This is a genomic window from Chengkuizengella axinellae (genome assembly GCF_030730905.1).
GTDB classification, from domain to species: domain Bacteria; phylum Bacillota; class Bacilli; order Paenibacillales; family KCTC-33759; genus Chengkuizengella; species Chengkuizengella axinellae.
The window spans coordinates 920,823-1,036,165 of the sequence record NZ_JAVAMP010000001.1; the positions used below are offsets into that span (position 1 = coordinate 920,823).

General features: G+C 34.7%; 120 protein-coding genes (1 of these 120 only partly in view). 110 read left to right on the forward strand and 10 right to left on the reverse strand.

Annotated elements, in window-relative coordinates; genetic code table 11:
• Positions 1-123: 123 nt before the first annotated feature.
• A complete protein-coding gene (spoVM, locus tag Q5Y73_RS04595; RefSeq protein ID WP_305990868.1) occupies positions 124-204 on the forward strand; it encodes a stage V sporulation protein SpoVM in 81 nt (26 codons plus the stop codon).
• 105 nt (positions 205-309) lie between these two features.
• Here the strand turns inward: spoVM and rpmB are convergent, their stop codons facing one another.
• Positions 310-498 carry a 50S ribosomal protein L28 gene (rpmB, locus tag Q5Y73_RS04600; protein WP_305990650.1) on the reverse strand — a complete coding sequence of 63 codons (189 nt, stop codon included), beginning with the start codon at positions 496-498 and terminating at the stop codon, positions 310-312.
• A 333-nt stretch (positions 499-831) separates the two neighbouring features.
• Here rpmB and Q5Y73_RS04605 point away from each other — a divergent pair, with 333 nt between their 5' ends.
• Genes Q5Y73_RS04605 through recG form a run of 4 tightly spaced genes read left to right on the forward strand, consistent with a single transcriptional unit; the run spans position 832 to position 5,871 of the window.
• A complete protein-coding gene (locus Q5Y73_RS04605) occupies positions 832-1,212 on the forward strand; it encodes an Asp23/Gls24 family envelope stress response protein (RefSeq protein WP_305990651.1) in 381 nt (126 codons plus the stop codon).
• 15 nt (positions 1,213-1,227) lie between these two features.
• Positions 1,228-2,940, forward strand: coding sequence for a DAK2 domain-containing protein (locus Q5Y73_RS04610; RefSeq protein WP_305990652.1), 1,713 nt, complete (start codon positions 1,228-1,230; stop codon positions 2,938-2,940).
• A 23-nt stretch (positions 2,941-2,963) separates the two neighbouring features.
• The gene (locus Q5Y73_RS04615; protein ID WP_305990653.1) at positions 2,964-3,818 is read left to right on the forward strand and encodes a DegV family protein; all 855 of its coding nucleotides are present in this window, start codon (positions 2,964-2,966) and stop codon (positions 3,816-3,818) included.
• Between the two features lies 1 nt (position 3,819).
• Complete coding sequence (gene recG, locus Q5Y73_RS04620; RefSeq protein WP_305990654.1) at positions 3,820-5,871, forward strand: ATP-dependent DNA helicase RecG; 2,052 nt, start codon at positions 3,820-3,822, stop codon at positions 5,869-5,871.
• A gap of 295 nt (positions 5,872-6,166) precedes the next feature.
• Here the strand turns inward: recG and egtD are convergent, their stop codons facing one another.
• The 3 genes from egtD to Q5Y73_RS04635 all read right to left on the reverse strand — a co-directional run bounded on the left by egtD (position 6,167) and on the right by Q5Y73_RS04635 (position 9,137).
• A complete protein-coding gene (egtD, locus tag Q5Y73_RS04625) occupies positions 6,167-7,135 on the reverse strand; it encodes an L-histidine N(alpha)-methyltransferase (RefSeq protein WP_305990655.1) in 969 nt (322 codons plus the stop codon).
• A gap of 1 nt (position 7,136) precedes the next feature.
• A complete protein-coding gene (gene egtB / locus Q5Y73_RS04630) occupies positions 7,137-8,363 on the reverse strand; it encodes an ergothioneine biosynthesis protein EgtB (RefSeq protein WP_371320141.1) in 1,227 nt (408 codons plus the stop codon).
• Positions 8,364-8,492: 129 nt separating this feature from the next.
• On the reverse strand, positions 8,493-9,137 hold the full coding sequence (locus tag Q5Y73_RS04635; RefSeq protein WP_305990656.1) for a LysE family transporter: 645 nt from the start codon (positions 9,135-9,137) through the stop codon (positions 8,493-8,495).
• A gap of 209 nt (positions 9,138-9,346) precedes the next feature.
• On the opposite strand from Q5Y73_RS04635, the gene Q5Y73_RS04640 reads away from it, so the two are divergent.
• The 4 genes from Q5Y73_RS04640 to Q5Y73_RS04655 all read left to right on the forward strand — a co-directional run bounded on the left by Q5Y73_RS04640 (position 9,347) and on the right by Q5Y73_RS04655 (position 11,912).
• Positions 9,347-9,634 (forward strand): stage VI sporulation protein F, encoded by a 288-nt coding sequence (locus Q5Y73_RS04640; protein WP_305990657.1) that lies wholly within the window; start codon positions 9,347-9,349, stop codon positions 9,632-9,634.
• Positions 9,635-9,862: 228 nt separating this feature from the next.
• Positions 9,863-10,981: a DUF2087 domain-containing protein gene (locus Q5Y73_RS04645; RefSeq protein WP_305990658.1), complete on the forward strand. Its 1,119-nt coding sequence runs from the start codon at positions 9,863-9,865 to the stop codon at positions 10,979-10,981.
• 94 nt (positions 10,982-11,075) lie between these two features.
• On the forward strand, positions 11,076-11,495 hold the full coding sequence (locus Q5Y73_RS04650) for an MATE family efflux transporter (protein WP_305990870.1): 420 nt from the start codon (positions 11,076-11,078) through the stop codon (positions 11,493-11,495).
• Positions 11,496-11,501: 6 nt separating this feature from the next.
• A complete protein-coding gene (locus Q5Y73_RS04655; protein ID WP_305990871.1) occupies positions 11,502-11,912 on the forward strand; it encodes an MATE family efflux transporter in 411 nt (136 codons plus the stop codon).
• 98 nt (positions 11,913-12,010) lie between these two features.
• On the opposite strand, the gene Q5Y73_RS04660 is transcribed toward Q5Y73_RS04655, so the two are convergent.
• Together Q5Y73_RS04660 and Q5Y73_RS04665 are read right to left on the reverse strand one after the other, a co-directional pair.
• Positions 12,011-13,186 (reverse strand): acetoin utilization protein AcuC, encoded by a 1,176-nt coding sequence (locus Q5Y73_RS04660; protein WP_305990659.1) that lies wholly within the window; start codon positions 13,184-13,186, stop codon positions 12,011-12,013.
• Positions 13,187-13,306: 120 nt separating this feature from the next.
• The gene (locus Q5Y73_RS04665) at positions 13,307-13,939 is read right to left on the reverse strand and encodes a GNAT family N-acetyltransferase (RefSeq protein WP_305990660.1); all 633 of its coding nucleotides are present in this window, start codon (positions 13,937-13,939) and stop codon (positions 13,307-13,309) included.
• A 152-nt stretch (positions 13,940-14,091) separates the two neighbouring features.
• On the opposite strand from Q5Y73_RS04665, the gene Q5Y73_RS04670 reads away from it, so the two are divergent.
• Genes Q5Y73_RS04670 through Q5Y73_RS24775 form a run of 3 tightly spaced genes read left to right on the forward strand, consistent with a single transcriptional unit; the run spans position 14,092 to position 16,396 of the window.
• Positions 14,092-15,033, forward strand: a complete 942-nt coding sequence (locus Q5Y73_RS04670) for a permease (protein WP_305990661.1) — start codon at positions 14,092-14,094, stop codon at positions 15,031-15,033.
• An 11-nt stretch (positions 15,034-15,044) separates the two neighbouring features.
• Complete coding sequence (locus tag Q5Y73_RS04675) at positions 15,045-16,055, forward strand: TIGR03943 family putative permease subunit (protein ID WP_305990662.1); 1,011 nt, start codon at positions 15,045-15,047, stop codon at positions 16,053-16,055.
• A 44-nt stretch (positions 16,056-16,099) separates the two neighbouring features.
• On the forward strand, positions 16,100-16,396 hold the full coding sequence (locus tag Q5Y73_RS24775; protein WP_371320142.1) for a DnaJ family domain-containing protein: 297 nt from the start codon (positions 16,100-16,102) through the stop codon (positions 16,394-16,396).
• 15 nt (positions 16,397-16,411) lie between these two features.
• Here Q5Y73_RS24775 and Q5Y73_RS04685 read toward each other — a convergent pair whose 3' ends face one another.
• On the reverse strand, positions 16,412-16,555 hold the full coding sequence (locus Q5Y73_RS04685; protein WP_305990663.1) for a hypothetical protein: 144 nt from the start codon (positions 16,553-16,555) through the stop codon (positions 16,412-16,414).
• 181 nt (positions 16,556-16,736) lie between these two features.
• On the opposite strand from Q5Y73_RS04685, the gene Q5Y73_RS04690 reads away from it, so the two are divergent.
• The 6 genes from Q5Y73_RS04690 to coaD all read left to right on the forward strand — a co-directional run bounded on the left by Q5Y73_RS04690 (position 16,737) and on the right by coaD (position 21,740).
• Positions 16,737-17,975: a DNA polymerase IV gene (locus tag Q5Y73_RS04690; protein ID WP_305990664.1), complete on the forward strand. Its 1,239-nt coding sequence runs from the start codon at positions 16,737-16,739 to the stop codon at positions 17,973-17,975.
• 96 nt (positions 17,976-18,071) lie between these two features.
• Positions 18,072-18,398, forward strand: a complete 327-nt coding sequence (locus Q5Y73_RS04695) for a four-helix bundle copper-binding protein (RefSeq protein WP_305990665.1) — start codon at positions 18,072-18,074, stop codon at positions 18,396-18,398.
• Positions 18,399-18,448: 50 nt separating this feature from the next.
• The gene (locus tag Q5Y73_RS04700) at positions 18,449-18,784 is read left to right on the forward strand and encodes a YolD-like family protein (RefSeq protein WP_305990666.1); all 336 of its coding nucleotides are present in this window, start codon (positions 18,449-18,451) and stop codon (positions 18,782-18,784) included.
• 252 nt (positions 18,785-19,036) lie between these two features.
• A complete protein-coding gene (locus Q5Y73_RS04705) occupies positions 19,037-20,077 on the forward strand; it encodes a LacI family DNA-binding transcriptional regulator (protein WP_305990667.1) in 1,041 nt (346 codons plus the stop codon).
• Between the two features lie 564 nt (positions 20,078-20,641).
• The gene (gene rsmD, locus Q5Y73_RS04710; RefSeq protein ID WP_371320143.1) at positions 20,642-21,226 is read left to right on the forward strand and encodes a 16S rRNA (guanine(966)-N(2))-methyltransferase RsmD; all 585 of its coding nucleotides are present in this window, start codon (positions 20,642-20,644) and stop codon (positions 21,224-21,226) included.
• A gap of 19 nt (positions 21,227-21,245) precedes the next feature.
• Complete coding sequence (coaD, locus tag Q5Y73_RS04715) at positions 21,246-21,740, forward strand: pantetheine-phosphate adenylyltransferase (protein WP_305990668.1); 495 nt, start codon at positions 21,246-21,248, stop codon at positions 21,738-21,740.
• 6 nt (positions 21,741-21,746) lie between these two features.
• Here the strand turns inward: coaD and Q5Y73_RS04720 are convergent, their stop codons facing one another.
• A complete protein-coding gene (locus Q5Y73_RS04720; RefSeq protein WP_305990669.1) occupies positions 21,747-22,991 on the reverse strand; it encodes a nucleoside recognition domain-containing protein in 1,245 nt (414 codons plus the stop codon).
• Between the two features lie 82 nt (positions 22,992-23,073).
• On the opposite strand from Q5Y73_RS04720, the gene Q5Y73_RS04725 reads away from it, so the two are divergent.
• Positions 23,074-24,114 (forward strand): YlbL family protein, encoded by a 1,041-nt coding sequence (locus Q5Y73_RS04725; protein ID WP_305990670.1) that lies wholly within the window; start codon positions 23,074-23,076, stop codon positions 24,112-24,114.
• A 95-nt stretch (positions 24,115-24,209) separates the two neighbouring features.
• On the opposite strand, the gene Q5Y73_RS04730 is transcribed toward Q5Y73_RS04725, so the two are convergent.
• Positions 24,210-25,439, reverse strand: a complete 1,230-nt coding sequence (locus Q5Y73_RS04730; RefSeq protein ID WP_305990671.1) for a nucleotidyltransferase — start codon at positions 25,437-25,439, stop codon at positions 24,210-24,212.
• A gap of 355 nt (positions 25,440-25,794) precedes the next feature.
• Between Q5Y73_RS04730 and Q5Y73_RS04735 the strand changes: the two genes are divergently transcribed.
• The 25 genes from Q5Y73_RS04735 to Q5Y73_RS04855 all read left to right on the forward strand — a co-directional run bounded on the left by Q5Y73_RS04735 (position 25,795) and on the right by Q5Y73_RS04855 (position 48,023).
• On the forward strand, positions 25,795-26,307 hold the full coding sequence (locus tag Q5Y73_RS04735; RefSeq protein WP_305990672.1) for a YceD family protein: 513 nt from the start codon (positions 25,795-25,797) through the stop codon (positions 26,305-26,307).
• Positions 26,308-26,341: 34 nt separating this feature from the next.
• A complete protein-coding gene (gene rpmF / locus Q5Y73_RS04740; protein ID WP_305990673.1) occupies positions 26,342-26,515 on the forward strand; it encodes a 50S ribosomal protein L32 in 174 nt (57 codons plus the stop codon).
• Positions 26,516-26,625: 110 nt separating this feature from the next.
• Positions 26,626-27,201, forward strand: a complete 576-nt coding sequence (gene fapR / locus Q5Y73_RS04745; protein ID WP_305990873.1) for a transcription factor FapR — start codon at positions 26,626-26,628, stop codon at positions 27,199-27,201.
• A gap of 18 nt (positions 27,202-27,219) precedes the next feature.
• Entirely contained in the window at positions 27,220-28,206 is a 987-nt protein-coding gene (plsX, locus tag Q5Y73_RS04750) for a phosphate acyltransferase PlsX (protein ID WP_305990674.1), read from the forward strand.
• Positions 28,207-28,218: 12 nt separating this feature from the next.
• Positions 28,219-29,154: a beta-ketoacyl-ACP synthase III gene (locus Q5Y73_RS04755; RefSeq protein ID WP_305990675.1), complete on the forward strand. Its 936-nt coding sequence runs from the start codon at positions 28,219-28,221 to the stop codon at positions 29,152-29,154.
• Between the two features lie 109 nt (positions 29,155-29,263).
• Positions 29,264-30,205: an ACP S-malonyltransferase gene (gene fabD / locus Q5Y73_RS04760; protein ID WP_305990676.1), complete on the forward strand. Its 942-nt coding sequence runs from the start codon at positions 29,264-29,266 to the stop codon at positions 30,203-30,205.
• Positions 30,198-30,938 (forward strand): 3-oxoacyl-[acyl-carrier-protein] reductase, encoded by a 741-nt coding sequence (fabG, locus tag Q5Y73_RS04765; protein ID WP_305990677.1) that lies wholly within the window; start codon positions 30,198-30,200, stop codon positions 30,936-30,938. Before fabD ends, fabG begins: the two co-directional genes overlap by 8 nt.
• Positions 30,939-31,008: 70 nt before the next feature.
• Entirely contained in the window at positions 31,009-31,242 is a 234-nt protein-coding gene (locus Q5Y73_RS04770) for an acyl carrier protein (RefSeq protein WP_305990678.1), read from the forward strand.
• Positions 31,243-31,654: 412 nt separating this feature from the next.
• Positions 31,655-32,887 carry a beta-ketoacyl-ACP synthase II gene (fabF, locus tag Q5Y73_RS04775; RefSeq protein WP_305990679.1) on the forward strand — a complete coding sequence of 411 codons (1,233 nt, stop codon included), beginning with the start codon at positions 31,655-31,657 and terminating at the stop codon, positions 32,885-32,887.
• A gap of 64 nt (positions 32,888-32,951) precedes the next feature.
• Positions 32,952-33,644 carry a ribonuclease III gene (gene rnc / locus Q5Y73_RS04780; protein WP_305990680.1) on the forward strand — a complete coding sequence of 231 codons (693 nt, stop codon included), beginning with the start codon at positions 32,952-32,954 and terminating at the stop codon, positions 33,642-33,644.
• A 312-nt stretch (positions 33,645-33,956) separates the two neighbouring features.
• Positions 33,957-37,541 (forward strand): chromosome segregation protein SMC, encoded by a 3,585-nt coding sequence (gene smc / locus Q5Y73_RS04785; protein WP_305990681.1) that lies wholly within the window; start codon positions 33,957-33,959, stop codon positions 37,539-37,541.
• 43 nt (positions 37,542-37,584) lie between these two features.
• A complete protein-coding gene (gene ftsY, locus Q5Y73_RS04790; protein WP_305990682.1) occupies positions 37,585-38,598 on the forward strand; it encodes a signal recognition particle-docking protein FtsY in 1,014 nt (337 codons plus the stop codon).
• 239 nt (positions 38,599-38,837) lie between these two features.
• On the forward strand, positions 38,838-39,188 hold the full coding sequence (locus Q5Y73_RS04795; RefSeq protein WP_305990683.1) for a putative DNA-binding protein: 351 nt from the start codon (positions 38,838-38,840) through the stop codon (positions 39,186-39,188).
• 27 nt (positions 39,189-39,215) lie between these two features.
• Positions 39,216-40,583: a signal recognition particle protein gene (gene ffh / locus Q5Y73_RS04800; RefSeq protein WP_305990684.1), complete on the forward strand. Its 1,368-nt coding sequence runs from the start codon at positions 39,216-39,218 to the stop codon at positions 40,581-40,583.
• A 42-nt stretch (positions 40,584-40,625) separates the two neighbouring features.
• Positions 40,626-40,898 carry a 30S ribosomal protein S16 gene (gene rpsP, locus Q5Y73_RS04805; RefSeq protein ID WP_305990685.1) on the forward strand — a complete coding sequence of 91 codons (273 nt, stop codon included), beginning with the start codon at positions 40,626-40,628 and terminating at the stop codon, positions 40,896-40,898.
• Positions 40,899-40,922: 24 nt separating this feature from the next.
• Positions 40,923-41,153: a KH domain-containing protein gene (locus tag Q5Y73_RS04810; protein ID WP_305990686.1), complete on the forward strand. Its 231-nt coding sequence runs from the start codon at positions 40,923-40,925 to the stop codon at positions 41,151-41,153.
• Between the two features lie 128 nt (positions 41,154-41,281).
• Positions 41,282-41,806: a ribosome maturation factor RimM gene (gene rimM, locus Q5Y73_RS04815; protein WP_305990687.1), complete on the forward strand. Its 525-nt coding sequence runs from the start codon at positions 41,282-41,284 to the stop codon at positions 41,804-41,806.
• Positions 41,807-41,808: 2 nt separating this feature from the next.
• Positions 41,809-42,552, forward strand: a complete 744-nt coding sequence (gene trmD, locus Q5Y73_RS04820) for a tRNA (guanosine(37)-N1)-methyltransferase TrmD (RefSeq protein WP_305990688.1) — start codon at positions 41,809-41,811, stop codon at positions 42,550-42,552.
• 157 nt (positions 42,553-42,709) lie between these two features.
• On the forward strand, positions 42,710-43,054 hold the full coding sequence (gene rplS / locus Q5Y73_RS04825; protein WP_305990689.1) for a 50S ribosomal protein L19: 345 nt from the start codon (positions 42,710-42,712) through the stop codon (positions 43,052-43,054).
• Between the two features lie 137 nt (positions 43,055-43,191).
• Complete coding sequence (gene lepB, locus Q5Y73_RS04830) at positions 43,192-43,806, forward strand: signal peptidase I (protein WP_371320144.1); 615 nt, start codon at positions 43,192-43,194, stop codon at positions 43,804-43,806.
• On the forward strand, positions 43,803-44,675 hold the full coding sequence (ylqF, locus tag Q5Y73_RS04835) for a ribosome biogenesis GTPase YlqF (RefSeq protein WP_305990690.1): 873 nt from the start codon (positions 43,803-43,805) through the stop codon (positions 44,673-44,675). The genes lepB and ylqF overlap by 4 nt, the downstream gene beginning before the upstream one ends.
• A complete protein-coding gene (rnhB, locus tag Q5Y73_RS04840) occupies positions 44,642-45,280 on the forward strand; it encodes a ribonuclease HII (RefSeq protein ID WP_305990875.1) in 639 nt (212 codons plus the stop codon). The genes ylqF and rnhB overlap by 34 nt, the downstream gene beginning before the upstream one ends.
• Positions 45,281-45,646: 366 nt before the next feature.
• A complete protein-coding gene (locus Q5Y73_RS04845) occupies positions 45,647-47,353 on the forward strand; it encodes a TP0910 N-terminal domain-containing protein (RefSeq protein ID WP_305990691.1) in 1,707 nt (568 codons plus the stop codon).
• Positions 47,350-47,643, forward strand: a complete 294-nt coding sequence (locus Q5Y73_RS04850; protein ID WP_305990692.1) for an EscU/YscU/HrcU family type III secretion system export apparatus switch protein — start codon at positions 47,350-47,352, stop codon at positions 47,641-47,643. The genes Q5Y73_RS04845 and Q5Y73_RS04850 overlap by 4 nt, the downstream gene beginning before the upstream one ends.
• Positions 47,643-48,023, forward strand: a complete 381-nt coding sequence (locus Q5Y73_RS04855; protein WP_305990693.1) for a YraN family protein — start codon at positions 47,643-47,645, stop codon at positions 48,021-48,023. Before Q5Y73_RS04850 ends, Q5Y73_RS04855 begins: the two co-directional genes overlap by 1 nt.
• Positions 48,024-48,189: 166 nt before the next feature.
• On the opposite strand, the gene Q5Y73_RS04860 is transcribed toward Q5Y73_RS04855, so the two are convergent.
• Positions 48,190-49,719 carry a YifB family Mg chelatase-like AAA ATPase gene (locus Q5Y73_RS04860; RefSeq protein WP_305990694.1) on the reverse strand — a complete coding sequence of 510 codons (1,530 nt, stop codon included), beginning with the start codon at positions 49,717-49,719 and terminating at the stop codon, positions 48,190-48,192.
• 177 nt (positions 49,720-49,896) lie between these two features.
• On the opposite strand from Q5Y73_RS04860, the gene Q5Y73_RS04865 reads away from it, so the two are divergent.
• The 66 genes from Q5Y73_RS04865 to Q5Y73_RS05190 form a co-directional block, all read left to right on the forward strand.
• The gene (locus Q5Y73_RS04865) at positions 49,897-50,154 is read left to right on the forward strand and encodes a hypothetical protein (protein WP_305990695.1); all 258 of its coding nucleotides are present in this window, start codon (positions 49,897-49,899) and stop codon (positions 50,152-50,154) included.
• A 310-nt stretch (positions 50,155-50,464) separates the two neighbouring features.
• Positions 50,465-51,625 (forward strand): ADP-forming succinate--CoA ligase subunit beta, encoded by a 1,161-nt coding sequence (gene sucC / locus Q5Y73_RS04870; protein WP_305990696.1) that lies wholly within the window; start codon positions 50,465-50,467, stop codon positions 51,623-51,625.
• Between the two features lie 40 nt (positions 51,626-51,665).
• The gene (gene sucD, locus Q5Y73_RS04875; protein WP_305990697.1) at positions 51,666-52,598 is read left to right on the forward strand and encodes a succinate--CoA ligase subunit alpha; all 933 of its coding nucleotides are present in this window, start codon (positions 51,666-51,668) and stop codon (positions 52,596-52,598) included.
• A 300-nt stretch (positions 52,599-52,898) separates the two neighbouring features.
• On the forward strand, positions 52,899-54,017 hold the full coding sequence (gene dprA / locus Q5Y73_RS04880) for a DNA-processing protein DprA (RefSeq protein WP_305990698.1): 1,119 nt from the start codon (positions 52,899-52,901) through the stop codon (positions 54,015-54,017).
• 127 nt (positions 54,018-54,144) lie between these two features.
• Positions 54,145-56,217 (forward strand): type I DNA topoisomerase, encoded by a 2,073-nt coding sequence (gene topA, locus Q5Y73_RS04885; RefSeq protein ID WP_305990699.1) that lies wholly within the window; start codon positions 54,145-54,147, stop codon positions 56,215-56,217.
• A 146-nt stretch (positions 56,218-56,363) separates the two neighbouring features.
• On the forward strand, positions 56,364-57,686 hold the full coding sequence (gene trmFO, locus Q5Y73_RS04890) for an FADH(2)-oxidizing methylenetetrahydrofolate--tRNA-(uracil(54)-C(5))-methyltransferase TrmFO (protein WP_305990700.1): 1,323 nt from the start codon (positions 56,364-56,366) through the stop codon (positions 57,684-57,686).
• A gap of 465 nt (positions 57,687-58,151) precedes the next feature.
• The gene (gene hslV, locus Q5Y73_RS04895; RefSeq protein WP_305990701.1) at positions 58,152-58,697 is read left to right on the forward strand and encodes an ATP-dependent protease subunit HslV; all 546 of its coding nucleotides are present in this window, start codon (positions 58,152-58,154) and stop codon (positions 58,695-58,697) included.
• A gap of 66 nt (positions 58,698-58,763) precedes the next feature.
• Complete coding sequence (gene hslU, locus Q5Y73_RS04900; protein ID WP_305990702.1) at positions 58,764-60,161, forward strand: ATP-dependent protease ATPase subunit HslU; 1,398 nt, start codon at positions 58,764-58,766, stop codon at positions 60,159-60,161.
• A 28-nt stretch (positions 60,162-60,189) separates the two neighbouring features.
• Positions 60,190-60,966 carry a GTP-sensing pleiotropic transcriptional regulator CodY gene (gene codY, locus Q5Y73_RS04905; protein WP_305990703.1) on the forward strand — a complete coding sequence of 259 codons (777 nt, stop codon included), beginning with the start codon at positions 60,190-60,192 and terminating at the stop codon, positions 60,964-60,966.
• Between the two features lie 261 nt (positions 60,967-61,227).
• Positions 61,228-61,635: a flagellar basal body rod protein FlgB gene (gene flgB / locus Q5Y73_RS04910; RefSeq protein ID WP_305990704.1), complete on the forward strand. Its 408-nt coding sequence runs from the start codon at positions 61,228-61,230 to the stop codon at positions 61,633-61,635.
• Complete coding sequence (flgC, locus tag Q5Y73_RS04915; protein WP_305990705.1) at positions 61,635-62,087, forward strand: flagellar basal body rod protein FlgC; 453 nt, start codon at positions 61,635-61,637, stop codon at positions 62,085-62,087. The genes flgB and flgC overlap by 1 nt, the downstream gene beginning before the upstream one ends.
• A 50-nt stretch (positions 62,088-62,137) precedes the next feature.
• The gene (gene fliE / locus Q5Y73_RS04920; protein WP_305990706.1) at positions 62,138-62,443 is read left to right on the forward strand and encodes a flagellar hook-basal body complex protein FliE; all 306 of its coding nucleotides are present in this window, start codon (positions 62,138-62,140) and stop codon (positions 62,441-62,443) included.
• Positions 62,444-62,484: 41 nt separating this feature from the next.
• Positions 62,485-64,110, forward strand: coding sequence for a flagellar basal-body MS-ring/collar protein FliF (fliF, locus tag Q5Y73_RS04925; protein WP_305990707.1), 1,626 nt, complete (start codon positions 62,485-62,487; stop codon positions 64,108-64,110).
• 13 nt (positions 64,111-64,123) lie between these two features.
• Positions 64,124-65,131 carry a flagellar motor switch protein FliG gene (fliG, locus tag Q5Y73_RS04930; protein ID WP_305990708.1) on the forward strand — a complete coding sequence of 336 codons (1,008 nt, stop codon included), beginning with the start codon at positions 64,124-64,126 and terminating at the stop codon, positions 65,129-65,131.
• The gene (locus Q5Y73_RS04935; protein WP_305990709.1) at positions 65,124-65,948 is read left to right on the forward strand and encodes a FliH/SctL family protein; all 825 of its coding nucleotides are present in this window, start codon (positions 65,124-65,126) and stop codon (positions 65,946-65,948) included. The genes fliG and Q5Y73_RS04935 overlap by 8 nt, the downstream gene beginning before the upstream one ends.
• Positions 65,941-67,266, forward strand: coding sequence for a flagellar protein export ATPase FliI (gene fliI / locus Q5Y73_RS04940; RefSeq protein ID WP_305990876.1), 1,326 nt, complete (start codon positions 65,941-65,943; stop codon positions 67,264-67,266). The genes Q5Y73_RS04935 and fliI overlap by 8 nt, the downstream gene beginning before the upstream one ends.
• Before the next feature lie 5 nt (positions 67,267-67,271).
• Positions 67,272-67,703 (forward strand): flagellar export protein FliJ, encoded by a 432-nt coding sequence (locus Q5Y73_RS04945; RefSeq protein ID WP_305990710.1) that lies wholly within the window; start codon positions 67,272-67,274, stop codon positions 67,701-67,703.
• 45 nt (positions 67,704-67,748) lie between these two features.
• Positions 67,749-68,648 (forward strand): MotE family protein, encoded by a 900-nt coding sequence (locus Q5Y73_RS04950; RefSeq protein WP_305990711.1) that lies wholly within the window; start codon positions 67,749-67,751, stop codon positions 68,646-68,648.
• Between the two features lie 30 nt (positions 68,649-68,678).
• Positions 68,679-70,079, forward strand: coding sequence for a flagellar hook-length control protein FliK (locus Q5Y73_RS04955; protein WP_305990712.1), 1,401 nt, complete (start codon positions 68,679-68,681; stop codon positions 70,077-70,079).
• Positions 70,080-70,103: 24 nt separating this feature from the next.
• Positions 70,104-70,673 carry a flagellar hook capping FlgD N-terminal domain-containing protein gene (locus Q5Y73_RS04960; protein ID WP_305990713.1) on the forward strand — a complete coding sequence of 190 codons (570 nt, stop codon included), beginning with the start codon at positions 70,104-70,106 and terminating at the stop codon, positions 70,671-70,673.
• On the forward strand, positions 70,673-71,050 hold the full coding sequence (locus Q5Y73_RS04965; RefSeq protein WP_305990714.1) for a TIGR02530 family flagellar biosynthesis protein: 378 nt from the start codon (positions 70,673-70,675) through the stop codon (positions 71,048-71,050). Before Q5Y73_RS04960 ends, Q5Y73_RS04965 begins: the two co-directional genes overlap by 1 nt.
• Positions 71,051-71,136: 86 nt before the next feature.
• A complete protein-coding gene (gene flgG / locus Q5Y73_RS04970) occupies positions 71,137-71,967 on the forward strand; it encodes a flagellar basal body rod protein FlgG (RefSeq protein ID WP_305990715.1) in 831 nt (276 codons plus the stop codon).
• Between the two features lie 247 nt (positions 71,968-72,214).
• A complete protein-coding gene (locus Q5Y73_RS04975; RefSeq protein WP_305990716.1) occupies positions 72,215-72,436 on the forward strand; it encodes a flagellar FlbD family protein in 222 nt (73 codons plus the stop codon).
• Positions 72,436-72,873 carry a flagellar basal body-associated FliL family protein gene (locus Q5Y73_RS04980; protein ID WP_305990717.1) on the forward strand — a complete coding sequence of 146 codons (438 nt, stop codon included), beginning with the start codon at positions 72,436-72,438 and terminating at the stop codon, positions 72,871-72,873. Before Q5Y73_RS04975 ends, Q5Y73_RS04980 begins: the two co-directional genes overlap by 1 nt.
• Positions 72,874-72,903: 30 nt before the next feature.
• A complete protein-coding gene (gene fliM, locus Q5Y73_RS04985) occupies positions 72,904-73,902 on the forward strand; it encodes a flagellar motor switch protein FliM (RefSeq protein ID WP_305990718.1) in 999 nt (332 codons plus the stop codon).
• On the forward strand, positions 73,895-75,064 hold the full coding sequence (fliY, locus tag Q5Y73_RS04990) for a flagellar motor switch phosphatase FliY (protein WP_305990719.1): 1,170 nt from the start codon (positions 73,895-73,897) through the stop codon (positions 75,062-75,064). Before fliM ends, fliY begins: the two co-directional genes overlap by 8 nt.
• A 16-nt stretch (positions 75,065-75,080) precedes the next feature.
• A complete protein-coding gene (locus Q5Y73_RS04995; protein ID WP_305990720.1) occupies positions 75,081-75,443 on the forward strand; it encodes a response regulator in 363 nt (120 codons plus the stop codon).
• 40 nt (positions 75,444-75,483) lie between these two features.
• Positions 75,484-76,056, forward strand: a complete 573-nt coding sequence (locus Q5Y73_RS05000) for a flagellar biosynthetic protein FliO (protein ID WP_305990721.1) — start codon at positions 75,484-75,486, stop codon at positions 76,054-76,056.
• On the forward strand, positions 76,049-76,726 hold the full coding sequence (gene fliP, locus Q5Y73_RS05005) for a flagellar type III secretion system pore protein FliP (RefSeq protein ID WP_305990722.1): 678 nt from the start codon (positions 76,049-76,051) through the stop codon (positions 76,724-76,726). Before Q5Y73_RS05000 ends, fliP begins: the two co-directional genes overlap by 8 nt.
• Before the next feature lie 18 nt (positions 76,727-76,744).
• A complete protein-coding gene (fliQ, locus tag Q5Y73_RS05010) occupies positions 76,745-77,014 on the forward strand; it encodes a flagellar biosynthesis protein FliQ (protein WP_305990723.1) in 270 nt (89 codons plus the stop codon).
• Positions 77,015-77,023: 9 nt separating this feature from the next.
• Positions 77,024-77,806, forward strand: coding sequence for a flagellar biosynthetic protein FliR (gene fliR / locus Q5Y73_RS05015; protein ID WP_371320145.1), 783 nt, complete (start codon positions 77,024-77,026; stop codon positions 77,804-77,806).
• A 39-nt stretch (positions 77,807-77,845) separates the two neighbouring features.
• Entirely contained in the window at positions 77,846-78,934 is a 1,089-nt protein-coding gene (gene flhB / locus Q5Y73_RS05020; RefSeq protein ID WP_305990878.1) for a flagellar biosynthesis protein FlhB, read from the forward strand.
• Positions 78,935-78,966: 32 nt separating this feature from the next.
• Positions 78,967-81,000, forward strand: coding sequence for a flagellar biosynthesis protein FlhA (gene flhA / locus Q5Y73_RS05025; protein WP_305990879.1), 2,034 nt, complete (start codon positions 78,967-78,969; stop codon positions 80,998-81,000).
• Positions 80,997-82,151, forward strand: coding sequence for a flagellar biosynthesis GTPase FlhF (flhF, locus tag Q5Y73_RS05030; protein ID WP_305990724.1), 1,155 nt, complete (start codon positions 80,997-80,999; stop codon positions 82,149-82,151). The genes flhA and flhF overlap by 4 nt, the downstream gene beginning before the upstream one ends.
• Positions 82,144-83,013: a MinD/ParA family protein gene (locus Q5Y73_RS05035; RefSeq protein ID WP_305990725.1), complete on the forward strand. Its 870-nt coding sequence runs from the start codon at positions 82,144-82,146 to the stop codon at positions 83,011-83,013. Before flhF ends, Q5Y73_RS05035 begins: the two co-directional genes overlap by 8 nt.
• A gap of 27 nt (positions 83,014-83,040) precedes the next feature.
• Positions 83,041-84,096: a protein-glutamate methylesterase/protein-glutamine glutaminase gene (locus Q5Y73_RS05040; RefSeq protein WP_305990726.1), complete on the forward strand. Its 1,056-nt coding sequence runs from the start codon at positions 83,041-83,043 to the stop codon at positions 84,094-84,096.
• Between the two features lie 25 nt (positions 84,097-84,121).
• A complete protein-coding gene (locus Q5Y73_RS05045) occupies positions 84,122-86,290 on the forward strand; it encodes a chemotaxis protein CheA (RefSeq protein WP_305990727.1) in 2,169 nt (722 codons plus the stop codon).
• Positions 86,291-86,359: 69 nt separating this feature from the next.
• The gene (locus Q5Y73_RS05050) at positions 86,360-86,821 is read left to right on the forward strand and encodes a chemotaxis protein CheW (protein ID WP_305990728.1); all 462 of its coding nucleotides are present in this window, start codon (positions 86,360-86,362) and stop codon (positions 86,819-86,821) included.
• Positions 86,822-86,825: 4 nt separating this feature from the next.
• Positions 86,826-87,449 carry a chemotaxis protein CheC gene (locus Q5Y73_RS05055; protein ID WP_305990729.1) on the forward strand — a complete coding sequence of 208 codons (624 nt, stop codon included), beginning with the start codon at positions 86,826-86,828 and terminating at the stop codon, positions 87,447-87,449.
• Complete coding sequence (locus tag Q5Y73_RS05060) at positions 87,442-87,930, forward strand: chemotaxis protein CheD (protein WP_305990730.1); 489 nt, start codon at positions 87,442-87,444, stop codon at positions 87,928-87,930. Before Q5Y73_RS05055 ends, Q5Y73_RS05060 begins: the two co-directional genes overlap by 8 nt.
• Before the next feature lie 122 nt (positions 87,931-88,052).
• On the forward strand, positions 88,053-88,343 hold the full coding sequence (locus Q5Y73_RS05065; protein WP_305990731.1) for a hypothetical protein: 291 nt from the start codon (positions 88,053-88,055) through the stop codon (positions 88,341-88,343).
• Positions 88,344-88,357: 14 nt separating this feature from the next.
• Positions 88,358-89,107: a FliA/WhiG family RNA polymerase sigma factor gene (locus Q5Y73_RS05070; RefSeq protein WP_305990732.1), complete on the forward strand. Its 750-nt coding sequence runs from the start codon at positions 88,358-88,360 to the stop codon at positions 89,105-89,107.
• On the forward strand, positions 89,104-89,592 hold the full coding sequence (locus Q5Y73_RS05075; RefSeq protein ID WP_305990733.1) for a DUF6115 domain-containing protein: 489 nt from the start codon (positions 89,104-89,106) through the stop codon (positions 89,590-89,592). Before Q5Y73_RS05070 ends, Q5Y73_RS05075 begins: the two co-directional genes overlap by 4 nt.
• The gene (locus tag Q5Y73_RS05080; RefSeq protein WP_305990734.1) at positions 89,579-90,040 is read left to right on the forward strand and encodes a hypothetical protein; all 462 of its coding nucleotides are present in this window, start codon (positions 89,579-89,581) and stop codon (positions 90,038-90,040) included. Before Q5Y73_RS05075 ends, Q5Y73_RS05080 begins: the two co-directional genes overlap by 14 nt.
• Before the next feature lie 257 nt (positions 90,041-90,297).
• Entirely contained in the window at positions 90,298-91,002 is a 705-nt protein-coding gene (gene rpsB / locus Q5Y73_RS05085) for a 30S ribosomal protein S2 (RefSeq protein ID WP_160643281.1), read from the forward strand.
• 118 nt (positions 91,003-91,120) lie between these two features.
• Positions 91,121-91,771, forward strand: a complete 651-nt coding sequence (tsf, locus tag Q5Y73_RS05090; RefSeq protein WP_305990735.1) for a translation elongation factor Ts — start codon at positions 91,121-91,123, stop codon at positions 91,769-91,771.
• Between the two features lie 193 nt (positions 91,772-91,964).
• Positions 91,965-92,699: a UMP kinase gene (gene pyrH / locus Q5Y73_RS05095; protein ID WP_305990736.1), complete on the forward strand. Its 735-nt coding sequence runs from the start codon at positions 91,965-91,967 to the stop codon at positions 92,697-92,699.
• Positions 92,699-93,253: a ribosome recycling factor gene (frr, locus tag Q5Y73_RS05100; RefSeq protein ID WP_305990737.1), complete on the forward strand. Its 555-nt coding sequence runs from the start codon at positions 92,699-92,701 to the stop codon at positions 93,251-93,253. Before pyrH ends, frr begins: the two co-directional genes overlap by 1 nt.
• Positions 93,254-93,339: 86 nt before the next feature.
• Positions 93,340-94,113: an undecaprenyl pyrophosphate synthase gene (uppS, locus tag Q5Y73_RS05105; RefSeq protein ID WP_305990738.1), complete on the forward strand. Its 774-nt coding sequence runs from the start codon at positions 93,340-93,342 to the stop codon at positions 94,111-94,113.
• Between the two features lie 22 nt (positions 94,114-94,135).
• Positions 94,136-94,930 (forward strand): phosphatidate cytidylyltransferase, encoded by a 795-nt coding sequence (locus tag Q5Y73_RS05110; RefSeq protein WP_305990739.1) that lies wholly within the window; start codon positions 94,136-94,138, stop codon positions 94,928-94,930.
• Positions 94,931-94,959: 29 nt separating this feature from the next.
• A complete protein-coding gene (locus tag Q5Y73_RS05115) occupies positions 94,960-96,117 on the forward strand; it encodes a 1-deoxy-D-xylulose-5-phosphate reductoisomerase (protein WP_305990740.1) in 1,158 nt (385 codons plus the stop codon).
• 149 nt (positions 96,118-96,266) lie between these two features.
• Complete coding sequence (gene rseP / locus Q5Y73_RS05120; RefSeq protein WP_305990741.1) at positions 96,267-97,538, forward strand: RIP metalloprotease RseP; 1,272 nt, start codon at positions 96,267-96,269, stop codon at positions 97,536-97,538.
• A gap of 171 nt (positions 97,539-97,709) precedes the next feature.
• Positions 97,710-99,155: a proline--tRNA ligase gene (gene proS, locus Q5Y73_RS05125; RefSeq protein WP_305990742.1), complete on the forward strand. Its 1,446-nt coding sequence runs from the start codon at positions 97,710-97,712 to the stop codon at positions 99,153-99,155.
• A gap of 42 nt (positions 99,156-99,197) precedes the next feature.
• Positions 99,198-103,556 carry a PolC-type DNA polymerase III gene (locus Q5Y73_RS05130; protein ID WP_305990743.1) on the forward strand — a complete coding sequence of 1,453 codons (4,359 nt, stop codon included), beginning with the start codon at positions 99,198-99,200 and terminating at the stop codon, positions 103,554-103,556.
• Between the two features lie 142 nt (positions 103,557-103,698).
• Positions 103,699-104,154 carry a ribosome maturation factor RimP gene (gene rimP / locus Q5Y73_RS05135; RefSeq protein WP_305990744.1) on the forward strand — a complete coding sequence of 152 codons (456 nt, stop codon included), beginning with the start codon at positions 103,699-103,701 and terminating at the stop codon, positions 104,152-104,154.
• Between the two features lie 118 nt (positions 104,155-104,272).
• A complete protein-coding gene (gene nusA, locus Q5Y73_RS05140; protein ID WP_305990745.1) occupies positions 104,273-105,379 on the forward strand; it encodes a transcription termination factor NusA in 1,107 nt (368 codons plus the stop codon).
• A gap of 24 nt (positions 105,380-105,403) precedes the next feature.
• Positions 105,404-105,688 (forward strand): RNase P modulator RnpM, encoded by a 285-nt coding sequence (gene rnpM / locus Q5Y73_RS05145; RefSeq protein WP_305990746.1) that lies wholly within the window; start codon positions 105,404-105,406, stop codon positions 105,686-105,688.
• A complete protein-coding gene (locus Q5Y73_RS05150; protein ID WP_305990747.1) occupies positions 105,678-105,989 on the forward strand; it encodes a L7Ae/L30e/S12e/Gadd45 family ribosomal protein in 312 nt (103 codons plus the stop codon). The genes rnpM and Q5Y73_RS05150 overlap by 11 nt, the downstream gene beginning before the upstream one ends.
• A 56-nt stretch (positions 105,990-106,045) precedes the next feature.
• A complete protein-coding gene (infB, locus tag Q5Y73_RS05155; protein ID WP_371320162.1) occupies positions 106,046-108,274 on the forward strand; it encodes a translation initiation factor IF-2 in 2,229 nt (742 codons plus the stop codon).
• A gap of 4 nt (positions 108,275-108,278) precedes the next feature.
• Positions 108,279-108,632, forward strand: a complete 354-nt coding sequence (rbfA, locus tag Q5Y73_RS05160; protein WP_305990749.1) for a 30S ribosome-binding factor RbfA — start codon at positions 108,279-108,281, stop codon at positions 108,630-108,632.
• A complete protein-coding gene (locus Q5Y73_RS05165) occupies positions 108,632-109,621 on the forward strand; it encodes a DHH family phosphoesterase (RefSeq protein WP_305990750.1) in 990 nt (329 codons plus the stop codon). Before rbfA ends, Q5Y73_RS05165 begins: the two co-directional genes overlap by 1 nt.
• A complete protein-coding gene (gene truB / locus Q5Y73_RS05170) occupies positions 109,618-110,535 on the forward strand; it encodes a tRNA pseudouridine(55) synthase TruB (protein WP_305990751.1) in 918 nt (305 codons plus the stop codon). The genes Q5Y73_RS05165 and truB overlap by 4 nt, the downstream gene beginning before the upstream one ends.
• A 36-nt stretch (positions 110,536-110,571) precedes the next feature.
• Positions 110,572-111,528, forward strand: coding sequence for a bifunctional riboflavin kinase/FAD synthetase (locus Q5Y73_RS05175; RefSeq protein ID WP_305990752.1), 957 nt, complete (start codon positions 110,572-110,574; stop codon positions 111,526-111,528).
• Between the two features lie 256 nt (positions 111,529-111,784).
• The gene (rpsO, locus tag Q5Y73_RS05180; RefSeq protein WP_305990753.1) at positions 111,785-112,054 is read left to right on the forward strand and encodes a 30S ribosomal protein S15; all 270 of its coding nucleotides are present in this window, start codon (positions 111,785-111,787) and stop codon (positions 112,052-112,054) included.
• Positions 112,055-112,269: 215 nt separating this feature from the next.
• Entirely contained in the window at positions 112,270-114,366 is a 2,097-nt protein-coding gene (gene pnp / locus Q5Y73_RS05185; RefSeq protein ID WP_305990754.1) for a polyribonucleotide nucleotidyltransferase, read from the forward strand.
• A gap of 116 nt (positions 114,367-114,482) precedes the next feature.
• Positions 114,483-115,343, forward strand: partial view of a polysaccharide deacetylase family protein gene (locus Q5Y73_RS05190; protein WP_305990755.1) — the 5' portion only. 135 nt of this gene lie beyond the right edge of the window; 861 of the gene's 996 nt are visible here — the first part of the coding sequence; it begins with the start codon at positions 114,483-114,485; the stop codon falls past the right edge of the window.

Consider the following 115,343-nt stretch of genomic DNA (forward strand, 5'->3'; position numbering starts at 1 on the left):
GTATTTGGATTTGTTTTAGGTTTTTTTGGAACCATAGGCAATTTTCCTTGTGTTCATGAATATACTATATTTAAAGTCCACATACTTATGGTCAGTTCACTATGTATCCTGGGAGGGGTAGGGATGAGATTTTATACCTTTAAACTACCAAAATTTTTAGGCGGGTTTGTGAGGGTTATATTGAATACGTTTAATAAAAAATGATGAATTTTGACATTGAGGAAAAATCACTTTTTAAAAGAGTGGTTTTTCTGAGATATCAAACATGAAAAAAAGCACCTACAGAGGGTGCTTTTTGTCCTTCATTTCTTACGCACGTTCAACTAATCCAGATTTTAATGCTCTAGTACTAACGTAAACGCGTTTTGGTTTACCATCTACTAGGATGCGTACCTTTTGAACATTAACTCCCCAAGAACGTTTTGTTTTATTGTTAGCGTGAGATCTGTTGTTTCCCACACCTCTCTTTTTTCCAGTAACGTAACATTTGCGTGACATTCTTACACCCCCTTTAAAAAATACCTACAAAAGTAAAAACAACATCTAAGTCAAAACATAACATATCCTTTTGCAGGGTCTTAAACAATTATAACGATGGAAAGTTACAATTTTCCGAATCGTTAATCATAAATCATGAAAGCATATACGTATACGTATTCATAAACACTTTTACTATGATATCACAATAAAAAAGGGATAGTCAATGAGCTTTATGGAAAAATGGATTCGACTACATCTTCGAAAAAGTCAGCGATAGGGGATTTTCTTATATTGATGAATATAGTACAATGATAAAGTCCATATTTCTGTGAAAAAAAGGAGTGGATTGATGTGACAATTCAACTTGTAAATGAGTATGGAAAGGTTATGATGAATAGTGAGGTCATATCAACGTTAGCTGGTGCAGCTGCGTTGGATTGTTATGGGCTCGTAGGAATGGCTTCCCGCAGTCAACTAAAAGATGGAATAACAGAGCTCTTAGGCAGAGACAATCTATCTAAAGGTGTAGAGATTAGGCAAGAGGATAGTCAAGAAAATGGTCAAGAAAATGAAGTACATATCGATTTATATATCATTGTAAGTTACGGTACAAAAATTTCTGAAGTAGCACATAACATACAAAATAAAGTGAAATATGTCTTAAATGATCTAATTGGATTAGAAGTACATACTGTAAATATATATGTGCAAGGGGTTCGAGTATCCCAATAGAAAGGGAGAGAAACATTGAGTAAACTTTTCATTAATGGTGCAGATTTTATGAATATGGTTTTGTCTGGGGCAAGTATTTTGAAAGCAAATGTGGAACAGATCAACAGCTTGAACGTATTTCCAGTCCCAGACGGAGATACAGGTACGAACATGAATATGACTTTAACATCAGGTATTGAGTATATTCAATCTAAATCTTCGGACCACATTGGGGAGATGTCAGCGGCTTTTTCTAAAGGTTTATTAATGGGAGCTCGAGGCAATTCTGGCGTTATCCTGTCACAACTGTTTCGAGGATTCACTAAAGCAGTACATGACTTGGAAAAAATCGATACAGTTCAGTTTGCAAAAGCGCTTCAACAAGGTGTGGATACGGCTTATCAAGCAGTTGTAAAACCGATCGAAGGAACAATTCTTACCGTCGCTAAAGAATCAGCTAAACATGCTATATATATTTCTCATCAAACTGATCATATCATTCCATTACTTGAGGAACTGATTGGAGAAGCTAAAAACTCTTTGGCTAGGACACCAGATTTGCTTCCTGTACTAAAACAAGCTGGGGTTGTGGATTCCGGCGGGCAGGGCTTAGTTTATGTCTATGAAGGTTTTCTTGCGACTTTGAAAGGTGAATTTGATCATAACTCAGAAATGATTTCATCTTCAAGCAGCAAGGTCGTCATTAGCAAACCAAAACCAGCTCAATCCAGTATAGAAACTGAAGATATAACTCATTTTTATGATATGGAATTTTTTATTCATTTATCCAAGGAGATTCAATTTGATGAGTCTCTAGTTAGAGAAGAGTTAGCTAAAATCGGTGATTCCATCGTTTTAATTCCTGATGATGAATTTGTAAAAGTTCATGTGCATTCTAATTCGCCGGGGGATGTTTTAAATTTAACGATTCGATATGGTGAGTTAACTCGTCTCCACATTCAAAATATGCGTGATCAACATCGCGAAATAGTGGAAGAGGAGCCAGGAAAAATTCAAATTCCTGCACATGATGAAACAACATCAATAATCAATGAGGATGAAACTCTATTTACAAAAAATACTGAAGCTAAAGCTTTTGGCATGGTTACTGTGTCTTCAGGTGGTGGGATTTCGGACGTTTTTGCAAGTATAGGTGTTGATCATGTTCTATATGGTGGACAAACGATGAATCCCAGCACAGAAGATTTAATTAATGCTGTCCGTAGTATTCATGCTGAACATGTATTTATATTACCTAATAATTCAAATATTATTTTAGCTGCTCAGCAGGCGAAGGAATTAATTGAAGATAAAGAGGTTATCGTTATTCCTTCAAAAACAATTCCTCAAGGAATGGTGGCAGCATTAGCTTTACAAAGTACAAATAGCTCGGATGAGAATGAAAAGTTAATGAATCAAGCGATAAAAGAGGTTCAATCTGGTTCCATAACTATCGCTGTACGAGATTCACAAATGAATCAGCTATCCATTAAAGAAGGCGAATACTTGGGTATACATGAGAATCAGATCGTTACTGCTTCTAGAGATATTGTAGACACTGCAAAGCATCTGCTGCAAGAGATGATCGACTCTGACAGTGAAATGCTAACGATTTTTTCTGGAGAAAGTGCAAATACAAGTCAAACGAATTCATTTATTCAATATATAGAAGAAGAATACCCTGATGTTGAAATCGAAGTCATTGATGGTGGTCAACCCATTTATGATTATATTTTTTCAGTAGAATAATTATTTTATAATGAGGTGATTGTATGTCTAATATCCGGTTTGTTACAGACAGTACTTCGGATATTCCATTAGAGATTAGGGAAAAGTACAACATTGAGATGGTTCCGTTAAAAGTCCATTTTGGTGAAGAAGTTTTTTTGGACGCGATTACAATTCAGTCTAAAGAGTTTTATGAGAAATTAGCTGTTAGTGATGTACTGCCAACAACGTCTCAGCCGTCACCTGTAGATTTTTTAAATGTATATAAAAAAATTTATAAAGAAGATCCAGATTGTACAATTATATCTATACACTTGTCCTCTGCTATGAGTGGTACTTATCAATCAGCAGTTTTAGCTAAATCATTGCTTGATGAGGAAGCTGATCTTCATATTATCGATTCAAAATCAGCTTCTTTTGGAAACGGAATCCTAATGGTTGAAGCCATAAAAGCATATGAGAATGGAAAAAATGTAGAGGAAATCTTAGAAGTTGTTGCTAAATTGAGACAGGATATGAGGGTTTATTTTTTAGTGGATACTTTAGAGTATTTACAAAAAGGTGGGCGAATTGGCAAAGCAGCTTCACTAATAGGCTCATTGTTAAACATAAAACCTATACTTTCGATTGATGATGAAGGAGAAATTACTTCGGTTGATAAGGTAAGAGGGAAGAAGAAAGCCATCCACCGGATTGTCGATTTGCTTAAGGAAGATTTTGAGAAAAGAGATGTGGATATCGTAGTTGTCCATTCTAATGATTTATCTAGTGCAGAGAGCTTTGCTGATTTTTTGAAAGAACAGTTTCAAGTACATAACGTAAAATTCACTTCACTAAGTCCAGTAGTAGGTACCCACGTTGGTCCTGGGACACTTGCTGTTATAATGCGACCTATATAAAATGAATAAATTAAATCAAACCCCTCTCCAAGAAGTTCATGGTTTGGGTGCTGCAAGAAGCAAGGATTTAAATGCACTAGGTATTCATTCTGTTTCAGATTTAATTGAATATTTTCCTTTTCGATATGAAGATTATCGATTGCGTGATCTTTCTTTAGTAGAGGATGGGGAAAAGATTACGGTCCAAGCAAAGGTGTATAGCTTGCCACAAGTTCAGCGATATGGGCGAAATAAGTCACGAATGACATGTAAAATGCTTGTGGACGAGCAGCATATGATTACAACAGTATGGTTTAACAGGCATTTTCTTAAAGACCGCCTTATTGCTGGGAAAGAAATAATATTGTCAGGGAAATGGGATCGAAAAAGACAAACACTTACGGTTTCAGAATCAGAATTTCCTGGTTCTAATGCACCACAAACAGGTGCTTTGCAACCTGTATACTCAGTTGGAGGATCCATTACTCAAAGATGGATTCGAAAGATAATTCAACAGGCATTGCAGCAGTATAGTGAACTGATTACGGATCCAATCCCTGCGACTTATTCTCAAAAACATAATTTGATTCCTCGCAAACAAGCCATTCTTTTTATTCACCGTCCCCAAGATGCATCAGATGGTACAGAAGCAAGACGGCGATTAGTTTATGAGGAACTTTTTTTATTTCAACTTAAGCTGATGATTTTCCGTTCTATGTCAAGGACAAAAGCAGATGGTATTCAACATGAATTTGAATCTGAAGATGTTCGCAAGTTTGTGCGAGCACTTCCATTTCAACTCACAGACTCTCAAAAAAAAGTCACTGCAGAACTTCTATCCGATTTACGCAAGTCATATAGCATGAACCGTTTACTGCAGGGAGACGTGGGTTCTGGGAAAACAGTTGTCGCTGCTACAGCCCTTTATGCAAATTTTAAATCAGGGTATCAGGGGGCAATGATGGTGCCGACCGAAATACTGGCAGAGCAGCACTACCAATCGCTTCAAGAGCTTTTTGAACCTTATGGTTTAGAAATCGGATTGTTAGTAGGTAGTTTAACAAATAAACAGCGGAGAGATGTGCTTGCATCCTTGCAATCAGGTCTAATCGATATTGTAATAGGAACTCATGCATTGATTCAGGAAAAAGTACATTTTAGAAACTTGGGTTTGGTAGTCACAGATGAGCAGCATCGTTTCGGTGTAAATCAACGAAGTATATTCAGACATAAAGGGTTTAATCCCGATGTACTTACGATGACAGCAACTCCGATTCCAAGAACCCTTGCTATTACAGCCTTTGGAGATATGGATGTATCTACATTAAAGGAGCTGCCAAAAGGCAGGAAGGAAATAAAAACGTACTGGGTGAAACATAATTTGATGGAAAGAGTGTTAGGTTTTATTCAAAAGGAATTGCAGGCACATCGTCAGGCTTATGTTATATGCCCTTTAATTGAAGAATCAGATAAGATAGATGTTCAAAATGCGATCGATTTACATGCCCAAATACAAGAGGTTTTAAGTGGTTATAAGGTTGGTCTGCTGCATGGTAGACAACCCGCAGATGAAAAAGAAGAAGTGATGTCTCAGTTTAGTGAAAATGAGGTGCACGTTTTAGTTTCTACGACTGTAGTTGAGGTCGGAGTAAACGTACCCAATGCGACGATAATGGTGATTTATGATGCCGATCGTTTTGGATTGTCACAGCTTCATCAATTACGTGGTAGAGTTGGTAGAGGGCAGGATCAGTCATATTGTATTCTTATTGCTGATCCTAAGTCAGAGATCGGTAAAGAAAGAATGCGCTCCATGACAATAACAAATGATGGATTTGAAATCGCACGAATGGATCTGGAATTAAGAGGTCCTGGAGATTTTTTTGGAACAAAACAAAGCGGTATGCCAGAATTTCGTCTTGCAGATTTGGCTCATGATTTTGAGATGTTGGAAATGGCTAGAGAAGATGCAGCTGAATTAGTACGTTCAGATGAATTCTGGACTGCTGCAAAGTATTTGCCTCTACGTGAACTTTTGGACAAGGCTCAGCTGATGGAGAAAGAATTGGATTAAACATACAACTGAACAGTAGGTTGAAATACCTTTAAAACGACGCATGATTCCTTAGCAAAAATCAAGCAATAACGTGGTGGGTAGCAATTTTGTAACATTTAAGGAATTCACTGAGAGGTTCCATCGAATAGAAGAAATTGAGGGACTTATCCTCTAAAATTTTGTTGAAATAGGGGAATTTATTTCCCTTATTTTTTTCTTCCAAAGGTCAAAAGAAGGACTCAATGACATCTTCGAGAGACTATGTTAAGATTGTTTGTTCCAATGTTAATGGGTACAACTGAAGTCGCTTTCGTCATTTTGAGATGGGTTCTATATACGTTACAGCAAAATAATTTTGTTTATCGGTCCAGAATTTGCGCAAGCAAAGCCCTGATTTGAGCAGCGATTGTTCAAATTGTTTGAGGTCAAATTTATAAGAATTCTCGGTGTGAATCGTTTCTTCAGGAAGAAAAGAAAAAGTTTCATCTCCAATGGATACTGCTTGCTTCACCTTGCTAATTAGGTGCATTTCAATCCTATTATGAACCTTGTTGAAATAAGCATGATGTTCAAAATGATTAACTTGAAAATTGGAGCTAAGTTCTTTGTTTATTCGGTGCAATAGGTTTTTATTGAATGCAGCAGTAATGCCTTTTGAATCGTTATAAGCGGCTTCTAATAAAGCAGTTGATTTATTTAAATCAATACCTATTATCAAACCATCCTGCTGGTTTAAATTTATAGCGATTTCACATAAAAAGTTCTCCCTCTCTTTTTCATTTAAGTTTCCAATTGTTGATCCAAGGAATAAAATGATTTTTTGTTCTTTATCATTCTGACGTAGAAATGACAAGGCTTGTGTATAGTCGGCACGAATGGCTTTCACATCCAATAGAGGAAAGGAAAGAAGTAATTTTTCAACGGTGTTGTTTAGAGCTTTCCCAGAAATATCGATGGGTATATATCGATTTCCCCTCTTTAATGAGTTTAATATGAGTTGAATTTTTTCTTCACTGCCGCACCCTAATTCAAATAATGGAGCATTATGACCAATCAAATCACAAATATCTGAGTGAAAGGTTGTCAATATTTCTTTTTCAGCACGAGTTAAGTAATATTCTGGTAACATGGTGATCTGATTAAAGAGTTTGGTGCCTTTTTCATCGTAAAACCATTTTGGGTGCAGTTGTTTTTGGTTTAGTTTTAATCCTTTTAAGACTTCTTCTTTTAAAGAGGAGACAGGAGGGTTCAAATCAAGGATCATATGGTTTGATTGCATCATTTTATCGCTCCTCCTTTGCTAAACGAAGACCGCTGAACTGCCATCTTTTATCAGGCTGGAAGAAATTGCGGTAGGTTGCTCGAATATGATTGCGGGGAGTAGCACTAGATCCACCACGTAAAACCATCTGATTACTCATGAATTTCGCATTGTATTCTCCTAATGCACCTTCTGATCGTGCACTTTGCGGATAACGTGTATAAGGACTGGACGTCCACTCCCACACTGTACCAAAAGTGGTTTTGTCTGATTCATATTTTTCATTAAAAAGAAGATTTTCTAATAATTTTCCTTCAACGGGTATGTCTTGAAAAGCATGTTCCCATTCTTGTTCGGTTGGCAGGCGATAACCCGACCATCTTGCGAAAGCATCAGCTTCATAAAAGCTGATATGTGAAACAGGTTGGTTTTTTTCTAAAGGTTTTAGTCCAGAAAGTGTAAATTCATACCAAATTCCATCTATGTTTTCCCAATAAAGGGGTGTGCTCCATTTTTCCCTTAAGACAGTTTCCCATCCATCAGAAAGCCAATTAACGGCGTTGGTATAACCATTGTCTTCGATAAATTCAAGATATTCGCCATTTGTTGCGGGTCTGTTTGCAATGGCAAAAGGGTATAAAAAATGTTTGTGAGCGGGCTGTTCATTATCGAATGAAAAATCTTGATTATTTGTTCCGATCGAGGTAATTCCTCCATTGAAATGGTCCCACTTTAACGTTGATACAGTTGAATTGCGTGATGCATCGTGAAGACTCTCTTTGTATGAAGGTCTTAGGGGGTTTATTGAGAAATTATATTTAATATCAGTCATTAACAGCTCCTGATGTTGTTGTTCATGGTGAATTCCTAATAAAATCAAAGAATAGAGTTTTTCGTCTAGCTCATCGCCTTTATTAAACAACCCAATGATTTCTTCATCAACTGCACTTCTGTAATCTAGTACTTCTCTTACTGTTGGGCGAGAAATTAAACCTCTTTTTGATCTTGGGAACGGTTTATTCAATGTTTCATAGTAAGAATTAAACAACTTCCTTGCCCCTTCTAAGTTATAGCTGTACCCAGGTTTATGATCCATTAAAACAAATTCTTCAAAAAACCAGGTTGTATGGGCTAAGTGCCATTTTGGAGGACTAACATCTACCATCGTCTGTATACCAAAATCCTCAATTTCCAAGGGTTCAACGATTTGTAGTGTTAGGTTTCTCGTATACTGGTACTTTTCTATCAATAGATCATTTTTATTTGTTTGATTATGAATAACGATAACGATCCCTCCTTGTTGTGAATTGAAATCTAAACAAATAATAACTAAAAGAATATATGATTTCTGTTCATATTTTATGATGGATTATGTAAGTTACATCATATCAAGTATTCTCACCATACCTTGATAACTTAAATGAAGACCAAATCCTAATATAATCAGACTTGCAACAGTTGAGATTCGTTTAAGTGTACTTGGATTAAGCGATTTTCTTCCAAAGTGAACGATGAGAGCTAAGTTTAAGTTCCATAATCCGATTCCTATAAAAACAGCGCTGCTGATAATAAATGCTTTAATTTTGTTGTCTTCATTAAAAGTGTCACTTAATACTGATCCATAGATACCTAACCAGAAAAGAACGTTAAGGGGGTTAAAAGCAGCAATAAAGGCTCCTGTTAAAAATGAATTCATCAAGCTCCTATTATTAGAGTGGACTGATTCATTTACCACTAACGATTGTTTATGTTTTAATAAACTTTGTAAACCTGTATGTATTAACACCACCGCTCCAAAAATAATCAATGTAAGTTGAACTCCCTGGATGGTTAACAGTCTAGCAAATCCCTGGTACATGAGGAACATTAATATACAATCTGCAGTCATTCCACCTGCCCCTACAAATAGAGACGACCAGAATCCTTGAGATAAACCTCTCCTAAGAATTTCAATGTTAATTGGTCCAATGGGTGCTGCGATGGATAACCCTAAAATAATATGTTTAAATAAAAGTAAAGACATCTCTTTAACGCTCCTTTATAGCCTGTCTATATAGCTAGGTATATTAACAGTTTTTAATTTTATGTCATGAACAATCATGATTCCAAATAGCATCATTTTTCATTACTCATATTTTAAATATGGAAAATGAGTTTTTTGTTTCTTTTCAAATTTTTGAGGTACATATTCAGCCTCTTCATCATAAACATTGCAGTATGGAGGTGTGATTTATGGGCTATCAAGATTATGGAATTCCTGAATCGCTTGTGGAGCGTGTGAAGAAAAAATTACAAAACGATGTTTACTCAGAAAGGGTATCAAAAGTCTTGGAGGGTGTTACAAAAAAAGATTTGCAAAGTCGCTCAAAGGTAAAGGCTCTTTTACAAAAAGTATCTAAAGTTTTAGGAATTAAAATCGATACTAAAATGAGCAATAATATTGTTAAATTTGTAATTGATCAAAAAATTGATCCCAAAAATACATTTCATTTAATAAAGTTGTGGGGAATGTTTAGGTAAATTGAAATCAAATATAGCATAATTGAAATTGTATCCAGCTTGTCTTCAATGATAAGTTGGTTTTTTTCGTTACATCCAATTGGGATGTAACGTTTTTTTAAAAATAGACAAAAACTAAATCTGTTTGACATTATGTAGACAAAGAAATATAATGTTTATTATAAAATAAACAAACAAAATCAAATAATATCTATGGATATATAGGTAAAAGGAAAGAGTGTTTATGGAATGAAAAATTTAGATTTGTTTTGGAATGCGTCTTTAGAAGAAATGAAATGCGGATACATGGAAGAAGAAGAGGTTTATACTTGTTTACTCTGTGGGGAAAAAATAGAAAAAGGAATCATTTACCCTGATGATGGTATTTTGTACGAAGCGAGTAAGTATATACGAGTTCATATTGAGAAGACTCATCAATCTGTTTTTGATTATTTAATCCGTTTGAATAAAAAAGTGACAGGTCTTACAGATCATCAAAACACACTGCTCCGACTTTTTTTTGAGGGGAAAAATGATAAAGAAATCCAAAAAGAAACTGGAATTGGAAGTGCTTCTACGATTCGAAATCATCGTTTTGCACTAAAAGAGAAGGAACGTCAATCCAAAAGCTTTTTAGTATTAATGGAGTTATTAAAAGAAAAGGACAAAAAAACATCTTCGATTGTTATTCCTCATAAAACAGCAACAATGGTAGACGATCGTTATGTTGTCACTGAAAAAGAAAGTATAGAAATTTTAGCAAAGTATTTTCCCGAAGGTACAGATGGTCCTTTAACAACATTTTCGATGAAAGAAAAACATAAGCTGATCGTTCTTAGAGAAATTGTAAAGAAATTAGAAGGTAGACGAATTTATACTGAAAAGGAACTCAATCAAATTTTAAAAACTGTGTATGATGACTATGTGATTTTAAGAAGATATTTGATTGAATATGGCTTTTTAGATAGAAAAGGGGATGGAAGTGCCTATTGGCTGAAGGAAGGAGAAGAGATGTTGAATAATCGAAAAGAAGCAGTGCAAACTTATTTGGATATGAAAAAGGAAGCGGGTGTATATCAGATCAAAAACAAGATGAATCAAATGATTTTTATCGGCAGCAGTATGAATTTAAAATCTTTAAACGGAAGACAGTTTGAATTGGATATGGGAAGTCATCCAATCAAAAAGCTACAAAATGATTACAACAAGTATGGAAAAGATGCGTTTACTTTTGAAGTGTTACAGCTTTTAGATGATAAAGAAGATGAAAATATAGATAAATGGGAGGCCTTGAAAAAACTAGAGGAGAAATGGATGAATGAGTTACAGCCATACGGAGAAAAAGGGTATAACACAAAAAAAGCTTGAAAATAACACAATTAAATAAGAAGTATGGGCAAAATGCGATGAAAGGAGGTGAAATAATGAATACTGAGCAAGAATTAATGATCACATTGTTCAAATTTTTGCAGGAACAAAATTAAGTGAAGGAGCATTGAATTATGGACTTACCTACTTATATTTTTTGTTGCCTGGTTTAGGATTTGTAATTGTAACACAAGTATTATCAGGTATTTTACAGGGAGAAGGGTTAGCTAAATATGTAGCATTCTCTATGCTTATTTCAACGTTATTGAATATCATTTTAGACCCAATTTTTATTTTTGCATTTGATATGGGTCTTGCAGGAGCTTCACTATCTACGTCATTATCAATCATGGTTAGCTGTTTGTATGTTGTTTTTGTATTTAAAAGAAAGTCAAACATAAAATTGAAATGGAGGATACTACATGTTGACAGAAAAGTTATGGGTGAGATCCTTAAGATTGCGGTACCAGTTTTATTAGTAACTTTAACTTCGGGTGTTGGGTTAGTTTTTTAAAATTATATTGTAAGTTCTGTTAGTGAGAGTGCCATGAACTCTTGGTCATTAGTAGGAAGGACTGATGAAATTTTTAGAATGGCTGGCTTTGCTTTTGCTACCTCTACGATTATATTAGCTGGACAAAACTTCGGTAGAAACCAATTGGAACGTGTTAAACAGATTTATAAAACGAATGTGGTATTAGGGCTGATTTGTTGCTTGTTACTAGCACTGATATATAATTTAATAGCTCATCCTTTATTTTCTCTGTTTTCATCTGTTTCATTAGCTTTTATATTAGTTTATTGGTTTGGTTTAGGACTACATGGTGTGTTTATAGCGATTGCCATCGTCAACAGTTTATTTTTATTTGTTTCATATTTCTTAACACAACTTTATTTAAAAAAAATGAAGTTTAAAAATATAACGAGTTGAAAGTAGTAACACAGTAAAATCCCGTTTATCTTTATTTGGATGCAACGGGATTTTATATCATTTTTAATCTGCTAGTTTACTTTATCTATGCTCTGTTTTCAACAATATGTCAACGCCATTTCCTTTGTTTTTTCATTTTGTTTCGTAATTTGCTCACGTCTAGGCATAGGTTTCCATTTGTCTTTATCATCTAACCAAGTGTTTGGAAGCAATTTCGAACTTTCATTTTGCCACCTATGTATCCATTCTTCAGGTAGAGCGAAGTTTGGTTTTTCTATAATTGAACGGATCAATGGATGATCTGTCATGACCAGCCAAAGCAAGCTCCAAGCTCTTGGTACTACCCGATAAATATCATATCCACCCCCACCGAGAGCGATCCACTTGCCGTTGCAGTGTTCATGAGCAAGTTTATGGATGAGCTGCGGCATTTTAAGATAAATTTCCATGCTGCAATGAATGTGTGAAAGAGGGTCATATACGTGGGCATCCACTCCGTGTACGCTGACAATAACATCTGGTTTGAAGCTTTTTATGATTCTTTCTAGTGTTTCACTGAAGCAGCTCATCCAAGACTCATCCTCTGTATACGGTTCCATAGGAAGGTTTAAATTGTAACCGAAACCACTGTCTTCCCCTCGTTCATTCACATAACCCGTACCAGGAAACAAATATTTTCCTGTTTCATGGATGGAGAAAGTGAAAACTTCTGGATCCGCATAAAAAGACCATTGCACTCCATCCCCATGATGAACGTCTGTATCTATAAAAAGTACTTTCGAATCATAATGTTTCCGGATGTATTGGATAGCAATAGCGGCATCATTGTATACGCAAAAACCTGCAGATCGATCAGGCATAGCGTGATGCAACCCTCCTCCTAAATGGAGAGCGTGTTCATACTGCCCTGACATGACTTGCTTACCAGCTTCAATAGACCCACCTGCAACGATGGATGTTACTTCATGCATGTTTGGAAAATATGGTGTGTCATCTTTATCAAGTCCAAATTTTTCAGCTTGATGCAGGGCTTTTTTAGATGGGGAAGGAGAGCTTAAGTTCTTCACAGCCTCAATAAATTCAGTTTGATGTACATCATGAATGGATTCCTCTGAAGCCAGATTCGGAGTGATCATATTTTTTTCATTTAATGCATTAGCTTTTTTTAATAGATCCATTGTTAATGTTAAACGTTTTTGATTAAAAGGATGATGTTCATTAAATTTATAATTTAAGGTTTGAGGATGATAAATAAATGCTGAATTTATACTCACTTTTCTCGCTCCTTTGGCTTCATTTGTGTATCCCAGCTCAATGATGAGCTGGTGCTGATGTTGTCACTTGGATGTTGCTGCATTTAGTCGGCTTTCATTGTTTCACTTTTTGGGGTGTTTTTAGTACATGAATCTGCGTTGGAATCGGACTCTATCGAATTTTTCTTCAGAACTTATTGGCACATTTCTCCCAATACGCACCATTAAACAATTAGCAGGATGTGAGCAAATTTCAGGATCGTCTGTTGCATACCAAGTCATGCCGGCAGATTCCATTAATTTTTCCATCATTTTTCGGTAATCCCAAATGCTTAAACCACTGCCTTTTAAGTCCCAATGCCAATAATATTCCGTCGTAAATACAATGTAATTTTCCATTTGATGTTCAAAAAAAGCGTGTTGAATCATCTTTTTTCCTAGACCGTAAGACCGATAGGGGGAAGCGACTTCTATAGCTCCAAGCTCTATAAGATCGTCCATATTTCCTTTAGACCATCTTTCTAATTCATCTGCATAATGAAAGGTGACATAACCTACAACGGTATTTCCATCCCGAGCAATGATGATTCTGCCTTCTGGAAGGGAAGCGATTTCAACGAGAGCTTCCTGTTGTTCTTCAGGTTCGCGAAAGGCAACTAATCCTTCATGCATAGACAGCTCTTTCAATCCATTTGAAGAAACCGGACCTTCTATGTAAATTGTTTTATCTTCATACTTTATTTCTTGTTGATGAGGGATTTTGATATGTTCCATAACGATTCCCCTTTCTCTTTCTCCTTACTATCATTTTACAGCTAATTCATATAAATAGAAACATATTTAACATTAAATGTAGACAATCATATTGACCAATTAACTATCATAAACTAAAATAGTGGTAATCGTAATAATAACGATTTAGAGGGGTGGAACTTTTGAGGTTTGAGTGGGGAGCAGAAAATATAACGACATTTCAAAATTTCAAAACTATTTTTTTGAGTATTTTATTAGAGGCGTTTCCTTTTATACTTTTAGGTGTTGTAGTTTCTTCATTATTAAGTGTATTTGTCTCTGAAAAAATGATTGCAAGATTGATTCCTAAAAATCCTGTATTAGGTGTTATTGTTGGTTGTTTTCTTGGTTTGATTTTTCCTCTTTGTGAATGTGGAATGATTCCTATTGTTAGAAGATTGATGTTAAAAGGTATGCCGCTGTACATTGGTATAGTATACATATTGTCAGGTCCTATTATTAATCCTATCGTTTTTGCTTCTACATATATGGCGTTTCGAAATCAACCAGAAATTGCTTATTCTCGAATGGTACTAGCATTTACAACCGCTTTTATCATTGGTTTGATTATATATAAATTTATAAAAAGCAATCCTTTGAAAGCCGCACAGTCTTCAAATGTCCATGAACATTTTCACGGACATCAGCATCATCAACAAAATTTCGCGAGTAAATTCGTTTCGGTTCTAGCACATGCATCTGAAGAATTTTTTGAAATGGGTAAATATTTAATATTTGGTGCTTTTATTACTGCTGTCATTCAGGTTACTGTAAGTCGAGCTGAGCTTGTAGAAATTGGAGAAGGTGAGTGGAGCTCCTATTTATTTATGATGGGATTAGGGTACATCTTGTCATTGTGTTCTACTTCAGATGCGTTTATTGCTTCTTCTTTTGCAACGACTTTTTCTGCTGGTTCTTTATTATCGTTTTTAGTATTTGGTCCAATGTTAGACTTGAAAAATACTTTAATGATGTTATCTATATTTAAAACTAGATTTATCATTGTGTTATCCTTGCTTATTTTTATTATCGTTCTCTTTAGTTCTATATTGATTCAAAACTTATACTTTGCTTAGGAGGGGTTATAATGAGTCGCTTTCATCATATTGTAAAGGCGTTTATATTTTTTGGATTTTTTGCCTATATTCTTGTACTTGATAAAAAGGGTGATCTTCAGCTATATATTGCTCCCCGTATGGAGTTGTATGTAAAGTTAGCTGCTCTAGGACTATTTATTGTTGCTCTTTATCATTGTTATCACTTTCTTATAAGAAAACAAGCTGAGGTTCACTGTGACTGTGGCCACAATCATGCATCGCCGTCTTCTTTTAAAAGCCTGATTATATATGCTATTTTCTTTATGCCTATCCTTTTAGGTTTTTTAACCCCTGATACGATTTTAGGGAGTCAAATGGCAGAGCAAAAAGGGGTTAATTTTAGTTCAGCGAGTTCTTTGAAAACGGTCGAACCTTCTAGTGAATCACAAATTGTAGAACCGGAGGATGTTTTAAGTGAGGTAGAACGAACGGAGGATATGTTAAATGGAGTAGAAATTATAATTGATACGTCAAATTCAAATAGTGAAACTGAAGCGCAAGAGTTATCTGAAAATCAGTCATCAGAAATTGTTACAGAACTGCCAGAAGAAGATTTGGACACTTTATTTGCTTCTGAAACCTTTACAGAAATCTATGCGAATTATGGTAAGGAAATTTATACACATGATATTATTCGAGTGCAAGAAGATATATATCTTGAAACGTTAACGACGCTGGATTTATTTTTGGATGCATTTATAGGGAAACAGATCGAGATCAGTGGATTTATATTTCGAGCCGACGGTATGAAAGAGAATGAATTTGCTGTAGGACGATTTGCTGTGCAATGCTGTTCAGCCGATGCCTCACCTTACGGTGTATTTTTAGAATATGAAGATGCGAAAAGCTGGGTGGATGATGAGTGGGTTACTATCATGGGGACGATTGATAGAACCACATTCAATGATTTTGATATCATAAAAGTAAACATAAAGGAAATTAAAAGGATAGAAGCTCCTGCAGAGCCATATGTATACACCAATTACGATTTTGGTTTATAGTATATACAATAACAGTTGAGGTTTAGTGTAGTTTTTCGTAGTGTTTGAAGCATACTTTCAGTAAAGAAGGGAACGGCTGTAATGAACATTATTTCAATTCTCGCGGAAAAAAAATTAGGGAGGCAAAAGCAAAAGGGGAGTTTGACAACCTCCCGGGTAAAGGGAAAAAGCTTGAACTTGAGGATTTATCACATATTCCTAATGAGCTTCGGATGAGTTATAAAATATTGAAAAATGCAGGTATTGTACCAGTAGAGATGCAGCTAAAAAAAGAAATTGTTTCTTTGCAGGATTTGATCGATCTAAGATCAGTTTTAAAAGAAGTTATATCGTTTTATTGATTTTCTAGTATCTGTTTAAGGTTCGTCAATCCTTTTTTTGGGTTTGATTTCAATAACCTCTGGAAACCATTGTTCGAAATTCTCCATGTTTGTTGCAAATGAATAGACATCCTCCACTTTTCTGCTTATTTTCGATGAAGTTTCTGTAAGTATATGCACGTCAACCCTCCTAAGTAGGAAAATTTTAAGGAATTCTTCTTTATTATTATTTATGAAAAACCTTTTCCGCAATACGAATGTATCCCTCCTGTAAAAAATAACCGCTTGAATTAGGAATATATGTTCGGTATGATGAATATAATTAAACAAGAACATATATTCTGTTTTAGGGTGATAGAAGATGAATAAAAAAGATCGTGTGATTATGCTGGTGGATTGTCAATCGTTTTACGCTTCGGTTGAAAAGGCGGCGCATCCACAATTTAAAAACAAACCTGTTGTTGTAGCAGGAGATCCTGCACGCAGATCAGGGATCGTATTGGCTGCTTGTCCGTTGGCCAAAAAATACGGGGTGACTACAGCTGAACGATTAGGGGAGGCGATGGGAAAATGCCCCGATTTAATTGTGTTGAAACCACGAATGAAATTGTATATTGACGTCTCTTTTCAAATCACGCAGCTTCTAGAGACTTTTACGGATTTAGTTGAACCTTATTCCATTGATGAACAGTTTTTAGATCTTACAAATACACAGCATTTATTTGGTACACCAGAGCAGATCGCTGAACAAATTCAAGAGAAAATTGTGGATGCTACAAGTGTACACACGAGAATAGGAATTAGTTATTGCAAGGTGGTTGCAAAAATGGCCTGTGATCATTTTGCTAAGAAAAATGAGAAGGGAATTTTTCAGCTTCCCAAACAAGATCTGCAATCTGTACTTTGGCCGTTACCTATCCACAAGCTTTTCTTAGTGGGATCTCGTATGAACACACATTTGTTGAGACTTGGCATTCATACGATAGGGGATTTGGCAGACACACCACTTTCCAAATTGCGGGAAAAGTGGGGAGTGAATGGTGAGTTGCTTTGGAAAATTGCTAAGGGTATGGATGCTTCCCCAGTAACCCCTCAAACCCATGAAAAACAAAAAGGGATTGGACATCAAATGACACTGCCGAGAGATTATTGGAGCAAAACAGAGCTGGAGGTTATTTTGTTGGAATTAACGGAACTAGTTTGCCGCAGATGCCGTACGAAAGGGTATATGGGTTCCGTTGTTTCTGTTGGATGTAGAGGAGCGGATTTTGATCGCAAGACTGGATTTCATCGACAGAAAAAAATAGCTGTACCAACAAATGTAACGAATGAAGTATACGAAACAGTTCGACAGTTGTTTTATGCCCATTGGGACGGTTCGCCTGTACGAAGTCTTGGAGTTTCTTTAACTCAGTTGGTAAGTGATCAGGAATACCAATTGAGCATGTTTGATCCATTTGAAAAAGATCGGTCTTTGGAAAAAGCGACAGATGGGCTTAAGGATAAGTATGGGGATGCAATTATTATGCGTGCAGCTTCTGTGGCAGAAGCGGGTCAAGCTAAAGATCGAGCGGTTAAGATTGGGGGACACTATAAATGAGTAAAAAAACGAGAAATGGCTTGAAGGAATGAATAATCAACAAGAAGTGAGGAAAAATGAACGATGAAACTTTGAATGATAAAGGAGACTTAGTCAATGAATGCACAATATAAAAGTTGCATTGAAGCAGTATATCGATGTATTGAAGCTTGTAATGTGTGCTATCATGCATGTTTGAAGGAAGAGCATATGTCCAATATGTCAAAATGTATTGAATTGGATCGGGAATGTGCTGAAATATGTACGTTAGCACTTCATTCAATGCAAAGAAGCAGCACTTTTGCCATACAGATCCTTTCGTTATGTGCGGAGATCTGTGACGCTTGTGGGACAGAGTGCAAATCCCATAACCATCAACATTGTCAAGATTGTGCACAAGCATGTTTTAGATGCGCAGAGGAATGCCGCAAACTCATTTCATAATTTGTGAGGTAAACTATAATATCAATTCACACAAGAATGGGGGCATATAAATGAGCAAAAAATTAGAGGGAAATGGCTTGTGGGAATCCAGCCGGATGATGCTTCCAGAGCACAAAGAACGAATTAATTTGTATCATGAACAGCGAAAAAAGAAGAGTAAACCACAGCTAATAGAAGAAGAAATTTGGATTATATCACAGCGCCTGTCGGATTCAATGCTGGATGTGGAAGAGGTTACGATTGAATTGTTTAATGAAAATGGTCACAATCATTTTGTAACTGGAATCGTAAACAAGATGGATACAACATCAAGGCAAATTAAATTACAATTGCATGATAATCATAACGAATGGATTCAATTTGATGATATCATTGATGCAAAATAACCAAGGAGTTAACTGTTTACCCTTGGTTATAACATAAGAATTAATAAGCTTACAAATGAGTATTAATAAATGTTAGATGATGAACTCTTCAATTTTCGAAAGAAAAAGCTTCTTCATAAATGAAGAAGCTTTTTCATGGAGATGATCTGTGACTGTGTATTTTCATTATATGAAATAAGTTAGAGTATTGACATAGACGTTCGCGGATTTTAATATAACATTATTACTTTATAATAGATTGGATGATTGTACATGAATAGCTTTGAAATTGCACGATTAGCAGGTGTTTCACGCAGTACAGTGACAAGAGTGATCAATAATTACGGAAATGTCCATCCAAAAACCAAATCAAAAGTATTAAAAGTGATGGAAGAATACAATTATCGTCCAAATGCTACAGCCAAAAAGCTCTCAAGTAAAAAATCAAATGTAGTAGGATTGCTGGTAATCAAAGATATTGATCAAAGTTCTCCATCTTTTTTAGCTGATGCTTTTTTTGGACCGATGATCGATACAATCATACATTCTGCTTCAAAACGTGGATATCGAATCATGTTAGATATTAAAGAGGAAAATGATAAAAATATATTGAATCTATTTCATGACAAGAGTATTGATGCAGGCATATTTTTAAGCTGGAGTAATTTACAGCCAACATTACATGAGGCTGCAGATTTGGGCTACCATTGTGGGGTCATAGATTTTGATTTTGCTATAGAGCGTGATGATTCTATCGTTGTAATGGATGTTAGCGATAAACAGAGTGCTTACAAAGCAACAAAATATTTAATTGATCTCGGTCATCAACATATCGGATTTATTACCGGCATAAAATCAAAAAGGTGTTCAATTGAACGTTTAGAAGGATATAAAAGTGCTCATTTAGAATCTGGACTTGAAGTAAATGAATGCGATATTTATGAGGGCTTCTTTAATGAGGTAGATGGTAATGCAGCAGTGGAAAAATGGATGGAAACTGGTAAACTGCCAACTGCAATTTTTGCTGCGAATGATAAAATGGCTATAGGTGCATTAAATGCATTGCATAAAAAAGGTATAAGGGTACCTGAAGATGTGTCGGTTATCGGATATGATGACGTCATTTTATCACAATATACATCACCAAAACTATCAACTATGAAAGTACCTGTATCAGAAATGGCACATAATTTAATTCATACCTTGATAGACAAGTTAGAAGGGAAAGAAGGCGTTCAAAAAAGGAGAACTTTTATAGCGGAGTTAGTGGAGAGGGAATCTACAGCAAAGTTAAGAAAAATGAAGAAAAAATAGTGGTAATACAACAGTAATTCTGTTATTCTAATATTAAGTGATTCACGTGAGTCAAAACTTGGAAGTTTTGACTCACGTACGGAGATGTTTCTCTATGACTTACGCAAATCAATTTTCGACAAAAATGAATCACGTGAGTCAACTGAATCAAACGGTTTTTTATTTTTTCCCCATTTAGCTGCCAATTCATGTTGGCAGCTCTCTTTTTTTACATAACAGTCCGAGTAGTTGGTCAATCTGTTACATTCAAAGTTTGAAAAATAAAATTTTATTATTATTACCAAAACAGAAAAAACGCAGGTATTACCCTGCGTTTTTTTCTTTTGGTACCTGCTCGCACAGGTACCTCATGGGAGAGGAGAAACCGGATGAAGAGCTTATGGGGAAACGTAAGTCTTCTCCGCGGTTATCTACGACATTTTTGATGCCGTTAACTTTAATTTTTGCCCTTTTTTGAGAAATTATACATGCAAATGGATAACAATTTGCTGATGTATTTTAAAGACATGCAGAATATGATACGATATTTAAAGTACAAGTTCAAAAAGTGGCTGGTTTTTAAATATGAAACAATATAAGCAGGTGAATGCATTGAGAGTGATATCGGGAGTCTCTAGAGGCAGAAAACTAAAGGCGGTTCCAGGCAGTCATACGAGACCGACTACCGATAAGGTAAAAGAAGCTATATTTAGTAGGATTGGTCCTTATTTTTCGGGTGGCATTGTGTTGGATTTATTTGCTGGTACAGGCGCTTTAGGTATTGAAGCAATCAGTAGAGGGATGGATCGAGGTGTTTTTATTGACATCAACCCTAAAAGTATTGAAGTAATAAAGGAAAATATTAATGCAGTAAGTCAGACAAATCAAGCAGAAATATACCGTAATGATGCTAAGAGAGCTTTAAAGGTTTGTGCAAAACGTGAACTGAAGTTTGATTTAGTTTTTTTAGATCCCCCTTATAAATTAGAAGTGACTGAGGAAATTTTACAACATATGGACTCCCTTTCCCTTTTTGAAAAGGAAGCCATTGTTGTTGTAGAACATGATGCGGTACATACATATAACGAAAACATTGGTAAATTGCAGAGCGCACGACGTGTGGTTTACGGTGATACTGCGGTTACATTTTATGATTATGTTAGTGAATGAATAAGCGAGGTGTTGTGAAATGCAAAAGAAACAAAGCATAGCAGTATACCCCGGAAGTTTTGATCCTGTAACTTACGGACATCTTGATATCATCCATCGGGCTGCTAAACAGTTTGATACTTTGGTTGTATCGGTATTGAACAATGCAAAAAAAAATCCACTCTTTACTGTAGAGGAGAGAAAGGTTTTGCTCCATAAAGCTACACAAGATTTGCCTAATGTTGAAATTGACAGTTTTCACGATCTACTTACTAACTACATGAAGTCTAAAAACGCACAAATTATCGTTAGAGGATTAAGGGCAGTTTCTGATTTTGAATTTGAACTGCAGATGGCTTCTACGAACCGAAAGCTGAATGAAGATGTTGAGACTTTTTTTATGATGACTAATCCACAATATTCTTATTTGAGTTCAAGTATTGTTAAAGAGGTGGCTAGATATGATGGAGCAGTTACTGATCTCGTTCCCATAGAAGTGGAAAAAGCATTGAAAGAGAAATTTAAAAACCTTTAAAAAAACCTATACAAATTTATGATATATAGTTTTAAACATAGCAATGAATGCAGAGAAAATGAACATTGTACCTAATAACAAGAACATAAACTCAAATGTGTTTTCCCAAATATTCCATACAGTAAAAGGGGTTTCAGTTGCACTCAGAGTTAAGTTGTTTAGGAAACTTGGTTCAGTTTTTGAAAATAAAATCTGATAGGGCTTCCAAAGTAAAAAAGATAAACTAAAAGAGAAGACTGTTTGTACGATTCTTGATCCCAAAAATATGCGATAGCGCAGATCCGTATTTTGAATTAACCCCCTTACTTGTAAATGTGCGGAAAAACCGCTCCATGATAAGATGCTACAAAGCAAGGAAATTTGCCAAATAAATGGAGCGGATTGCTGAGTGCTGATTAGATATGCACCTAGGTGAACTTCAAACCAGCCTGTGAAGACAGGTTCGATCATGGAATCAAAGAACATGGATATGCTAAAAAGCTCTGAAAATATTTTATTGATTATGGTCATCATATTGGTTAATGTGAACATTTTAATCATTACCGCAAATAACATCATTGTGCCGCCAATCATCATCAAGTTTTGTATAGAGGTAGTGACAGCATCCCCCAGCAGTTTTCCGAATGTTCTTCCATCTTGTTTATGCGCCTTTGACATTACTTTCAAACTCCTTGCAACTAAATTTTTGTAAGGAGTTTCTTTTGGATTAGAAGTAGTTTTACCATAGTATAAATTCAGTGCAAGTCCAAGCAAAAGTAATGAAATCATTTGGATGAATACAATAAAAAATCCAAGCTGCACATGATGAAAGAAACCAACAGCAACAACATTAATTATAAATATAGGACTGCTAGCGTGTGAGACAGCCAGTATTTTTTCACCTTCGTTTCTTGTGATTAGCTCTTGTTGTCTTAAATTTGCTGTGATCCGTGCGCTGGATGGATATCCAACAGTCCAGCCCATTGCTAATGCCCATCCTCCTACCCCCGGTACTTTAAATAAAAGTTTCATTAATGGTTCTAACCACACTCCCAACATGCGTATAAAACCATAAGCAATTAAAACCTCTGATAAAATGAAAAAAGGAAGAAGGGAAGGGAATACAATTTTCCACCAAATATTTAATCCTTGCAAAGAGGATTGAAAAGCTTCTTCCGGAAATACAATGATGTATATAACAAGAAAAGCTGCGGACATGGAAAGTAATAATGTAAAAAAGCGATGATGCATGGTAAAATTCAATCTTGACATGCTTTTTCACCTCATTTGCTGTACAATGGTACATGTTTACGCAAATGTCTGTCCAAATAGACCAGTAGGAGGAAATTTGAATATGGAGTATCAGAGGAATCAAAAAAAGTGGTATCGTAAAATCCCTAGCAATGTGAAGTTTTTTCTTATTCTTTTCGCGATTCTATATATAGTTTTTCTTATGCCTACACCTTATGTGGTTTATGAGCCAGGTTCTGCGGAAGTTTTAGAGCCGATGGTAAATATTGAAAATGGATATGAGGCTGAAGGAGCTTTTATGTTAACCACTGTACGAATGAATTATAGTAATATATTTTACTATATGTATTCATTTTTCAATCCATATGCTGTCGTAGTAAAAAAAGAAGATATTTATGTAGATGAAACGGAAGAGGAATACTTGGAGCGTCAGTACTACAACATGGTTAATTCACAAAATAATGCGATTAGAGTGGCATACAACGAGGCTGATATCCCGTATGAATCCATTATTGATGGTGTTGTTGTTTTAAACACAGTAGAAGGTTTTCCGGCGGATGGTACTTTACAGCCTGGAGACAAAATTAAATATATAAATGAAGATGTTATTCGTACAACTGAGGATGTATTCGCTAGTGTAGGGAACAACCAGGTTGGTGACATAATTTCTTTTACATATGAAAGAGAAGAACGAGAATATACTACGCAATTTGCATTGGCAGATATACGAGGTGAAGTTGAGAAAGCTGAGGGGGTTGAAGCAAGACCTGGAATTGGCATTTATTTGTCAGATATTCAGCATATCATTGATGCTGGGGCAATAAGAGGTCCATCTGCAGGATTAATGTTCTCACTTGAAATTTATAATCAGCTTGTTCCTGAAGACATTACACAAGGTCATCTTATTGCCGGTACTGGTGAGATTTATTCCAATGGTCAGGTAGGTCCTATTGGGGGAATTGAACGTAAGATAGTAGCTGCAGACAAAGAAGGGGCAGAGGTGTTTTTTGCACCTGTAGATAATTATGAGCTTGCTGCAGAAACAGCAATGGACATTAACACAGATATGAAAGTTGTATCTGTTTCGACTATGGAAGAGGCTTTAGATTATTTAGACCAACTAAATATTATCTTACAAAAATGAAGGGAATTGTCATAGTCTATCTAAAACATGTGCAATATGATGCAAGTAAGCCCACAGATGTAGGGCTTACTGTTTTCCTTAGAAATAAATATGCTTTATTTCATAATTGGTGGTTGGTAATAGTCTTGGAACATATCTTGAGAGGAAGTGCTGTTATAAGAAAGTGAATAAATGGATGCGGCTCGTATATCCATATCCAGTAATGTTGTTTCACTTTTGCTTACTTTTGTTATAATTGGCACCTTTGCTGTTTTTTTCATTTGTTTTAACAACTGCTGTCCTTTTTTTGAAAACCCAAGCACTCTTAAATAAGGGGTGCCTTTTTTTAATCTGTTTAATGTGATATCTGTTTTATGATGATTTAATAAAATTCGGAGTAAGGTTCGCTGCAATTTTGTTTTTGTATATCTCTTGGTTTTTAATAAATGTAATAAGTTTGCAACGGATAATGTAGATTGAAGTTCAGGTAGAGTTTGTTTTAACCTGTTTTCTAATCCTTCCGAGACTTCGTAAAATGCTGCACATTGTGAAGGTGTAAGACTTAGTAGCTTATATAGCAACTGGTCTTGAAAGTCTTCCCAACCAATAGGTCCACGCCCGAATTGAAATTCACGTCTCAACACATCATATGTATAGGCAGGTACATATTGTGAAATTTGGGATAAGGCATGTTCCTCAAAAATAAGCTTGCGAATGGCTGTAGCGCTGGCAATAAGTTGATCGGTTACTTCTTGTTGATGAAATCCTGCTTTGTGACGAGTGATGGTAAGTGGTTTGATAGAACTGTTCAAACGTTCAAGTGCAATTAAGTAATGTAACCCTAAGGTATTATTAGGTTGGGATAAATCCATATGATCTGGCATTTCAATGTGTAAAACTTTTTGAATGGCAGAGGTGTATGCAGTTGGATAATTCATTCCTTTTTTTAATTGTTGTTTTACTTCTGTTTGAAAGTGATCCGGTTCTTTTTTTAATTTTTTAGCTAAGGTTTTTAACGTGTTCAATTCACCACTTTCACTGCCAAAGCATAAGCTATCAACTACTCCTGCAGCATCTAATGCTGAAACTGCACCATATGCAAACCATTCAGCCGGCTGTGAAGAGAAAAGGACGGGGAGTTCGATGATCAAATCAGCTCCCATATGCAAGGCCATTTCAGCTCTTGACCATTTATTTACTAATGCAGGTTCACCTCTCTGTAAGAAATCCCCACTCATTATAGCAACAACAGCATCTGCATTAGCTGCTTTTTTGGACTGTTCAAAATGATATACATGTCCATTATGTAACGGATTATATTCAACAATAATTCCAACGGTTTTCATATGTTACCACCTTATTTACAATTTAAGTGTGACGTAGTATGTAAAAAAATTAGATTTCGGTTTTTCACTAATTTAGGTGTGTTTCCTGGGCCCCGCAAAAGTATTCGGTCGGTCATAACCTGCCACCTCCATGTGGCAATTCCGACACCAGTTCATCCATGAACTGGGTACAAGATGATGTTTTACTTTTGTGGAAAATTTCTGTTTTCTGGGGCCCCCGAAAAGTAATCGGAATTCCCATCGTAGATATTTCTTCACTTTTTGGGGTAACTTTACTATAACATGGAGGAAATATTGTTGACAAAACACAAATTAAATCGCTATAATAAACTTTGTCTGTTTGAGGTGGTTCTTTATGACAATAATGATTAAATTACGTGAATTAGTTACTAAGAAAGATCCGGTTGTCATTAGACAAACTTTATCTGTTTCGGATCTAATATCTAATCGCAAGGAAATTATGAATATTACACCTTTAGAGGTGGATTTACAAGTGAAGATGGATTTTGAAGTGGCTCGTGTATGGGGAACTTGTAATGGGGAAATTCATTATGTTTGTTCCAGATGTTTAAAGGAATTTAATAAAACACTTCAAATTAACATACAAGAAGCTTTTACACAAAATTCAGAAATTGCAAAATCTGATCCTGAGGAAAGTATTCAGTTAGTTACATCTGATGAGGTAGATATCGAACCTTACATTAGAGAATCATTTTTATTAGATTTACCTTATGCTCCAATTTGTAAGGAATCGTGTAAGGGTTTATGCCCAACTTGCGGGATTAATAAAAATGAGGCATCTTGTACTTGTAAACAGGATCAAATTGATCCTCGTTTAGCTAAATTAAAAGATTTTTATGTTGAGTAATTGAGTGGACATCGAATTAAGGAGGTGGAGAATTATGGCAGTACCTCAAAGGAGAACATCTAAAACTCGTCGCGACAAGCGCCGTACTCATTTCAAATTAGAAGTTCCAGGTATGGTAAAGTGTGATCAGTGTGAAGAATTAAAACTTTCTCATCATGTCTGCAAAAACTGTGGAACATATAAAGGAAGAGAAATCGCAGCAAAATAATAATTTTTACAAAAAATAGTACTTCATTACGATGAAGTACTATTTTTTTCTTCACTTTTGTGATAAATTTATATATACTACTTTTAGTATCAGGTAATAATTTGGTGGTGATGAGAATCGGAAGGCTTCCAAAACAGAAGCGGTTATTGGAATTAGCGAATGAAATCGAACAAAATCCTTTTATAACCGATGAACAACTTACAAAGAAATTTAATGTCAGCATTCAAACGATCCGATTGGATCGAATGGAGCTTGGTATTCCTGAGCTTCGTGAAAGAATAAAATTAATGGCGGAAAAATCGTATGATCAGGTGCGTTCTCTTCAAATTGATGAAGTTATTGGAGAAGTCGTTGATTTGCAATTAGATAAAAGCGGGATTTCTATATTTGAAATGAATGAAGAACATGTATTTTCAAAAACAAAAATAGCGAGAGGTCATCATATATTCTCTCAAGCAAATTCATTGGCTATTGCAGTGATTGATGATGAAGTGGCATTAACAGCTTCGGCGGATATTCGTTTTATACGATCCGTTAAATTAGGAGAAAAATGTATAGCTAAAGCCTATGTTCGCAAAGATTCATTGAATCATGAAAAGGCAAATGTTGATGTATTCACTTACGTAGGTAACGAACTTGTATTTGAGGGGAACTTTGTCATTTTTCGTTCAGAACTTAAAATTTAACATAAGGGAGTGACTTCCATGAGAATCGCAATGGATGCGATGGGTGGGGATCATGCACCTGAAGTAAACGTAAAGGGCGCTATGTTAGCCGCTAAAGATTGGACAGATATTGAAATCATATTAGTTGGTGATGAAAAACAAATTAAGCCGTTATTAGACGAGTCCATATCTAATATAAAAATTCATCATACAGATGAAATGATTTTAGCTGATGAAGAACCTGTAAAAGCTGTGCGACGGAAAAAAAACTCCTCCATGGTATTAGCTGGGAAAATGGTTAAAGACAAAAGTGCTGATGCTATGATTTCTGCTGGAAATACAGGTGCTTTAATGACTACAGGTTTATTAGTTATTGGTCGCATTCCAGGTGTAGAAAGACCTGCATTAGCACCCACAATGCCTACGATGGACAATGCCGGAATTCTTGCTTTAGATTTAGGAGCTAATATGGATGCTTCTGAGGAGCATTTGGTACAATATGCTGTTATGGGCAGTATTTATCGGTCCAAAATTCATGGAATGGAATCACCAAGGGTTGGATTGTTAAATGTAGGAACAGAGGCTGGAAAAGGCAGCGAGATCACAAAAGCGGTTTACCCAATGTTAGAGCAACTACCTATCAATTTTATAGGAAATGTAGAAGCAAGAGATGTATTGAATCGAAATTGTGACGTACTTGTGTGTGATGGATTTGTAGGAAATATTTTATTAAAAGCCATGGAAGGAACAGCAAATAATATTTTTTCTGTATTAAAAGTGGAATTAACGAAAAATTTCTTGAGGAAAGCAGCAGCAGCAATTTTAAAACCTAGCTTGAGTGCTTTTAAAAAGAAGATGGATTATACAACATATGGCGGTGCTCCTTTATTAGGAGTAAATGGCGTGTGTATTAAAAGTCATGGCTCCTCTGATGCAAATGCAGTAAAAAATGCAGTTGGTCAAGCAAGAAATGCAATTCAAAAAGAATTGGTGACCTCCATTGCTTCAGAGTTCAATAAGAAATGAGGTTAACAGATCATGAATAATATTTCAGTTGGAATCATTGGGACTGGAAAATATGTCCCTGAAAAAATATTAACAAACAAAGAACTAGAAAAAATGGTTGATACAAATGATGAGTGGATAAAAACCCGTACTGGGATAGAAGAAAGAAGAATACTTAGTGAAGGACAATCTACATCAGACCTTGCTTTAAAAGCATCAGAAGAAGCTTTGAAAAATGCGGGAATAACGGCTGAAGACCTTGATCTTATTGTTGTTGCAACAGTAACACCTGATATGTCTTTTCCTTCAACAGCATGTATTTTACAGGATAAATTAGGTGCGAAAAAAGCAGCAGCTTACGATTTGTCTGCAGCTTGTTCAGGATTCATTTACAGCTTGGCTAATGCCTCAAATTTTATAGCAAATGGTACATATAAGCATGTTCTAGTTATAGGTGCTGAAAGTTTGTCCACAATTACAGATTATACAGATCGTAACACATGTATTTTATTTGGTGATGGAGCAGGAGCAGTTGTGCTTGGACCTGTTGATGAAGGCAGAGGATTCCGTTCGTTTGAACTGGGTTCAGATGGTTCTGGAGGAGATTTGCTGAAAAAGACAGATTATATAGAGATGGAAGGCAGAGAAGTATTTAAGTTTGCCGTGCGCATTATGGGATCTGCTGCTGAAGAAGCTTTGACAAAAGCAAATATGAATAAGGCCGATATTGATTTATTAGTTCCTCATCAAGCCAATATCCGGATCATACAATCCGCATTAGAACGTTTAGAATTATCAGAGGATAAATGTGTGATTAATTTACAGAATTATGGAAATGCATCCGCGGCATCTATACCAATTGCTCTAGCTGAAGCCAATGAACAGGGAAGAATAAATGAAGGTGATTGTATTGTGTTGGTAGGCTTCGGTGGTGGATTAACATGGGGAGCTTCTGTACTTATTTGGTAACAGTTGAAACAAGTTTTTCCATGAACACGATCTAGATCTAGTAATTGACTGCGGTGATTTGTTTCACTTTTACGGGTTGTTTTTACACTGAAATAAGGAGTGGATTAAGATGGGAAAAGTTGCATTTGTTTTTCCAGGACAAGGTGCTCAAGTAGTTGGCATGGGTTTAGATGTATATGAACAACATGCGAGTGCAAAGTCTATTTTTAATAAAGCTGATGAAATATTGGATTTCAAGTTGTCTGACCTTGTATTTCAAGGTCCTGAAGATCAATTGAAGCTTACATATAATACACAGCCAGCGCTGTTAACGACAAGTATAGCTCTATATGAGGTTTTTAAAGAAGCTGGATTGACTCCAGATTTTGTTGCAGGCCATAGTTTAGGAGAATATAGTGCATTAGTTGCAGCTGGTGTGATGAGTTTTGAGGATGCGGTTCGAATAGTCCGTTTACGGGGCGAATTTATGGATCAGGCTGTGCCAGAAGGCAAAGGTTCAATGGCAGCGGTTCTTGGTTTGGAAAGAGATAAGTTAGAGGAATTATGCAAAGAAGTTAGTCATGATGTAGGTTTAGTTGAAATGGCGAATGTAAATTGTCCTGGTCAAATTGTTATCTCAGGCACGTCGGAAGGTATTCAAGCGATTGTTGAGAGAGGGAAAGAAGTGGGAGCCAAGAGAGTGCTTCCATTAGAAGTAAGTGGACCTTTTCATTCAACTCTTATGAAAACGGCAGCAGACAAGCTTTCAAAGGAATTAGATGGGATTCAGTTGAACTCTCCTGAATTTCCGGTTGTAGCAAACGTAACAGCAAGTGCAGTTGCAGAAGCATCCGAAATTAAAAAACTATTAGTTGATCAAGTATGCGCGCCTGTTTTGTGGGAAGCCAGCATTTTATACTTGCTCGAGCAAGGTGTGGATACTTTTATTGAAATCGGTTCTGGAAAAGTTTTGTCTGGGTTAATAAAAAAAATTAATCGTAAAGTAAAAGTCATATCGATACAGGATATGAAATCAATAGATGGTTTTAAAATGGAGGGATTACATGCTTAATGGGAAAGTAGCTCTAGTAACTGGCGCATCTCGCGGTATAGGGAAAGCGATAGCACTTTCATTGGCAGAAGCAGGAGCAGATATCGTTGTTAATTTTGCAGGGAATGAAAAAGCTGCAGCTGAAGTTGTCGAAGCGATAGAGGACTTAGGTCGAAAAGCGATTAAAATTCAAGCCAATGTGTCTCAGACATTTGAAGTAGCAAATATGTTCAAACAAGCAATTGAAACATTTGGCAAAGTTGACATATTGGTAAATAATGCAGGAGTTACTAGAGATAATTTATTAATGCGCATGAAGGAAGATGAGTTTGATCAAGTTATAGATATCAATTTAAAAGGTGTTTTTAATTGTATAAAAGCAGCAACAAGACCAATGATGAAGCAGCGCTCAGGTAGAATTATTAATATTTCATCTGTAGTAGGTGTATTGGGGAATGCTGGGCAAGCTAATTACGTAGCTGCAAAAGCTGGAGTGATTGGTTTAACTAAATCTGCAGCAAGAGAACTGGCATCACGTGGGATTACTGTGAATGCAGTGGCACCTGGATTTATTGAAACAGACATGACAGGGCATCTAAAAAGGGATATGGAAGAAGGAATATTAAGTCAAATTCCTCTTGCAAGGATGGGACAACCAGAAGAAATTGCCAATGCAGTTAAATTCCTTGCTTCTGATCAGGCTGCCTACATTACTGGTCAAACGTTACATGTTGATGGCGGTATGTATATGTAATTAAATATGCTTTTTGCATATGGAAATTTTATATGATTTTAAGTATAATACCATGGAGGAGGTGAACTGAATGTCAGAAGTAGTAGATCGCATTAAGAAAATTATTGTTGATCGTCTTGGTGTTGATGTAGCTGAAGTTACTCCCGAAGCATCTTTTAAAGATGATTTAGGTGCAGATTCTTTAGATGTAGTTGAGCTAATAATGGAATTAGAAGATGAGTTTGAAATGGAAATTTCTGATGAAGATGCTGAAAAAATTAATACCGTAGGTGAAGTTGTGAATTACATAGAATCACATAAATAATTGAACCTTATATAATTTAATTAGAATCTTCAAGTCCCGTTCAATAACGGGACTCTTATCTATCATTTTATACTTGTAAATGATGTAAATAGAGGGAAAAATATAATGTTTATACATAGGAACCTTAAATTCGACGATATCTCCGAAAGGTCACCGATTGGTGATTTTGTATTAAAAATTATTGCAAGAGTATAACGGACTCCCCTCAACCATTTTAATGTAGCGAACTAACGTTTGTTACATTTTGATTTATATGGTATAATTAACCTTACTGAAAAAATAAGTATACATAGCTATAATTTTAAAAAAAGTAATTTTCATAGAAAATGTAGTAAATTTAATAACTAACTGAGAATCTCTCACGGTTATAGATGTCGAGGATCTCATATGTTTTATATAGAGGTGAATGTGAATGAATCAAAGAGTTGTGATAACAGGTTTAGGTGTCATGTCTTCCCTAGGTTCTGAACTAGAAGCATTTTGGGACAACATATTAGAGGGCAAGTCAGGAGTTTCCAATATTGAATCCATAGATGTAAGCGAAATAAGCACGAAAATTGCTGCTTCTATAAAAGATTTTAATCCTGAGAAATATATGGAAAAAAAAGAAGCGCGCAAAATGGATCGTTTTGTTCAATTAGCTATTGCAGCCGCTACACACGCTTTAGAAGACTCTAACTTGAATATTCAAGAAGATGCAGATCCGGAAAGAGTCGGGGTTATTGTAGGCTCAGGTGTTGGTGGTCTTCAAACATGGGAGGAACAACATACAATATTACAAAAGAAAGGCCCAAAACGTGTAAGCCCATTCTTTATCCCAATGATGATTGCTAATATGGCTTCAGGACAAATATCAATTCGTACGGGAGCTAAAGGTCCTAATACTACGCCGGTTACGGCTTGTGCAACAGGTACTCATTCCATTGGTGATTCTTATAAAATAATACAGCGTGGTGATGCTGATATTATGATTTGTGGTGGAGCAGAAGCGCCCATTACTTTAATAGGAATGGCTGGATTTAGTTCACTTCGTGCTATGTCAACAAGAAATGATGAGCCAGAAAAAGCTAGCCGCCCATTTGATACTGGTAGAGATGGTTTTGTTATGGGAGAAGGTTCTGGGGTTTTAATATTAGAATCTTATGAACATGCAATAAAACGAAATGCTAAAATCTACGGTGAAATTATAGGTTATGGAATGAGTGGTGATGCATATCATATTACTGATCCATCTCCAGACGGTGCTGAGCGATGTATGAAAAATGCACTAAAGGATGCTGGGATTGAACCAAAAGATGTAGATTATATCAATGCTCATGGTACTTCTACACCTGTTGGAGATATCTCTGAAACAAATGCTATTAAAAATACTTTTGGCAAGCATGCTTATGAATTGGCAGTTAGTTCAACTAAATCAATGACAGGTCATTTACTAGGTGCTGCTGGGGGAATTGAAGCTGTTATAACTGGATTAACTATAAAAAACGGTATGATCCCACCTACTATTAATCTTGATAATCAAGATCCCGATTGTGATCTGGATTATGTAGCTAATGTAGCAAGAAAAACGGATGTTCAAATCGCATTGTCAAATTCTTTTGGTTTTGGTGGACATAATGCGAGCATCATTATGAAAAAATTATAAATGAAATTTGATCATATCATTCTTTCAATGGAGTCATATTTTAATCGATCAGGTGGTGAAATATATGAATCAGGATTTAAAACAATTACAGACTAAGTTGGATATTTATTTTAAAAATCAAAAATTATTAAAGCAAGCATTTACTCATTCATCTTATGTGAATGAACATCGCTTATCTAAATATGAAGATAATGAAAGATTAGAGTTTCTAGGTGATGCAGTACTAGAATTAACGATCTCTGAATATTTATTTCAAACCTATCGAAGATTACCAGAGGGAGAGTTAACAAAACTAAGAGCTTCAATTGTGTGTGAGCCTTCCTTGGAAAAGTTTGCTTCGGCATTAGATTTTGGGGCATATGCGTTTCTAGGTAAAGGCGAGGAACTAACTGGAGGAAGAGCAAGGCCTGCTTTGTTGGCAGATCTTTTTGAGTCTTTTATGGGGGCACTATTTCTTGATCAAGGTTTAGAAGCAGTGAAGTCTTTCTTGGAAAAGTATATATTTCCCAAATTGTCTAGCGAAGGCAAACCTCAATTGAAAGACTATAAAACACAACTTCAAGAATTTACTCAACAACATAATATGGGTGTTATTAAATATAGAATAGTAGATGAAAGTGGTCCAGCTCATGAAAGGTTGTTTGTATCTGAAGTGAGTATGAATGATACTAGTTTAGGTCAGGGTAAAGGTCGATCAAAAAAAGAAGCAGAGCAACAAGCAGCGTCAAAAGCACTTATAAAATTAAATTATAAATAATTAAATTATAGATTGATGAGCTTTTGTAGAAATCGTCGAATGAAGTTTTGGGTTTGTTAAAAAAGGCGCCTCAAGTATACAATAATACTTGGAGGAGCCTCTTTTCATTTTTAAGGATTTTTCTTCACTTTTTGGTGTTCTAGGCTTATTGGGCCCCGCAAAAGTAATAGGATTATTCTTCTATGAATTTTCTTCACTTTTGTGGAAAAGTTCATGGGGTCCCCGGAAAGTATTCGGATATATCTACCTTGAATCTTGTTCACTTTTTGGGGAGAAATTGTGGTATATTTATTCATGAGGTGAGACCTTTATATGTTTTTAAAAAGGATTGAATTAAGTGGTTTTAAATCATTTGCTGACAAAACAGCATTAGATTTTGTACAGGGTATTACTGCTGTTGTTGGTCCAAATGGAAGTGGAAAAAGCAACATTTCTGATTCCATACGTTGGGTGTTAGGTGAACAAAGAGCTAAATCCCTTCGTGGAGGAAAAATGGAGGATATCATTTTCGCAGGTAGTGAGAAGAGAAGACCTGTGAATTTTGGAGAAGTTTCACTTACATTGGACAATACAGATGAAAAATTGTCACTGGATTTTAGTGAAGTTACTGTAACTCGTCGTATTCATCGCAGTGGCGATAGTGAATATTTCATTAATAAACAAGCTTGTAGACTGAAGGATATCATAGAGCTGTTTATGGATACTGGAATAGGTAGGGAAGCTTATTCCATCATAGGACAAGGTAAAATTGAGGAAATATTAAGCAACCGTTCAGAAGAAAGAAGAGGCATTTTTGAAGAAGCCTCTGGCATAGTAAAATTTAAATCACGGAAAAAAGAATCAGAAAAAAAACTGGCTGAAACTGAGCAAAACTTACTCAGAATTTATGATCTTATCGCCGAATTAGAGGATCAGATTGAACCATTGCAAAAGCAGTCTGAGAAGGCCATCCTATATAAGGAATTAAAGGAACAATTAAAAACACACGACATATCCCTTTATGTATATAAAATAGAAGATTCACATCAAAACTGGAAAGCAGCTTCAGATACTTTAAACGAACTTCAAAATAAACAGATTGAGCTTTCAACAATCGTTAATCAACATGACGCTACGATTGAAAAAGACCGAATGCTTGCAAAGCAGCTTGAAGAAGAATTGGATCAATTGCAAAGCGTCTTATTAAATCTGAGCGAAGAGGTTGAGAAGAGTGAGGGTTTTGGCGAGGTTTTAAAAGAGCGCCATAAGAATTTATTACAGCAAAAATCACAGCAGCAGATTTTGATCTCTGAAAAAAATCAGCGTTTTGATAATATAAAAAATGAACAACATTCATATGAAAACAGACTAGATTCGATTTTAAAACAACTTGAAGAAGCCGAATTCAATTTACAAGATAAACATAAACATTTAATAGGAATTACGTCAGAATTAAACATTGACTCTGAAGAACAGCTGCAAGAGAAACTTTTGAAAACAATTAATGAAATTGCGCAGGGTCAAAATGAAATTACCAATATTCAGCAACAGCTTAAAGGCAACGATGAGAAAATAGAAGAACTCGAACAATTACATAAGCTTTTAACTGAACAAAATGATGATCTTTCTAAACAAAATAAAGTGACATTAAATTCTTTGCATCAAATACAAGATGAAATCGATGTCTCTAAAGATAAATACATTCAAATCAGTGAACAAGTAAAACAAAAGCAAAGATTGTTAGAGGATATTTTGTTGACTGTACAAAAGTGGCAGCAAAAACTGAATACTTTAATTTCTAGAAAAGATACCTTTAAAGAAATGGAAAACGATTTTGATGGTTTCTTTCATGGTGTTAAGGAAGTGTTGAAAAAACGAGGTCAAACTTCCGGAGGTTTAAAAGGTGTTCATGGTGCTGTAGCTGAGTTAGTAAACGTTCCTGCTAATTTAGAAACCGCAGTAGAAACAGCATTAGGAGGAGCTCTGCAGTTTATCGTAATGGAGAATGAACAGGACAGTCGCCAAGCTATTTCCTATTTAAAGCAGAGAAAATTAGGTCGAGCTACATTTTTACCATTAGATGTTATCAAGTCGCGATCTATTCCTTCTCATGAACTGAACAAAATGAGTCAAAATGAAGGATTCATTGGTATAGCTGCTGACTTAATACATTTTGATTCTACTTACCAATCCATCGTTTCTAATTTATTAGGTCAGGTTATTATTGCAAAAAGTTTAGAACAAGCTAATCGAATTGCTGCTTATTGCTCATATCGATTTAAAGTAGTTACATTAGATGGCGATGTTGTAAATGCAGGTGGTTCTATGACTGGGGGGAGCGTTCAAAAGAAAAATGCGAATCTCTTAGGTCGAAAAAGACAAATTGAAGAATTGGAGCAACAAATAATAAATTCTCAGGTACAGCTTGATCAATTACAGGAAAAAAGTAAAAACATTAAAAAAGAAATTTCTGATACATCTTCAGAATTAGAAGAACTGAGAACAATTGGTGAACAGCTTCGTTTGCAAGAGCAGAAAATTCAGGCTGAAATCCAGCAATGCAAACAGCAAATGGAGCATACACAATCACAGATGATATCAAATCAAAAAGAAATCGATCAAATATTAGTAAAAACACAGAATTTAATAGAAAGAGAAAAAATAGAAAGTGAAAAATTATCAACAGCCAAATTAACTGAAAAAGAAACTCAACAGGTTATGAAGGAAGTTGAAGAAAACCGTAAAGAACAACAAACCATCAAAGATGAAGTTCAAAATGAATTAACTGAATTGCGGGTGAAAGTAGCTTCTATTACACAGGAAAGGCAGGCTGCTTTAGAACAATTAGATCGTTTTCGTCAGGAATTAGAGCTGCTGCAGCAAGAAATGGATTCGAATCAACAAATTCAACAAAAGCTTGAAGTAGAAATTGAACAGAATGAACAAGAACATGTAGAACAAGTTGAAAAATTGAACCTTCTTAAAATAAACAAACAAGAATGCACCAATCAAATTGCATTTAAAAGAAAAGAGCGGGCAGACGGATTACAAACGATTGAATTAAAAGAAAGTGAAACAAAAGAACAAAGGATAGCCCTTAAAAAAACGGAGGATAAGTTTCATCAAGTTGAAGTAAAAGCGAATCGATTGGATGTTGAGTTAGATAATTTATTAAATAAACTTTCAGAGGATTACGAGCTCAGTTTTGAACTAGCAAAAGAGCGATATCCTGTTCCTACAGATATTGTAGAAACACAAGAAATGGTAAAACAATTAAAAAGAAAGATCACCTCCTTAGGTGATGTCAACCTAGGTGCAATCGATGAGTATGAACGAATTCATAATCGATTTGAATTTTTGTCCCAGCAACAGCAGGATTTGATTGAAGCTAAAGATACACTGTATCAAGTCATTGAGCAATTAGGTGATGAAATGTCACAGCGTTTTATTACTACTTTTGAAGAAATACGCAAAAATTTTGTCGTTGTATTTGCAAGGTTATTTGGTGGAGGAAGAGCAGATTTAGTACTAAGTGATCCAGAAAATATACTGGAAACAGGTGTGGATATCGTTGCACAACCACCAGGAAAGAAGCTCCAGAATCTTCAGTTATTATCTGGAGGGGAAAGGGCGTTGACTGCCATTGCTTTGTTATTTGCCATCTTACATGTTAAACCTGTGCCTTTTTGTGTATTGGATGAGGTTGAAGCAGCTCTAGATGAAGCAAATGTTACTCGTTTTGCAGAATATTTGCGAGAATTTTCACTACAAACGCAATTTATCGTTGTTACACACCGTAAAGGAACGATGGAAGAAGCAGATGTATTATATGGTATTACTATGGAAGAGGATGGAGTATCTAAACTAGTTTCTGTTCGATTAGACGAAGACGAAGATGGATTTTTCTCAGCTTCATAAAGAATGAATTAAAAATGAATAAAGGATTAGATGGAGGATAAATATGAGTTTTTTTAAAAAGTTAAAAGATAAGATTTCCAAAAAAACAGAAGAAGTAACTACTAAGTTTAAGGAAGGATTAAGTAAAACAAGTTCTTCTTTTACTGAAAAAATAGAAACGTTGGTTCTTCGACGTAAAAAAATCGATGAGGATTTTTACGAAGAGCTAGAAGAAATATTAATTGGAGCAGACGTTGGCGTGAACGTAGTGATGGATTTAATTGATGAACTGCGTACGGAAGTCCGCAAAAAAAAGATCGAAGATGCAGCAGATTTACAGCCTGTTTTATCAGAAAAGCTTGTTGAGTTGTTATCGGGTAAAGAGGACAATAGCTTAAATATCCAAGAGACTGGTTTGACGGTTATTCTTTTTGTGGGTGTAAATGGAGTAGGTAAAACGACAACAATAGGGAAGATGGCTCATCGCTTTAATTCAGAAGGTAAAAAAGTACTATTGGCTGCAGGTGATACGTTCCGTGCAGGAGCGATAGAACAGCTTGAGGTATGGGGAAATCGTGTTGGTGTTGATGTAATTAAACAGCAGGCTGGTTCAGATCCGGCTGCCGTCATTTTTGATGCACTTCAAGCTGCTAAAAAGAGAGAAGCAGACATTTTACTATGTGATACAGCAGGTAGATTGCAAAATAAAACAAACTTGATGGAGGAGCTTAATAAAATATACCGTGTCATTAAACGCGAAGTTCCAAATGCACCTCATGAGGTTTTACTTGTATTAGATGCAACAACAGGTCAGAACGCATTAAGCCAAGCGAAGTTGTTCGGAGAAAAAACGGGTGTTACTGGATTAGTCTTAACAAAGCTTGATGGTACTGCAAAAGGTGGAATTGTAGTAGCGATCCGAAATGGAATGGATATCCCTGTGAAGTTTGTTGGTTTGGGGGAGAAAATGGATGATTTGCAGGAATTTGATTCTGAACAATTCGTTCATGCTTTATTTGCAGGATTGATAAAAGATGAAGAGGAAAGAGAAGAAGCGGACGAGGTTTCGGAGGAGTAAAAGTTAGTATAGTGCCTTATTAAAAAGGTTAAAAGGATGTCATGATGATTTGATATCCTTTTTTCTATAAGTAAAAAAAGTGTATTCTACTCCCTATCGTTTTTATTAATTCTTATTAGTTTGCTATCGTTACTCTCAGGTTCCTATCAAGTAAAACCACTTGACATTAACTTACGAATCCATTATGATGTATAAAGTTGACTGTAAGGATATATTCCTTGACAGAAGGAGAAGAGAATATGTCTGCTGATAAAATGTTAGAAAAAACGAATCGAATTAATCTGTTATTTGATTTTTATCAGAACTTATTAACCGAGAAACAGCAAACATACTTAAAGTTTTACTTCCAGGATGATTATTCCTTGGGTGAAATTGCGGAACAATTTCAAATAAGCAGACAAGCTATATATGAACATATAAAACGGGCAGAACATGTGCTTGAGCAATATGAAAACAAGCTGCACTTAGTGGCAAACTTTATTGATCGAAATGAACTATTAAATCAATTAAACGACCACATAATGGATCTAAAAGAGAATAAACAGATGACAAACATTATAAATAAAATAAAAAGCATTGATGAGATATAAAATTAAAGGATCTGGGGGTGAAGATGAATGGCAGCTTTTGAAGGATTATCAAGTAGATTGCAAAATGTTTTCGGAAAATTAAAAGGTAAAGGAAAAGTTTCTGAAAATGATGTGAAGGATGCGATGCGTGAAGTTAGACTCGCTCTTCTTGAAGCGGATGTAAACTTTAAGGTAGTTAAAGATTTCATCAACAAAGTGAAAGAAAAAGCGATCGGGCAGGATGTGATGGAAAGTTTTACGCCTGGTATGGTCATCATCGATATCGTTAATAAAGAATTAACTTCTTTAATGGGGGAAACACAAAGCAAGTTAAATAAATCCAACAAACCTCCTACAATTATTATGATGGCTGGTTTACAAGGGGCTGGTAAAACAACTACAACAGGTAAACTAGCGAAATACTTACAAAAGCAAAACCATAAACCACTTTTAATTGCTGCAGATATCTATAGACCTGCTGCGATCAAACAGCTTCAAATTTTAGGAGAGCAAATTGATGCACCAGTATTTTCATTAGGTGATAAAGCAAATCCTGTAGATATAGCCAAACAAGGTTTGCAGCAAGCGAAGGAAAATCACAATGACTATGTCATCATTGATACAGCAGGTCGATTACATATCGATGAAGAATTAATGAATGAGCTTAAAGAAATTAAAGAAACAGTGAAACCTGATGAAGTATTGTTAGTTGTAGACTCCATGACGGGGCAGGATGCTGTGAACGTAGCCGAAAGCTTCAATGAGCAGCTCGAATTAACCGGAGTTGTTTTAACAAAACTAGATGGTGATACTCGAGGTGGTGCTGCGCTTTCTGTAAAAGCAGTAACAGGAAAACCTATTAAGTTTGCTGCTATGGGAGAAAAAATTGATGCTCTAGAACCTTTTTATCCTGACAGAATGGCTTCTCGTATTTTAGGTATGGGTGACATGCTGAGTTTAATTGAGAAAGCACAAACGAATATCGATGAAGAAAAAGCCAAAGAAATGGAACGCAAAATGCGTAAAGCTGAATTTACATTTGAGGATTTTCTTGAGCAAATGGAACAAGTCAGAAATATGGGTCCACTTGATCAAATTATGGATATGATGCCTGGGATGGGCAAAATGAAAAATATGAAAAACCTAAATGTAGATGAAAAACAGCTTGCGCGTGTAGAAGCGATTGTTAAATCAATGACAACAGAGGAAAAACGAAAACCAGAAATTTTAAATGCAAGCCGTCGTAAACGGATTGCTCTTGGTAGTGGTACTTCTGTAAAAGATGTAAATAGATTACTAAAACAGTTTGAAGATATGAAAAAAATGATGAAGCAATTTTCAACTATGATGGGTGGACAAGGTAAAAAAGGAAAGAAACCCAAGTTAGGAAAAGGATTTAAATTTCCTTTTGGATAGGGAGTTCAAAACTTGTTACTTTATTAAGGAGGTGAAAACATAATGGCAACTCGTATTCGCTTAAAACGTATGGGTGCTCATAAAGCACCATTTTATCGTGTCGTTGTATCAGACTCTCGTTCTCCTCGTGATGGACGTTTCATCGAGGAAATTGGAACATATAACCCACTAACTGAGCCTGCTACAGTAAGCATCAATGAAGAGAAAGCACTAAAGTGGTTAGGTACTGGTGCAAAACCTTCTGATACTGTACGCAATTTATTCAGTAATGCAGGAATCATGAAAGCTTTTCATGAGCAAAAGCTTCAAAAATAATATCTTCATACGGAGGGGCTTTTTATGAAAGAGTTAATTATAACGATCGTAAAGGCACTTGTAGACCATCCAGAAGATGTTCATGTGAATGAAGTAGAAAAAGATCGTGAAACGGTTTATCAATTGTCAGTCCATAGCGATGATATGGGTAAGGTGATTGGCAAACAAGGTCGGATCGCAAAAGCGCTTCGTACAGTTGTATCTTCAGCAGCTGTTAAAGAGAAAAAGCGTGTATACATTGATATTATTCAATAAGGGTTAGGGAATAAACTTCCTAACCTTTTTGTTTATCATTTTTTATAAAGTAAATAAGAAGATTTAACTTTTTAATGGGTATATTAATCAAAAGGTTGCGTCTAATGTTTGTTTAGGAGTGAAGGAAATTGGAGGAAAATAAAAAGTATTACAGAGTAGGCAAAATTGTAAATACTCATGGTTTGCGTGGAGATTTAAAAATTGTCTCAAAGTCTGATTTTCCAGAAATTAGATTCAAAAAAGATAGTCAATTATATGTACAGTTAGAGAATGAAAACAAATATCAAGCTTTGACAGTGGAATCAGCACGTCCCCACAAAGAAGTGTATATCGTGAAGTTTAAGGGCTTTAATCATATTAATGAAGTTGAAAAATATAAAAATTCCGTTTTATACGTTTCTGAAGAGCAATTGGTTGAGCTTCCTGAAGATGAATATTATTTCCATGAAATTATTGGGTGCAGAGTGTTAACAGAAGAAAATGAAGAACTAGGGAAAATTATTGATATTTTAACACCAGGAGCTAATGATGTTTGGGTCGTTAAGCATAATAAAGGAAATGATTTGTTAATCCCAGTCATCGATGATGTTTTACTAAATGTAAATATACAGGAAAAAGTGGTTAAGATTCGATTAATGGAAGGAATGTTATAAACATGAAAATCGATGTTCTAACCTTATTTCCAGATATGTTTCAAGGGGTTTTTAAAGAAAGTATTTTAGGGAAAGCAAACGAGAAGGGACTAGTTGCTTTAAATACTATTAATTTTCGTGATTATGCTAATAATAAACATAAAACTGTAGATGATTACCCTTATGGTGGTGGAGCGGGGATGGTATTAAAACCCGAACCCATTTTTTCAGCTGTTGAAAACCTTTTAGAGAAAGGTGATTCGGAGTATAAAGTTGTTTTAATGTGTCCGCAAGGTGAAAAGTTTAACCAAAAAAAAGCTGAAGAATTGTCCAGATCTGAACATCTTATTTTCATATGTGGACATTATGAAGGGTATGATGAAAGAATTAGGAAACATTTGGTTACGGATGAAATTTCTATTGGTGATTATATATTAACTGGTGGAGAGATTCCAGCCATGGCAGTTATTGATAGTGTTGTTCGGCTTTTGCCTGGAGTATTAGGAAATGAAACATCTGCAGGGAATGATTCTTTTAGTTCTGGGTTGTTGGAATACCCACAATATACAAGACCAGCTTCATTTAGAGGGTTAGATGTTCCAGATGTATTAATGTCAGGTCATCATAAAAATATTGAAAAATGGAGAGAAAAGGAAGCCTTGCGTAGAACGCTGGAGAGAAGACCAGAATTGTTAGAAGAATTGACTTTAAGTAAAGAACAAGAAAATTACATAAATGAAATTAAACTAAAACCAAAAAAAACATAGGCAAAATCATAATTTCACATTGAGTTTTCAAGCACGATATGGTAAAATACAATCTGTTGTGATCGACTAAGGTGGTCCTCTGCTCGTAAAATATATATAGGAATTCATTCTATATTCATAGACGGTATGAACATCTGTTTGGAAGGAGGAAATACTCATGAATATTGTTAGAGAAATTACACAAGATCAATTACGTCAAGATTTACCAAGCTTTCGTGCTGGAGACACTTTAAAAGTACACGTTAAAGTTATCGAGGGATCTCGTGAACGTATTCAGATCTTTGAAGGTGTAGTTATCAAAAGACGTGGTGGCGGAATTAGTGAGACGTTTACTGTAAGAAAAATATCTTACGGTGTTGGTGTTGAAAGAACTTTCCCATTACACTCACCTAAAATTGATAAAATCGATGTTGTTCGCCGTGGTAAAGTTCGTCGTGCTAAGTTATATTACTTACGTGCACTTCGCGGTAAAGCAGCAAGAATTAAAGAAATTAGAAGATAAAAAAAGGAAGGGGCTTGCTGAGACAAGCCCTTTTTTTTAACGTATAGAAAAGTACTTTTTAACATTGTCGTGGTTCCTGTAATATCTATTTCTATTCATATTTATCTTCATATTTTATCTTCGTAAAGAGAAAGGTCATGGCTATGGAAGAAAAAATAGATAATTTAGAGAATAAAGAAGAAAAATATACAAATTCCTATTTGAATACAGCTTGGGAATGGATAAAATCCATACTAATTGCAGTTGCATTGGTCGTAATTATCCGCTCTTTTTTATTTACACCAACTGTTGTATCTGGTCAGTCTATGGAGCCTAGCTTTTTTAATACTGATAAGTTGATTGTAAATAAAATTCTGTACTCTATCCGTGAACCAGAACGTGGTGAAGTGATCATATTTGAAGCGAATCAAGAACAAGACTTTATAAAAAGAGTGATTGCATTGCCAGGTGAGACTGTAGAAGTTAAGGGAGACCAAGTGTTTGTTAATGGAGAACTATTGGATGAACCTTACATTCAGGATGAAATAGATGCAGCCAAGAAAAATGGCGGTACTTACAACAACTTGGATTTTCCTGAAGCTATTGTTCCAGAAGGTAGACTATTTGTGATGGGGGATAACCGACCAAATAGTCAAGATAGCAGAAGGATTGGTTTTATAACGTATGACCAAGTTATTGGCAGGGCAGATTTAGTATTTTGGCCGATTCAGGATATCGGGTTAGTCTCACATGAAGTAGGTGAAAACAAATGACAATTCAATGGTTTCCTGGTCATATGACCAAAGCGAGAAGGCAAATCGAAGGAAAATTAAAACTTATTGATTTAGTAATAGAATTATTGGATGCTCGAGTTCCTCTTTCTAGTCGTAATCCAATGGTTGATGAAATACTTAAAGATAAACCAAGGATAGTCCTTTTAAATAAAGCAGATTTAGCTGATCCAGCGGTTACAAATGAATGGGTTCAGTTTTTTAAAAAGCAAAAGTTAGATGCTTTACCGATCGATTCAATTTCTGGTTCACAAGTTCAAGAAATTTTACCTCGGTCGAAGCAGCTCTTAAAGCATAAAATTGACGCACAACTACGAAAAGGGATAAAACCTAGAGCAATTCGATCATTAATCGTCGGGATTCCAAATGTAGGGAAGTCAACGCTGATTAATCGTCTTGCAGGGAAAAAGATAGCTGAGACAGGGGATAAACCTGGTGTAACAAAAGCGCAGCAGTGGATAAAAATAGGTACTGAAATGGAGTTGCTAGACACTCCAGGTATTTTATGGCCTAAGTTCGAAGATCAAAATGTTGGAATACGTTTAGCAGCAACAGGAGCTATTAAAGAAACACTTATAAATTTAGATGATATAGCATTTCATGTTATCCGTTACTTTCTGAAAGAATACCCAGAAAGACTTAACGAAAGATACGGTATAGAAGAAGTTCCAGAGGACTTGTCTGACCCAAATGAAATTGTGAATATTATGGAAGAGATCGGACAAAAACGAGGATGCATCAAACGCGGAGGCATTATTGATTTAGAGAAAACATCCAGCATTATACTAAGAGAAATGCGCGCAGGTACTTTAGGCAGATTTTCATTAGAGACACCAGGAGAAGATACATGATTAATTTTGAAAAAAAATATTGGCAGCAAAATAAACACCACATAGCAGGCATTGATGAAGTCGGTAGAGGATGTCTGTTAGGTGATGTTGTAGCTGCTGCTGTTATTTTGCCAATAGATTTAGAAATTGAAGGCATTAATGACTCAAAAAAACTAAGTCCTAAAAAAAGAGAAGCATGTTTTGAAATCATCATGGATAAAGCATTGGCTGTTGGTATTGGTAGGGTGGATTCTGAAACAATAGATGATATTAATATAAAACAAGCTACTCGTTTAGCAATGGAGCAAGCAGTTGAGAAGTTAAAGATCTCACCTGATTATTTATTTATAGATGCAGAAAAAATCAACAGTCCCATTCCGCAGCTATCTATTATCAAAGGGGATCAATTAAGTCAGTCAATAGCAGCTGCATCTATTGTTGCTAAAGTAACTCGAGATCGTTTGTGTTTACAGTGGGATTTGCAGTATCCACAATATGATATAGCCAAACATAAAGGGTATGGCACAAAATTACATAGAGAACATATAACAAACTATGGACCGTGTCCCCTTCATCGTCGCACTTTTTTGAAAAATATTATAAATGTGCAGCAAACGTTATTTTAGATGAATTTATCACATTTAGTTATCTCCTTTTTCTTAAAAGGGTAGGTAACCGCTGCATTCACCTGAAAAGGGTATTAATTCGAAAAAAATACCTTATTTTAATATATCTGAGAATGACTATAAAAATAGAGGGAAATATTAGCCTTATTCGTATGTTTTTTTATAAGGTCAAAATTTCCTCTATTTTTTTCCGCTGAAATCAAGATTTATCACGTTTTCATGCGGTAAGACTCCCTCTTCTTTAAGATGTTTTACTTCCAAATCTTTTATTATCAAATTCCTAGATTTTTGTTTGAACTAATATAAAAGGCTTTTTTTGCCGATATAACAAGTAAAGACTGTTAAAGGATTATTGGAGAGAAAATAATGAACTTAAGTGCTTTGATGCGAAACTTATTAGGAGAATTTAAAATATCAGATTCTAGAACGTTACAGTTAAAAGAGGGTCAAATCGTAAAAGGGTTGATTCATCAACTTTTGAAGAACCAAGAAGCCTTGATTCAAATAAATGGCGTTCAGGTTAAAGCAAAGTTAGAAATTCCATTATCTGTAGGTGATCAGAAGTTATTGCAAGTACAACCAAAAACATCAGATGGTTTATTGCTTTTAAAACCTGTAGAGCAATCCGTTGTACCCATTTCAAAAGACTCAGTACCTCAGTTACTAAGTACATTTAATATGAAAAATACGCCATTTAATAGGGAATTGATACAAGCTTTACATAATGAAGAAATTCCTCTTACAAAAGAAAATATAAAGCAGTTTCAGTCCATAATACCAATAACATTAGATCAGAAGTCCATTCAAAAATCTATACAATCTGCAGTATTTATTTTTAATAAGGGTTTACCGATGACTGAAGCAGCATTTGAAGCAATTCAGCAAATACAACATGGGAGACCACTGCATGAGCTGATGACTGAAGTAAATAAATTATTAGCAGAGTGGGAGAAGTTGAGTGCACAATCAACTAAAAACCAGCAAATAGGATTGCGAGAAGGATCAAATCAACCTCATTTTACTAATGCTCCTAACACCGAATCCTTGAAACATATAAGCAATCTTCAAAATATACTGAAGAATATTCTCCATTCTCAACAATTGGATAATACAATAAAATCAACTCCTAAAATAGATGCAAAAACAAATCTAGAAGCTGCCACAAATCATAACATGTCTGTACATGTTAATACTTCATCAGCAGAAAGTACGAAGAATAACTCTATACATCAACAACAATCAGATTTAAAATTATTAGCTAATTTTAATATTAGAAATTCAGATGTATCAAGCCAGGCTATATCCAAATCCAATACACAAAAGTCGAAAGAAGCTTCGATTGAAGAGCAATCCAACAAATCGACAGGACCATTAAATCATGATGGACGGGTAAAAGAGAACCACGTACTAAGGTTTATTCAAAGTTTAGGTGTTGATTATGAGAATCAGTTAGCAAATACATTCAAATCTTTTGATCACGTTGGCAATAAAACAAGTATGATACCTATGAATCATATTTCGGAGATAGATATAAGCAAAGGTTCTCAGAATCTAAAAGCTGCAGTAATGCAGCTATTATCGATTGAAGATCTACCAGTTCAGATTAAAGATCATGCACAGCAGTTGCTTAACCATATCACAGGACAGCAATTGTTTTTATCATCCAACCGCTCAGATCTTATGACACACTTTACTCTGTTTATTCCTATTTACAATGATAACGGAGATCAGACTTCCTCTGTAAGCATTCAGAGTCGCCGTAATAAAAAAGGGGAGCTAGATATTAATAATTGTAGATTATGGTTTGATTTAAATATGAATATACTTGGTGAGACATTGATTGATGTTCAAGTTGTAAGTAATATGGTAGGAATCCAAATCCATAATAATCATTCAATCATTAAGGATTTAATAAATACAGATATAATAAAACCGATAATAGAAAGTATGGGATTTAGATTCCTTTCTTTAAAACATCTACCTATTCCAGAAAAACAAAAGATGTTAAGTGAGAGACCTAGTTCAAAGCATTATGTGTCTCCTAATTATAAGGGGGTAGATGTTCGAATATGAGTAAGAAAAATAAAGAAATTACAAAAGCTGTAGCGTTAAGTTATTCACCAGAAATAAATGACGCTCCAATCTTAAAAGCAAAAGGGAAAGGAAACATTGCTGAACAAATTATTGAAAAAGCGACAAGTCACCAAATTCCGATTCAAGAAGATGCTTCTTTAGTAGAGGTACTGTCAATGTTAGAAATAAATGATGAAATTCCTGCAGATTTGTATCAACTTGTTTCAGAAATACTATCCATCGTTTACGAAGCAGATCAAAAAGCAAAGTTAATGGAAGTATTTAAATGATGACAAAAGCAAAAGGTGATCAAAGGAAGAATACCGGACACTTCGGTGAAAAACTTGCAGTGGACTTTTTGTTAGAAAACAAATATAAGGTGATTGAGAAAAATTGGAGATGCAAGCTTGGTGAAGTTGATATCATTGCTTATGACAATGACACACTTGTTATATTAGAAGTTAGAACAAGAAGAGACACTGGAAAATTCGGCACGCCTCATGAATCCATAAATTTCAAAAAACAACAGAAGGTTCGGTCTATTTCGCAAATGTATCTGCAGCAAAAGAATCTACAACAGGCAAAAACTAGAATCGATGTCATATGTATTATCTTAAACAAAACTGGCAATACAGTACTCTCCATCGATCATATAAAAAATGCATTCTAATGCTATTTATGAACTATAAATGCGTATCCAAAAAGTTCAGTTTAAAGCACCTAAATGATTGTGAGAACATTTAGATTTCCTCAAAAGATGATGGTAACCTTATGCTATAATATCCAATTATTTTTGGGGGTCTGTCCTGGCATACGGGGACTTTTTGAATAATTCTCTATATAATAAATTTTCTATCCAATGTGCGATATTGAATAGCTTCTGCAATATGTTCACTATTGATGTCTTTTTTCTCGTCTAGATCAGCAATAGTTCGAGCTGTTTTTCTAATCCGATCAAAAGCCCTAGCACTTAATCCCAGTGCTTCAAATGAAGCATGTAGTATTTGTTTAATCTCTGTATTTAAAGTGCAAAATTCATTAATCATAGATCCATAAGCCTCTCCGTTGAAATGTATCCCTTTATTAATATACCTTTGTTGTTGGATTTTTTGAGCAGATTGTACACGTTCCTTCATCTCAGTTGAAGACATTTGTTTTAGACTAGAAGTGATCATCTGGTAGTCAACCCGCTGTACTTCTACATGTAAATCAATTCGATCTAGTAATGGTCCAGATATTTTTGAACGATATTGATTTATTTTATTCACACTGCACTTACAAGTATTGGCGTTGTCTTCTCCTCCTAAGTATCCACATGGACAAGGGTTCATGGATGCGGCTAAAATAAATTGAGAGGGAAAGTTACATACCGCTTTTGTTCTGCTTATAGTCACTTCTCTTTCCTCCAAAGGTTGTCGTAAAACCTCTAGTACATGACGAGGGAATTCTGGGAATTCGTCTAAATATAATACTCCTCTGTGGGCTAGGCTTACTTCACCCGGCCTTGGAATGCTTCCGCCTCCAATTAATCCAGCTTGTGAGATTGTATGATGAGGGGAGCGGAGAGGGCGTGTTTTCATTAATTCTTGGATGGTTTTCACCTTGTTTGTAACACTATAGATTTTAGTCACTTCAAGTGCTTCTTCGTCAGATAACTGAGGGAGTATACTTGTTATTCTTTTCATTAACATGGTTTTGCCTGAACCAGGGGGTCCAATGAGCAATATATTGTGCATTCCTGCAGCCGAAATCATTAATGCTCTTTTTGCTTGCTCTTGTCCTTTTACATCACTAAAATCTTCATTGTCAAATGAAGATTTGGGTTGTGATATGGCTTCATTATGATTTTGTACGTAAATCGGATAATGCTTCCCTTTTAAATCATTGATATGGCTAATTGAGATAATTTCACAATGACTTATTAATGCTGCTTCAGATGCATTATCATAAGGTAGTATAATACGACTAATTCCTTGTTTCATAGCATAGTCAACCATTGGAAGTACTCCAGGAACAGGTCTGAGTGATCCGTCTAAGGCTAATTCTCCAATTATAAGTGTGTGAGATAAATCATTAAGATTTAACTGTAGACTTGCATTTAAAATACCAAGCGCGATTGCCAAATCAAAGGAAGAACCTTCTTTTCGAAGATCAGCAGGTGCAAGATTAATCGTAATACGTTGAAGAGGAAAATTGAATCCACAATTTTTGATAGCTGCTCTTACTCGTTCTATAGATTCCCGTACGGCTGAATCTGGTAGACCAACGATATGAAATGCTGGTAGGCCATTGCTTAAATCAACTTCAACTTCGATAATTTTACCATCAATTCCTTGTAAGCAGCTGCTCAATAATTTCGTATACAATAAAAACACCATCCTCTATTTATTGATAACATCGTAGAAAATGGTGCTTCCATTTTTCCAAAAATTTGTTTTTATTATAATCAATAAATAACCAATATGCAAGTTACACTTACACTATCCAAAGATTTGTTCATATTATTGATCATGCATGGACATATTAAGTTTGAGGTGGTAAAAATGGAAGCAAAACCATATTTTTGTCCAAACTGTCGAGCAAATCGAATCAAATTCAACTTAATTACTTCCACATCTTTGCAAATGTTAAAAGATGCTTATAATGGACAGGTTGTTGAACAAGCTGATCCCATGATGATAGCTGAGTCTGAACCTATGATTCAATGTAGAGTATGCAACTATAGTGGTAATGAAATGCGCTTTATCCGACAAGCAGAGAGAGAACCAAGAATTGAAAATACGATAAAATCTACTAACTGAATCTTATGGCAAAATTGAATTATGAAAAATATGATTTTGGTATTCAGACCGTCCTATGGACGGTTTTTCTTTTCTTTTTTAAAAGCAGTGATAAATATTTTTTATGCCTACTCTAAAAAAATTGATACTGTCATGATTCGTGTGTTTTTTTAAAAGTAAGGAAATTGTCAAAAAAAAATGGTACAATAGTTTAGGATTTGTGATAGAGCTATATAAGCTGTTCCATTTATGGCTCTAAGAGAGATCGTTCAAGAAACGGACAAAATTGAAAACACTTTTATAAGTGAATTTTGATAGGAGGAAAATAGAAATGAATATCCATGAGTATCAAGGGAAAGAAATCTTGAGACAGTATGGAGTGGCTGTTCCTGAAGGAAAAGTTGCTTTTACTGTTGATGAAGCTGTGGAGGCTGCTAAAGAACTTGGGACATCTGTTAATGTTGTAAAAGCTCAAATACATGCAGGTGGAAGAGGTAAAGCAGGCGGAGTTAAAGTAGCAAAGAATCTAGATGAAGTTCGTACATATGCAGGTGAAATTTTAGGAAAGGTTTTAGTCACACATCAAACTGGACCTGAAGGAAAAGAAGTAAAACGTTTGTTAATTGAACAAGGCTGCGATATTCAAAAGGAATATTATGTTGGTATCGTTGTTGATCGTGATACAGGTAGAGTTGTTATGATGGCATCTGAAGAGGGTGGAACTGAAATTGAGGAAGTTGCAGAAAAAACACCTGAAAAAATATTTAAGGAAGTTGTAGATCCAGCGGTAGGTTTACAAGCATTCCAAGCTAGAAAATTAGCCTATTCTATTAATATCCCTACTAAATTAGTGAATAAAGCCGTGAAATTTATGATCGGATTATATACTGCTTTTGTTGAAAAAGATTGCTCTATTGCAGAAATCAATCCACTTGTTGTAACTGGTGATGGAAATGTGATGGCGTTGGATGCGAAAATGAATTTTGATTCAAATGCATTATATCGTCATTCTGATATATTAGAATATCGTGATTTAGATGAAGAGGATGCAAAAGAAATCAAAGCTTCTAAATTTGATTTAAGCTATATTGCTTTAGATGGAAATATTGGTTGTATGGTTAATGGGGCTGGGCTTGCTATGGCAACGATGGACATCATTAAACATTATGGTGGAGACCCTGCGAATTTTTTAGATGTTGGGGGCGGTGCTACCACAGAGAAAGTAACAGAAGCTTTTAAAATTATTTTATCCGATGAGAACGTAAAAGGAATTTTTGTAAATATATTTGGTGGAATCATGCGTTGTGATATTATTGCAAATGGTGTTGTTGAAGCCGCTAAACAAATACAATTAGATCGTCCTTTAGTTGTTAGACTAGAAGGTACAAACGTAGAACAAGGAAAAGAAATCTTAAATCAGTCAGGTTTAAATATTGTAGCTGCAGATTCAATGGCAGACGGTGCACAAAAAATTGTAGAGTTGGTTAAGTAATTAATACACGAAATCACATTTAGAAAGGATTGAAAATGCGATGAGTATTTTAATAAATAAAGATACAAAGGTCATCACGCAAGGTATTACCGGTGCTACTGGTATGTTGCATACAAAAGGTGCATTGGATTATGGAACACAAATGGTCGGTGGTGTAACTCCTGGTAAAGGAGGAACAAATGTAGATATAGAGCTTGAGAATGGAAGTACAGCTTCTTTACCAGTATTTAATACGGTTTCTGAAGCTGTAAGAGAAACCGGAGCAACGGTATCCGTAATTTATGTACCCCCAGCATTTGCTGCTGATGCTATTATGGAAGCTGTTGATGCTGAGGTTGACTTAGCCATTTGTATTACAGAAGGAATTCCTGTATTAGACATGGTTAAAGTTCAAAAATACATGGAAGGTAAGAAGACACTACTAATTGGACCAAACTGTCCAGGATTAATTACACCTGATGAATGTAAAATTGGTATTATGCCAGGATATATACATACTAAAGGTCATGTTGGAGTAGTTTCAAGAAGTGGAACTTTAACTTATGAAGCAGTGCATCAATTAACAACTCGTGGTATTGGTCAATCTTCTGCAGTTGGTATAGGTGGAGATCCAGTTAAAGGTATGGAATTTATTGATGTATTGGAGCGTTTTAATGAAGATCCTGACACATATGCTGTTGTTATGATCGGGGAAATTGGTGGAACTGCTGAGGAAGAAGCAGCAGAATGGATTAAGGCAAACATGAAAAAGCCTGTTGTTGGTTTTATTGGCGGTAAAACAGCTCCTCCTGGAAAAAGAATGGGTCATGCGGGTGCTATTATATCAGGCGGAAAAGGGACGGCTGCCGAAAAAACGGCAACATTGGAAGCTTGTGGTATTAAGGTTGCACCAACACCATCAGATATGGGAGCTACGTTAGTTAGTGTATTAGAAGAGCATGGTTTACTGGAAAAGTGTATTACTAAAAAATAAATAACAACTTGTAAACCTTCTATATCAAAATTGATATAGAAGGTTTTTCCTATAAGGCTCGCCAATCGGCGAGTTTTCTTTATGAAACTCAGGTTTAAAAGGAGTTTCTTTGTACTAAAATGTGTTCAGTTTACCTTTATCGGTTCATAAATTAGTGCAAAGGTTGTTATTTGCTGGTCTTCTAGCCAGAAGTTTTAATGTATGGTTAAATTTTTAGTGTATTCATTCTAAAAATATGTATAATAGGTATAAAGTTCTAAGCTATGTTAATGAAAGGATATTTTTAGGGGGATCTGATATATGCAACCGCGCTTTATTTTATTTGGGTTACACGAGTTGAATGGAATTGGATGGAAAACAATACAATTGATTTTTCAATCCACAAACGCAGATGGATGTTTTGAAATGGGATTGAAAAAACTTCTTAATGCTGATGTAAATACACTAAGTAAAACCTTCAATCTTCCTAGAAATAAAGCTAAGCTCATTTCAGAAAATTTGAATTTAAACTTCATTCAGTGTAGATTAGAATTATATAAAAATACAAACATTTCTTTTTTGACGATATTAGATGAGAATTATCCTGCATTGTTAAAGGAAATACCGAATCCACCCTGGGTTATATATTACAAGGGAAATCCTGAGTTATTAGATAACACTAAACTGGCGATTGTTGGGACAAGAGCTCCGACAACTTATGGGAGAATAGTTACTAAGAAATTAGCAGATCAGCTTTCCAATATCGGATTTTGTATTGTGAGTGGTTTAGCAAAAGGGATAGACAGTATTTCTCATAAGGCTGCAATAGAACAATCTGGTTCAACCATTGCTGTTCTAGGTTCAGGTATAGATGTAGTTTATCCTTCTGAAAACAAAACCTTGTATAATGAAATAACCATGAAAGGATTAGTGGTTTCAGAATTTCCAATCGGAACACAACCACATCCAGGACTGTTTCCGCAGCGTAATCGAATTATAGCTGGTCTGTCACTTGGTACACTTGTTATTGAGGCTGCAGAAAAGAGCGGTTCTTTAATCACAGCAGACCAAGCCTTAGATATGTCTAGAGATGTTTTTGCGATTCCAGGTCCAATTACTTCACCGAAAAGTCAAGGTACTTTGTCTTTAATTAAACAAGGAGCAAAAATGGTAACCGCTTTAAAAGATATAGTTGAAGAATATGAGCATATGTTTAAAATAAGTTATAATGAAGAAACGTTTACAGCTTCAAAAAAACCTTTAAGCAAAGATGAGCAAAAAATCGTTCAGTTTATATCTTTAGAGCCTGTTACTTTTGATCAAATTTTACATAAAAGTCATTTTACATTTGGACATTTACATTCAGTTCTGTTATCTTTACTTATGAAAAATGAAATCATACAATTGCCTGGATCAAAGTTTGTATTAAAAAGTTCATAACAAAAAAATTATAACTTTTATATTAGCGCGTGTTCATAAAGTTCAGTTTTCAGCAAGAAGAATGTGCAAATATCTTTTTGAACAACTTATTATAAAGTTAATCTTTCAATTAGGGGAGGATGAAACTATGGCGGATTCATTAGTCATTGTTGAGTCACCAGCAAAAGCAAAAACCATAAGTAAATATTTGGGAAAAAAATTCATCGTCAAAGCTTCAATGGGACATGTTAGGGATTTACCTAAAAGTCAAATTGGAGTTGAAGTTGAAAATCAATTCTCTCCTAAGTATATTACCATTCGTGGAAAGGGTTCGATTCTTAAAGAATTAAAAGATGCTAGAAAAAAAGTGAAACGAGTATTTCTTGCAGCTGACCCGGATCGTGAGGGTGAAGCGATTGCATGGCACTTAGCTCATTATTTAGATGTTTCAGAGGAAGAGTCTTGTCGTGTTGTATTTAATGAAATTACAAAAGAGGCAGTTAAGGATGCCTTTAAAACACCAAGACCGATCAATATGGATCTTGTAAACGCACAACAAGCAAGACGCATATTAGATCGTTTAGTAGGTTATAAAATTAGCCCATTATTATGGAAAAAAGTAAAAAAAGGACTGTCAGCTGGGCGTGTACAATCTGTTACCGTAAAATTAATCATTGACCGTGAAAATGAAATTAATGAGTTTGAACCTAAGGAATATTGGTCAATTACAGCTCAATTATCTATTCATGGTAAAACTTTTGAAGCGAAATTTCATGGAAAAGATGGGAAAAAGCTTGAACTAAACAGTGAAGAAGAAGTAAAAGAAATTTTAGAGGTTATAAAAGAAGCTCAATTTGTTGTTAAAAATGTAAAAGAAAAAGAGCAATTTAGGAATCCTGCACAACCTTTCACTACTAGTTTACTGCAGCAAGAAGCGGCTAGAAAATTGAATTTTAGAGCTGCTAAAACGATGCAAGTAGCCCAACAACTGTATGAAGGTGTGAATATTGGTAAAGGTGGCAGTGTTGGATTAATTACTTATATGCGTACTGACTCTCCTCGTATTTCTCCTGTAGCTCAAGAGGAAGCAAAAACGTATATAAAAGAAAAATTCGGAGACAAATTTGTGCCAAATAAACCTAGGGTTTATGGGAAGAAAAAAAATGCAAATGCGCAAGATGCTCATGAAGCCATCCGACCTACTTCAACAATGAGAGATCCTGCTAGTTTAAAATCTTATTTAAGCAGAGATCAATTTCGATTATATAAGTTAATATGGGAAAGATTTGTAGCAAGTCAAATGTCTTCTGCGATATTGGATACGATGTCAGTGGATATTGCAGTAAACAATACGATATTTAAAGCAAGTGGTTCAAAAGTTAAATTTCAAGGTTTCATGAAAGTGTATGTAGAAGGTAACGATGAAGGAGTTAAAGAGGATCATAAATTTTTGCCTGAGTTAACGTCTGGAGATGTTCTTGAAAACAAAAAAATTGATCCAAAACAGCATTTTACTCAACCTCCTCCACGTTACACTGAGGCAAGATTAGTTAAAACTTTAGAAGAGTTAGGGATTGGTCGTCCAAGTACCTTTGCCCCAACTTTAGACACGATTCGTAAAAGAGGCTATGTAGCATTAGAAGATAAAAAGTTCGTTCCAACAGAAATGGGAGAGCTGGTTATTCAACTAATGGATGAATTCTTTCCAGAGATATTGAATGTTGAGTTTACAGCCAACATGGAAGGTGAACTTGATGAAATCGAAGAAGGAAAAGAATTTTGGGTAAATGTTCTCGAAGAGTTCTATTCTCCTTTTAAAAAGAGATTAGATGTTGCAGAAGAAGAAATGAAAGAAATTGAAATTGAAGATGAAGTATCCGATGAAATATGTGAAAAATGTGGTCGTCATTTTGTTTATAAGATGGGTAGATACGGAAAGTTTTTAGCATGTTCAGGATTTCCAGACTGCAGAAATACAAAACCAATTGTGAAGGATATCGGCGTAACTTGCCCATCATGTAAAAAAGGCCAGATCGTTGAACGTCGCAGTAAAAAAGGAAGAGTTTTTTACGGATGTAATCAATATCCAGAATGTGACTTTGTATCTTGGGATAAACCTACGGATATAAGCTGTCCAGATTGTTCTTCATACTTAGTTGAAAAGAGGAATAAAAAAGGTGCATATCTAAAATGCTCCAATTGTGATTACAAAAAGGAGTAAGCTAAGAGGTTGTTCAAAAAGTCCGCTTTTCCTGGCACAGGATGTGCTGGTACTACATTAGTCACAAGGATGTGACTGGTTTTTAGTAGTGATCACGGGCTGAAAAATGAACTTTTTGAACTTCAAGTTAATAGGAGGATTTAAACTTGTCTGAGAATCAACATGTTACGGTAATTGGAGCTGGACTTGCAGGAAGTGAAGCGGCTTGGCAAATCGCTAAAAGAGGTGTTTCTGTTACTTTATATGAAATGCGTCCTGTTCGTCAGACTCCAGCTCATCACACAGATAAATTTGCTGAGCTTGTTTGCAGCAACTCGTTACGAGCGAATAGCTTGACGAATGCTGTAGGTATTTTAAAAGAAGAAATGAGAATATTAGATTCTATTATTATTAATAGCGCGGATCGAAATCAAGTACCCGCAGGTGGTGCACTCGCTGTTGACAGAGATGGTTTTGGAGAAGAAATTACCAGTACTTTACGGAACCATCCTTTAATTGAAGTAAAAAATGAAGAAGTAACAGAAATACCCGAAGGAATAACGGTTGTTGCTTCTGGACCGCTTACATCACCAGGACTCTCTGATAAAATCAAACAAATATTAGGACAGGAGTACTTTTATTTTTATGATGCAGCTGCTCCAATCATTGAAAAAGATTCCATTGACATGAATAAGGTTTTTTATGCTTCACGTTACGATAAGGGTGAAGCAGCATATCTTAATTGTCCTATGAACGAAGAAGAGTTCAAACGATTTTATCATGCACTTATTACAGCTGAGACAGCTCCTGTGAAAGATTTTGAGAAAAATATGTTTTTTGAAGGCTGTATGCCTTTAGAAGTGATGGCTGGCAGAGGTGAGAAAACGATACTGTTTGGCCCTATGAAACCTGTTGGGTTAATTGATCCAAATACAGGGGAACAACCTTTTGGAGTAGTTCAATTGCGACAAGATAATACTGCTGGGACACTTTATAATATGGTTGGTTTTCAAACCCATTTGAAGTGGGGAGAGCAAAAAAGAGTATTTTCTATGATACCTGGATTGGAAAATGCTGAAATCGTCAGATATGGTGTTATGCATCGGAATACATTTATTAATTCACCTCAATTGTTGAAATCAACCTATCAATATAAAAACAAGGATACTCTATTCTTTGCAGGACAAATGACAGGTGTAGAAGGATATGTTGAATCTGCTGCTGCTGGATTAATTGCTGGAATTAATGCTGCAAAAGTAGAAAAAAATAAGGATAGCATCGTCTTTCCAAGAGAAACTGCATTAGGAAGTTTAGCTAATTATATTACAACAGCAGATTTTAAACATTTTCAACCTATGAATATGAACTTCGGTTTGTTTCCACCATTGGAAAAAAGAATTCGCAATAAAAAGATGAAAAATGAGATGATAGCAAATCGAGCCATTGATGAAATCAAAAAGTTTATGAACGAAATGGGAACTGACTTGTAAGACGAACTTTATTTATGATAAGATTAGGATGTTTTAGCGATAACATATTATTCTTTTTAGTTTAATTAAAGATCTCCGTCAGGAGGTTTTTTTAAAGAAATTTTATCACGTTCTACATGCTGTTATCCCTCTGTTATTCAAAAGGGAGATAACAGCATGATTTTCACCTAATAAGGTCATCTAACTTTCAATAAGAAATTATAGCTAACAATATTGTTTACATCCCTGCTAAAACTACCACACGCATGTGTGAATAGCAGGATCAGTGCATCCGGCACTTGTCTTAATTCAGTCATATCCTGTGTGCCGTCAATAACAGTACGTCCTGTACTAGTCTGAAAGCAAGATTCCCTTTATTGATTAAAAATCTATACTTAACCTATGGTTTAATCAATCCCGCAAATTATGTTTGTGGGTTTCACTTTTTTGGATCTAAATTTCTGTTCGCAATAAGGAGGTTTTTTTATGAGTCAAGGATTTCATGCAACAACGATCTGCGCAGTTCGTCATAAGGGTAAAGGTGCAATCGCTGGCGATGGTCAAGTTACGTTTGCAAACAGTATGGTCATGAAACATCAAGCAAAGAAAGTTCGTAGATTATATAAAGGGAAAGTAGTGGCAGGTTTTGCTGGTTCTGTTGCGGATGCAATAACGTTGTTTGAAAAGTTTGAAGGCAAACTTGAAGAGCACCAAGGGAATTTGCAAAGAGCTGCTGTAGAGCTTGCAAAGGAATGGAGATCGGATAAGGTGCTTCGAAAATTAGAAGCTATGATGCTTGTGATGGACCAACAGTCTTTATTACTAATTTCAGGGAATGGAGAAATCATTGAGCCTGATGACGAAATATTAGCTATTGGTTCAGGAGGAAGTTTCGCTTTGGCGGCTGGAAGAGCTATGAAACGTCATGCAGAACATATGGACGCAAAACAGATGGCTGTTGCATCTTTAGAACTTGCTTCAGAGATTTGTGTATATACTAATAATAATATTGTAGTAGAAGAAATTGAATGATAATGGACTAATGAAACAGGTATTTATGTATAAAAAAATTCATTTTTATAATTAGGAGGGATGAAAGTGAACAATCAATCGTTAACCCCAAAACAAATCGTTGAAGAATTAGATAAATATATTGTTGGTCAAAAAAATGCAAAAAAATCTGTAGCTGTTGCTTTAAGAAATCGATACCGTCGAAGTCAACTTGATGAAAATATGAGGGATGAGATTGTACCTAAAAATATATTAATGATAGGACCAACAGGGGTAGGTAAAACTGAAATTGCCAGAAGATTAGCAAAATTAGTGGATGCTCCTTTTATAAAAGTAGAAGCTACTAAGTTTACTGAAGTAGGTTACGTGGGTAGAGATGTAGAATCCATGATTCGTGATCTTGTAGAAACTTCCATTCGAATGATCAAAGCGGAAAAAACGGAAATAGTTAAAGGGAAAGCTGAGAAGATGGCCAATGATAAAATCGTTAAATTATTGGCACCTTCAAAGAACAAATCAAAGAATCAAAAAAATCCACTGGAAATGCTTTTTGGCAATCAGAATCAAAAATTTGTTGAACAAGAAGAAGAGAATAAGGAAGAGCTGTATAGTACAAGGGCTTCTTTAAAGGAAAAACTGCAGAGTGGTCAACTAGAGGAGCACATTATTGAAATCGATGTAGAAGATAATGCTCCATCCATGTTCGACATGTTTGCTGGGCAGGGCAATGAGCAAATGGGATTTAACATGCAGGAGTTATTTGGCAATATCATTCCTAAGAAAACAAAAAAACGCAAACTTCCAATAAAAGAAGCAAGGAAAATATTAACGCAGCAAGAAGCTCAAAAATTAATTGATATGGACGAAGTTATCCAAGAATCCATCAATAGAGCAGAACAGCTTGGGATGATATTCATCGATGAAATTGACAAGATTACAATTTCAAATCGTGGATCAGGTCCTGATGTCTCAAGAGAAGGTGTTCAAAGAGATATACTTCCCATTGTTGAAGGATCAACGATTATGACGAAGTATGGACCTGTTAAAACAGATTATATATTATTTATAGGTGCCGGGGCTTTTCATACATCCAAACCATCGGATATGATTCCTGAGCTTCAAGGTAGATTCCCAATCAGAGTAGAATTAAACAACCTTACTTTGGAGCAGTTCGAATTAATCTTAAAAGAGCCTAAAAATGCTTTGACAAAACAATATACTTCACTTCTTGAAACAGAAGGAATCAAGGTTGAGTTTTCAGAATCAGCAATTACTGAAATCGCAAAAATCGCAGCAGAAGTAAATCAAAATACAGATAATATTGGCGCAAGAAGATTGCACACTATATTGGAAAAGCTGCTGGAAGACTTATCATTTGAAGCTCCAGATATTAATTTGGAATCCTTCATTATCACACCTGAATATGTAAATGAAAAATTAATAGACATTGCTAAAAATAAAGACTTAAGTCAATACATTTTATGATGTAGCAATTTTAGGAGGAAAAAGCAAGATGACACTAATTAGCAAAACCCGCACACTGAACAAACTATTACAAAAAGCAGCGGGAAAATCTGTGAACTTTACTGAAATGGCAGAAGTTCTGGATGGAATTATTGATGCTAATATTTATGTTATTAGTAGAAAAGGTAAAATTTTAGGACGTTCAATTTCAAATCCTTTTCAATCGGATGAATTAAATAAGATGATTTTTGAAGACAATCGTTTATCGAAGGAATACAATGAATTATTCATTAGAATTTATGAAACTGTGACAAATGTCGATATGAACAATTCATCAGATCCAATGATACAAAAATTAATAGGGACTTTTGAAGGATTTCATATCACTATTGTTCCAATTATTGGAGGAAGAGACAGGCTTGGGACTTTAGTATTATTAAGAATGGGTGAAAAGTTCGATGATGATGATTTAATCCTTGCAGAATATGGATCAACAATCATTGGAATGGAAATATTAAGGGAAAGATCGATAGAAATTGAAAAAGAAGCAAGAAGTAAAGCTGCAGTTCAAATTGCAGTAAGTTCCCTTTCATATAGTGAATCAGAAGCCGTTGAATATATTTTTAACGAGTTGGATGGTTTTGAGGGTTTATTAGTGGCTAGCAAAATAGCAGATCGAGTAGGGATTACAAGATCTGTCATCGTGAATGCTTTAAGAAAACTGGAAAGTGCTGGAGTTGTTGAAACAAGATCTCTAGGCATGAAAGGGACTTACATTAAAATATTAAACGAGCAATTGCCAGATACGCTTGTTAAGGCACATTAAATTATTTGTTAAAAGGAGAAAAGTGATCCTTCAAATTGTTAGAAAATCGTAATATATTGTTGATTGAAAAAGTCCTTTGAATTAAAAATAGGACTTTTTCCTTATTGTGCAAGCTTTTTGACAGGCTAAAATAAAATAGTATAGATTATTCGATAACAACTGATATTTTTTTTGTTTTATTTGTCGAAAATTAAAGGGATATTGTCTATCTTTGTTGAATAGTTTATCATCGTGAACACTATAGGTAAGGCGGTAATATCATTGGAATTATTAGTCAATCAATCCTTCAAATTATTGGAGAAATCATTAGATTCGAGCACACTTAAACAAAATGTAATTACAAACAATATTTCAAATGTTGACACTCCTTTTTTTAAAAGGTCAGATGTTCAATTTGAGTCATTATTACAAAATGAATTGAATAAAAATACAAGTTTTGAGGGTGTTAGAACAAATGTAAAACATTTTCGAATCGGAAATGATCATGCTACCATCGAACCAAAAGTAATTAGAGATGAAAACTCTATTTTTAACAATAATAACAACAACGTAGATATCGAGTATGAAATGGCATTATTAGCAGAAAATCAGTTGAGATATAATTTGCTCATACAACAAATAAATCATGAGATTAAACAAACACGTACTGCGATAGGAGGTAGACCTTAGTGAATTTGACCAATAGCTTTAACATAAGTTCCTCCGCTCTAACCGCTCAACGATTGAGGATGGATATCATATCGTCGAATATTGCCAATGCAGAAACAACGAGAGGAAAGTTAGTTGATGGTGAGTGGGTACCATATCAAAGAAAAACGGTTGTGATGGAATCGAAAGATTCGCCATCATTTGATCAAATATTTCAATCAAAATTGGACAGCCATTCCACAGGGAATGGAGTTAAAGTGACTCAAATTTCTGAAGACCAATCTCCATTCAAGAGAGTGTATCAACCGACACATCCGGATGCCAATGAGGATGGATATGTATTCATGCCGAATGTTGATATTTTGAAGGAAATGGTAGATATGATATCAGCTACTCGTTCATATGAGGCAAATGTAACAGCCTTAAACGCATCAAAATCGATGTTTATGAAGGCTTTGGAGATAGGTAGATAAATGTAGCTACAACCAGTCACCTTTCATATTGCTAAACAGGAGGCTAAACTGTGATTAATAAAATAAACAATCAGCCCATTCAATCAAGCGAATCTTTATTAAAGAATACACAAAATATTAGTGGGACTGACTTAAGTAAACAATTCGGTAGCTTTTTAAACAACGCTATCAATCAGTTAAATTTAGAAGAACAAACGGTAAGTCAATTGAATTCTCAATTTATTCAAGGTGGAAATGTAGATCCTCATGAACTATTAATTGCTTCACAAAAAGCATCTTTAGGTTTGGAGTTAACAGTTGAGGTGCGAAATAAAGTGATCGAAGCATATCAAGAAATAATGAGAATGCAAATTTAAACAACTTAGCGAAGGATTCTTGATATTTGTGAGGTGACAAAGTGAACGAAACCATTAGTCGTTATTGGGGGAAAGTACTTCAATTTTGGAAACAGATCAGTCTTAAACAAAAAATAATGATTGGAATTCTTTTCTTAGTAACGTTACTAACATTAATTATAGTGATTTATAACTTATCAAAAACGGAGTATTCATTAGCCTATACTGAGTTAACACAAGCTGATGCTGCTTCAATAAAAGAATATTTAGATTCAAATAACATACCTTATCAATTTTCAAGTGATTTGAAAAGTGTTGGTGTACCTAGTACATATTTAACGGATGTAAAGCTTGCTGTGGCATCTCAAGACTTAATTGTAGATGGTTCTCAAGGTTTTGATATATTTAAGGAAAATATGTCTAGCTTTGGTGGCATTACAGAAGGTCAATTTGAGATATTGAATACGGATGCTAGAGCAGGGGAGATTGAACAATTAATTAATGCAATAGATGGTGTGAATTGGTCAAAGGTGGTTTTAAATCTACCAGAGGAAAGTGTGTTTATATCATCAACAGGTACAGAAGATCAAGCATATGCATCTGGAATAATCAGCTTTAAGAGAAACTATCGTATTGAGCAGCCTTTAATAGATACGATATACAATCTTGTAAGAACTAGTGTCAGAGATTTGCCTTTAGAAAATATTACAATTTCATCAGATTTAACAGGAGAATTATTACCATCATCTAGAACGGATGGAGGCAGTGGTGTGCAAACAGGAGCTGCAGTTCAACAGATGCAAATTAAAAAGCAATACGAGTTGGAAATTCAAAGAAATGTACAAAATTTCTTAAAGCAAATCTTTATTGGGGATGAACATATCGCAGTCAATGTGTTTTCAACATTGAATTTTGATCAAATAAATCAACAAGAGATTAGATTTGAACCCATTGATGAAGACGATAAAAAAGGGATAGTAAGAAGTATAGAAGAAATTGAAAAATCTTATACAGGTGAAGATAATCCCTCTGGTGGGATTACTGGAACTGGCGATAACAATATCCCTAACTACGTTGGTAATAATAACAATAGTTTAACTAACGAAGAAGAAAGCGAAAGTAGAATCAATTACGAGATTGATGAGATAACTAGTTCGATAATCAAAAGTCCTTATGTTGTACAAGATTTGACGATTTCAGTCAGCATTCCGTCATTAAATGATTCTGCAACAGCAACTGGAGGTCAACCACAAACAAATCCGTTATCTGATGAAGTGAAAAAACTTTTGGTTAATATAGTGTCTGCTTCTTTGGCAGACAGCGGAAAACAATTTACAGAAGAACAGATCGCTCAAAAAGTTACGGTTATCTCACGCCCTTCCGATTATCAAGTGGGTGGTGATATAGTAGATCCTCCACCAGATATTACATGGATGTATTTAGTTGGTGGTGCTGCAGCATTAGCTCTAGTTGCAGGTGGAGCATATACCGTTTATAGAAGAAGACAAAATAACGTTCTTTTTGACCAAGAACAAGAACTGGCTTATACAGCTGAAAAGGAAGTTCCTAATTTGGAAATTCCGAGGGCGCCTGTAGATGATGAAGTGAAAAATCAATTAGAGCACTTGGCTAGAAGTAAACCAGAAGAATTTGTCAAGATATTACGAACTTGGCTGGCAGATGAATAGGAGGGTATATTAAATGGCGAGAACACAATTATCAGGAAGACAAAAAGCAGCCATTCTTTTAATCTCTTTAGGAACTGAAACATCTGCGGAGGTTTTTAAACATCTAAAAGAAGAAGAAATTGAACAGTTAACATTAGAAATAGCAAATGTAAGAAAAGTGAACAATGTAGAAAAAGAAAATATCATGAATGAATTTCATCAAATATGTGTGGCTCAAGATTATATTTCTCAAGGTGGAATTGGTTATGCTAAGGATATTTTGGAGAAAGCATTAGGCCATCAAAAAGCAGTAGATATTTTACATCGTTTAACTTCAACCTTGCAGGTAAGACCTTTTGACTTTGCACGTAAAGCAGAACCTGCACAAATACTTAATTTTATACATAATGAGAATTCGCAGACCATTGCTTTAGTATTATCCCATCTTGATTATGAAAAAGCATCAGTCATCTTATCTTCACTACCGCAGGAAAAGCAAGCGGACATAGCTAGAAGAATCGCAACGATGCAGAGTACTACACCAGAAGTGATTAGACAGGTTGAAAGAATACTGGAACAAAAATTATCTGCAACCGTCAGTGAAGATTACACTTCATCAGGAGGAATTGATGTTATTGTTCAGATTTTAAATGGTGTAGATCGTGCAACTGAGCGGACAATATTGGAATCCATGGAAATTCAAGATCCAAATCTTTCTGAAGAAATCAAGAAACGCATGTTTGTGTTTGAAGATATTGTTAATCTTGACAATCGATCCATTCAACGGATTATCCGAGATTTAGATAACCATGATTTACAGCTTTCTTTGAAAGTTTCAAGTGAGGAAGTCAGAGATGTTATTTTCAAAAATATGTCGAGTCGAATGGTTGAAACTTATAAGGAAGAAATGGAATTTATGGGACCGGTTCGATTGCGTGATGTAGAAGAAGCACAAACTCGCATTGTATCAGTTATTCGTAGATTAGAAGAAACAGGAGATATCATTATTTCTAGAGGCATTGGGGATGATATCATTGTCTAATCTTATTAAATCTACGAACTATATTTCTTTAGATCATAAAAAGAAAATAGACTCAACAAATATATACCAAAATGAAAGTCACCATGTGAAAGAAAAAGAAGAAACTGAACAAAATTTAAAACATGAAGAATTAGAAAATGTTGCTGAAAGAGATCGAATTTTGAAAGAAGCAAAAGAGAAAGCAGATCAACAAATTAAAAAGGCCGAGGAAGAAGCAGCTGCTTTAAAAGTTGAGGCAAAGAAAGAAATACAATCATGGTGGTCTAAGAAAAGAGATCAGGATGAACAAATGCTTCTAGAGATAAAAAATAAAGCTACAGAACAAGGACTGCAAGAAGGAACAAAACTAGCAGAAGAACAAGTATTACAAAAATACAATGATTTAATAAACAAAGCAAATCTCATAGTAGAAACAGCTTATAAACATAAAGAAGAGATTATTCAAGAGTCAGAACCCTTTTTAATCGAGTTGAGCTGCGCAATTGCAGAAAAAATGATGCATAGAGAATTACATGATTCCAATGAAACTCTGATTCATATCATTAGCAAAGTTTTAGCAAGAAGAAATGAAGGCGGAATTATTAAATGTTGTGTAGCACCAGAGCAATATCAATTTGTAATAGATGCCAAGGAAGAATTGATCTTGTCATTAGACCCACAGGCTGAATTACAGATCGTACCTGATTCGAGTTTAAGCGGATTTGATTGTGTTGTTCACTCTTCTTTTGGAAGTATAGATGCTACAATCGATACTCAATTAACGGAAATTAAAGATAAATTACTTGAAATAGCGAGAAAACGTGATGAACATGAATAAAATACAACTCAATACAGAGAAGTACATAGAACATCTGAATCACATCGAATCTCTTCGTTTTAATGGTAAGGTTACACAGGTGATTGGTTTAACTGTTGAATCTGAAGGCCCTGAGGCTAAGATAGGAGACGTTTGTTACATATACCCTGATCGCTCAAAAAAACCAATTTTAGCAGAAGTGGTAGGTTTTCGGGATCATAAAGTAATATTAATGCCAATCGGTGACTTAAATGCTATAGGACCTGGTTGTGATGTGGTTAGTTTAGGCAAACCATTAAATGTAAAAGTTGGTCATGAGTTGCTGGGGAAAGTATTAAATGGTCTAGGAGAACCTTTAGATGGATCAACTTTACCTTCAAATTTAACTTTATACAATACAAATAACTTACCGAGCAATCCTTTAAACAGACCGAGAATAACCGAACCAATTAGTGTTGGAATTCGAAGCATAGATGGATTGCTTACTGTAGGTAAGGGGCAAAGAGTAGGTATATTTGCGGGATCTGGTGTTGGAAAAAGTACAATACTGGGAATGATTGCGAGAAATACATCCGCAGATATTAATGTAATAGCTTTAATCGGAGAACGTGGTAGAGAAGTAATGGATTTTATTGAAAGAGATCTTGGTCCAGAAGGATTGGCAAGATCAGTTGTCATCGTGGCTACTTCAGATCAACCAGCATTAGTTCGTATGAAAGGTGCTCTAATTGCTACTACAATTGCTGAATATTTTCGAGATCGTGGACTAGATGTTATGTTAATGATGGACTCAGTTACTCGCTACGCTATGGCTTTAAGAGAGGTGGGACTAGCTGTCGGAGAACCTCCTACTACTAGGGGATATACGCCATCAGTATTTGCAAATCTCCCTAAGTTACTTGAAAGAGCAGGTACAAACACAAAAGGTTCTATTACTGCATTCTATACAGTGCTAGTTGACGGTGATGACATGAATGAACCTGTTGCAGATACTGTTCGTGGGATCTTGGATGGACATATTGTTTTAGATCGGAATTTAGCTAATAAGGGGCATTATCCTGCAATCAATGTATTGTCTAGTGTGAGTCGTGTCATGAAGGAAATTGTACCTAAAGAGCAGCAGCAAGCTGCAGAACAGTTAAAGCGTCTTTTGTCTGTGTACTCTGAATCTGAGGATTTGATTAATATTGGAGCATACCAGAAAGGTACAAATCCAGAGATTGATCAGTCATTAAGTTATATACAGGAGATTTTGAAATATTTACAGCAGTCAACAGATGAAAGAATAACATTTGAAGATGCTCAGCAATCATTATTAAATCATTTCAGCAGGAGTTGATTAAGTTGGTATATAAATATCCAATGCAAAAAATAGTGGATTATAAAAACAGCATAAAAACACAAGCTGAATGGAAGTTAACTGAAGCTTTAAGTCAACTGAACACTGAAAATGAGAAAATGTCAAAATTACAACTTGAAAAAAATAGTCGATATCAACAGTTTCATGCCACGATCAAGGAGAAAACACAAGTCTCAGAATTGCAAAATATGTCAAGTTACATATTGTACTTGAATGATCATATAGAAAAACAGCACGAAGATTTAAAAACGGCACATGTAGCTGTAACTAGCAGCAAGGATCATTTGAAGAAAAAAATGATAGATGAAAAAGTTTGGGTCAATGCAAAAGAAAAATCGTATACGGAATTTAAAGAGAAAACATATAAAAAAGAAACAATCGAACTTGATGAAATAGGAATGAGAGTCCAAAGGTAATTAAAATAGAAGATAGAAACAGCACATAGAATAGGAGGGGTATTGGTGGATGATGTAAAAATAGAAGGATCAATGAGCGCTTTTTCAAAAATATTTTATTTTTTTTTGATACCTGTTATTTTTATAACCATACTTATTTTTGTATTGCTTTCAATTTATAATTTCAGTGTGCTGAACACAGTTTTAAAAGTTGCGAATAAGGTTCCATACTTAGAGACAATCTTACCTGATCCAAAAGGAGTAACCATAGCAGAACCAGAGCTTTCAGATGAAGAAAAATATGAAATGTTAATTGTATCTTTGGAATCGGATATAGAAGAATTACAGTCTGAATTAAAGTTTGAAACGGAGAATAGTACTGCAAAAGATACAGTAATAAATGAACTGCAAGAAGAGATCCTTTTATTAAAGGAGCAACTGACTGACAAAATTTCAGAAGATGAATACGCATCAACAATAAAAGAAACATCTAATATTTATGCTAATATGTCCCCTAGCAAAGCTGCTTTGATACTAGAAAACTTAACGATGAGTGAAACTGTATTAATGTTGAATGAAATGAGTACCGATAATCAGGTGAAAATATTAGAAAAAATGGAACCAGAAATGGCTGCGGAAGCTTCTATTTTATTGAAAGATATTATTTCTGTTGAAGATCGACAAATTGCAGCATTACAAGCACGTATAAAAGAACTGGAAAATAAATCATTAGAAACGAACACCACAACTTTATCAAGCGAAGAAATAAGCTTGACGGTATCCAGTATGAATCCTGAAAATGCCGCTTCAATTATATTAATCATGAAAGAACAAAATCAAAATCAGGTAGTAGATATATTGCGGGAGATAGATACGGGTTCACGTTCTTCCATTATTCAAGCAGTAGCAGATATTTCTGAAGCTGAAGCTGCTGAATTGATGTCTCTGTTATCAATAGTAAATTAACAGCCAGTATTGAAAGGAGGTGACAATATAATGCAGATGATGCAAATGCCTTTAATTCATAATTTAAGTAATGGCTCCAATCCATCAATGAGCAGTAACTCTTCGAATGTAAATGCGAATTCATCGAGTTTTGATTTTTTATCAACTTTAAAAGCAATACAAGTTGTCAGTGTTGAAAATGAAAATATACTGAGCGATGAATCTGCTACTATGGATGAGTTATTGCAGGCTCTATTAAGTGAAGTGTTGGCACTGGATCAAAATAAATTAACTGAGTTAATTAATAAAGCAGGTTTGGGTGAAGACTTGAAACTTACAGGTGAGTGGTTAGAAGATCAAGATTTGAAACAATCCCTTCTCTTCATTCATTCTCTTTTCGCACAATTAACTGAACAAGTTCAGGAAAATGCTCAGAGTGATATATTTGTAGATAATGCTATAGAAACACCCTTTGATCTTATAAAATTAATCCAAAAACAAGTAAAGTCTCAGAATGAAGCAATGATATTAAATCATGCTGATAATCAAGCAAGTGTCAAGTTTAATTTAACTGAAGTTATTCATATTTCTCCCGAAACAGTAGAGTTAATTAACAAATGGATAAATGGCGCAGATAAAAAAACAGTGATTCCATTTTTTCAATCATTTAATTTACATTCAAAAACAACAGCTTTACATGCAGATCAAATGATGCAGTTGTCAGATCAAGAATTAACCAATATTTTGGAGAAAACTTTAAAAACCTTTCATACAAAAACAGCAGATGATTTAAAAGTTTCACTTCAAAATGAACAAGTAATATCAACTCAAACTCAATTTATTCCTAACAATCAAACTGCTTATCAATCTAATGCAGCATCAGATCAAGGGTTGGTTCAGTTTACTGGAAATCAGGTTTCTTATAGTACATTAACTAGCAACGTTACGAATCAGATCACAAATTCGGAGTTAACAAATCAATCTATACATGCTCAGAAATTTACTCAAGATATGAGTCAATTTGTTTTCAAAACGATTCGTTTTTCTCAGTTTAATGGAATAGCTGAAGCAAGGATCTCACTAGTACCAGAACAATTAGGTCATGTTGATGTACATTTAAAACTTGAAAATGGTCAGTTGATCACTCAATTTATGACAGATAAATTGATTGGAAAAGAAATGATAGAAAGCCAATTGCCTCAACTTAGACAGGCACTACAAAATCTCGGCATCCAAGTTGATAAAGTTGAAGTTGTTCATAATGATTCTTCTCCTGAATTTTTCCAAGGTGGACAGAACCAACAGTTTTCACAACAATTTAAACAACAGGATCACAACTCGGATAAGTATGAAACCTTTTTAGAGGATGTTCAAGATGATGATCTGGAGACAGATATGATCGAACAAGGTTTCATTACAACCAATGGTAGAGCTTTTGATGTGACCGCATAATTTCAATGTATAAGGAGGTATTGTATGTCTGGTTATATACCTGGAGTCACAAATGTATGGCCTAATTATTCAACTGAAAATCAAAATATATCTACGTCTGAGGAACAAAACGATTTGGGTAAAGACGAGTTTCTAAAGCTCCTCGTAGAACAATTGAAACATCAAGACCCTTTAGAACCTTTAAATGACCAAGAGTTTATTGCACAAATGGCAACATTTAGCTCATTGGAGCAAATGATGAATATTTCAGGAGAAATTCAATTATTGCGCCAGTCCATTGGAATCACTTCAGATATGGTTGGAAAAGAAATTACTTATAGTTATTTTGATACCTTAACGCTAGAAGTGATTACTAAAACTGGAGTCGTTGACGCTATTAGCATTAGAGAAGGGGCTCAATTTGCGATTGTGAATGAAGAAGAAGTTCCTATGGATTTTATTGTTGAAATTTCAAATCCTGATAATATAGCTGACTCACCTAATGAAGAAATAGGAAATGATGAAGTTAATGAGACGAATGAGGAACTTGAAGCAGAAACTGTTGATGATCAGCAAAGTGATGGTGCGCTAAATCATGGAGTGGTTGATGAATAATGGACCATAAAATGATAGGTCATTTGCAAACAAACCATTTTCCATCGACACTAACAAATAAGACACAATCAGTAACGAAACAAAAACATCATCAAACCTTTGAAAAAATACTTCAAGATGAGATGCTGAATATCAGCCATCATGCTGAACTGAGATTAAAACAAAGGGGTATACAACTACAACCAGATCAAATACATAAATTAAATCAAGCTATCGATCGGGCATCTGCAAAAGGAGCTCAAGATTCCTTGATCTTGTTAAATGATACCGCATTTATTGTTAACATTAAAAATCGTACTGTTGTTACAGCGATAGATAGCAAATCTATGAATGATCACGTCTTCACAAATATAGATAGTGCTTTATTTTTAACATGAAAATTTCTAGGCTGGTCCTAATAGGAAGCCTAAGGTTGTGGACCGATTGAAACAACCAATTTATTAATGAAACGGGAGTGAATGAAATGCTTAGATCTTTATATTCAGGTATCTCTGGAATGCAGGGTTTTCAAACAAAATTAGATGTAATAGGTAACAATATAGCAAATGTTAATACAACTGGGTTTAAAGCAGGACGAGTCATGTTTCAGGATGTATTAAATCAGCAAATTTCAGGTGGTACTGCTCCAAATGACATTAACGGCGGAAGCAATGCGAAAGAAATTGGTTTAGGCGTAACTGTTGGAGCCATTGATACCATCCATACTCCAGGTAGTGCGATGACAACAAATGTTCCGACAGATCTACGTATTGATGGGGATGGATTTTTTGCTGTTGCTCCTAATACAGATGTTGAAACAGCATATTTAACACGTGCAGGAAATTTCTCAGTTGATGCAAATGGAAACATTGTAAACTCAAATGGATTGTTTTTACTTGATTCTGAAGGAGAAGTAATTACAATCGATACCGAGGAAGTCACTTCTTTTTATATTGCTCAAGATGGGGAAATTGTTTCTGTTAATGCAGAAGGAGTGTCAGAGGGAACGGATATACGAGTAGGTATTGCTAAAGTAACAAACCCTTCAGGTTTGGAAAAATTAGGAGGGAATTTATATCGTGTAACACCAAATTCTGATACTGAAGCTGAAGAACCTCTAGATCTGATCGGAACAGCAAATGATCCCGATACCGGGACAGGTTCCATTATTTCTGGCCAGCTTGAGATGTCTAATGTTGATTTAACTTCCGAGTTTTCAGAAATGATTGTAGCTCAGCGTGGATTTCAATCTAATTCAAGAATTATCACTACTTCTGACGAAATATTACAAGAAATAGTTAACTTGAAACGATAATCCAGTAATTCCGATAAAATGTTTAGTACATGAATAAATTCGGATTACATAAAGTATAATCTGTGGGAAGATGTTGCCCACAGAATTAGCTTCATCTTATCACGTTTTACATGCTGTTATCTCCCTCTTTTTTTTCAAGAGGGAGATAACAGCATGATTTTCACCTAATAAGGTCATCTGATTTTCAATGTGAGATATTTAAACTCTCACTGAAAGTAAGATTCCCTTTATTGATTGGAGGCAAAGGATGATTACTGTAACTAGAATTAATGGAAGCAAAGTTTCTGTTAATGCATTATTAATAGAAACGATTGAAGAAATACCAGAAACAATTATTACTCTTACTAATGGGAAAAAAATTTTGGTTCTCGAAAAGGTAAAAGATGTGATAGTATTAATTAAAAACTACCTTCACGAAATCAACATGATTAATGCAGTAATTAAGTCTCAAAATGTGGAGGGATCATAGTGTCAAAGAATCTATTATTTTCACTCATTTTCATACTAGTTTTTATTACTTTAATTATTTTGTCAGCTTTTATATTTTGGGATTGGTTGAAAAGTGAACCACCTTCAAATGTAAATCCAACTGCACAAGAGATTCAAAGTTTAACTGTTTTTATGGATGATGTTACGACCAACTTAGCAGATCTTAACTATTTAATTCGTCTAAGTTTAGCATTTGAACTCGACAACGAAGCTGCAAAAGAAGAGTTTAAAGCATCAATACATATCGTAGAGTCGAATATTATTCGTGTATTAGCGGATACAAAATCAGACGAAATAAATGATAGTCAAGATTTAGATGTATTTATAAACAAGCTAAAGGATATTATCAATCCCATTTTAACAGAAGGTACTTTAAAACAAATACATATTACAGATCGAGTTGTTAGTAGGATTTAATAAGCTGACCATGCTTAAGGAGTGGTTTAATTGGTAGATATTCTATCCCAGAATGAAATAGATGCTTTATTAACTGCTCTTTCTTCTGGAGAAATGGATGCAGAGGAGTTAAAAAAAGAGGAATCTGAAAAAAAAGTAAGAGTTTATGACTTTAAAAGAGCAGTTCGATTTTCAAAGGATCATATTCGCAGTTTGTCAAGAATTCATGAAAATTTCGCAAGATATTTAACTACTTATTTTTCAGCACAATTAAGAACTTTTATGCAAATTAAGGTCGTGCAGGTTGAACAGTTGCCTTATGATGAATTTATCCGTTCTATACCGAAATCAACGATATTAAATATCTTTGAAGCAGAACCTTTAAAAGGGCGAATGGTTCTGGAAGTGCATCCTAATATTGCTTATGCAATGATTGATCGTTTATTAGGAGGAGTTGGAACCAATCCTTCCAATGTTACGACATTAACTGAAATAGAGACCATGGTGCTTGAAAGAATTTTTACTAGAGCGTTTGATAGTTTTAAAGAGGCATGGAAATCGGTGATTGATGTAACGCCAAAACTTACAGCTTTGGAGACTAACCCACAATTTATACAGATCGTTTCACCAAATGAGACTATTGCCTTGATTTCAATGAGGACAAACATTGGAGAGTTTTCTGGAATGATGAATTTGTGTATACCACATGTAGTGATTGAACCTATTATGTCGAGGTTATCTGATCATCATTGGTTTATTTCAGAGAAAAAAGCAGAAAAAAATCCAATTGAAATAGAAGCTTTAAAGAGAAGATTACATAATACAAGTTTACCCATTGTAGCTAAGTTAGGTAGCTCAAATATATCTGTCCATGAGTTTTTAAATATTGTTGAAGGTGATGTTATTAAACTTGATAAAACGATTCATGATGGACTAGTTATTTCTGTGGGGAATAAAGAAAAGTTTATTGGGCGACCTGGTGAGTACAATGGAAAATTAGCCATAAAAGTGGAAGAGATTATTAGTGAAGAGGAGGGTGAAAATGAATAATAAGAACTTGTTAACGCAAGAAGAAATAGATGCACTACTTAAAGAACCAAAGGTCCAAAGTGATTCACTGGACATTCATGAATATTTATCAACATTGGAAATAGATGCACTTGGAGAGATTGGAAATATAACATTTGGTAGTGCAGCAACAGCATTATCAACATTGATAGGTAAGAAAGTTGATATAACAACTCCTCATGTTTCCATTGCTTTGAAGGAAGAACTGAAAAAGCAGTTTGTGCATCCACATCTTGCAGTGCACGTGGAGTACATAGCAGGTTTAGAGGGTATAAATTTACTTGTTATTGCTGAAGATGATTCAAAAATTATTGCGGATCTAATGCTTGGAGGAGACGGTACGAATGTAGCAGAGAAAATTACAGACATTCACATTAGTGCTGTTCAAGAAGCTATGAATCAAATGATGGGTTCATCGGCAACTTCGATGTCATCCATCTTTAATCGTATAGTAAATATTTCACCTCCAAGCATCAATATTATTGACTCTAAAAATCAAGCAGAGCTACCTTCAGATCAGATAGTTATTAAAGTATCTTTTAGGTTGAAAATCGCTGATTTAATAGACTCAACTATTATGCAATTAGTTACAATTCCATTTGCTAAAAATCTAGTTGATAGTTTAGTAGGAGGAGATGTAGAGCAGACGACAGAGCAAGAATTACATCAATCAGAAATAATACAACCTGATTCACCAATAAATGTATCACATCATGTTGAACAACCTGAAAAGCAACAGGACGTGGGAAGAAGACAACAAGAAACAAATCAGAATTATGAAAAACCAATGAATTTAGGAAAACAAAATCCAATACAATCAAACGTCAACGTACAAAATGTTCAATATGAGACTTTCTCAAATCCAAGTGCTGTTCATTCTGATCAAGTAAACTTAAATCTATTACTTGATATTCCTTTAAATGTCACTGTAGAATTAGGAAGGACCAAGAAAAAGGTGAAAGACATTTTAGATTTGACTCAAGGTTCTATCATTGAACTGGATAAACTCGCTGGTGAGCCAGTAGATATGTTAGTAAATGACAAACATATTGCCAAAGGTGAAGTGGTAGTCATAGATGAAAACTTTGGTGTAAGAGTTACTGAAATTATCAGTCAAGTTGATCGATTAAATAAAATACAATAAATGCGGAGGGGTTTACATGGCTAACAAAATTTTAATTGTTGATGATGCGGCTTTTATGAGAATGATGATTAAAGATATTTTATCAAAAAATGGGTATGAAGTTGTAGGTGAAGCGAATGATGGTTCACAAGCAATTGAGAAATATAAAGAATTGCAACCAGATTTAGTAACAATGGATATTACAATGCCTGAGATGGATGGAATTGAAGCACTAAAAGAAATTAAAAAAATCGATCCTAATTCCAAAGTGATTATGTGTTCTGCTATGGGACAGCAAGCTATGGTTATTGATGCTATTCAAGCTGGTGCGAAAGATTTTATTGTTAAACCTTTTCAAGCAGATCGTGTGATTGAAGCTATAAAAAAAACACTTAGTTAATTTTAGATTGATTTCACATCAATAGAAAGGAAAGTTATTTTTGATTACTATCAAAAATACAACCAAAGCTTTCATGAATGACTTAAACTTAGGAATGCCCCCTCTTCAAACTAAATATGGAGAGGGATTAATGGGAGAATTCTTCTTAGTATTTTTTGTGTTATTATCCATTATTGCTTTCATCTTCATCACATTTAAATTTTTGTCCAAAAAAAGTGCATGGACATCGAATGGACTTATTAAACACTTAGGTGGTGTCAGATTTAGTCAGCAAAAATCGATTCAAGTGATTGAGTTCGGTGGAGAAATTTATTTGATTGGAGTAGGAGAAGAAGTGCAGTTAATTGACAAAATTGATGAAAAAGAGAAGGTAGAGCATATTCTTGGTACAATGAACTCTAAATCAACATCCATCAATATGGTGAACATTAAGGATATTTTTAGTCGATTGAAAAAGAACAAAGGTCAGGAGCCACATCATGATCATCAAACAAATACGAATTTTCATGATGTTTTTTATGAAAAAATGAATACGGTGAAAAAAAGAAACCAAGAAATAAGTACGATGTTCAAAAATGATAATAATAAAGATCGGGAGAAGAATGATGATTAATTCACTCACTTTGCCAGTCATTCCCGAAATTCCTGGATTAGAACCTTCAAATACAGTGACAATATTATTATTGATAACTGTTTTAAGTATAGCACCTGCAATTCTTCTACTAATGACCAGCTTTACTCGTATCGTCATAGTGTTGGGATTTGTAAGAACGAGTTTGGCAACACAACAAATGCCGCCAAATCAAGTATTGATAGGAATTGCATTGTTTATTACTTTATTTGTCATGGCCCCCACAATGGGAGATATAAATGAAAATGCATTACAACCGTTGTTAAACGGAGAGATCAATCAAACAGAAGCATTTGTAAATGCATCAAATGAAATGAAAGAATTTATGGTACCACATACAAGGGAACAGGATTTACTATTGTTTTTAGAATATGCAAATGTTGAAAAACCTACGGATATATACGATATACCTTTAACCGCTTTAATACCTGCATTTGCAATTAGTGAACTAAAAACAGCATTTGAAATGGGATTTATGATATTTATTCCATTTTTGATTATTGATATGGTGGTTTCAAGTGTTCTCATGTCGATGGGGATGATGATGTTGCCTCCTGTTATGATCTCTTTGCCTTTTAAAATTTTATTGTTTATTTTAGTAGATGGTTGGCACCTCGTTGTGAAATCTTTATTGCTTAGCTTTTCTACATAATGCAAGAGGGAGATATTTATGACTTCAAATTTCATAATTGAGTTGGCAGCTGAAGCTGTTTGGATCGTATTAAAAGTAAGTGCCCCCATGATATTACTGGCGCTGGCTGTCGGTTTAATCGTGAGCATATTACAGGCTACAACACAAATTCAAGAACAAACCTTAGCTTTTGTACCGAAAATTGTAGCTGTTTTTATAGCACTTTTGATTTTTGGAGAATGGATATTAACGATTCTAGTAGATTTTACTTCAAATATATTTAATAACTTACATTTATTTATTGGGTAGGTACACTTTATGTACATAGACATAGCTCTGCAATATTTCCCTAATGTTCTGCTTATTTTTTGTCGAATAACATCATTTTTTGTAGTTTCACCCATTTTTTCGTTTAAAGGATTGTCTACACAGTATAAAATTGGGCTAGCAGTATTTGTTACATTGTTAACTCTTATGTCCATTGGTTTGGATGAGGCAATACCAGTTGACGGTAATTACATATTATTTATTTTAAGAGAAATATTAGTGGGACTGATTATAGGTTTTACAGCCTATCTTTTTTTTACAGTTGTACAGATCGCTGGGGCATTTGTTGATCTACAAATGGGTTTTGGAATGGCAAATATGATGGACCCAATCACTGGTGTACAGAGCCCAATTCTAGGCAACTTTAAATATATGCTGGCTATCACTTTATTTTTAATCATGAATGGTCATCATTTATTATTACGGGCCATTATGGAAAGTTACGAATGGATACCTTTATCGAATGAATTGTTTTCAAATATATACAATGGCAGCATTTCAACATTCATTACATCAACATTTACAAATGTATTTGTTTTAGCTTTTCAGATGACTGCACCTTTAATCGCCGTGTTGTTTCTGGTGGATGTTGCTCTGGGTATGTTAGCAAGAACTGCTCCACAATTTAATCTATTTGTAATTGGTATACCCATTAAAATTATGATAGGACTATTTGTTTTATTTACTATAGTTACTGGATTTGCTTATTTATATGAAGATTTATTTGATAAGATGTTTACCAGATTAGAAGAGCTTATTATGATTATAGATTAATTTTTTTAACTAGTTCAATTGCTTTAGGGGGGGATCCACCTGCAAAAATATAGACTTAAACTAGATTTACAATACTTTGCTGGGGAAAAAACAGAAAAAGCGACTCCTAAAAAAAGGCAAGAAGCTAGAAAAAAAGGTCAAGTAGCAAAAAGTATGGAGCTTCCATCTGCATTTATATTTTTATTCTCTTTTTTGTTTTTATATTTATTTAGTTCTTATTTTAGTGAAAGAATCAAACAGTTTTTTATTGTTCCTTTAACAGAGTTTATGCAATGGGAAACCAGTATCGACAACGTAATGGTTATGTTTGGAGAACTTGTGTATAGTGTTCTCATCTTTATGCTCCCTCTACTAATTTTAACTATGGTGTTAGGATTTATCTCAAATTATGTGCAAATTGGGTTTCTTTTTACCCCTGAACCACTAAAGATGAAGTTAAGTAAACTGAATCCAATAGAAGGCGCAAAAAAAATCTTTTCTTTACGTGCAGCAGTCGAATTTTTAAAGTCTATTTTAAAAGTAACTATAATTGGTTCTGTTTCTTTCTTCATTTTGTGGAATGAAAGAATGACCATATATTCTTTATCATCCAATACTCTGGAGTACATTCTTTCATATACTGCAAATCTAACTGTTTTATTAGGGATATTAATTGGATTGATATTAATCGTGGTAGCGGTTATTGATTATATGTATCAAAAATATGATTTTGAAAAACAGCAAAGAATGTCAAAACAAGATATTAAAGATGAATATAAAAAAACTGAAGGAGATCCTCTGATCAAAAGCAAAATCAAAGAAAAACAGCGTCAGATGGCCATGCAACGGATGATGCAGGAGGTTCCTAATGCAGATGTAGTCATTACAAATCCAACACATTACGCAGTTGCGATAAAATATGACGTTTCAACAATGCAAGCGCCTTTAGTTTTAGCAAAAGGCACGGATTATGTTGCTCTAAAAATTAAAGAAGTTGCAAAAGAGCATCAAATAACAACGATGGAGAATAAACAACTGGCTAGAGCTCTATATCAACAGGTTGAGATAGGTGATTCTATTCCAAATGAACTATTTCAAGCTGTTGCAGAAGTTTTGGCATATGTATATAAATTAAAGCAGAAACAGTAAATTTATTTACAGAAGGGAGGAGACAAAACATGATGAAATTGAAAGAAGTCTTAATTCTTTTAGCCATTATAGGTATTGTGATCATGATGGTAGTTCCAATTCCTTTGATGTTGCTTTCCATACTTCTTATTATTAATATTTCATTGGCTTTAATGATATTATTAGTTTCGATGAATACGAAAGATGCTTTAGAATTTTCGATTTTCCCTGCTTTATTGCTTATAACAACCTTATTTAGATTAGCTCTAAATGTCTCCTCAACTAGAACAATTTTAAGTACAGCAGAGGGTGGCCCAGTTATTGAAACATTCGGTAATTTTGTTGGTGGGAATACCATTGCTGTAGGTTTTGTCGTTTTTCTTATTCTTGTTGTTGTTCAATTTATAGTTATTACTAAAGGGTCTGAAAGGGTTGCAGAAGTTGGAGCTAGATTTACTTTGGATGCTATGCCTGGTAAACAAATGAGCATCGATGCAGATCTAAATGCTGGTTTAATTGATGAACAACAGGCAAAGGAAAGAAGGCAAAAGATTGAACGTGAAGCAGACTTTTACGGTGCGATGGATGGTGCCAGCAAATTTGTCAAAGGTGATGCCATCGCAGGTATTGTGATTTTATTAATTAACTTGTTAGGTGGATTAGTCATTGGAATGATAGTTCATGGGCTGTCTCTAACAGAATCAGCTTCCAAATTTTCCATACTAACAATAGGAGACGGGTTAGTCAGTCAGATTCCCGCTTTATTAATATCTACTTCTGCAGGTTTAATTGTCACAAGATCAGCTTCTAAAGGAAATCTAGCTTTTGACCTATCTTCTCAATTGTTGGCTTATCCTAAATTATTATATATTGTTGCTGGTACGATTGCTTTGTTAGGAGCATTTACTCCCATAGGTGTATTGATCACACTTCCTTTAGCTGTAACGTTCATTATTGTTGCTAGAAGAATGGAACAAAACATCAAAAATAGGAAAAAAGAAGAGGAGCAAATGGAGGAGAAACAAGATTTGGAAGAAGTTAAGAGTCCAGAAAGTGTTGTGAATTTATTGGACGTTGATCCAATTGAATTTGAATTTGGATATGGTTTAATTCCTTTAGCTGATACAGGACAGGGGGGCGATCTTTTAGATAGAATCGTCATGATTCGACGTCAATGTGCACTTGAACTGGGTTTAATTGTTCCAGTTGTTAGAATACGCGACAATATTCAACTAAATCCGAATGAATATGTCATAAAAATTAAAGGAAATCCAGTAGCTCGTGGTGAATTATTATTAAATCACTATTTAGCAATGAGTTCTGGTATTGATGACGATTCTATAACTGGAGTTGAAACAGTTGAACCTGCCTTTGGCTTGCCAGCTATATGGGTTGATGAAGCTACGAAAGACAGAGCAGAACTATCAGGATATACTATCGTAGATCCACCTTCAGTTGTTGCTACTCATTTAACAGAGGTTATTAAAAATCATGCATATGAGTTATTAGGAAGACAAGAAACGAACTCATTAGTAGAAAATATTAAGGGTACTGTACCTGCTCTAGTAGATGAGCTTATTCCAAATGTACTATCTATTGGTGATATTCAGAAGGTACTAGTCAATTTATTAAAAGAGAAAATTTCAATTCGAGATTTAGTAACGATATTTGAAACGCTTGCTGATTATGGTACTTACACAAAAGACCCGCAAATTTTAACTGAATATGTAAGACAGAGTTTGTCACGTCAAATTACACAACAATTTAGTTTAACAGGGGATGTATTAAAAGTATTAGCCATTGGTCCTGATTTGGAAAAGAAGATATCTGAATCCATTCAGCAAACAGAGCATGGGAATTATCTTGCATTAGACCCTTCAACAACTCAGATCATACATCAACGAATCATAGAACAGGTCAAAAAGTTTATGCAAACTGGGAACAACCCTATCATATTAACTTCTCCAACTATAAGATATTATTTACGTCAATTAATTGAAAAGACAATGAAAGACATACCTGTAATATCTTATCAAGAATTAGAACCTAATGTTGAAGTTCAAAGCTTGGGAGTGGTGAATATATGAGAGTGAAACGTTATGTAGTTGAGTCTATGCCGTCTGCTCTTCAAAAAATTAAATCTGATTTAGGTCAAAATGCTGTTATTTTAAATACAAAAGAAATTAAACAAGGTGGATTTTTAGGCTTATTTAAGCAAAAGCGAATTGAAGTGATTGCTGCTGCGGATGCGGATGGAAATAAAAAAGAATTTTCACATAAACAATCTTCATCAGATACTTTTGAATCAACATCTGAACAGAAACCAAACACAATTTCAGCGATTGAATCTTCGTCAGATTCAAACGCTAATGTATTGGAAGAAGTTAAAAAGTTAAAGGAGTTTATATTAAAGTTTCATACAAATGAAGATAATACAAAACTGCCAGTTCATTTGAAAAACCTGCAATTGCATTTAAGTGATCATGACTTTGAACCACAATTAATTGATAAAATCATGCACCATATTATTGAACAACATCATGAACAATTAGGTTCGTTATCTGTAAGTGAAACAAACCAAATGGTTAGAGAACAACTATTGAAGATGTTGTCTAATCATAATGCACAAGGCCTGTCACCTAAAACAAGAATTGCTTATTTTGTAGGTCCAACTGGTGTAGGGAAAACAACAACCATTGCTAAGTTAGCTGCAGATCAAGTGTTGAAATACAACCGTAAAATAGGATTTATTACTTCTGATACATACAGAATTGCAGCCATTGATCAATTAAAAACTTATGCAAACATTCTTGATGTACCTTTACATATTGTAAATTCACCTAAAGATTTTGAAGTTGCAGTTGAAAAACTGAAAGATGTTGATCTCATACTTATGGACACAGCAGGTAGAAATTTTCGGAATGAAATGAATGTTTCTGAACTTAAGAGTTTATTGAATACAAGTGAACGTAGTGAGACCTATTTGGTATTGAGTTTAACTACGAAGTATAAAGATATGAAGACCATTACGAATAATTTTATGAAATTTGGAATTGATAAAATTCTCTTTACTAAAATGGATGAGACCGAATCATTAGGAAACATTTTTAACTTAGTAGATGAATTTTCATTAAAGCCTTCATATATCACATATGGGCAAAATGTTCCTGATGATGTTTCCATTTTAAATGATGATGAAGTTACTGACCGTATACTTGGAGGCATTTCTTATGAATGATCAAGCCCAAGGATTAAGAAATTTAATTAAAAGCCAAAATGATTCCAGTGACAACAAAACAAAAGTACTTACTATAACTAGTGGGAAGGGTGGGGTAGGAAAATCAAATTTCACTTTAAATTTTGCTCTAGCCTTACAACTTAAAGGATATAAAGTACTGATTTTTGATGCAGATATAGGGATGGCAAACATAGATGTGTTAATGGGAGTGACCCCTAAATATAACTTATATCACTTACTTAAAAGAGAAAAAAACATTAAGGAGATTATAACGAAAGGAGTACATGACTTACAAATTATTTCCGGTGGATCAGGTATTCAAGAGTTATTACATTTGTCTCAAACAGATTTAGAATATTTTGCTTATGAAGCCAGCAAATTGCTAGGAAGCGTTGATTTTATCCTTTTTGATACTGGTGCTGGGTTAACGCAGCAATCCCTAAATTTAATGATGTCTTCACATGAAACTATAGTTGTAACAACACCTGAACCTACATCAATTACAGATGCTTATGCAATTATTAAAATGGTTCATTCTATGAATCAACAAATTCAATTTAAAATGGTTGTTAATCGTGTTACAACTCAAAAAGAAGGTACATTGACTTCAGATAAAATTAAAATGGTGGCTAAACAATTTTTGAATTTAGATATTTCAACACTTGGGTATATATCTGAGGATGTTCATATATCCAAGGCTGTAAAAAAACAAGAGCCGTTTTTAATGGCATATCCTAATTGTTCAGCCTCTCGCGACATTCATAGTTTATCACGATTTTTTTTATCAGAAAAAGATGATCAAAATCGTTTAAATACAAATGTGAAAAATATCTTTTACAAAATGATTCGAATGCTCAAATAATGATCCTTTTAAACTGGAGAGTGAAACATGGCACGCTATAGGGTTATTGTAGTAGATGATTCCGCCTTTATGAGGAATTTAATCAAGAATATCATATTTGAAGAAAGCGAATTTGAAGTCGTTTATTCAGCAAAGAATGGAAAAGAAGCGGTAGATAAAGTTTTGGAGCTTAAACCTGATGTAGTGACGATGGACATCGAAATGCCTATTATGAATGGTTTAGAAGCTTTGCAAAAGATAATGGAAAATCAACCAACTCCTGTTCTAATGTTAAGCAATCTTACTGATTTCGGCACTGCTGAAACAATAAAAGCTTTACAATATGGAGCAGTAGATTTTGTAAAAAAACCATCACTAGCTACAAGCCTTAATATACATAAACATCGCTTTCCTTTCATGGACAAATTAAGGAATGCGGTACAATCCAATGTGAAGAGACATCTTCCTTCATACAACCATGAGTCAGAAAATTCTATACAACCTCTGAAGAAAAAGGGGAGTTATGAATTTGAGCATTTAGTGGCGTTGGGGACATCAACAGGTGGACCTAGAGCACTTCAACAAATCTTAACATCATTGCCTGAATCTTTTACAGCACCAATCTTAATCGTACAACACATGCCTCCTAAATTTACTAAATCATTAGCTGAACGATTAAATATGCTGTCTCCTATTCGAGTTGTTGAAGCCGAACATGGACAAGAACTAGAAACCGCGTCTGCATACATCGCACCAGGTGATTGGCATATGGGCCTGAAAAAGGAGCAAGGGAAGTATAAAATACATCTTTCCAAGGAAGAGCTTCGTACAGGACATCGTCCCTCTGTTGATTATCTATTTGAATCATTAGTTCCATTTCAAGAATTGGAAAAACATATCGTAATCATGACCGGAATGGGATCTGATGGAGCAGAAGGTATGAAGCTATTAATAGACTCGGGCGTAAGTTCAACTATCGTAGAATCAGAAGAAAGTTGCATTATTTATGGAATGCCACGAGCTGCAACAGAAATGAATGATGTTGATTATGTCTTATCAATAGATAGAATTGCACCAAAGCTAGTAGATTTAGTAACTAAATAATTTTTCTCCTAGGAGGTATATAAATATGAGTTCAGATCAATATTTAAATATGTTCATCGATGAAGCTAAGGAACACTTACAGCATTTAAACGACAATGTTATGAAACTGGAAAATACCCCTGGTAATATGGAGTTAGTTCAAGAAATTTTTCGTTCAGCCCACACTTTAAAAGGGATGGCTGCAACAATGGGGTTTAATGATTTATCGTCGCTTACACATGAAATGGAGAATGTACTTGATCTAGTTAGAAACAATCAACTTCAAATGGATACATTTATCTTTGATGCTTTATTTAAAAGTTTAGATCACTTGGAAATGATGTTAACGGACATTTTTGAAGGGGGTACTGGAAAAGCTGATGTTGAAGACATCGTAAAGACACTCCATAACATTGTAGTGGGAGAGCATGTACAGGAAGATAGTTCAAAACAACATCAAGAAATCAGCAACTCTGCATATGTGTTGGATGAGTATCAACATTCTGTTCTAAAAAAATCTCTTGAATCTAAAAAAGTGTTTTTTATAAAAGTTCTCATTGACGAAGGATGTTTATTAAAAGTTGCTAGAGTGTATATGGTAACAACTACCCTTGAAAGATATGGTGAAATTGTTAAAATCACTCCTAGAGTTGAGGATGTTGAGCAGGAATTAAACGACAATGAATTGTTACTCTATTATATTTCTGATGTGGAAGAACAAATCTTACATAACGAAATTATGAATATATCTGAAATTTATTCTGTTCAGTTTGATAGGGTAGATTTGGAATTTATAGATAGACAGGTTGGAAATAATATTCAAGTAGAAGATGAAGAGTTTGAAGATAAACAACCTGAAATTATACAAGCCGAAGATCAGCAAATTGTAAATAAACAATCTGAAATTGATCAACCAAAAATTAAACAAATTGATGATAAAAAGCTTGAAGATAAACAACCTGAAGATGTTATTAAAACTGAAAATAAACAAACTGGAATTAAACAATATAGTGCAGGAGTTAAAGTAAATACTGAATCTGTATCAGAAAAACAAAGCCGTAAACCGTCAATGAGCCGTACGATAAGAGTAGACACAGATAAACTTGACACATTAATGAATTTGTTCAGCGAACTATTGATTGATCGAGTTAGATTAGAGGCACTTTCTTCTGAAATCAATCATATGGATTTAACTGATACGGTTGAACATATGTCAAGAGTAAGTGGAGATATTCAGAATATCGTATTAAATTTAAGAATGATGCCTATTGAATCTGTATTTAACCGTTTTCCTAGGATGGTACGAGATCTAGCAAAATCTCTGGATAAAGAAGTAGAATTCATCATAACGGGCGCAGATACAGAATTAGACCGCAATGTAATCGATGAAATTGGAGACCCATTAGTGCATTTGATTAGAAATGCATTAGATCATGGAATTGAGAGTCCAGCTGAGAGACTGCAAAACAATAAGCCTGAAAAAGGTACCCTTCTTCTAAGAGCATATCATAGTGGGAATCATGTTTTTATAGAAATTGAGGAAGATGGCAGAGGAATTGATAGAGGTAAAATCCTTGACATTGCGATTAAAAAGCAGATTATCAGTCAAGAAGATGCTCAGAAAATGTCAGATGAACAAATCCAACAACTTATTTTTGCTTCAGGTTTTAGTACTGCGGATAAAGTGTCTGATATTTCCGGTAGAGGTGTTGGGTTAGATGTTGTAAAAACGAAAATCAACGCACTTGGTGGTCAAATTCAAATCCATTCTGAGGAAGGGAATGGCACAAAGTTCTCTATTCAATTGCCGCTTACATTATCTATCATTCAAGCTATGCTTGTAAAACAAGGTGAAGAAAAATATGCTATCCCGTTATCTTCTATTGTAGAAACTGACATTTTACAAAAGAAAGATATTAAGATCGCACATAATATTGAAATGATAGAATATCGTGATCGATTGATTCCTATTTTATTTTTGAAAAATATATTTGATATTCCTGGAAGCTATGACCCTATAGATTATAATATAGTGATTCTTCAACAAGGGGATAAAAGAGTGGCCATTGTAGTAGATGAGTTTATTGGTCAGCAGGAAATCGTACTAAAATCACTTGGCAAATATTTGACGAACATATATGCAATTTCAGGTGCTACCATTCTTGGAGATGGTCATGTAGCCTTGATAGTAGATCCAAATGCTTTATTTAAGTAAAGATCAAATAGAATAACACATCTAATGGAGTGTTACTATATGAAATGATAATCTTAGGAGGTTTAAAATATGGGAGAAGATTTAAAGTTTATCATGTTTTCTTTAGGGAATGAGTCATATGGGGTTGAAGTAGATCATGTGAATACAATTGAGAGAATGGTGCCAATTACACGTGTACCCAAAACACCTAGCTTTATTAAGGGTGTGATTAACTTAAGAGGTTCAGTTTTACCTATCATAGATTTAAGAGGTCGTTTTGGTTTAGAAGAATCCGAGTATACAGAGCAAACAAGAATTATCATCGTATTTATTAAAGATATTGAGGTAGGATTAATTGTGGATGCAGCAAACGATGTCATTGATATTAATAGTGGTTCAATTGAATCAGCTCCAGAAGTTGTGGGAGGAATAAGAGCAAAGTATTTGCATGGGATTGCAAAGATAGACCAGGATAGAGTACTGGTTTTATTAAATTTAACTGAAGTTTTGAATAAAAATGAAATTGTACAATTAGAAGAGTTCGAGGGTTAGCATAGTGAGTAACATAAATAAATTTGAACCTTTTCAACTTGATGTATTGCAGGAAATTGGAAACATCGGTTCAGGTAATGCAACAACCGCACTTTCAAATTTAATTAACAAATCGGTGGATATGAAGGTTCCAAAAGTAAACTTTGGCCCTTTTTCAGCTATCACTGAAAGCTTAGGAGATGCGGAAAAAGCAGTGATAGCAGTTTATTTGCGTGTTGTTGGAGAGACGCCTGGAAATATGTATTTTTTATTGTCTCAAAAATCTGCTAATCAATTACTTAGTGATGTTTTACAAATGGATTTAATAAATAAAAAAGAATATTCAGATATTGAAATTTCTGCATTAACTGAAATTGGAAACATTTTAGCTGGTTCATATCTTTCATCACTTGCAAACCTCACACACCTTAAAATATTTCCTTCTGTTCCCTCTTTGTCTATGGATATGTTGGGTGCTGTTTTAAGTTCTGGCATGCTGCAATCAGGTCAATACGATGATTATGCTTTGTTAATTGAAACTAATTTTTTGGAAGGTAGCGAAAATGTAGAAGGAAATTTTATATTTATACCTGATCCAGGATCTTTACATAAAATATTTCATTCTTTAGGAGTGCCTATCCATGATTGAAAGCACTATTTTAAGAGTTGGGATTGCAGAACTTAATGTACTAAGAGGAGAAGGGATTATCAAAACAACAGGACTAGGTTCGTGTATAGGTATGACATTATATGATCCAATAAATCAAGTTGGTGGATTAGCGCATATTATGCTGCCTGCTTCTCGTATAGCTAGAGATGCAAATTTTAATAAGGCAAAATATGCAGATACTGCGATTCCTGAGCTTTTGGATCAAATGTTATCCTTAGGTGCTTCAAGAAAGAATATCCATGCAAAGATGGCAGGTGGGGCACAGATGTTTCAAATTGAACTGGATTCAATGAAAATTGGATATAAGAACATCGTGAAATGTAAAGAAATTTTGAAAGAATTAAACATACCCATACGTTCGGAAGATACAGGTGGAGGTGTTGGAAGAACGATTGAGTTGAATATATTAAATGGTAGTTTATCTGTAAGAAGTATTAAATATGGAATAAAGGAAATTTAATCATGATTGGAACATGGAAGTGGAATCTCAGTTTTAGTATATTTGGTATGGTTTTAACTTTTTTTTTCAATTTATCAAATAATTTATTTCAAACCTCAGTAATAAGGAGTTTGGTTAGTTTTTTGTTGTTGTTTGTTATCAGTTTTGCAATAAGATGGATCATAACGATGATATTGAAGTCTAATGCTGATCAAAGTTCAAATAAAGGAAGTTATTTGGACATGACAACGCCAACGGATACAGATGAAATCAATGAATCTCTTAAGGATAATTATACAGCTAGTAAGGGACAACAGTTACAAGAGAACCAAAATGACTTTAAGCCAATACAAGCTCCAAAACTAAAAACAAATGACAACAATATAGATCCCAAGGAAGTGGCTGAGGCTGTAAAACATTTATCCAATGAGTAAGGATGGTGAATGTAATGGATAAAAACCCGTCCCAAATGACATTGTGGGAGCAATGGAAAGAACACTCCGATCCAGAAGCAAAAAAGGAATTAATTGAAGCGCATATACCACTTGTGCAATTCGTAGTAAATAGAGTAGCCATAGGTTTACCAAAAAATATACAATTTGATGATCTTCAAAGTTATGGTGTTCTTGGTTTAATAGATGCAATGGAAAAGTTCGAATATAAAAGAGGGTTGAAATTTGAAACCTATGCTTCATGGCGAATTAGGGGAGCCATATTGGATCATCTGCGAAAAGGGGACTGGGTGCCAAGATCAATAAGAGAAAAATCCAAAAAATTAGAAGAAGCTTATAAAACGCTGGAACAGAAACATTTAAGGTCTGTTACTGATCAAGAAGTATGTGAGTTTTTGAATATAAGTGAATCAGAGCTCTATAAAATGCTGCAGGAGGTTTCAGTTACAACCATTTATTCTTTAGATGAACCTGTTCAGGAGGAAGAGTCTGAAACTAGAAAATCTTTACTAATAGACAAAAACGCAATTCTGCCAGAAAGTAAAATTAGTGAGTTACATTTAAAAGAAACATTAGCAAATGCAATAGAAAAACTTACTAATAAGGAAAGAATGGTTGTTTCACTTTATTATTATGAAGATCTTTCATTAAGCGAAATTGCAGAAGTGATGTCACTTACTCCTTCACGAATTTCCCAGCTTCATTCTAAAGCTATTTTAAGACTTAGGGGTGCATTGAGCTTATGACGTATTACATATTGATACTTATTGGTATTTCGATAATTATCTTCACTAAGTTTTTTATGAAAGATCATTCAAAGCAATCATCTTATTCTGAATTTCTAAAGGAAGTAGAACAAACGGTAGAACATTTTTCAATAGAACTAGAAGATGAGAATTCAAAATTAATGAATCAAATCATCAAAATGAAACAAAGTACCCATGCGGAAAATCAACAGTTGACAAAAAGGGTCGAGCATCTTGAAAAACAGTTGCTAGAGATGAAGAATTTAAAAGAGGAAGAGCTTAAGGATACAAAATCAGATCAGAAGATTGTGGAAAAGAAAAATGAAGTGTTGAATATAAATCAGCGATATGATGAACTGATGAGATTATATCAAGGTGGTAAATCCATCCAGTACATCTCCAATAAAACTGGAATAAATATAGGAGAAGTTCAACTAATCATAAATTTAGCAATGCAGGAGGAAAAATCACGTGCTAGGGCATAAGTTTTTTTATTATGGATTTGGTATAGGCATCATTACGACATCACTCCTATTGCTTTTTAATACTTCTTTTATTAGCAACAAGGATATAGTCAAAGAAAATGAATTTCATATAGTTGAGTTACAGGAAAAAGCAAATGAGTTGAATTATTCAGTTTATCCTAGCAATGAGGTAAGATTTACTGAGGAACAATTTGATGCTAAATTAGAAGAAATTATGAGTGATAATATTCAAACCAAAATTGTAGAACAAAAGGCGTTCTTAATCCAAGATGGGATGAATTCTACCCAAGTAGGGAGAATTTTACTAGAATTGGAGCTTATTTCTGAAATTAAAGAATTTGAAGCTCTAATGACTGATTTAAATCTGCATCGTAAAGTCAAAACGGGTTATTATGTTTTTGAACAAACAGAGGATTTAAAACAAATTATTGATAAAATAACAGAATAAAATACTTCAAATGAATGAACCGTCCTGTATTGTTTATAAATTGGATGGTTTTTTAGTTCTCACTTGTAACATAAACAAAAAGTAGAATAAAAACAGGATTATGTTGCATAAGAATGTCAGTTATGGTATATTAGTTGACGGTGTTATTACACACGTCAGTCAATTCTTATTGAGGGTGCTTTCTAAATGAAAGTCTTATGAGAAAATGCGATTGGCGGAGGAAAATAAAAAAACCAATTTAGAGGAGGTGTGTGAGGATGGCAGTAATCTCCATGAAACAGCTATTAGAAGCTGGGGTTCATTTCGGACATCAAACACGTCGTTGGAATCCTAAGATGGATCGTTACATCTTCACCGAAAGAAACGGAATTTACATTATTGATTTACAAAAAACTGTGAAAAAGGTTGAGGAAGCTTATAACTTCATTAAATCTATCGCAGCAGACAACGGTACAGTTCTTTTTGTAGGTACTAAAAAACAAGCTCAAGATTCAGTTAAAGATGAAGCAGAGCGGAGTGGAATGTACTACATTAACCAAAGATGGTTAGGTGGAACACTAACTAACTTTGAAACAATACAAAAACGAGTGAATCGTTTGCACGAATTAGAAAAGATGGAAGAAGACGGTACTTTTGAAGTCTTACCTAAAAAAGAAGTTATCTTATTAAACAAAGAAAAAGCTCGTTTGGAAAAATTCTTAGGTGGAATCAAACACATGAAGAAACTTCCAAGTGCATTGTTTATCATTGATCCAAGAAAAGAACGCATTGCTGTAGCGGAAGCTAAAAAATTAGGAATTCCAATTGTATCTATTGTTGATACAAACTGTGATCCTGATGAAGTGGATTATGTAATCCCTGGTAATGACGATGCGATTAGAGCAGTGAAATTAATTACAGCTAAAATGGCAGATGCTGTTGTTGAAGCTCATCAAGGCGAAGAGACATCAACAACTGCTTAATCTGAAAATAAATGTAGTACAAGAAAGGTGGGTTGATGGGCATATCCATCACCCATTTTTTGTAGGGTTTAATTTTTAAAGCAAATAACAAACAACATATCATAGGAGGTACATTAAGATGGCTATTTCAGCGGCTAGTGTTAAAGAATTACGTGAAAAAACAGGTGCAGGAATGCTTGATTGTAAAAAAGCACTTGATCAAGCAGACGGCGATATTCAAAAAGCAATGGATATTTTAAGAGAAAAAGGTCTATCTGCAGCTGCTAAAAAAGCAGGACGTATTGCATCAGAAGGTGTTGTAGAATCATACATACATGCAGGTGGTAAGATTGGTGTATTAGTTGAGGTTAACTGTGAAACAGACTTTGTTGCTTTAACAGATGACTTCAAAGCTTTTGTTAAAGATATTGCAATGCATATTGCAGCATCCAATCCAACTTACGTAAGTCGTGAAGAAGTATCTGCGGAAGATTTAGAAAGAGAACGCGAAGTTCTTAAGAATCAAGCTCTTAATGAAGGAAAACCAGCTAATATCGTTGAAAAAATGGTTGAAGGTCGCCTTAGTAAGTACTATGAAGAATACTGCTTGTTAGAGCAACAATTTATTAAAGATCCAGATAAAACAATTGCTGATCTAGTGAATGAAAAAGTTGGTACAATTGGTGAGAATATTTCAATCCGTCGTTTTGTTCGTTTTGAACTAGGTGAAGGACTAGAGAAAAAAGAAGAGAACTTTGCGGAAGAAGTACAAGCTCAATTGAAAAATTAATACGTTACTACGGGTTGGAACACATTGTGTTCCTTCTTTTTTCAAAATATAAGAAATTTGAATTGTATTCCAGAATACTTTCAAGACCCCAAAGGCTTAAAAATGGCAATAAGTTAAGCTGAAAACGGATCTTACAAAACAGATATTTTTAACAGACTAAATTACGTGGTATGAAACAAAGGGGGGCAAAACTTTGGAAGAACCTAAGTTTAAACGTGTGGTATTAAAACTAAGTGGTGAAGCTCTAGCTGGTGAAGCTGGATATGGAATTGAGTCTAAAATGATCACATCGATCGCAAATCAAATCAAGGAAGTTATTGAATTTGGCGTAGAAGTTGCGGTAGTTGTTGGTGGTGGAAATATATGGAGAGGCATTGCGGGTAGTGAGCAAGGCATTGACAGATCAACTGCTGATTATATGGGAATGTTGGCTACAGTGATGAATTCATTAGCTCTGCAAGATGCACTTGAAAACATTGATGTTCCAACCCGTGTTCAAACATCCATAGAAATGAAACAGATTGCCGAACCATATATTAGAAGAAGAGCAATGAGACATTTGGAAAAAGGAAGAGTAGTCATCTTTGCGTCTGGTACCGGAAATCCTTTTTTCTCTACGGATACAACAGCGGCTTTACGTGCAGCTGAGATTGAAGCTGAAGTGATCCTAATGGCTAAAAACAAGGTGGACGGAGTATATTCTGCTGATCCGTTTAAAGATGAAACAGCTGAAAAATATGAATCATTAACTTATATGGACGTGCTTAATAAAAACTTAGGCGTCATGGATTCAACGGCATCATCTTTATGTATGGATAATAATATTCCATTAATTATTTTCTCTATTACTGAGAACGGTAATATAAAACGTGTAGTATTGGGTGAAAAAATTGGTACAATTGTAAAGAGGAAAGGGAGTGCTGAATAATGCCTCAATCTGTTAAAAGTAATGCTGAATCCAGAATGGATAAAGCGATTCAGGTTCTTAAAAGAGATTTAGCTTCTATGCGTGCGGGTCGAGCGAACCCTGCTATATTGGATCGAGTTCAAGTAGAATATTATGGAACTCCTACTCCATTAAATCAGGTAGGTAATGTGAATACACCTGATCCAAGGACACTTATTATTCAACCTTGGGATAAAACGGTTTTAGGTGATATTGAAAAAGCAATTTTAAAATCTGATCTAGGTTTAACTCCAATGAATGATGGAGAAATTATTCGTATCTCTATTCCGCCTCTAACTGAAGAACGAAGAGCTGAATTAGTAAAAACAACGAAAAAATCTGGTGAAGAAGCTAAAGTAGCAATTCGAAATATAAGAAGAGATGCTAATGATGATATTAAAAAACTTGAAAAAACTGAAATATCAGAAGATGAATCTCGACGCCATCAAGAGGATATACAAAAAATAACAAATAAACATGTATCCGTAGTGGACGATTTACTTGCTGTAAAAGAAAAGGAAATTATGGATGTATAATGTGAACGTGTTATGACATCGAATCCCCCCGTATTGGAGGGGTTTTCATTTCATATAGAATTCCTTTTTTTGGAGGAAAAAATACGATGTTAAAACTACTTAAAAAATGGATTGTAAGTAAAGATTCAAAACAAAGAGATTTCAAGCAAGAAATTGATAAAAATGACATTCCACGACATGTAGCTATCATCATGGACGGGAATGGAAGATGGGCAAAGAAGCAAGGATTGCCTAGAGTAATGGGCCATCATTCGGGTATGAAAAATGTAAGATCCATTACGATCGCCGCAAATAGCATGGGAATAAAAGTGTTGACCTTGTATGCTTTTTCAACTGAAAATTGGAAAAGACCGAAAGAGGAAGTGGATTTTCTAATGAAGCTTCCAGAGGAGTTTTTTCCAATGATGATCGATGAACTTATTGAAAACAATATACAGATCAAAATGATTGGAAATAAGGAAGGGCTCCCTGACTATACATTGAAATCAATTGAAAATGCAATTGAATTAACAAAGAATAATACAGGAATGATTTTAAACTTTGCATTAAATTATGGAAGCAGAAATGAAATGATGCAAGGTTTTAATCAATTATTTAAAGACATTCAATCAGGTGAATTGAATGAACAGGAAATTACCGAAGAAGTTTTTTCTTCCTATTTGCATACTTCTGGTTTACCTGATCCAGACTTATTAATTCGCACAAGTGGTGAGCTTAGAATTAGTAATTTTATGCTTTGGCAATTAGCTTATTCAGAACTATGGTTTACCGATGCTTATTGGCCTGAGTTCAATCAGGATCATTTTTTAAAGGCTATACTTGAATATCAAAATAGGGCAAGAAGATACGGTGGATTATAATTCACGGGTGGAGGGAGCTTAGTTGATACAAAGAATTGTAACAGGAGTTTTAGCATTAGCATTATTTTTATTCTTTTTGTTTTTAGGTGAAATATGGTTTGCGATGTTTATGCTCTTATTGTCCTTAGTAGGCTATTATGAATATGTCAAAATAACTCAAAACAAAGTGCTTCAATTTTCCTCCATATTAGGTTTTGTTTCCATTATTTATTTCGTTGTACCCTGGTCTGAATTAGGTGTGGCATTCTTGGCTTCTTTATCTGTAGAATCGGTTATTTGGAGTATGTTATTACTTTTTTTTATAACCTCAGTATTATCCAAAAATAAACAAAATATAAAAGTCGTAGCACTTCTTTTTTTAGGAGCGATATATATAGGTACTGGTTTTCATTACATGGCGGCTACCCTGTTTATAGAGAACGGGCTGTTTTGGGCTTTGTTTATTTTTATATCTATATGGTTAACAGATGCAGGGGCCTATTTTTCTGGACTAGCCTTTGGAAAACACCCGTTATGGCCCTCTATTAGTCCAAAGAAAACGATTGAAGGATCTATAGGTGGGATACTTATCACTGTGATTGCAGCCATTGCGTTTGCAATTTTTGCTCCTGAGATCATAGAACTCAAAAAAGCAATAACTTTAGCTATTTTAATTTCTATTTTTTCTCAAATGGGTGATTTAATTCAGTCTGCCTATAAACGGGTTTACAATGTAAAGGATTCTGGAAAGATACTGCCTGGACATGGAGGAATTCTTGATCGGTGTGATAGTTGGATCATTGTATTTCCACTCCTTCATATCTTTCAAATTTTATAATTTTTAGCAGTGAATTGTGAGGTGTTTTTTTGAGTAAACGAATATCTATCTTAGGATCCACAGGTTCCATTGGCACGCAGACTTTAGATTGCGTAGCAATGCATCCAGATGAATTTATTATTGAAGGATTGGCTGCAGGCTCAAATCTAAATCTCTTGGTAGAACAAGTAAATCAATTTCAACCCAAAAAAGTTTCTGTTGCGACAAAATCTTTAGCACAACAACTAAAATCAGAGATTCCTTCTTCAGTTCAAGTATATTACGGTGAAGAAGGGTTAATTGAGGTTGCAGCGAATACGGACGCATCTTTTGTTGTGAATGCTTTAGTGGGAAGCCAAGGTTTAAAGCCAACGATATATGCCATAGAATCTGGTAAACACATTGGTTTAGCGAACAAAGAAACACTTGTAACTGCTGGACATATTATTAAACAACTAATAGAAAAACATGAAGTTCAATTGTTGCCAATAGATAGTGAACATTCCGCGATTTTTCAATGTTTAAATGGAGAATCTTTATCAGAAGTTTCTAACATTACATTAACTGCTTCAGGAGGATCTTTTCGTGATCGAACAAGAGAAGAATTGGTTGGTGTAACTGTTGAAGAAGCATTGTCTCATCCCAATTGGTCTATGGGTGCAAAAGTAACCATTGATTCAGCTACAATGGTTAATAAAGGTTTAGAGGTTATTGAAGCTCATTGGTTATTTGATATTCCATATGAACAAATAGGTGTTGTGATCCACCCTGAAAGCATTGTACATTCTTTTGTAGAATTTAATGATCGTAGTGTGATTGCTCAGTTAGGGAATCCTGATATGAGAGTTCCTATTCAATACGCTTTAACTTACCCAGACAGGTTCAAAACATCAACTGAACCTCTTGATTTGACTGTGCTTAGTCAATTGAATTTTAATAAGATGGATTTCAAACGATTTCCTTGCTTAAAAATGGCTTATGATTGTGGGAAAATTGGTGGATCAGCGACAACCGTCTTTAATGCAGCAAATGAAGTGGCTGTTTCAAGGTTTTTAAGAGGAGATATACAATTTTTGCAAATCGAAGAAGTTATACATAAAGTTATAGATCTTCACTCAACAACTGCAAATCCCGAGCTAGAGGAATTAATGGAAATCGATAGCTGGGCAAGAGATTGTGCAAATAAGGTTCCTTCATCCAGTTGTTAGCATATATAGCTAACTACTTGTTTTTCCATTTGCAATCATGATAATCTTAGGACATACTGTTTATTAAAGTTTAATAAAATGATTGTAGGATAAATGATTAAAGCAATACATATAGGATTGCTGTTTGAGAAGGATAGGAGGAAAATCTATTGACAATTGAAGTGATAATTATTGCTCTTCTAATGTTCTTTTTGTTAGTAGGAATTCATGAATGGGGACATTTCTATTTTGCAAAAAGAGTTGGAATTTTAGTTAGAGAGTTTGCCATTGGATTTGGTCCAAAGTTATTATCTATTAAAAAGAATGAAACACGATATACTTTTCGTTTATTGCCTATGGGTGGTTATGTTCGAATGGCTGGTGAAGATCCAGAAATTGTACAAATCAACCCAGGACAGACTATTGCCGTTAAAGTTAAAGACAACAAGGTAACAAATATATATTTAGATAAATTAGATCAAAGAACGGATGTCATAGTAGGGACTGTTGAATCCATTGATCTTGAACATAAATTAAGTATTAAAATAGATGTTGATGGAGAGTTGCAGACTTTAGCTGTGCATCCGGAAGCTCACATGGAAACAAAAGGTAGAGAAACCCAAATTGCACCTTGGAATAGACAATTTGGAAGTAAAACCGTTGCACAACGTGCTCTTGTAATCGTAGCAGGTCCGGTAATGAATTTCATTTTAGCTTTCTTTTTATTCTTAACTTTTGTATATATGGTTGGGATTACAGTTGATAACCCTACTCATGTACTGGTTGGTAATGTTACAAAGGATTCTCCAGCTGAATTAGGTGGATTAAAAGCAGATGATATCATCCTCGAAGTCAATGGTGAAACCATTGGAACTGATAAAAATAAATTAATCACTTTAATTGCAGAATCACCGGATCACCCCATGAATTGGCTCGTAGTTCGTGAGGATATTGAGACAGAGTTACAGATTACTCCTAGGGCTAATGAAAATGGGAATGGTCTCATTGGTATATCCATTCAAGATGAAAAAAGAAGTCCTGACTCCATTTTTGAAGGAGTGTCCTATGCTTCTAAGACGATGTGGAACGTTACGGAACGAATATTTATTAGTTTAAAAATGTTGGTCACTTTACAATTTTCTTTAGATGATTTAGGTGGTCCTATACGAATTACTGAAATGACGGGTGAAGCTGCAAGTTATGGTATAGACACTTTGATAGGATTTGTAGCGACGATTAGCTTATACCTAGGTATCTTTAATTTACTTCCATTCCCTGCTTTGGACGGGAGTCGTTTAATGTTTTTTGGGATAGAAGCTGTACGTGGCAAGCCTGTTGATCCCAATCGGGAAAGCATGGTTCATTTTATTGGCTTTGCAGTGTTAATGGTACTTATGATTGCGGTCACTTACAACGATATATTAAGATTGTTCAAAGGTTAATGATAGAGGTTGTTCAAAAAGTAGATGTAACGACATCGAATAAAGACTATACCCAAAAACAAAATTAATTTTGAAGTATGATGAAATCATTGGGGTAATCTAAATATTCGTACAATCTTCTCGGTGATGAAAACTGAACTTTTTGAACACGATTTTTTTAGGAGGTTTATTATGTCTAAGGACAAAAAAATGGTGAAAGAGATTACACCTCAACAAGAGGATTTTTCTAGATGGTATATTGATGTTATTAAAAAAGCGGATCTAATGGATTATTCACCTGTAAGGGGTTGTATTGTTTTTAAACCAGAGGGTTATGAGATTTGGGAAATGATGCAGAAGGAGCTTGACTCTAAATTCAAAGAGACAGGTCATCGTAACGCTTACTTTCCTCTTTTTATTCCTGAAAGCTTTTTTCAAAAGGAAAAAGAGCATGTAGAAGGATTTAATCCTGAATTACCATGGGTTACAGAAGCTGCAGGTGAACAATTAGAGGAACGTTTAGCAATCAGACCTACTTCTGAAACAATGATAGGACATATGTATTCCAAATGGATTCAATCCTATAGAGATCTTCCTCTTTTAATAAATCAATGGTCAAATGTGGTTCGCTGGGAGAAACGTACACTTCCGTTCCTAAGAACCAGTGAGTTTTTATGGCAGGAAGGACATACGGCTCATGAAACTGAAGAAGAAGCAAAAGCTGAAACCATGCAGATGTTAGAGATTTATCGTGAGTTTGTAGAAGACTTCTTAAGTATACCTGTTATTGTTGGTCAGAAAACTCCATCTGAAAAATTTGCTGGAGCAGTGGAGACCTTCTCTATTGAGGCCATGATGAAAGATGGTAAGGCTGTTCAAGCTGGAACCTCACATTATTTAGGAACTAATTTTTCCAAAGCATTTGATATCCAGTATTTAAATCGTGACAATCAGCAGCAATATGCTTATACAACTTCTTGGGGTGTCAGCACAAGAATGATTGGTGCAATGATTATGGTACATGGTGATGATAAAGGACTAGCGCTGCCTCCAAAAGTTGCCCCTACACAGGTGATCGTGATTCCAATTGGACCAGCAAAGAAAAGAGAAGAAGTAACGGAAAAATGTATGGAATTGATGGATGGATTGAAACAAGCTGGAGTAAGAGTAAGAATGGATACATCAGATCAAAGTCCTGGCTGGAAATTTAATGAGTATGAGATGCGAGGGGTTCCAATCAGAATTGAACTTGGTCCTCGAGATATGGAAAAAGGACAAGTTGTCCTCGCTTCTAGAATTTCAGGAGAGAAAAAATTTATTCCTCAAGAACAGTTAAATAAAGAAGTCTTGAACATGTTGGATGATATTCAAAAACAAATGTATGATAATGCAAAAAGCTTTATGGATTCCCATTTTAGCTCAGTGGAAACGATCGATGAAATGAAGGCAGCACTGGAAAAGCAAAGAGGTTTTGTATTAGCCGGATGGTGTGGATCTGAGGCATGTGAACATCAAGTGAAGGAAGAGACAGGAGCAACAAGCAGAAATATTCCTACGGTTGTAACTGAACATAAGGGGAAATGTTTGGTTTGTGAAGAACCTGCAAAACACACTGTTGTTTTTGGTAAATCCTATTAATATTACTTTCTTGAAAGTTTCAAATGCAAGCCAGATGTAAAGATGAAGAATCTGTGTCTGGCTTGTTTCAATTGGGAGGGGAACATCATAAATAACGTAAATAGTGAAAAAAGGACAAGATTTGAACTTCTGATGAAGCAAGCAGAAATTCCTCAGGAGATCGTGAATTCTTATTTTTCTGATGGAGTCATAGATAAGGTGTTATGTAACAGGCAAAATAATGATTGGAATATTCATATTTTGAAAGAGCAAATGGTTCCACAAAAAGTGTATAGACAATTTTGCAAACAAATACAAAAAAAATTCGCTCACATTGCAAAAATTCGGTTTAACTTTTGTTTTTCTGACTCCATATCCAATCAAACCATAGTATCTGAATTTTGGAGTTTATATTTGGAATGGATACAAAAGGAACAGGCTTCAGTAAATGGATGGTTCAGCAAAGCAAAGGTTGAAGTGAATGATCAGACGATTAAGGTTTCACTATTAGATGAAACAGGGATTGAACTTGCAAAAAAGAAAAAGATAGATGAAAGCATTAAGCATTTCTTTCATGATTTTTTCTCTAGAACTTTTTCTATACAATTTTCTGTAGATACGGACAGAACAGAAGAATTTAATCGATTTGCTGAAAAGTTAGTAGAGGAGGAACGATCAGCAGCGCAAGCGATTTTAGAATCCACTCCGAGTGAAGTTGAGGTTGAAATCCCAGAGGGTGAGCTTGTACTTCTACTTGGGAAAAAAATTGAGGAACCTTCAGTGCCTATTCACCAAGTTACGGATGAAGAGAAAAAGATTGTTATTCATGGTACTGTACTTAATCTAGAAATGAAGGAGCTCAAAACTGGAACAACATTATCTCAATTTATTTTAACGGATTTCACGGATTCCATTAAAGTCAAATTATTCACTAAGAAGAAGGAAGATATCAAAAAACTCTCTCTACTTAAAAACGGGAAATGGTTAAAACTAAGAGGTAAGGTTGAATATGATACTTTTCTTCCTGTACACGAACTAACGATGATCCCTCTTGATTTAAATGAAGTTGTACCTCCGGCTAATCTTGAACGAAAGGATCAAGCAGAAGAAAAACGTGTTGAATTTCATCTGCACAGCAACATGAGTACGATGGATGGGATAACTTCTATTAGCGAATATATAAAAATGGCGGCCAAATGGGGTCATAAAGCTATCGCAGTTACTGATCACGGGAATGTACAGGCTTATCCAGAGGCTTTTTGGACTGCACAAAAAAACAATATCAAAATGATATATGGACTAGAGGCAAATGTAGTAAACGATGCTATTCCAATCGTAGTTAACCCTTCTGATGATTTATTGCAAGATGCAACTTATGTCATATTCGACTTAGAAACAACAGGTTTGTCTGTGGTTAACCATAAGATAATTGAAATTGCCGGTATAAAAGTGAAAAATGGTGAGGAAATCGATCGATTTACTACCTTTGTAAATCCTCATGAGAAAATTCCATATAACATTAGTCAATTAACGAACATTACAGATGATATGGTAGTAGATGCGCCAAACCTAGAGGATATTTTCCCTAAATTTATTGAATTTATTGGAGATGCAATATTAGTAGCTCATAATGCTAGATTTGATGCAGGTTTTGTTCAGGCAGCATGTAAGAAATGCAACATGGAAAATGTGAAAAATCCTGTCTTGGATACTTTGGAATTAGCAAGATTTTTGTTCCCAAATTTTAAAAACCATAGATTGAATACATTAGCAGATAAATTGAAGGTAAGTTTGGATAACCATCACAGGGCTATTGATGATACGATTGCTTTACAGCATATTTTTAATCATTTATTGAAGGAGTTAAAAAAGCGAGACATATCGAATATAAATGAACTTAATGGTTATGCTGGACAGGATTTGACTAAAATGAGGCCTTTCCATTGCTGTATTTACGCTATGAATCTAACAGGAAAGAAAAACTTATATCAATTAATTTCTTTATCACACACAAAGTATTTTCATAGAGTTGCAACCATTCCGAAAAGTGTATTAATGGAGTATAGAGAAGGTCTGCTGATTTCCTCGGGGTGTGAAAAAGGAGAATTATTTGAGACGGTCTTAAATAAATCACCTGAAGAGGCAGAGGAAACAGCTGAGTTTTATGATGTGTTAGAAATTCAACCTGTCGGTGTGAATCAACATTTAATAGATAAAGGCTTAGTCACGCATCGTTTACATTTGGAAGAGGCGAATAAGCGAATTTGCCAGCTAGGAGAAAAACTGAACAAACCAGTTATTGCTACTGGGAATGTACATTATCTTCATCCTAGAGAAAAAATCAATAGAGATATAACCATTCATGGTATTACAGGATTCAGTCCATTGAAAGATTTGGAAAAACCGGATGTTCATTTTCGCACTACTATAGAGATGCTAGAAGAGTTTAAACATCTTGGCAAAGAGAAGGCATACGAAGTCGTTATTAAAAATACGAATAATCTTTCTGACCGTTTTGAAGATATTGAATTATTTCCGAGTAAACCATTTTTCCCTGTAATTGAAGGGGCAGATGAGGAAATGAGAAATACTTGCTATGCCACGGCAAAAGAAATATATGGAGAAGAATTGCCTGAAATTGTGCCAGAACGTTTGGAAAAAGAGCTTGTTCCTATTATTAAAGCTGGGTTTTCTGCTTTGTATTTAATTTCAGAGAGGTTAGTGAAAAAATCAAACCAAGATGGTTATCTCGTTGGTTCCCGGGGATCGGTTGGATCTTCTGCTGTAGCTATGATGTTAGGCATCTCCGAAGTAAATCCACTGCCACCTCATTATTTGTGCAAGCAGTGTAAACATAGTGAGTGGTTTACGGATGGAAGTGTTCGAAGTGGTTTTGATTTAGAAGATAAGACTTGCCCAAAATGTGAGAGTCAGATGAAGGGAGACGGTCAAGATATTCCTTTTGAAACATTCCTAGGATTTAAAGGGGATAAAGTTCCCGATATAGATTTAAACTTTTCTGGTGAGTATCAACCACACGCGCATCATTATACAAAAGTTCTTTTTGGAGAGGAAAATGTATATCGTGCAGGAACGATTGGTACAGTTGCGGAAAAAACGGCGTTTGGATACGTGAAAAAATATGAGGAAGATAAAACAAAGAGTTGGAGAAATGCCGAGGTAGCTAGGTTAAGCTCCGGTTGTACTGGGGTTAAAAGGAGTACAGGGCAGCATCCAGGAGGTATCGTGGTTGTACCTGAGTATATTGATGTTGAAGATATCACTCCTGTTCAATATCCAGCAGACGATACATCAGCTGAGTGGAAAACAACACATTTTGACTATCATGCTTTTGACGCTAATTTGTTAAAACTAGATATCCTGGGACACGATGATCCAACAATGATGAGAATGCTGCAGGATTTAACAGATATTGATCCTACAACAATACCTATGAATGATCCTAAGATTATGAGTGTCTTTAATTCTACAGATGCATTGAATGTGACACCAGAGCAAATCAAGTCACCTGTTGGAACCTTTGGTGTTCCAGAGATGGGTACTAAATTTGTAAGACAAATGTTGAAAGAAACGAAACCATCTACCTTTGCTGATTTGCTGCAAATATCAGGTCTTTCTCATGGAACGGGTGTTTGGTTAGGGAATGCTCAAGAATTGATCAAAAATAATACATGTACGATCAAAACGGTAATCGGTTGTCGTGATGATATTATGTTGTATTTGATCTATAAAGGTGGTTTGGAGGCGGGCCTTGCATTTCAAATTACCGAAAGTGTTCGAAAAGGGAAGGGATTAAGGGATGAGTGGATTACCACAATGAAAGAACATAAAATCCCTCAATGGTATATTGATTCTTGTTTGAAAATCGAATACATGTTTCCTAAAGCACATGCCGCAGCTTATGTTATTTCTGCTGTTAGAACTGTGTATTTTAAAGTTCATCATCCGATTGCGTTTTATGCGACTTATTTTTCTGTTCGCACAGAGGATTTTGATGTTGATGTTTTTTGTCAAGGTTACAATGCGATTTTGAAAAGATTAATTGAAATCGAAGAGTTAGGATTTAAAGCATCAGCTAAAGAAAAGAGTATGATTTCAATATTGGAAATGGCTTTAGAAATGACTGCTCGTGGATTTTCATTTAAAGGAATTAATTTGTATCGGTCAGATGCGGAAAAGTATATCATTGATGGAGACTCCTTAATTCCTCCTTTTTCAGCTATACAAGGGATTGGAGTTAATGCTGCGAAGAATATTGTGGAAGCTAGAAAAGCAGGTGAATTTTTATCTATTGAAGATTTCAGAGAAAAGAGCAAGGTATCAAAAACTGTAGTTGAAACCTTAAATGGTTTCGGTTGCTTCAACGGTTTGCCTGAGTCAAATCAACTTTCATTATTTTAGTGCAGACCTTGTAAGGTTTTTCACAATATGATATAATTTACTCATAATTGAGATAGCAATTTCGAGAAGAGTGGGGGAAACCCACTCTTTGCCTTTTATTTAAAGGCTTTATCATGTTGATGTAGGAGGTTCAAAGTTTAAAGTGAGCAAAGTAAAAGATATTGTTCAAGATATGATTCAAAGCTTTATAGAAGCAGAAGGATATGAATTAGTTGATATAGAGTATGTTAAAGAAGGTGAAAATAAATACCTTCGTATTTATGTTGATAAAGACGGGGGCATTGATATTGATGATTGCGGTCGAATCAGTGAATATATCAGTCAAAAACTAGACGAAACAGATCCTATATCTGAAGCTTATATTCTTGAAGTCTCTTCACCTGGTGCTGAACGCCCATTGAAGAAGGTAAAGGATTTTGAAAATGCTGTAGATAAAAACGTCTTTATTACTACATATGAACCTATTGATGGTCTAAAGGAATTTGAAGGGATATTAACTACTTTTCAAAATGAAGTATTGGAAATTAAGGTCGTTAAAAAGACTTATCAAATACCGTTAAATAAAGTAGCCAGTGCAAGACTTGCTGTACTATTTTAAAGCCATAAGACGAGCTCAGATAAGAGTTTTTTGTTCATATTAAAATTTATTCATAAAGTGCTTTTTTGAATACTTACTATAAATGAGTTGATTTTTTGAAAGGAGGTACTAATTCCAAATGAATGCAGAGTTTATAGAAGCTCTAACTGAAATTGAAAGAGAGAAAGGGATTAGTAAGGATGTTTTAATTGAAGCGCTTGAAGCAGCACTTATTTCAAGTTACAAACGAAATTATACCGCACAAAATGTGAGGGTTGATATCAATCAGCAATCTGGTGTCATTAAAGTCTTTGCACGTAAAACTGTTGTTGAAGAGGTTCTGGACCCTAGAATGGAAATATCCATAGATGCGGCAAGATCCATTAACCTTAATTATCATTTAGATGACATTGTTGAGATTGAAGTGACTCCTAGAGATTTCGGGCGGATTGCAGCACAAACAGCAAAACAAGTAGTAACTCAAAGAATTCGTGAAGCTGAAAGAGGACTTATATTTAATGAATTCATTGATAAAGAAGAAGACATTATTACCGGTATAGTTGAGAGGATGGATCAAAGAAACATTTATATCAACTTAGGTAGAGTTGAAGGAATCTTGCCTTTGAATGAGGTTATGCCTACTGAGAAGTTTCATCAGGGTGACCGAATAAAGGCCTTTATAACAAAGGTTGAAAATTCAACTAAAGGTCCACTAATTATGCTTTCTAGAACACATCCAGGTTTATTAAAGAGATTGTTTGAGTTGGAAGTGCCTGAAATTTATGATGGGATCGTAGAAATTCGTTCAGTAGCAAGAGAAGCTGGGTATCGATCCAAAATTGCTGTATTTTCACCTAATCCAGAGGTTGATTCAGTGGGTGCTTGTGTTGGACAAAAAGGAATGCGCGTTCAGACGATTGTGGATGAACTAAAAGGTGAAAGAATAGACATTGTTTATTGGTCAGAAGATATTACAGAATATGTAGCAAATGCTCTAAGTCCATCCAAAGTGATTGAAGTTCAAATTTTAGATGAAGATAAAATGTGTAGAGTCATTGTACCAGATTTTCAGTTATCACTTGCGATTGGAATAAAGGGACAAAATGCAAGACTTGCTGCTAAATTAACAGGTTGGAAGATAGACATTAAAAGTGAATCTCAGGCTTTTGAACAGTTTGGAAGACCTAAAGATGGCGAGATAGATTTAGAACAACAAGAAGATTTTTTAACATTTGAACAGGAATAGATTCTGATGAAGTAAGGTGATGTTATGCGAACTCGAAAAATTCCAATGAGAAAATGTGTAGCTTGCCAGGAAATGAAACCTAAGAAAGAACTGATTCGAATCGTCAGGTCACCTGAAAACGAAGTGATTATAGATTCAACAGGTAAAAAATCTGGTAGAGGAGCTTATATATGCAAGCAGGTAAGCTGTTCACAATTAGCAATGAAAAATAAATCCCTTGACAGAGCATTAAAACATCAAGTTAATCAAGAGGTTTATGATCAATTAGAATCAAACTTTAGCAAACTAGAGGGTCAAGATGGAAAATAACAAAGTTTTATCATACATTGGTCTTGCAAAACGAGCTGGAAAATGTTTGTCCGGTGAGGAGAAAGTATTGAGCAAGATTAGAATAAACGAAGCAAAGTTAGTGATCATTGCTGTTGATGCTTCAGAGAATACAACTAAGAAATTTAAAGATAAGTGCAATTCTTATCATGTTCCACTCATCCAGTATAAAAACCGCTCTGAATTAGGTCAAAGTTTAGGAGTAGCAGAACGCGTCGTAATTGCTATTACAGATGATGGTTTTGTGAAAATGATCATGAAAGGTATGGAAAAAGAGATGTGAGGTGAAGAGAATTGAGTAAAAAATTTAGAGTTTATGAGTATGCTAAATCCATAAACATGAGTAGTAAAGAAATTATAACAATTTTGAAAAAATTGGACATTTCAGTCAACAATCACATGAGTGTGATTGAAGATGAATCCATCAAAAAGGTTGAGCAATTTTTTCGTAACATTAAAGAAAATGCTGCTGAAAATAAATCAAATCAAAAAGCACAAACAGAAAAAGCTGTTCTTCATCACGATTCTAAAACACCTGTAAAGCAACCTGAAAGAAATGAAAAGCAACTCCCAAAAAATGAAAAAAAGGAACATGTAATGAAAAAAACACAAACATCTGAGAACAAAAAACCAAACAATCAAGCCAAAGCTAATAATAGTAACTCACAAAATAATAAAACGAATGATAACAAGTCATCAAAGAATTTCAAATCTTCACAGAATAGAAATCGTTCTAATTATTCAAAAGGATACAAAAACAAAGGTAAAAATAGAAGGTACCAAAATAACAATGTAGAACCGAAGGAAAAAGTTGACAATACTCCTAAGAAAATCATAGTTAGAGGAAGTATGACAGTAGGTGAATTATCAAAACTTCTGCATAAAGATGTTTCTGAAGTGATCAAAAAATTATTATTTCTTGGCATTATGGCAAACATTAATCAAGAGGTTGACTTAGATACAATTCAACTCATTGCTGATGAATATAAAGTAGAGGTTGATCTTAAACTTCCTGTTGAAGAAGATGAGTTTGAAATTGAAGAAATGGACGATGAAAAGGATCTACAAGAACGTCCTGCTGTAGTCACCATTATGGGCCATGTTGACCATGGTAAAACGACACTTTTAGATGCTATCAGAAAAACGAAAGTAACTGAAGGTGAAGCTGGAGGTATCACTCAACATATCGGTGCGTATCAGGTAGAACGAAATGATAAAAAAGTAACTTTCCTTGATACACCGGGTCATGAAGCATTTACAACAATGAGAGCAAGAGGATCAAAAATTACAGATATCACCATTTTAGTTGTCGCTGCAGATGATGGTGTAATGCCTCAAACGATAGAAGCCATCAATCATGCTAAAGCAGCTGAGGTTCCAATTATTGTTGCAGTGAATAAAATAGATAAACCAGAAGCAAATCCTGATAAAATAAAACAAGAGCTTACTGAGTATCAATTAGTCCCTGAAGAGTGGGGTGGAGATACGATATTTGTGAACGTTTCTGCGAAACAGGGTGAGGGCTTAGATGAACTTTTGGAAATGATTTTATTAGTTTCAGAGGTTGAAGAATTAAAAGCAAATCCTGATAAAAGAGCAAGAGGAACAGTGATTGAAGCAGAATTGGATAAGGGAAGAGGTCCAGTTGCTAGAGTGCTTGTACAGCAAGGAACTTTAGAAATCGGGAATGTTTTTGTTGCTGGTGTATGTTTTGGTCGAGTAAGAGCCATGGTAAATGATAAGGGAAGAAGGATTAAGGTAGCTGGTCCATCTACACCTGTAGAATTAACTGGTTTAACAGAGGTTCCTCAAGCTGGAGATCCCTTCATTGTGTTTGAAGAAGAGAAGAAAGCCAAAGCAATCGCAGATAAAAGAGCAACAGAAGTTAGACAACAAGAAATGAATGTAAATAACCGCATCACTTTAGATGATTTGTTTAAACATATTCAGGAGGGAGAAGTGAAAGAACTTCCTGTTATTATTAAAGCTGATGTACAAGGTTCTGCTGAAGCATTAAGAGGCTCTCTAGAGAAAATCAATGTTGAGGGAGTTAAGGTTAAAATTATTCACACTGGAGCTGGAGCAATCACAGAATCTGATGTTATTTTGGCTTCTGCTTCCAATGCGATTATTATTGGATTTAATGTCAGACCTGATCAAACGGCAATCGCGACTGCTGAACAAGAGCAAGTGGATGTTCGTTTGCACCGTATCATTTATAATGCCATTGAAGAAATTGAAAGTGCCATGAAAGGGATGCTGGATCCTGAGTTTAAAGAAGTTGTTATTGGGCACGCAGAAGTAAGAAATATATTTAAAAATAGCAAAGTAGGTAAAATTGCTGGATGTATGGTTACATCTGGAAAGATGTCCCGAAATGCTGATGTTCGTTTAATTAGAGAGGGAATTGTTGTGCATGAAGGTATCCTTGATTCCCTGAAACGTTTTAAAGATGATGCAAAAGAAGTAGCTCAAGGTTATGAGTGTGGTTTAACGATAGAGAACTATAGTGATTTAAAAGAAGGGGATATTGTTGAAGCATTCGTAATGGAAACTGTCGAGAGGTGATTTTATGGCCAAAATAAGAGTAGGTCGAATTGGAGAACAAATTAAAAAAGAACTTAGTTTTATTCTCCAAACAGAAATTAAAGATCCGAGAGTTGGTTTTGTTACAGTTACAGGTGTGGAAGTAACTAATGACTTATCCCAAGCGAAAGTGTATTTAAGTATACTAGGAAATGAAAAGGAAAAAAACGATTCATTACAAGGGCTAACTAAGGCGAATGGTTATATTCGATCTGAGTTAGGCAAGAGAATTAGGCTTAGACATATACCAGAATTAATTTTTAAAATCGATTCCTCTATAGAATACGGTAATCGTATTGAAGAAATGTTAAGAGATGTGAATCGAGATGCTAATTTATGATGAAACAGTCCATCCAAAACGGTATTGTTTTAACAGAAATACAAAAATTTATACTTGATCATGACGATTTCTTGGTTGTTTCACATGTTCAACCAGATGGAGATGCTATTAGCTCAACTTGTGCAGTTGGTTTGATTTTAAAACATTTCAATAAAAAATATGTCATGGTTAATGAAAATGAAGTGCCTAGCAAGTTTCTTTTACTGCATGGTGCAGGTGATATAAAATCAGATCCATTGAACCAATTGAAACATTCATATAAATATGTGATTTCTGTTGATTGTGCTGATTTTTCAAGGATTGGAAAAATACATCAAGCATTGTCGGATGATGTTCAAATTTTAAATATTGATCATCATCCGACAAATGATGGTTTTGGTGTGATTAATTTTATTCAGGAGTCTGCTGCTTCAACTACACAAGTGCTAAATGAAGTCATTGAATTTATGAATGTACCATGGGACAAGGTTCTTGCAGAATGCATATATGTCGGTCTCCTTACAGATACAGGTGGATTTAGGTATTCCAATACATCCCCCAAAGTAATGAAACTTGCCTCCAAGTTGTTGGAGCAAGGTGTGAATGCAAATCATTTTGCGGAAGAATTATTGGAAAAATTCACACAATCACATCTTGAGTTATTAAAAATTTCACTTTCCACTTTAAGTTTTGCACAGAATAAACAAATAGCTTGGATGGTTATCACATTAGAAGCTATGAAAGAAGCTAATGCTTCAAGCGATGATCTCGAAGGACTTATAAATATACCTAGAAACATTTATGATGTTGAGGTTGGTCTGTTATTTAAAGAATTGAATTCCAATCAAGTGAAGGTAAGTTTTCGTTCTGCTGGGAAAATAAATGTGGCAAGGATGGCTCAGTTGTTTAACGGAGGCGGACATACTTTGGCTTCTGGTGCATTGATAAATGAGAATCTAGAAACTGCCATAACAAAAGTTATAAATGAGTTGGAGAAACAATTTGTATGATTAATGAAGGCATTTTACCCGTATTAAAACCTAAAGGCTGGACATCTCATGATGTAGTTGCAAAGACTAGAAGAATTTTAAAAATAAAAAGAATAGGTCATACTGGTACACTTGACCCTGAAGTAACAGGTGTTTTGCCGTTATGTATTGGAAAAGCAACTAGAGTGGTAGAATATATTCAGCTCTTGCCTAAAGAATATGAAGTTATTTTAAAATTAGGGATTTCTACAGATACAGAAGACATGACAGGTACTGTTATTGAGCAAATGGAGCAGGTTAAAGTAACCAAAGAACAACTTCAACAAACCATATCATCATTTGTTGGGGAAATTGAACAGATTCCTCCGATGTATTCTGCTGTGAAAATAAATGGGAAAAAGTTATATGAACTGGCAAGAAAGGGAGAAGAGGTCGAAAGAAAAGCTAGAAGTGTTACTATACATAAAATCGATCTCCTTCAATTTGATTTAGATCAAAAATTTCCAGAAGTGAAATTTAAAGTACTGTGTTCTAAAGGCACTTATATAAGAACATTATGTGTCGATATTGGAAAGGAATTAAACATCCCTGCAACGATGTTGTCTTTAGTTAGAACTGCAACAGGCAACATTCAATTGGAGGATTGTCTGACTATAGAAGAAATAGAAAAATTGGTGGAAGAGGATGAATTGAATCACAAGTTAATCACTATTGATCAATCTATTCAGCATTTTCCATCTTTTGTTTTACATAACCAACAATTACAAAACGCACGATTTGGAAAAAAATTAAGATTTTCAGACTTGAATTCTGTACCTGAGTCGAAACCTGAACTCATTCGATTATATTCTGAAAATCTTGAATTTATCGGTATTTATAAACTTGACCATTCAAATCAATTGGTTATTCCGAATAAACTATTTTTAAATAATTAATCTTAAGGATCGTTAATTAATGTAGGTGAACATATAATGAAAATTATCCATTTATCTTATCCTTTACAATTTCCAATCAGAAACTTACCTGATTCTAAACAGGTTTTAGCGATTGGTGATTTTGATGGAATACATTTAGGACATCAACACGTCATTCATAAAGCTAAAAATATCGCTATGCAGCATAATTTGCCGTTGTCTATCATGACATTTAACCCACATCCGAGAGAAGTGTTGGGACAATCTAAGTATTCCAGATATCTTGTACCACTTCAAAAAAAGATGGAACTTTTAGAAGGTTTAGATTTAGATTATGTCTACATTGTTCATTTTGACAAAGCGTTTTCAAAAGTAAGTACGAACGATTTTGTGAACAAGTTTTTATATCCATTACAATTACACACGATTGTTGTTGGTTTTGACTTTACTTTTGGTCATCGTGGAAGTGGAACAGTTGAAACTCTTAAACAATTATGTGATCAAACAATAAATGTAAACATTGTTGAACCTTATAATTTAAATGGTGAAAAGGTAAGCAGTACTTTAATCAGAGAACAGCTGCATCTTGGAAATGTTGATTTAATTAAACAATTTACAGGAAGAGACTATTTTATTACAGGAACTGTTGTTCATGGGGATGGTAGAGGCAGGACAATTGGTTTTCCAACTGCGAATATTGAGGTGTCTGAACCATTTGTTCTTCCGAAAAAAGGTGTTTACGTTGTAAAAATCACGCTAAATGATAAACTCTATACTGGCGTTATAAATATTGGGGTCAAACCTACTTTCTATGAGGAAAATATTACGCCTACTTTAGAAGTTCATATATTAAACTATAATGGGGATATTTATGATGAAGAGATTAAAGTAGAATTTTTAACATTCATTAGAGACGAAAAGAAGTTTCAATCTGTTGATGATTTGGTTGCTCAGATCAAAGAAGATGTCAAATCAGCACAGTCCATAACCCAAAAAAGTGAACAGAAGTCATAGAAGTGATTTCCAATGACTTTTACCAAAATATACCAAAGTAAGTGATGCGAAACTTTGATGTAACATGAAACATATATAGGGAAATAGCTTGTTTAATTTTTTTTGCTTTCATAAAATAGTTGTGATATACTTACAACGGTGTTGAGAAAATAAGACAAATTTTTCTCTTTTCACTACACGAACCATAGCATGGAATGACGTTTCACCGGCGAATTCTGGGCTATTGGCGATTTTATTGAAAAAGGAGGTGAAATGGATGGCACTTACACCAGAACGTAAAACAGAAATCATTCAAGAGTTTAAAGTTCATGATACGGATACAGGATCACCAGAAGTACAAATTGCTATCCTAACAGAGAACATTAACAATTTGACAGACCACTTACGTACTCATAAAAAAGATCATCATTCCCGTCGTGGATTGTTAAAGATGGTTGGACAACGTCGTAGTTTGTTAGCGTATTTAAAGAATAATGACGTTAGACGTTATAGTACGCTTATCGAAAAACTAGGATTACGTAGATAATAAAGTGAAAAGCAACCAGGTTGTTCATTCTTTGGCTACTTTAGGCTAAATTTGAATAACAGGGTTGTTTTTTTTAAGGATATCCTTTTCCGACTTATTAAAATTTTATTAAAGAATTTTTTTTAAATAGATATTTAATTAAAAAAGAAGGAAATAATAACATATATGAAGAATTGAATTCTGATATGCTATTTTACACGCTAAGGAGGGACTATATGAAAAAAACAATAGATATGGAAATAAACGGAAGAAAACTCACGTTAGAGACAGGTATTTTAGCTAAACAGGCAAATGCTGCAGTAAAAGTTACTTATGGAGATACAGTTGTATTATGTACAGTAACTGCCTCTAGTCAAGCGAGTAACTTAGATTTTTTTCCATTAACAGTAAATTATGAAGAAAGATTATATGCGGTAGGTAAAATCCCAGGAGGTTTTATTAAAAGAGAGGGTCGTCCTAGTGAAAAAGCAATTTTAGCCAGCAGGTTAACAGACCGAGCAATCAGACCCCTTTTTGCAGATGGATTTAGAAATGAAGTACAAATTATGAATCTAGTCATGAGTGTGGATCAGAATTATTCACCTGAAATCACAGCCATGATCGGTACATCAGCAGCATTGAGCATTTCAGATATCCCTTTTAACGGACCAATCGGTGGGGTTGTGATTGGCAGAATTAATGGAGAATTTATCATTAATCCAGACAGAGCTCAGATTGAGGAAAGTGATCTATACTTAGTTGTCGCTGGAACAAACGATGCCATTATGATGGTTGAGGGAGAAGCAGATGAAGTTCCTGAAGACATTGTTTTAGAGGCAATCATGTTTGGTCACGAAGAAATTAAGAAGATAGTCGCTGTTCAAGAAAAATATGTTGAAATTGCCGGCAAACCTAAAATGGAAGTAGAACTACATAGTGTAAATGAAGAAGTAAATCAAGCTACTCGTGATTTTGCATCTAGTCGATTAATTGAAGCGGTGCAAGTTCATGAGAAACATGCTCGTCAAGAAGCAATTGATCTAGTTAAAGATGAGACAATCGAGCATTTTACTGCCGTTTATGAAGACGATCTTGATTTAATTAAAGATGTTAAAGAAGTTCTTAGTACGATCGTAAAAGAAGAAGTTAGAAGATTAATTACACATGATAAATTAAGACCTGATGGAAGAGCTTTGAATGAGATTCGTAAGATTGATACAGATACAAACATCTTACCACGTACTCACGGTTCTGGTTTATTTACAAGAGGACAAACACAAGCTCTGAGTGTATGTACGTTAGGGGCTCTAGGTGATGTTCAAATATTAGATGGAATTGATCTTGAAGAATCTAAAAGATTTATGCATCATTATAACTTTCCACCATTTAGTGTTGGAGAAGCAAGACCTTTAAGACCACCAGGCAGACGTGAAATTGGTCATGGTGCATTAGGAGAAAAAGCTTTAGAAAAAGTGATTCCACCTGAAACTGATTTTCCTTATACAATACGACTAGTTTCCGAGGTTCTTGAGTCTAATGGATCTTCATCACAAGCAAGTATTTGTGCAAGTACTTTAGCTATGATGGATGCTGGAGTTCCTATCAAAGCCCCTGTAGCTGGGATTGCGATGGGTCTGATTAAAGATCAAGATCATATTTCAATTTTAACAGATATTCAAGGGATGGAAGACCATCTTGGAGATATGGACTTTAAAGTAGCCGGTACTAAGAATGGTATGACAGCTATCCAAATGGATATTAAAATTGAGGGCATAAATCGTGAGATATTAACACAGGCATTAACACAAGCTACAGAAGGTAGAATGTTTATTTTAGATAAAATGCTTGAAACGATAAAAGAACCAAATCAGAAGCTATCACAATATGCGCCTAAGATCCTTACTCTTAATATTAATCCAGATAAAATCCGTGATGTTATTGGAGCTGGAGGTAAAATCATCAATAAAATTATTGAGGATACCGGTGTGAAAATTGATATTGAACAGGATGGACGTATTTTTATTTCCTCTGTAAATGAAGAAATGAATGATAAAGCGAAACAAACCATCGAAAATATTGTTAAAGAGGTTGAAGTTGGAGAAACGTATTTAGGTAAAGTCAAACGAATCGAAAAATTCGGTGCGTTTGTTGAAGTACTCCCAGGTAAAGAGGGTTTGGTTCACATTTCTCAATTGTCAACTGAACGAGTTGCTAAGGTTGAAGATGTTGTGAAAATGGGTGAAAGCATTACTGTAAAAGTAACTGAAATTGATCAGCAGGGCCGTATCAACCTTTCACGCAAGGCGACGTTAACCTCAGATAATAAATCTTAACTGTATAGAATGTAAAAATGAAGAGTCAGAATTGTTCTGTCTCTTTTTTGTATGTACTTATTTTTTATAAAAAGTCATATGATAGGACAAAGTATGTACAAAAAGGGGAATATTGCATGAATACAAAAAAAGGTTTGATATACATCACACTATTTTTTATGATATTTTGGTTTACAGATCACTCCGCTATTATTAGTGGATACATAAATGATTTGAAGGTAAATCAAAATTCGTTGTCTGTGAGCCAAACCCAAACAATACTTGATGAATCTTCTTTATTGGAAAAAATAAAACAAGCTGCAGTAAAAAAAAAAATCGAACCGATTGATGCAAGGATTGATCGTGTTTGGAAGGCGATTCCAGGTTACAATGGAAAAGAGGTTGACATTGAAAAAACACTGCATTTAGCAAAAACATTAAGAAGTGATGAAATTCCTTTTGTATTCTACGAAGTTGAACCTAATATTCAACTTGAGGATTTAGAACCTCAACCGATTTATAAAGGAAATCCAAATAAAAAAATGGTTTCAATCATGGTTAATGTTTCTTGGGGTACAGAATACTTACCATCCATATTAAAAACTTTTGAAAGTGAGAATGTACATTCGACTTTTTTCTTGGATGGTAAATGGATCAATAATAATGTAGAGGTTGCAAAAAATATAAAAGAGTTGGGTCATGAATTGTCCAATCATGCTTACTCTCATAAAGATATGAGTGAATTAGGCAGAAAAGAAGCGATAGATGAAATGGTAAAAACACAGGAATTGCTAACAAAACTTTTCAATGTTGACAATCAATTGTTTGCTCCACCATCAGGAGATTTTGATCAAGAAACAGTACAATTGGCACACGAGCTAAATTTAAAAACGATTATGTGGACGATTGATACAGTAGATTGGAAAAAACCAACCCCTGATTATATTATAAAAAAAATATCTTCTAAATTAGAACCAGGTGCACTTATTCTTATGCAT

What these genes read in the sequence shown, in the direction of transcription:
- fliY (WP_305990719.1), top strand. Translation starts at nt 73,895, where the DNA reads ATGAATAATAAGAACTTGTTAACGCAAGAAGAAATAGATGCACTACTT.
- Q5Y73_RS04690 (WP_305990664.1), top strand. Translation starts at nt 16,737, where the DNA reads ATGAATAAAAAAGATCGTGTGATTATGCTGGTGGATTGTCAATCGTTT.
- sucC (WP_305990696.1), top strand. Translation starts at nt 50,465, where the DNA reads ATGAATATCCATGAGTATCAAGGGAAAGAAATCTTGAGACAGTATGGA.
- Q5Y73_RS04730 (WP_305990671.1), bottom strand. Translation starts at nt 25,439, where the DNA reads ATGAAAACCGTTGGAATTATTGTTGAATATAATCCGTTACATAATGGA.
- Q5Y73_RS04975 (WP_305990716.1), top strand. Translation starts at nt 72,215, where the DNA reads ATGATTACTGTAACTAGAATTAATGGAAGCAAAGTTTCTGTTAATGCA.
- truB (WP_305990751.1), top strand. Translation starts at nt 109,618, where the DNA reads ATGATTAATGAAGGCATTTTACCCGTATTAAAACCTAAAGGCTGGACA.
- coaD (WP_305990668.1), top strand. Translation starts at nt 21,246, where the DNA reads ATGCAAAAGAAACAAAGCATAGCAGTATACCCCGGAAGTTTTGATCCT.
- trmD (WP_305990688.1), top strand. Translation starts at nt 41,809, where the DNA reads ATGAAAATCGATGTTCTAACCTTATTTCCAGATATGTTTCAAGGGGTT.
- Q5Y73_RS04955 (WP_305990712.1), top strand. Translation starts at nt 68,679, where the DNA reads ATGCAGATGATGCAAATGCCTTTAATTCATAATTTAAGTAATGGCTCC.
- flgG (WP_305990715.1), top strand. Translation starts at nt 71,137, where the DNA reads ATGCTTAGATCTTTATATTCAGGTATCTCTGGAATGCAGGGTTTTCAA.
- recG (WP_305990654.1), top strand. Translation starts at nt 3,820, where the DNA reads ATGAATAAATTAAATCAAACCCCTCTCCAAGAAGTTCATGGTTTGGGT.
- fliR (WP_371320145.1), top strand. Translation starts at nt 77,024, where the DNA reads ATGTACATAGACATAGCTCTGCAATATTTCCCTAATGTTCTGCTTATT.
- tsf (WP_305990735.1), top strand. Translation starts at nt 91,121, where the DNA reads ATGGCTATTTCAGCGGCTAGTGTTAAAGAATTACGTGAAAAAACAGGT.
- codY (WP_305990703.1), top strand. Translation starts at nt 60,190, where the DNA reads ATGACACTAATTAGCAAAACCCGCACACTGAACAAACTATTACAAAAA.
- rnpM (WP_305990746.1), top strand. Translation starts at nt 105,404, where the DNA reads ATGCGAACTCGAAAAATTCCAATGAGAAAATGTGTAGCTTGCCAGGAA.
- rpmF (WP_305990673.1), top strand. Translation starts at nt 26,342, where the DNA reads ATGGCAGTACCTCAAAGGAGAACATCTAAAACTCGTCGCGACAAGCGC.
- fabD (WP_305990676.1), top strand. Translation starts at nt 29,264, where the DNA reads ATGGGAAAAGTTGCATTTGTTTTTCCAGGACAAGGTGCTCAAGTAGTT.
- topA (WP_305990699.1), top strand. Translation starts at nt 54,145, where the DNA reads ATGGCGGATTCATTAGTCATTGTTGAGTCACCAGCAAAAGCAAAAACC.
- egtD (WP_305990655.1), bottom strand. Translation starts at nt 7,135, where the DNA reads ATGATGCAATCAAACCATATGATCCTTGATTTGAACCCTCCTGTCTCC.
- Q5Y73_RS04795 (WP_305990683.1), top strand. Translation starts at nt 38,838, where the DNA reads ATGTCTGCTGATAAAATGTTAGAAAAAACGAATCGAATTAATCTGTTA.
- Q5Y73_RS04705 (WP_305990667.1), top strand. Translation starts at nt 19,037, where the DNA reads ATGAATAGCTTTGAAATTGCACGATTAGCAGGTGTTTCACGCAGTACA.
- fliI (WP_305990876.1), top strand. Translation starts at nt 65,941, where the DNA reads ATGAATAAAATACAACTCAATACAGAGAAGTACATAGAACATCTGAAT.
- frr (WP_305990737.1), top strand. Translation starts at nt 92,699, where the DNA reads ATGCCTCAATCTGTTAAAAGTAATGCTGAATCCAGAATGGATAAAGCG.
- rplS (WP_305990689.1), top strand. Translation starts at nt 42,710, where the DNA reads ATGAATATTGTTAGAGAAATTACACAAGATCAATTACGTCAAGATTTA.
- Q5Y73_RS05045 (WP_305990727.1), top strand. Translation starts at nt 84,122, where the DNA reads ATGAGTTCAGATCAATATTTAAATATGTTCATCGATGAAGCTAAGGAA.
- fliQ (WP_305990723.1), top strand. Translation starts at nt 76,745, where the DNA reads ATGACTTCAAATTTCATAATTGAGTTGGCAGCTGAAGCTGTTTGGATC.
- Q5Y73_RS04855 (WP_305990693.1), top strand. Translation starts at nt 47,643, where the DNA reads ATGACAAAAGCAAAAGGTGATCAAAGGAAGAATACCGGACACTTCGGT.
- hslV (WP_305990701.1), top strand. Translation starts at nt 58,152, where the DNA reads ATGAGTCAAGGATTTCATGCAACAACGATCTGCGCAGTTCGTCATAAG.
- Q5Y73_RS04640 (WP_305990657.1), top strand. Translation starts at nt 9,347, where the DNA reads ATGGGCTATCAAGATTATGGAATTCCTGAATCGCTTGTGGAGCGTGTG.
- flhF (WP_305990724.1), top strand. Translation starts at nt 80,997, where the DNA reads ATGAGAGTGAAACGTTATGTAGTTGAGTCTATGCCGTCTGCTCTTCAA.
- rnc (WP_305990680.1), top strand. Translation starts at nt 32,952, where the DNA reads ATGAATCAGGATTTAAAACAATTACAGACTAAGTTGGATATTTATTTT.
- rsmD (WP_371320143.1), top strand. Translation starts at nt 20,642, where the DNA reads ATGAAACAATATAAGCAGGTGAATGCATTGAGAGTGATATCGGGAGTC.
- Q5Y73_RS04615 (WP_305990653.1), top strand. Translation starts at nt 2,964, where the DNA reads ATGTCTAATATCCGGTTTGTTACAGACAGTACTTCGGATATTCCATTA.
- Q5Y73_RS05075 (WP_305990733.1), top strand. Translation starts at nt 89,104, where the DNA reads ATGACGTATTACATATTGATACTTATTGGTATTTCGATAATTATCTTC.
- Q5Y73_RS04735 (WP_305990672.1), top strand. Translation starts at nt 25,795, where the DNA reads ATGACAATAATGATTAAATTACGTGAATTAGTTACTAAGAAAGATCCG.
- smc (WP_305990681.1), top strand. Translation starts at nt 33,957, where the DNA reads ATGTTTTTAAAAAGGATTGAATTAAGTGGTTTTAAATCATTTGCTGAC.
- rpsP (WP_305990685.1), top strand. Translation starts at nt 40,626, where the DNA reads ATGGCAACTCGTATTCGCTTAAAACGTATGGGTGCTCATAAAGCACCA.
- dprA (WP_305990698.1), top strand. Translation starts at nt 52,899, where the DNA reads ATGCAACCGCGCTTTATTTTATTTGGGTTACACGAGTTGAATGGAATT.
- Q5Y73_RS04665 (WP_305990660.1), bottom strand. Translation starts at nt 13,939, where the DNA reads ATGGAACATATCAAAATCCCTCATCAACAAGAAATAAAGTATGAAGAT.
- uppS (WP_305990738.1), top strand. Translation starts at nt 93,340, where the DNA reads ATGTTAAAACTACTTAAAAAATGGATTGTAAGTAAAGATTCAAAACAA.
- fapR (WP_305990873.1), top strand. Translation starts at nt 26,626, where the DNA reads ATGAGAATCGGAAGGCTTCCAAAACAGAAGCGGTTATTGGAATTAGCG.
- ylqF (WP_305990690.1), top strand. Translation starts at nt 43,803, where the DNA reads ATGACAATTCAATGGTTTCCTGGTCATATGACCAAAGCGAGAAGGCAA.
- proS (WP_305990742.1), top strand. Translation starts at nt 97,710, where the DNA reads ATGTCTAAGGACAAAAAAATGGTGAAAGAGATTACACCTCAACAAGAG.
- Q5Y73_RS04770 (WP_305990678.1), top strand. Translation starts at nt 31,009, where the DNA reads ATGTCAGAAGTAGTAGATCGCATTAAGAAAATTATTGTTGATCGTCTT.
- fabF (WP_305990679.1), top strand. Translation starts at nt 31,655, where the DNA reads ATGAATCAAAGAGTTGTGATAACAGGTTTAGGTGTCATGTCTTCCCTA.
- ffh (WP_305990684.1), top strand. Translation starts at nt 39,216, where the DNA reads ATGGCAGCTTTTGAAGGATTATCAAGTAGATTGCAAAATGTTTTCGGA.
- ftsY (WP_305990682.1), top strand. Translation starts at nt 37,585, where the DNA reads ATGAGTTTTTTTAAAAAGTTAAAAGATAAGATTTCCAAAAAAACAGAA.
- rpsO (WP_305990753.1), top strand. Translation starts at nt 111,785, where the DNA reads ATGGCACTTACACCAGAACGTAAAACAGAAATCATTCAAGAGTTTAAA.
- Q5Y73_RS05150 (WP_305990747.1), top strand. Translation starts at nt 105,678, where the DNA reads ATGGAAAATAACAAAGTTTTATCATACATTGGTCTTGCAAAACGAGCT.
- Q5Y73_RS05050 (WP_305990728.1), top strand. Translation starts at nt 86,360, where the DNA reads ATGGGAGAAGATTTAAAGTTTATCATGTTTTCTTTAGGGAATGAGTCA.
- Q5Y73_RS04635 (WP_305990656.1), bottom strand. Translation starts at nt 9,137, where the DNA reads ATGTCTTTACTTTTATTTAAACATATTATTTTAGGGTTATCCATCGCA.
- Q5Y73_RS04645 (WP_305990658.1), top strand. Translation starts at nt 9,863, where the DNA reads ATGAAAAATTTAGATTTGTTTTGGAATGCGTCTTTAGAAGAAATGAAA.
- sucD (WP_305990697.1), top strand. Translation starts at nt 51,666, where the DNA reads ATGAGTATTTTAATAAATAAAGATACAAAGGTCATCACGCAAGGTATT.
- flhA (WP_305990879.1), top strand. Translation starts at nt 78,967, where the DNA reads ATGAAATTGAAAGAAGTCTTAATTCTTTTAGCCATTATAGGTATTGTG.
- pnp (WP_305990754.1), top strand. Translation starts at nt 112,270, where the DNA reads ATGAAAAAAACAATAGATATGGAAATAAACGGAAGAAAACTCACGTTA.
- fabG (WP_305990677.1), top strand. Translation starts at nt 30,198, where the DNA reads ATGCTTAATGGGAAAGTAGCTCTAGTAACTGGCGCATCTCGCGGTATA.
- fliP (WP_305990722.1), top strand. Translation starts at nt 76,049, where the DNA reads ATGATTAATTCACTCACTTTGCCAGTCATTCCCGAAATTCCTGGATTA.
- lepB (WP_371320144.1), top strand. Translation starts at nt 43,192, where the DNA reads ATGGCTATGGAAGAAAAAATAGATAATTTAGAGAATAAAGAAGAAAAA.
- Q5Y73_RS04995 (WP_305990720.1), top strand. Translation starts at nt 75,081, where the DNA reads ATGGCTAACAAAATTTTAATTGTTGATGATGCGGCTTTTATGAGAATG.
- Q5Y73_RS05165 (WP_305990750.1), top strand. Translation starts at nt 108,632, where the DNA reads ATGAAACAGTCCATCCAAAACGGTATTGTTTTAACAGAAATACAAAAA.
- plsX (WP_305990674.1), top strand. Translation starts at nt 27,220, where the DNA reads ATGAGAATCGCAATGGATGCGATGGGTGGGGATCATGCACCTGAAGTA.
- Q5Y73_RS04965 (WP_305990714.1), top strand. Translation starts at nt 70,673, where the DNA reads ATGGACCATAAAATGATAGGTCATTTGCAAACAAACCATTTTCCATCG.
- Q5Y73_RS04845 (WP_305990691.1), top strand. Translation starts at nt 45,647, where the DNA reads ATGAACTTAAGTGCTTTGATGCGAAACTTATTAGGAGAATTTAAAATA.
- Q5Y73_RS05060 (WP_305990730.1), top strand. Translation starts at nt 87,442, where the DNA reads ATGATTGAAAGCACTATTTTAAGAGTTGGGATTGCAGAACTTAATGTA.
- rpsB (WP_160643281.1), top strand. Translation starts at nt 90,298, where the DNA reads ATGGCAGTAATCTCCATGAAACAGCTATTAGAAGCTGGGGTTCATTTC.
- Q5Y73_RS05035 (WP_305990725.1), top strand. Translation starts at nt 82,144, where the DNA reads ATGAATGATCAAGCCCAAGGATTAAGAAATTTAATTAAAAGCCAAAAT.
- Q5Y73_RS04720 (WP_305990669.1), bottom strand. Translation starts at nt 22,991, where the DNA reads ATGTCAAGATTGAATTTTACCATGCATCATCGCTTTTTTACATTATTA.
- Q5Y73_RS04960 (WP_305990713.1), top strand. Translation starts at nt 70,104, where the DNA reads ATGTCTGGTTATATACCTGGAGTCACAAATGTATGGCCTAATTATTCA.
- infB (WP_371320162.1), top strand. Translation starts at nt 106,046, where the DNA reads ATGAGTAGTAAAGAAATTATAACAATTTTGAAAAAATTGGACATTTCA.
- rpmB (WP_305990650.1), bottom strand. Translation starts at nt 498, where the DNA reads ATGTCACGCAAATGTTACGTTACTGGAAAAAAGAGAGGTGTGGGAAAC.
- Q5Y73_RS04700 (WP_305990666.1), top strand. Translation starts at nt 18,449, where the DNA reads ATGAGCAAAAAATTAGAGGGAAATGGCTTGTGGGAATCCAGCCGGATG.
- Q5Y73_RS05130 (WP_305990743.1), top strand. Translation starts at nt 99,198, where the DNA reads ATGAAGAATCTGTGTCTGGCTTGTTTCAATTGGGAGGGGAACATCATA.
- Q5Y73_RS04695 (WP_305990665.1), top strand. Translation starts at nt 18,072, where the DNA reads ATGAATGCACAATATAAAAGTTGCATTGAAGCAGTATATCGATGTATT.
- Q5Y73_RS04755 (WP_305990675.1), top strand. Translation starts at nt 28,219, where the DNA reads ATGAATAATATTTCAGTTGGAATCATTGGGACTGGAAAATATGTCCCT.
- Q5Y73_RS04675 (WP_305990662.1), top strand. Translation starts at nt 15,045, where the DNA reads ATGAGTCGCTTTCATCATATTGTAAAGGCGTTTATATTTTTTGGATTT.
- Q5Y73_RS05070 (WP_305990732.1), top strand. Translation starts at nt 88,358, where the DNA reads ATGGATAAAAACCCGTCCCAAATGACATTGTGGGAGCAATGGAAAGAA.
- Q5Y73_RS04865 (WP_305990695.1), top strand. Translation starts at nt 49,897, where the DNA reads ATGGAAGCAAAACCATATTTTTGTCCAAACTGTCGAGCAAATCGAATC.
- nusA (WP_305990745.1), top strand. Translation starts at nt 104,273, where the DNA reads ATGAATGCAGAGTTTATAGAAGCTCTAACTGAAATTGAAAGAGAGAAA.
- Q5Y73_RS04725 (WP_305990670.1), top strand. Translation starts at nt 23,074, where the DNA reads ATGGAGTATCAGAGGAATCAAAAAAAGTGGTATCGTAAAATCCCTAGC.
- Q5Y73_RS04810 (WP_305990686.1), top strand. Translation starts at nt 40,923, where the DNA reads ATGAAAGAGTTAATTATAACGATCGTAAAGGCACTTGTAGACCATCCA.
- fliG (WP_305990708.1), top strand. Translation starts at nt 64,124, where the DNA reads ATGGCGAGAACACAATTATCAGGAAGACAAAAAGCAGCCATTCTTTTA.
- Q5Y73_RS05040 (WP_305990726.1), top strand. Translation starts at nt 83,041, where the DNA reads ATGGCACGCTATAGGGTTATTGTAGTAGATGATTCCGCCTTTATGAGG.
- spoVM (WP_305990868.1), top strand. Translation starts at nt 124, where the DNA reads ATGAGATTTTATACCTTTAAACTACCAAAATTTTTAGGCGGGTTTGTG.
- rbfA (WP_305990749.1), top strand. Translation starts at nt 108,279, where the DNA reads ATGGCCAAAATAAGAGTAGGTCGAATTGGAGAACAAATTAAAAAAGAA.
- Q5Y73_RS05175 (WP_305990752.1), top strand. Translation starts at nt 110,572, where the DNA reads ATGAAAATTATCCATTTATCTTATCCTTTACAATTTCCAATCAGAAAC.
- Q5Y73_RS04850 (WP_305990692.1), top strand. Translation starts at nt 47,350, where the DNA reads ATGAGTAAGAAAAATAAAGAAATTACAAAAGCTGTAGCGTTAAGTTAT.